Consider the following 114,081-nt stretch of genomic DNA (forward strand, 5'->3'; position numbering starts at 1 on the left):
ACATATCCCAGATCTCCGTCAATTAAGCCGACAGAAAGTCGCGTGTTTCAACGCAGAAGACGTGTTGCATACCCACTATACGGATGCGGCAAATATAGCGGGTGCGCTAAAGGCAGAAGGAGCGGCGGCATGAGTTACCTTCTGGAAGCACGCAATCTGGTCCGGACCTATCAGGCGGGCGGTATCTTCAGAAAAGCTGATCCGGTCAAAGCGGTTGATGGTGTCAGCCTGACGATCAAGCCCGGCGAAACACTGGGTATCGTAGGGGAATCTGGTTGCGGCAAATCCACCCTTGGCCGCATGTTGCTTGGCATTGATGATGCCAGCGAAGGACAGGTGTTCTTTGATGGAAAGCCGTTGCCGCCGCGCAATACGCCTGAATGGCGGAAGCTGCGTGCGCAAATGCAGCTGGTCTTTCAGGACCCACTTGCAGCGCTTGATCGACGGCTGACGATTGCCTCGCAAATCGGCGAGCCTTTGCAGATTCATGGCATGGCCCGAGGCACAGAGCTTAAAGAACGTATCGAAGAGCTGATGATATCGGTCGGTCTCCGCCGCGATCAGCGAGATCGCTATCCGCATGAATTGTCGGGTGGCCAGCGCCAGCGTGTCATCATCGCGCGGGCACTGGCAACAAGTCCACGACTGCTGGTCTGCGATGAACCGGTTTCGGCACTTGATGTTTCCATTCAGGCGCAGGTCGTCAATCTGCTGCGTGATTTGCAGGAACGCCACGGCGTTGCCATGGTTTTCATCAGCCATGATCTCAAGGTGGTGCGCAATATATGCGACCGCGTGGCGGTGATGTATCTCGGCAAGATCGTCGAGGAAGCAAGCTCCGGCGTCATTTTTGAAACACCACAGCATCCCTATACAAAAGCGCTCGTTTCCTCCGTGCCTGTTCCCGGCAAACGGCTTGAACACCGCATGATCCTGAAGGGCGAACCACCCAATCCGGCCAATCGACCGGATGGTTGTGTGTTCCATCCCCGTTGTCCGATGGCTGGGTTTCAGTGTCCGACCACAATGCCTGATCTTGAAGTTTCCGGTTACGACCGCAGGACGGCCTGTCACTTTGTCGAGCCGGTTAAAACTGCGGCGTGAGGCTTGAATGTTTTCTTATATAGCGTCCCGCTTTTTTCGTGCAGTGGTCACAGTGTTTCTGGTTATGACCTTCGCTTTCGTTGTTCTGCGCATGTCTGGCGACCCCGCGCAGATCATGCTTGGCCCCGATGCACCGCAGGAATCCATCAATGCTTTTCGCAAGGCATGGGGGCTGGATGACCCACTATGGATTCAATATCTCTCTTATCTCAAAGGGATACTGAGTTTTGATTTCGGCGTATCCATGCGCGACAAGGCATCGGCGATGGATCTGGTTTTGCAGCGCGTTCCTGCTACCCTTCAAATCACGATACCAGCACTGATCATCAAGCTCTGCCTTGGTATTCCAGCAGGCGTCTATGCCGCGTTGCATCGCCAGGGTTTTGCGGATCGTGGTGTTATCACGCTTTCCATTCTTGGTTTCACGGTGCCGTCGTTTGTTCTCGGTCTCGTGCTGGTTCTGATCTTCTCGATCCAGCTGGGTGTGTTGCCATCAGGTGGCAGCGATACGTGGATACACGGCATCCTGCCAACGCTCACCATCGCGATTGGCGGCACGGCAATTCTCGCCCGGTTCTCGCGTTCAGCGATGATCGAGGTTCTGGGCCGACCCTATATCCGCACAGCTTCGGCCAAGGGTGTAAGCTGGCATGATGTGGTGTGGAAACACGCCTTGCCCAACGCCTCTGTGCCCATTGTCACCATCGTGGGCTTCATGGTCGGCTCGCTGATTGCCGGTGCGGTTGTCGTGGAGACCATCTTTTCATGGCCGGGTGTTGGGCGCTTGCTCGTCGTCTCGGTCGCCAATCGTGACCTCGCAGTTGTGCAATGTCTTCTTCTGATGATCGCAAGCTGCATGGTTGTCTCCAATCTCATTGTCGATGTTCTCTACGGTGTTCTTGATCCGCGCCTGAGATCAAAGGCTGCGCATTAAGGGAGGTTGAGGATGACCGACACAGCTCTTCACAGCACGACCGCAATCCGGGCGCCGGGGCTTGTTACCCGTCTGCGCAAGTCCGTACCGGCAAGCGTTGCATTCGCGATCTTCTGGCTCGCTCTGATGCTTTTTGTGGTGATTTTTGCCGATCTTCTCCGGCCCTATCCGATCACCAAAATGGATCTGATGGCGCGCCTTGTTCCACTTGGTACACCCGGTCATTGGCTGGGCACGGACGAGCTTGGTCGCGATGTCTACTCACGTCTTTTGCAGTCGATCCGGGTTTCCCTAATCATCGCATTTGGTGCCACGATTCTCTCAGCATTTTTTGGAACGCTGCTCGGCTTTCTGGCTGCACGCTTCCGCGGTTGGGTTGAGCAGGTGGTGCTGATGCTGGCCGATTTTCAGGCAGCACTTCCGTTCATGGTGCTGGCACTTGCCGTGCTGGCCTTCTTCGGCAACTCGATGACACTGCTTATCTGTCTCATGGGGTTTTATGGCTGGGAGCGCTATGCGCGCATCGCGCGTGGTCTTGCGATTTCCGCCGGTGCGCAGGGTTATGCGAGTGCTGTTGTACAACTGGGGGCTACGCCTTTTCGCGTCTATTTTCACCATATCCTGCCCAATGTCGCCTCCACACTGATCGTGTCGATGACACTGACGTTCCCGGAAATCATTCTGATGGAATCGGGCCTCTCATTTCTCGGCCTTGGCGTGCAGCCACCCGAAAGCTCACTCGGAAACATGGTTGGCTTTGCGCGTGAATATCTAACGCAGGCACCCTGGATCATGCTGGCACCTGCGATGGTCATCGTGCTGACCACCCTTTCAATCTCCCTGCTCGGGGACTGGCTGCGCGACAAGCTGGACCCAACCGTTCAATAGGAATATCGCAATGAAAAAGATCATGGCACATCGCGGCGCACGCAATCTATGGGCTGAAAACTCGCTGACAGGTTTCAGAAATGTGCAGAAACTCGACGTCGATAGCGTCGAGTTCGACCTTCACCTGACAAATGCCGGTCAGATTCTGGTAATCCATGACAGCACGCTTGAACGCACGACCGATGCGCAGGGCCATGTCCGCGAACTGGATGATGAGACCCGTCGGGCCGTTCATCTGAAAGATGAACAGGGCGTCGTCACCGACGATCATATCCCGACTTTTGAAGAAGTGCTGGATGTGCTCGCAGCCAAGCCTCAACTCGATCTCTATGTTGAGCTGAAGTCTGGCCCAGACGGCAAGCCATATGAAGGACTGGTTGAGAAGGCTGTCGAAATCATCAAGGCACGCGGCATCGAAGAACGTGTCGTTCTGCACTCTTTCGACCGCAGTGTCGTTGAACGCTGTGCGAACGTTGCTCCACAGATCAGACGTTTGATGTCACTCAACGCTGAATGGGTCGAGCGCAATGGTGGACTGGAGCATTTCTTCACCAGTGTTGAACCTCTGGTCGATTATGTCGGCGTTCATTACGCGCTGTTTGAAGCCGAATTTGAGCGCATCACCTCGCTTTTTCCCAAGGAACGCCTTGGCGTCTGGACACTGAATGATCGCGTGCTGATTGATCGCTGGATGCAGCGAGACGTCGCTTACATCACGTCTGACAGTCCTGATCTGGTTGTCGCATCGCGACATGCCCTTGCTGAACAACCCGCCTGAAGATCTCAATTCCCCAAATCCATCCAGCCAAACGCAGGAAAAATCCCATGTCTGATCTGCCGCTGCTCGGCGCAGCCGTGCCTTTGTCCTATCTCGAAAATCATCTCGATTTTATCGTTTCTGAAAACCGCGATCTGGAAATCCAGGATTTCTTTGATGTCAGCCTGTTGAAGGGTGATTGGAAAACCCCTGCAAACCGCATCAAAACGCTTCTGGATGGCTATCAGGGACGCCTTGGCATCCATGGTCCGTTCTGGGGACTTAACATGTCGAATGCGGATGAAGACATTCGCAAGATTGTTCGCGAGCGCTACCTGCAGGGTCTGGAAGTCTGTGAATATATTGGCGCGACGCAGATGGTCGTACACAGCCCTTATAATTTCTGGTTCAACAATAATCGCGACAATGTGGCGGGCAGCGCTGAGGACATTGTTGACTATGCCCATGGCACACTTGCTTCAGTTGTAAAACGCGCAGAAGAAATTGGCTGTACGCTTGTGATCGAAAATATCGAAGATATCGATCCAGACCTGCGCCGTATTCTGGCCGATAGTTTTCAGTCGAAGTCTGTAGCCGTTTCCGTTGATACGGGACACGCGCATTTTGCCTATGGCTCCATGGGCGCGCATCCGGTTGATTATTTCATCAGCCGCGCGGGAAATCGTCTTGAGCACGTTCATCTTCAGGACGCTGACGGCCATGCAGATCGCCATTGGGCAATCGGCGAAGGCACGATCCGCTGGCACGCTGTTTTTGCAGCTTTGTCGAAGCTGGAAAGCAATCCACGCCTTATTCTCGAATTGCGCGATAAGAACAAAATCCAGCAATCCGTTCAATATTTGTTAGCGGCAGGTTTGGCTCGCTAACCGCAACGATTCTGTCTTCTTTTGGCTGCCATGAATGGCAAATGCTTTGCCGCTCATGGCAGCTATTTTTTTATCCTGTCTGTTTTACGCGCCTCTTCAGTGGTTCGCCTATTTTCGATTTCCTGAAGAAAACATAATTAATTCAATGAGTAATGAACTTTGTAATCAACTATAGGACCTCGTAAATCGCATATCTGATGTCTGATACATCAGATATTGACATATTTAATCAGCTGCTCCAAGATCGTGTAGTAATTTCGGATGACAAGCAGGTGCGCCCTTGCGTGACAGTGTTTCCCAATTTTCACCGATCAAGGTGAAGAGCCTTAGAGATCATGTGCATGACGATCTGCGGGAGGCGATCATTTCGGGTCGGCTGAAGTCCGGCGACAGATTGAATGAGCGACAGTTGGCTGCTGATCTGGGTATCAGCACCAGTCCTTTGAAAGAAGCGCTTCGCCAGTTGGAGGGTGAGGGGCTGGTACGCACGGAAGCGCGACGCGGTACGTTTGTTTCGTTCAATGCGCGACAGGCCGAAGAGATGACGCTGGCGCGTGCAGCGCTTGAAAGCATTATCGCGCGTCAGGCTGCAAAACACGGCGATGAAGAAGCTTTTGCCTTTCTTCGCGCAGTCATTGAGGAAATGCGGGCCGCTGTTGAATCCGGTGATGTGGATGCGCTGATCGAGCTCAATGAGAAATTTCATGATGCCATTCACGAGGCATCGGGATGCGAATATCTGCGACGGCTGCAAAATGCGCAGCGGATGTATGATCATGCGGCACGGGTAACGGTGCTGTCTCGCGAAGATGTGCGTCGACAATCATTTGGCGAACACGAAGCGATCATGCAGGCCATTACGGCCAGAAACGGGGATTTAGCCGAGCGATTGATGCGGGAGCACATCGTGAAAGCGGGGGATACACATATCGAACTGGTCTTCTGACCAGTACCTGGGAGGGTAATATGAATTTAGCGGAATACCGCGGGGTGCTGAGAGGCATCTCGGGCGTGCATGCGACTGCCTATAACACAGATGGCGAGATTGATGCCGCACTAACCACCGAAATTGTTGCACGTATCGCAAAAGCTGGCGTGCATAACATCGTGACCGGCGGCAATACCGGTGAGTTCTACAGCATGACTGTGGATGAAGTGATCCGCCTGCAGGCAATCGCCGTCAAAGCGGCTGATGGCAAAGCTGCGGTAACAGCCGCAGCCGGACGTTCGGTCCGCGATGCAATCAAGGTCTCAAAAGCCGCACAGGCTGAGGGTGCGAATGGCGTGATGATCCATCATCCGCTTGATCCCTTCGCTGCCCCTCATGCACAGGTCGATTACTTTATCGAGATTGCAGAAGCTACCGACCTTCCGATCGTTGCCTATATCCGCTCCGATCTGATCCCGTTGGACGAGATGGTCCGGCTTGCAACCCATCCGAAGGTTGCCGGTGTGAAATTCGCATCGCAGAACACGATGTTGTTCTTTGAATGCTGCCGCGCAACCAAGGGAACCGATGCGACCTGGATTTGCGGTCTCGCCGAAAGCTGGGCACTGCCGTTTTACGCATTAGGCGGGCGGGGTTTCACATCCGGTCTCGTTAATGTGGCTCCTGACCGCTCGCTGGCTGTCTGGAACGCGCTGGAAGCTGGTGATTACGCCCGGGCTCGTGCCGTTGTTGAAAGCATCGCCGATTTTGAAACCATGCGGACCAAATACCGCAATGGTGCAAACGTCACAGTGGTCAAGGAAGCACTGCAAATTCAGGGTCTTGCTGTTGGCGATGTGCGGCTACCGGGCCTGCCTAAACTTGAAACGGCTGACCGCAAGGCGCTCGAAAAGGTCGTTGCGGGTTGGGAGACCGATGCAATTGTCTGAAAAATAGAAAACCGGCGCGTACCGACAGGAGGAAGCGGTGTGTGCGGGACAAGTAAAAAAGGTGGAGGAGAACATGACCAAAGGAATTTCACGCCGCACATTCATGGCGGGGGCCGGACTTGCAACTGGCGCAGGACTTTTGCTGCCCAAGGGTGCTGCATGGGCACAATCGGCAAAGCTGCCATCATCGCCTGTCGCCCTGAATGTCATTGACGCGGCTGGCAATCTCGCGTTGACGCAGCCGATTTTCGACAATTTTGCTTCTGAACAAAAAGCGCTCGTTTCGCGCTTCACGTTCAACAAAGCACCAGCACCGGAACTGCCGGGCAAAATCAAGGCGCAACAGCGCGCCAACCGTATCGATATCGATCTGGTGATTATTGGCCCAGATGCGCTATCTGCAGGGCTTGCTGACGATATCTGGACCGATATCATTGCTCTTCCAGACAATGGCCTGCCAAAATTGCAGGATATCTATCTCGAGCCCGCTTGGCGTATGCAGGAAATGTCAAAGGGCAAAGGCGTTGTGGTTTCCTATTACCCGTCCGGTCCATTGCTCGAATATCACCCTGAGAAGGTCAAGACGCCGCCAAAGACGGCCGAAGAGCTTCTGGCCTGGACCAAGGAAAATCCAAACAAATTCATCTATGCACGTCCGGCAAATTCAGGCCCGGGCCGCACGTTCCTGATGGGCCTGCCTTACCTTCTTGGCGACAGCGACCCGAAAGATCCGGTCAAGGGCTGGGACAAGACCTGGGCCTATCTCAAGGAACTGCACAAGAATATCGAATATTATCCTGCCGGCACCGGCGCTCTGATGAAAGAGCTCGGCGAAGGCACGCGCTATATGACCGCAACCACAACCGGTTGGGATATCAACCCGCGTGCGTTGGGCGTTGTTCCAAAAGAAATGGCAGTCAGCAAACTGGAAGGTTTCCACTGGGTCTGTGACGCGCATTACTTCGCAATTCCGAAAGGCGTTTCCGAAGAAAAGGTCGCGGTCCTGATGGAGTTTATCAAGTTCGCGCTCAAGCCTGATCAGCAGGCCTATTCCTACGATGCGGGCTATTTCTATCCGGGTCCTGCGGTCAAGGATGTCACGATCGAGATGGCACCGAAGGAAAGCCAGGACGTGATTGCCGAGTTTGGTCGTCCGGAATATGCCGACTGGATTGCAAACAATCCGATTGAGTTGCCGCTTGAGCCGGAAGCTCTGGTAGCTGCTTTCCGGCGCTGGGACGAAGACGTCGCAGCCAGCTAAGGCTCCTCCAAAGCGTCAATGGCGGATCATACGGTCCGCCATTAGCCGCCTAAGATCACCACTCAATTTACGGTGCTTGCGTCAATGTCCTTTCAAGAACTTCGGCTTGATCGAATGAGCCGCTCATTTGGAACTTTCAATGCGCTGAGGGAAATCAACCTCACGATTGGAAAAGGTGAGTTCATTGCCCTTCTGGGCCCTTCAGGCTGCGGAAAATCCACGGCGCTCAACTGTATCGCAGGTCTTCTGGGTACGACCGGCGGCGGTATCTATATTGATGAAAAACGCGTCGATCAGCTTAAACCGGAAGATCGCGGTTTCGGCATGGTGTTTCAGAACTATGCCCTGTTTCCACATATGAACGTGCTGCAGAATGTCGGCTTTGGCCTCAAGATGCGCGGTCTTCCCAAAGCCGAAATAGACAAGCGGTCGCGAGCAGCGCTGGCACTTGTCAGACTGCAGGGGCAGGAAGCAAAACTCCCCGGCCAGCTTTCTGGCGGGCAGCAGCAACGTGTTGCCATTGCGCGCGCTATCGTGATCGAGCCGCCTGTCGTGTTGATGGATGAGCCGCTCTCAAATCTTGATGCAAAGCTGCGACTTGAGATGCGCGCTGAGATCAGACGTATTCATAACCAGCTTGGTTCGACAACAATCTATGTGACCCATGATCAGGATGAGGCCCTGTCTCTCGCGGATCGTATTGTGGTGTTACGTGATGGGGAAATCCGGCAGGTCGGCAAGCCGCATGAGCTTTATGAAGCCCCGCGCTTTCAGGATGTTGCAGCCTTCATGGGCTTCCGCAACGCTTTGAGTGGCAAGGTTGTGCGCGTTGAAGACGGACAGGCAACTATCGACGTATCGGGCAGCGAACTGACTGGGCGCGCGATGGACACGCTGCAGCCTGGCAGTAGCGCCATTATCATGGCGCGTGGAGATGATGTTGTGTCGGGTGAAAAAGGCCGCAACACAATTGCTGCCACTGTCGAGACGATTGAATATCGAGGTCGTGAGTATGTCGGCATAGCGCGGACTGAAAGCGGTATGGAAATGGTCTTTCATGGACCGCAGGAAGTTGCGCCGGGCGCAAAGATCACGCTCGGCATCGATGCAGGCCACGCGCTGGTCTTTGCGAGCGAGGCTTAGGCCATGGCGGAAGAACGATTTTCCGAACAGGCTTTGAGCCCCGGCCTGCGTCAAAGGCTCGCCAATCGCGGTTTCGATGGGGTGACACTGCTCATTCTGCCGGCGCTGCTCTTCATTATCGGCGTTTTCATTTACCCGTTTCTCTATGGCCTCGTCCTGTCTTTCAACCCGCTTGATGGCGGCGGAGCACTGGCTAATTATCGCAAGTTCTTCTCTGATCCCTATCTCTATAAAACCATAGGCGCGACACTCTGGCTGGCTATTCCGGTGACGCTTATCAGTGTCCTGTTTGCCGTTCCAATTGCCATGCGGGTCCGGCTGATGCCGCGGCAACGTCTTCTGACGACAATCCTGGTTTTGCCAGTCACTCTGGGAACGGTTCTGATTGCCGAAGGGCTTTTGAATTATCTCGGACCGCAGGGCTGGTTCAGCCGCACTCTGATTGCCTTTGGCCTGATCGATAATCCGTTGAAGCTCACCAATAATTACTGGGGTGTCTTTGCATCGCTCGTGATTACCGTGTTTCCATTCACTTTCCTGCTGACGCTTTCCTATATTTCCGGCATCGATCCGGCTCTGGAACGTGCGGCAGCAACGCATGGAGCAAACAGCTGGCAGCGCTTCCGCCATGTCATGTTACCGCTTCTGGTGCCGGGGCTTGTGGTGGCCGCATGTCTGACATTCGTGCAGGCTTTTGCGGTATTTCCTTCCGCTGTCCTTCTGGGGGCACCATCCGGCCCCACGCGTGTGATTTCCATTGCCGCGGCGCAGGCAGCTTTCGAGCAATATGATGACTCCATGGCATCATCCATCGCCATGATCATGGCCGCCGTACAGCTGCTTGTGGTGGGTGCTTTGCTCGGCCTTCGTTCGTTCTTCTATCGCGGTTCGACCGCTGGCGGGAAAGGATAGACCATGATCCGCGATACATCTGTCCTTTCAAAGCTCTGGATTACGGTTGTCTGGCTTGTAACGGGCTTCTTCGTTCTCAATGTACTGGCTGTCATTGCCGCGGTTGTCGTCTCCAGTTTTGGCACACGCTGGCTTGGCACATGGCTGCCCGATGCGCTCACAACACGCTGGTATGCCGCCGCATGGGCCGAATTCCAGCTTGATCAGGTGCTGCTGGTTACTTTCCAGGTCGTGTTTGCCGTCGTCATCCTTTCCGGATTTCTCGGGGTGACAGCAGCTTACGCCATGGCGCGTCGGGATTTTCCGGGCAAGAAAATCGTTCTGCTGATTTTCCTTCTGCCGCTTCTGGTTCCGCCCATTACATTTGGCATTCCGCTCGCGACAGTGCTCTACAAGTTTGGCGTTGGTGGAACTTTCTGGGGTGTGGTTCTGGCTAATCTTGTGCCGACGGTCCCCTTTGTCATCCTTGTGATGGTGCCGTTTATCGAACAGATCGATCCCAAGGTTGAAGCAGCAGCGCGGGTCTTTGGTGCGGGCACCTTCAAACTGTTTCTGCATGTTTTGCTGCCAATGCTCACCCCGGGCATTCTTGCAGCCATGCTGCTGGTGCTGGTGCGCACGGTTGCCATGTTCGAACTGACCTTCCTGACGGCTGGCCCGACATCGCAGACGCTGGTGGTCGCGCTTTATTATTCCGTCTTTGCGGCAGGTGTCCGCTCGGTTCAGTCCATTGATGCAATGGCCGTCATCTACATGGTGACATCACTAGTCTGGCTTCTGCTGGCACTGCGCTTTGTCAACCCAACACAGATTGTAGCGCGCAGCCGCCAGCCGTCTGCGCATTGATAGGGCCAAAGGCTTTTAGGCCAGAATTATTCGGAGTGCATGATGAAAATTACGGCCATTGAAACCGTACAACTGCCGCACCTCAACAATATTTTGTGGGTGCAGGTCCATACCGATGAGGGGATCATCGGCCTGGGCGAAACGTTCCGCGGGGCCAATGCGGTTGCTGCCTATATTCACAGCGACATCGCTCCGCAATTGGTGGGCCAGAACCCTCTGGAAATTGATCGCATTTCAAAATTGTTGCTAGAGCCTTATGTCGGCTTCCGTTCTTCGGGTGTGGAGATACGTGCGGCTTCGGCCATTGATATCGCGCTTTGGGATATTTTCGGGCAACTGACCAATCAGCCGATCCATCAGTTGCTTGGTGGTCTCTCGCGTCCCTCGATCCGTACCTATAATACCTGTGCGGGCTATACCTATAACAAAAGCGGCGCCCGTCGTTATATCGGCGATCAGGATGACGCAAAGGAAGGCCCTTACGAAGATCAGCTGGCGTTTCATCGTGATGCCGGAGCGCTTGCGCAAAGCCTGTTGTCGGAAGGTATTACGGCCATGAAAATCTGGCCGTTCGACCCCTTTGCGATGAGCAGTGGCGGCAATTACATTCACGCAACCGATCTCGACAAGGCGCTGGTTCCATTTCGCCAGATCCGCGATGCGGTGGGCGATCAGATGGAAATCATGGTCGAATTTCATTCGATGTGGGATCTGACATCAGCACTGACGATTGCGCGTGAACTCAAAGCCTTCAGGCCCTTCTGGTCGGAAGATCCTATCAAGATGATGAACCCGCAGGCGCTGGCCGTTTATGCGCGTCAATCCGGCATTCCCGTCTGCGCCAGTGAAACTATGGCAACTCGTGCGCAGTTTCTCGATGTGCTGCGTGCCGACGCATCCGATTATGTGATGCTTGACATTTCATGGTGCGGCGGGCTTTCCGAAGCAAAGAAGATTGCAACCATGGCCGAGGCGTTCCAGCGCCCCATAGCGCCGCATGATTGTACTGGTCCGGTGGTTTTCGCAGCCTCGATCCATCTTTCTCTCAATGCGCCCAATGCGATTTTTCAGGAATCTGTGCGCGCCTATTACACCTCATGGTATCGCGATCTGGTGACTGTGATGCCACGCATCGAAAAGGGTGTGATCTATCCGTTTGAAGGTGCCGGTCTGGGACTCAAACTCTCTGACTTTGTTCTTGAAAACCCAGATGTGGTCCGTCGTAAAACGGGGGCTGTGTGATGGCCCATTTTCGCTGCATAGCCGATCTGCGCGGACAACTCACTGAAAGCCCTGTCTGGGATGACAGACGTAAAACGCTGTTTGCATGCGATATCAACGGGCAGAAAGTTTATGAGATTGATCTCGATAAAGGGCCTCTGCGCGAATGGTCTTTCGAGACTGCAGTTCCTTGTCTCGGGCTTGCGGAAAGCGGCCGACTGGTCGTTTCGCTTGCGCGCGAGATTATCCTGTTTGATCCCGAAACATTGGAACGCCAGACTCTTTGGGATGGTTATGACGAGCCGGAAACATCGCGCCTGAATGACGGCAAGATTGGACCGGACGGAGCTTTCTGGATCGGTAGCATGGATGCGCGTCCACAGCGTGAAGCCATTTCAAAACTCTATCGTGTGACTGCTGATGGCAAAGCCGAAATCAAGGCGGAACGCTTTGAGATTTCCAACGGTCTTGCATGGACTGCCGATGCTGCAACGATGTTCCACACAGATTCCCGTGGGCCATGGATTGATCGCTATGATTTTGACGTCGAAACCGGATCGATAAGCAATCGTACCCGCATTGCTGATCTTGATGAAGAGACGGGGCGTCCTGATGGTGGCGCCTGCGATAGTGATGGCAATTACTGGAGTGCCGGAGTTTCTGCCGGTGTCCTCAACCGCTTTGATCGCAATGGAAAGCTGCTCGATCGCATAGCAGCTCCTGTTCCTGCACCGACAATGCCATGTTTTTGCGGCCCGGATCTTACGCTTCTTGCCGTCACGTCTCATCGCCTAGGAGCATCTGAAACATTGGAAGCTGCACCGCAATCAGGTGGCATTCACCTCATGCAGGCGCCTGTTGCGGGTGCGAAAATTGCCAGAATGAAGGGAGTCTGAACGGATGAAACGTCTGCTTCTCACCGGCGCGTCAGGCAATCTGGGGCGTATGCTGGCTAAAAGACTGACACAGGCAGGCTATTGGCTGCGCTTGTCCGATATCGCACCGTTTCCCGATGTTATGCCGGAGAATGCCGAGTTCATTCAGGCCGATCTGATGGATGCCGGTGCCATTACCGATCTTGTGCGCGGTATGGATGCGATTCTGCACTTTGGTGGCATCAGTGTGGAGCAGCCCTATGATGCGGTTGCCAAAGCCAATCTGCTTGGTGTTACGCATGTTTTTGAAGCGGCAAGGGCTGAAAAGCAGCGCGTCATTTTCGCTAGCTCCAACCATACGATCGGCTTTTATCCTCGCGACAAGGCGCTTGGCGCGGATGAATCATATAGACCCGACGGCTATTACGGGCTTTCCAAGGCCTATGGTGAACTGCTGGGGCGCATGATGTTTGACAAGCACGGTATTGAAAGCGTGCATCTGCGTATCGGTTCCTGCGTGCCCGAGCCAACAGAAGCGCGGCATCTATCGACATGGCTTTCGCATGATGATCTGGTTCGGCTGCTGATAGCAGCTGTTGAAGCCCCAAAAACAGACGTTGCAATCGTCTGGGGCGTTTCCGCCAATGCCGCGCGCTGGTGGGAGAAGGATGATGCAGCGCTGATTGGTTATGTTCCGCAGGATGATGCTTCCCGCTACGGCGATCTGGCAGAAACCGGCGATGCTGTATCATGCAGATTTCAGGGCGGAACATTCACCGCCCATGACTACTCGCGTGAGGAATGAAGCTGTGGTGCCCATGGTTGTTGAACTCAACGCTTATAATTATCGTCTGAGGCTTGCCCCCCAATATGGTGCAACTTTGCTTGAGGCAGAGTGGCATCACCCGGATGGCTCATGGGTAGAATTACTTGAGCCACTCGCAACACCCGAAGCGGGCCTGAAAGCAGGGTGCTTCGTGATGGCACCTTTTGCCAATCGTATAGATTGTGGGCGGTTCGCTTTTGAAGGAAAAACTGTTCAGCTGCCGATCAATGCGCCACAGGAAGGCATGGCTATTCATGGCTTTTCGAGGATGCATAGCTGGGAGGTGGTGGAGACCAGCGACAATCGGGTGCATGTGCGCGATGAGGTTCACAGTGACGACCATCCCTACTCATACAGGCTGGATCAAATCATCGATATTGCGCCTGATGGCTTTCGCATATCGCTGAGTATCCAGAATGAAGGCGACAGCGCTCTGCCGTTCGGCATCGGCTTGCATCCGTGGTTTTCTAAAACCAACAAGGCAACGCTTGAATTTCAATCCAATGGCGCACCACAGCTTGATACACGCGGATTACCACAAGGTATCCCCGAAGCTATCGACTGGTTTACTCCGGGAAACACAATTGTTCTGTCAAAATTGTCGCTGGTGAATTGCTGTTTCACAGGCTGGAACCGTGAGGCGACAATACGCTGGCCGGAAACATCAACTGGCCTCCGGCTTAAAGGCGAGGGCGCGTTGCGGCATCTCCATGTTTTCAATCCACAGGATCGCGCAGTCTTTTGCGCTGAACCGGTAAGTCACCTACCGGATGTCATCAATAGGCCAGCGCTTGGTGAGGATGCAGCCATGACAGTTCTCAATCCTGGAGAAGCGCTGACGGGTGCTCTCCTGTTTTCCGCTCATCTTTTGCCAGACAATGCACCTGGCATTTGCAGAAATTTGCGCAGCTCAAATACCGGGAAGGCCCTGAAATGACCAGAAAAGCATATGAAGATCTGCGTTCTGCGCGCTGGATGTTGCCAGATGATCAGCGTTCTTCCGGCCATCGTTCAAGAACCATGCAGATGGGGTATGATCCGGTGGATTGGGAGGGCAAACCAATCATCGCAATCATCAATACCTGGTCGGATGCACAACCTTGTCATGCGCATTTCAAGGATCGTGTTGAGTGGGTGAAGCGCGGCATTCTGCAAGCAGGCGGTTTTCCGCTTGAGCTTCCCGCATTGTCGCTTTCTGAAAGCTATGTGAAGCCAACAACCATGCTCTACCGCAACATGCTGGCGATGGAGACGGAAGAGCTTTTGCGTTCTCATCCGGTTGATGGTGCTGTCCTGATGGGCGGCTGTGACAAGACCACACCGGCACTCATTATGGGGGCCACCAGTGCTGGCTATCCCTTCATCTTCCTGCCTGCAGGCCCCATGCTTCGTGGCAACTATGCTGGAAAGACGCTTGGATCTGGTACGGATATGTTCAAGTTCTGGGATGAACGTCGCGCTGGCACCATCGGTAAGGAAGAATGGCAGGGTATTGAAGGTGGCATTGCCCGCAGCTACGGCCATTGCATGACGATGGGTACGGCATCCACCATGACAGTGATTGCAGAAGCCATGGGGCTGTCGTTGCCTGGTGCATCATCAATTCCTGCGGCTGATGCCAATCATCAGCGCATGTCAACGCAATGCGGTCGCCGCATTGTCGAGATGGTGTGGGACGATCTGACACCAGACCAGATTATCACACCGGCAGCGGTGAAGAATTCGGTTATTGTTGCAATGGCGACCGGTTGTTCCACCAATGCAATCATTCATCTGATTGCGATGGCGCGACGTGCAGGCGTTCCGCTTGAACTGGATGACCTTGATCGTATCGGACGAACAACACCTGTCATCGCCAATATCCGCCCCTCCGGTTCCACCTATCTGATGGAGGATTTTTATTATGCCGGTGGCATTCGCGCGCTGATGCGTCAGCTCGGCGACAAGCTCGATCCTTCAGCCATTACCATTACCGGAAAACCGCTGACCGAGGGGCTGGAAAAAGCGCAGATCTATAATGAGGATGTTATCAGGCCGTTGTCCAATCCGGTGTACCATGAAGGGTCACTGGCCGTCTTGAAGGGCAATCTCTGCCCGGATGGCGCAGTGATCAAGCCCGCTGCCTGCGATCCCAAATTTCATCGGCATACAGGCCCGGCGCTGGTCGCAGACAGCTATCCTGAGCTTAAGAAAATTATCGATGATCCTGATTATCCGCTGACGCCGGACACGGTTCTTGTGCTGCGCAATGCTGGTCCGCAGGGCGGGCCCGGAATGCCCGAATGGGGCATGATCCCGATGCCGAAAGCTCTGCTGAAGCTTGGTCTCAGGGATATGGTGCGAATTTCAGATGCGCGTATGTCAGGGACTAGCTTCGGTGCCTGTGTGCTGCATGTGGCACCGGAATCCTTTATCGGCGGACCGCTGGCCCTGCTGAAAACCGGCGATATGGTCGAACTCGATATTCCGGCGCGCAGTCTCAACATGCTTGTTTCTGAAGATGAACTGGCTGCCCGCCGTGCAGCTTGGCAAACGCCGGAACCCAAATATGAGCGTGGCTATGGCTTTGTCTTTTCCAAGCATGTCGAGCAGGCCGACAAGGGCTGCGATTTTGATTTCCTGAAAACCGATTTTGGTCGTCCGGTTGACGAGCCGGTCATTTATTAAGAGGCAGACCGATGTCAGACTATATTCTCACCGACGAAACACGCGCAAAATTGAAGAAGGTTTCAACTGCATCTGTTGCCACCGCTCTCTATAAGCGCGGACTGCGCAACCAGTTCATTCAGGGCTCGTTTCAGATCGCACGTAAACCGGAAAACATGGTCGGTCAGGCTTTTACGCTGCGTTATATCCCGGCGCGCGAAGACCGCAATCCGATCACTGTTTTCCGTAATCCCGATCACAAGCAGCGTGTGGCCATCGAAACCTGTCCTCCGGGCTATGTGCTGGTGATGGATGCGCGCAAGGATGCGCGTGCTGCGACCGCAGGTTCCATTCTGGTGACGCGCCTTGCTTTGCGGGGCGCTGCAGGGATTGTCTCGGATGGCGGTTTTCGTGATGTGACGGGCATTGGTGAACTTGATATGCCCGCTTACTGCGCCAAAGCATCGGCCCCGACAAACCTCACACTACATGAAGCTATCGACATCAATGTTCCGATTTCCTGCGGAGATGCTGCGGTATTTCCGGGTGATGTTCTGGTGGGCGATGCCGACGGTGTCATGGTAATTCCGGCGCATCTTTGCGATGAAATTGCCGATGAATGCGTTGGCATGGAAGTCTTTGAAGATTTCGTTCTGGAAGAAGTGAACAAAGGCGCGGCAATTATCGGCCTCTATCCTTGCACCAAGGATGAGTGGGCTAAGAAATTTGAAGGCTGGAAAAACGAAAACAATCGTTAGAGCGCATCTCGAAAAGTGCGAAGCGGTTTTCGGAAAAAGATACGCGTAAAAATAAACTGATAGAGCATTTCCAATCACTCAATCAAAACAGGAAATGCTCTAGAGCGCATTATGCCGCGATAAGAAAACACCGCCTCAAACGGGCGGTGTTCCATTGTCGCGGAGAACTTCGCCCGCAAGATAAAGCGAGCCACCGATCAGAATGCGAGGGGGCGCTTCATCATCGAGCCAGCTGTCATGCAAAATCTTGAGTGCGTTCTCGACCGAATGAACAGGCTCAGCCGAAAGCCCGGCCTTCTGTGCACTGATCGCCAGCTCATTATTCGGGATACCCGCATCACTTGATGGGATCGGCACGGTAAAGACATGGCGTGCCATGCCCGTAAAGGCCTCAAAATAGCCGACAGGGTCCTTTGTGTTGATCATGCCGGTGATGAGAAACAACGGTCGTGTAGAGCGTTCCTCGAGATCGCCAAAGGCTTCCGCAATGACAACGCCTGCGCCGGGATTATGTCCGCCATCAAGCCAGATTTCGGATGCAGCAGGCGCGAGATCGAAAAGCTTGCCATGGGTGAGGCGCTGCATCCGCGCAGGCCAGTCCACGACCATCATGGCCTTTTCAGCGGCCTTGTCGGTAATGGTGAAACCAGCCATCTGCACGGCTTCAATGGCAGCGGCAGCATTGGCGAGCTGGTGACGACCCGGCAGACGCGGCAATGGCAGATCGATCAGCCCATCTTCATTCTGGAAGACCATGCGGCCATGTTCCTCGAATGCGAAGAAATCCTGTCCATAGATCGACAGAGGGCAATCCAGGCGATCGGCGGTTGAGATCAGCACTTCGCGCGCCGCATCAAAGGGCTGGAAGCCGATGACGACCGGGCAATCCTGTTTGATGATGCCAGCTTTTTCAACGGCAATCAGTTCAACGCGGTCGCCCAGAAATGCCTGATGATCGACAGAGATCGGCATGATGAGGGATACGGCTGGTTCGGCAATGACGTTGGTCGCATCAAGGCGTCCACCAAGACCCACTTCCATGATGACGACATCAGCCGGATGCTCGGAAAACAGCACAAAGGCTACGGCGGTCAGGACCTCGAAAACCGTGATGTGTTTGCCGTCATTGGCCTGTTCCACGCGTTCAATGGCATCAGCCAGAACATCGTCGGAAACAAACTTGCCGCCATTCTTGGAGGCGAGGCGATAGCGTTCATGCCAGTTCACAAGATGCGGAGAGGTATGAACGTGAACGCCCAAGCCGCTCGCTTCCAGAAGCGCGCGGCAGAAAGCGCTTGCCGATCCTTTGCCGTTGGTGCCGGCAATATGGATCACAGGCGGCAGGTTGAGGTGCGGATTGCCGAGCTTTTCCAGAAGACCGCGGATGCGGTCTAAGGAAAGATCAAAACCTTTTGGATGCAATTGCATCAGCCGTTCGATAACGGCATCCGCTTTTCCTGTCACGATTACGCCGCCTTGCTGTCAGCTTCTGGCTTCTTTGGTGAAGGTGCTGCTACCGGTGCATCGGTATTGGCGGGCTGTCTGGTCATAATTTTGAGCAGACGTGCAATGGTTGACTTCAGCTCAAGGCGCGAGACGACCATATCGACCATGCCATGTTCCATCAGATATTCAGCGCTCTGGAAGCCTTCAGGCAGCTTCTCGCGAATGGTCTGTTCGATCACGCGAGGACCGGCGAAGCCGATCAGTGCGCCCGGCTCTGCAATATGAATATCACCGAGCATTGCGTAGGAAGCGGTCACACCACCCGTTGTTGGGTTGGTAAGAACGACAATGTAAGGCAGGCCAGCTTCTTTAAGCATTTCCACGGCAACAGTGGTGCGTGGCAGCTGCATGAGCGACAGAATGCCTTCCTGCATACGGGCACCGCCCGAAGCTGCAAAAAGAACCAGCGGACGCTTCAGCTCAATGGCCTTTTCAAAGCCCTGAATGATGGCTTCGCCAGCACCCATGCCGAGCGAGCCGCCCATGAAGCCGAAATCCTGAACGGTCGCGACAATCGGCAGACCTTCAATCGTGCCAAGACCATTGATGATCGCATCTTCCATACCGGTGCGTGACCGATAATCCTTGAGACGATCAATATACTTCTTTTCGTCGCGGAATTTGAGCGGATCGGTTGGAACCTTAGGGCTTTCCAGCGTCGTGTATTCGCCATTGTCGAAGAAGAAACGCAGACGGTCCTTGCCCTTGATGCGCATGTGATGGCCCGAGCCGGGGATCACGAACTGATTGCTCTCAAGGTCCTTATGAAACACCATTTCACCGGTCGATGGATCTTTGATCCAAAGGTTTTCCGGCATCTCGCGACGTCCGAGCATCGAATTGATCTTCGGACGAACGTAGTTGGTGATCCAGTTCATGACGTTTGGTTCCGTTTCTTGTTCTTCAAAAAACTCTAAAGCCCGTCGCGTTTTATCGAATTCACACGACGCTCTTTAACTCGTTATCTCAACGCATGTCGTCACCGGAAAACCGGTTCCCACTTTTGGGGGACATGCTCTAGCTTCTTAAATGGACGATTTATTGGGCAGCTTCAAGGCGTGTTGCGCGAACACTTGCTGCCAATGCACTGACAAGTTTGGTGACGGCAGCTGCCGGATCACCCTTCACCTTGCCATTTTCATCGAGTTCGCCCGCGACTGCTTTGACGATAGCGGTGCCGACAACAACGCCGTCAGCAGCCTCAGCAATGGCTGCAGCCTGTTCAGGCGTCTTTACACCAAAGCCCACACAGATCGGCAGATCGGTGCTCTTCTTGATGTGGCGCACAGCATCTGCAACTCGCGCCGTATCGGCAATTGCCGAGCCGGTGATACCGTTCATCGAGACGTAATAGACGAAACCCGAGGAGTTCGTCAGTACCTTTGGAAGACGCTTATCGTCGGTGGTCGGCGTGGTCAGGCGGATGAAGTTGAGGCCTGCCTCGGTTGCCGGAATGCAGAGTTCCTTGTCCATTTCGGACGGCAGATCGACAATGATAAAACCATCAACGCCGGACGTTTTGGCATCAGCGAGGAAACGCTCGACGCCATAGATGTAAATCGGGTTGTAATAACCCATCAGGACGATTGGCGTTGTGTCGTCCTCTTTACGGAAATCGGCTGCCAGTTGCAGGGTCTTTTTCAGCGTCTGCCCGGCTGCAAGTGAACGCAGGCCAGCAGCTTCAATCGCAGGGCCGTCGGCCATCGGATCGGAGAAAGGCATACCAAGCTCAATCACATCCGAGCCTGCTTTCGGCAAAGCCTTCATGACGGCAAGCGATGTCGCATAATCGGGGTCGCCGCCCATGAAATAAGTGACCAGTGCTGGACGTCCTTCGGACTTGAGCGCTGCAAATTTGGTGTCGATGCGTGTGGTCATACCGTGCCCCGTGGCAAAATGCGCGTAAGATAATCGGCGGTGGATTGGCCGGACATAACCGTCTCCATCCAGGCGCGCCGTTCAAAGTCGATGATCCCCAGTTCCCATACGCAGGCCATCAACAAAGGCTGTGCGGGCATGAAGTCAATCTCGTCGCCGAGTTCAGACTGCCAGAGAATCTGTGTTGCGATGCCACCTTCCAGCCACCAGTGCAGAAGAAGCCACAGGCTTTCTTCACCCTGATGCAGAATAGCAAAACCAGCGCCGAGATGCGGCGTATGCTCGAGCTTTTCTGCAACCGATGCGATCTGTCTGCGGGCGATACCACGAGCCGCTTCTGCAAGCGGATTGGAAGGATCGGCTTCAATGATGCTGAGCTTGATTGTTGCCGAACCACACTCCGTCAGTCCGTCGAACCATGCGGCCCGCGGTCTGTAAGCATTGGTGTCGACAACAGCGTTGCTCATGCAATCCTCACATTTCCATGCCGAGCAGCTGCCCGACCGTGTGAACGTCCTTGTCGCCGCGACCGGACAGATTGACGATCATCACCTGATCCTTGCCCATGCTTGGTGCCATCTTCACGGCTTGCGCAATCGCATGAGCGGATTCAAGCGCTGGAATAATACCTTCAACGCGGGTGCAAAGCTGGAAAGCTTCAAGCGCTTCGTCGTCGAGGATCGGCACATAGTCAACGCGGCCGCTGTCTTTGAGCCATGAATGCTCAGGACCAACGCCCGGATAGTCGAGACCTGCGGAAACTGAATGGCCTTCGAGAATCTGGCCATCTTCGTTCTGCAGCAGATAGGTGCGGTTGCCATGCAAAACGCCGGGGCTGCCTGCACTCATCGATGCGCAATGCTCAACGCCATCAAGACCGCGACCGCCAGCTTCAACACCGACGATCTTGACCGATGCGTCGTCAAGGAACGGATGGAACAGGCCAATTGCGTTCGATCCGCCGCCGACGGCAGCAACGATCACATCCGGCAAACGGCCTTCCTGTTCGAGAATCTGCTTACGCGCTTCGACGCCAATCACCGACTGGAAATCGCGCACGAGTTCCGGATAAGGATGCGGACCAGCAGCGGTGCCGATCAGGTAATAGGTGTCTTCAACATTGGTGACCCAGTCGCGAAGTGCTTCGTTCATGGCGTCCTTGAGCGTGCCGTTGCCTGCCGTGACAGGCTTTACTTCGGCACCCAGCAGCTTCATGCGGAAGACGTTTGGCTTCTGACGTTCAACGTCGGTGGCACCCATATAGACCACGCAAGGCAGGCCGAAGCGGGCTGCAACGGTTGCCGATGCAACACCGTGCTGACCAGCGCCGGTTTCAGCGATGATGCGGGTCTTGCCCATGCGCTTGGCAAGCAGGATCTGGCCGAGGCAATTGTTGATCTTGTGGCTGCCGGTATGGTTCAGGTCTTCGCGCTTGAAGTAAATCTTCGCGCCGCCCAAATGTTTGGTCAGGCCTTCAGCATAATAAAGCTTGGAAGGGCGACCGGCATAATAGGTCGAAAGATCGGAAAGCTCGGCCTGAAATTCAGGATCGCTCTTTGCCGTATCATAGGCTTCCTGCAATTCGAGGATCAGCGGCATCAGTGTTTCGGCGACAAAGCGTCCGCCAAAAATGCCGAACATGCCTTCTTCATCCGGGCCTGTCTTATAGGAATTGGGTTCAACCGGCTTGTTCAATGCTGCCACTCCGTCATGTGCAGGCTATTTGTCTGGCATCAGACACAGCCTGAAAGAATTCTCTAATAAGACGCACATCCTTTTCGCCAGGTGCGCGCTCTACGCCGGACGATACATCGATACCCGGCGCACGCGTATTTTGCAGCGCCTCGGCAATGTTGCCCGCGTTCAGTCCACCGGAAAGCATGTAATCGACACTTTCGTCAAGCGCGTCGAGCAATGTCCAGTCAAAGGATACACCATTGCCGCCGGGAAGGTCTGAACCTTTCGGCGGTTTGGCATCAAAGAGAAAGCGATCTGCGATGCCCTTATACGGCGCGATCACTTCGAGATCGTGCGCGTCACGAATTGCAAAAGCCTTTATCACCGGCAGGCCATAGCGCTTCTTCACAAAGCCCACGCGTTCAGGCGTTTCATGGCCATGCAGCTGCAGCATGTCAGGCTTTAATTCGCGAACGATTTCATCAAGCGTTTCGTCATCCGCATCAACGCTCACAGCAACCACTTTGGCGCGGCCTTTTGCTGCTTCACGCAGACGTCCGGCATCAGCGGGGGTAAGATGGCGTGGGCTTTTTGGAAAGAAGATGAAGCCAATATGCGTTGCCCCGCCATCGAGAGCAGCATTGACTGCTTCAGGCGTTTTGAGACCGCATATTTTTATATCAAAAACCATGGCGTTTCCGTCGCACATATTGCGACGGGACTCAAGCCGTTCCCGGCGCTGTTTCGGCTGGCGCGTCATCATAACCCTGTGCGATCAGGGTATCATACGCTTCCATGACCTCAAGGGGAACTGCCTGCGCAATCTGAAAACCCAGTGCCGGATATTCCAGAATGCGCCGCAAATCGCCTGTCATTTCACGGACCAGCTTTTCGAACCCGTGAGCCTTTGTCGGCTGATCCTCGAAAGATGTAGCGGGTGCTGTGACAAAAGCCTTGGCTTCCGGCCATTGCCGGTCAACCGTTGCACGCACGCGGCGTTGCGTCTGTGGTTTGGTGACGAAAATCGGACTGATGGCACCTGGCACCATCTTTTCGCGCGAAAAAAGGATGTTTTCGCCGATATTGGTCGCTTTTGGCTCGATGATGATGGCGCTTTCCGGAACGCCTTCAGCAATTGCGATTTCCGCAAAGGCTTCGGCCTCCGATGCCTTGTAGAGCCCTTTGGTCCAGTTACCGCTATGGCCTGTGAACATGAGCCAGGTGCCAAGGCCCTGCATGTAGAGATCGGCCGCATGTTTTGCGACGCGGGTATCATAACTGCCTAAGCCGATAATGACATCGGCGGTCTGAAGTTCGTCATAGATGCAATGGTAATCCCATAGCACCCGGGCGGCATTTTGAATATTTGATGTCATGTAAAGTCGATAGCCTGTAATGCGCTGCCATTGCGCTTGAGCCATGCTTTGCAGCGCTCGGTATCGGGGCAAAGCTCTTGGCAGAGTTTCCAGAATTTCGGCCCATGGTTCATCTCGATCAGATGCGCCACTTCGTGGGCGACGAGATAGTTGATGACGGGCGGCGGGGCCATGCCGATGCGCCATGAGAAGGAAAGCACGCCATCGGAAGTACACGATCCCCAGCGGCTTTTGGTATCCTTGAACCGGACCGCCTTGGCTTTGCGGCCCACGGTTGCCGTATGACGGGCAACCAGTTGCTCGATGTCGCGTTTGACTTCGCGCTTGAGGTAATCGGCGACACGCCGCGAAAGATGTGCGGGGTCGCCATGAACGAGCAGAATATTGCCTTCCAGCAAATCCACCGTGCCACGTCCGGGCTGATGGGCGATGAGATGCGGCACACCGCGAATGGGTATTTTCACACCCACACGAAGGCCAGCCTGATCGGGCAATTTTGCAATGCGGCTTTCAATCCAGCCTTCATGGCGGATCAAAAAACTCTGCACTTCGCGGTCGGGCAAACCCGGTGGAATTGTAACACGCAGACCCTTGCCGCCAGTCTCGATCCGAAGTGTCAGGCGTTTGGCGCGCGGGTTTTCAAGCACGCGCAAAGGCAATTCACGTCCTGCGACCGCATGAATGCGTTCGCTTCTGACTGTCGCCGACTGTTTAGCCTTCGATGAACGAAATAAGGAAAAGCCCATTCCTTAAAAATAAGTGATTCGCGAAAAAAGCCAGAAATTTTTGACGTTCAAAGCAAAACGACGCGGGACTAACCCGCGTCGCAACAGGTATTACAGCATTAATTTAGCGGTCAAATATCCGTGACATCGTTGCTGTCGGTCTTTGCTGGCGTGCGTTTGCCATTGGCGCGGCGCTCATTCATGAAACGCTCGAACTCTTCCTTGTCGCGGGCACGGCGAAGTTCCTGCGCATAGGCTTCGAAGTCGGCGCGGGCTTCTTCAAGCTTGCGGCGTTCTTCAGCCAGACGGTCGAGTTCTTCTCGGCGCCAGTCATCGAAAGCGGCATTGCCGGTCGTGCCGCCAAAGCCGAAGCTTTCACTTTTACCGCAGTTGCGGAAAGAGCCGAACATTGAGTCGGTCTTCTCGTTAACTTGGCGTTTGAAATCACCGAGGCGGTCGCCCCAGATGATATAGGCGAGCATGGCGAGGCCAAGCGGCCAGAAGAAGATAAAGCCCAGCACCATCAGCGCGATTGTCGCTGGTGTCCATGCGGGGCGGATCAATGCAGAATTTGTCATGGTCTACTCCGTTTAATTCAGGGCCGTTCGCTTAGTCTCGCGGCTTGAATTTGACGTGGTAAACCAATTGCGGCTTTTCAAGAATGTTGTGGGCCTGTTCCCGCCATGCGAGAGCTAAGCAATGTGATTATCTCGGAAATTTTTTCCGTAAATGTTCAAGCGTTGCCACTCCAAGACCTGCAATCAATGCCCAGAAGGCTGAACCGACTCCGAAAAAGGCAATACCGGAGGCGGTGACAGCGAAGGTTACGATAGCGGCCAGCCGTTCTTCTTCATGCTTGAGTGCCAGCGACATTGCATTGATGAACGGCCCCATGAGAGCAAGACCAGCCACCAGTGCAATCAGCGTTGCAGGCAGAACGGCAAAGATTGCCACCAGCGAAGCGCCGAATAAAGCGAAGACCACATAGAATGCCGCATAAACGGGCCCGGTCATCCAACGTTTGGTCGGATCGGGATGGGCATCCGGATTGGTACAAAGGGCGGCTGAAATGGCGGCAAGATTGCTGGTCCCTGCACCAAAGGGGGCAGTCACCAGAGAGAAAAGCCCTGTCACCCTTAGGGCGGCGCTGGTTGGTGGCTCATAGCCGGATGCTCGTAATACGGCAAAGCCCGGCAGGTTCTGCGAAGCCATCGTGACAAGATAAAGCGGAAGCGCGATGCCGATCATGGCGCCGATGTGAAACTCTGGCCAGATCAGCGTGAGTGTCGAGATCTCTGGCGCAGGCAATTGCGGAATGCGTCCTGTCAACAGCGCATAAGCCATGCCGAGTACGAGCACGGCAATGACGGCGAGTGATGGATTGAACAGGCGGATGATGAAGAAAAGCGCTACCAGCGGCAGAACGAAACTCGGATCAAGCGAGACAGATTTTGCAGCTGCAATGACGAAGCTAAGCAACACTCCGGCCAGCATTCCCGAAGCAACCGATGCCGGAATGCGTGAAACAAGCGTTGAAAGCTGACGGACCAATCCGGTGAGGATCAGCGCAAGAGCTGTTACGATGAAAGCGCCCACGGCTTCAGGCATGGTAAAACCGACACTTGCGCCGATCAGAGCGAGACCAGGTGTGGACCACGCCGCGATGATCGGCATTTTGTAGCGCACACTAAGCCATGCGGATGAACCAGCAATAGCCAGACACACTGCCGTCACCCAGCTTGCTGTTTCGGCCTGCGTTGCGCCCAGCACATTGGCCGCCGCTACAATCAGCGCCAGCGTGCTGCCAAAGCCGACAATGGCAGCAACTGCAGAAGACGCAAAAACCGAAAAGCGCATGACTTAGTCTCCGAAAGATATGCGTTCGGCGAGGGCCGAGACAGTGCGGATCAGCAGTTCCAGGTCTTGCGGGCGCGAAAGACGATGGTCGCCATCACGAACCAGCGTCAGCGTTACATCATCAACCGGCAGATGTTCAACGAGCTTAAGCGCATGTTGGTAAGGCACAGCCTCATCCTGCATCCCTTGCAGGATATGCACCGGACAACCGGTCTCGATAATGCCCTTAAGCACAAGATTGTTACGACCGTCTTCAATCAATGCGCGGGTATAGATGTAAGGGTTCGGCGAATATTCTGAAGGCTCTTCAAAATAGCCCTGTTCCATCAGATCTTTTTTCTGTTTGTCGGTCAGTGATGGTTCGACAAGCTCGGCAGTAAAGTCCGGGGCCGGGGCAATCAGAACGATCCCGGCAGGAGACTTGCCTGCTTTCTTCAGTTCCTGCGCCATGCGCAACGCAATCCAGCCGCCCATGGATGATCCGACGAGGATTTGCGGGCCTTCCGCATATTTGTCTAGAATCGTGAGGCTTTCATTCAGCCAACGTGAGATTGTGCCCTGATTGAAGTCGCCGCCCGACTCACCATGCCCTGAATAATCAAGACGCAGAGCGGAATGCCCGGTCTTCTCTGCCCATTCATCAAGAACAACAGCCTTGGTGCCAAGCATGTCGGAGCGATAGCCACCAAGCCAGACAATGCCGGGAGCAACCTGTCCCGCACGGTTGCGGACTGCGATTTTAGCGCCATCGACATCAATAAAATCGGGTTCAGCTGCGCTCATGCTTGGTCTCCTGAATTGGCAGGCACTCTATCAAATTCTTTTCATTTGCCATTTCTGCCCGTCAGAGAAAACCTTTCGCCTGGTCACTCCCTTGAAATATTGAGGAATGTGACCGATATGTCGCTTTACACTCCCGAAATACTTCTTTCTTCGTCGGGGGTGATTTTCCCAGTCAAAGATGCTATTGACTTTACCGCTCGCTTGACCACATTTCCGCGTTAAACAGGGGTTTGATGGGGGAATGCCGTCGCGGGCAACGAAATTAAACCGCCTATGACGTTAATAATCAGGAGATAACGACCATTCGCCGACCGTTCAGAGCGACGCCGGTCCAGAAAGACGGACCGCGCTCCAACCGTGATATCCGGGTTCCCCGGGTCCAGCTTATTGATGCCGAAGGCCATAACCACGGCAGTATCCCGACGCAGGACGCCATTGCGATGGCAGAAGAAGCGGGTCTCGATCTCGTTGAGATCGTGCCAAACGCTGAACCACCTGTGTGCAAGATCGTGGATCTCGGCAAGCTGAAGTATCAGAATCAGAAAAAAGCCTCCGAAGCCCGCAAGAAGCAGAAAACGGTCGAAATCAAGGAAATCAAGATGCGACCGAACATCGACACTCATGACTATGAAGTGAAGATGAAGGCTGCACAGCGTTTCTTCGAAGAAGGCGACAAGGTCAAGGTAACACTTCGTTTCCGTGGCCGTGAAATGGCCCACCAGGAGCTCGGTATGAAGCTTCTGCTGCGTGTGAAAGAAGATACCGTCGAAATCGCCAAGGTGGAATCCGAGCCAAAGCTCGAAGGCCGCCAGATGATGATGGTTCTGGCTCCGCGCTGATCGTAAATTCCCGCCTTTGAAAAGCCGCCTTCGGGCGGTTTTTCTTTTTCCAGAATCACCCCTCTTTCAGAGATAGCCATGAAAACATTGGGCGAACTGGGCAAATATCAGCAAAGACGCCGTCTTGCGATTGCTCTTCTTATCGGACTTCTTGTTGTCGCACTGTTCTTTGTGCGCTCGCGGTCAATTGGGCATTTGCATGAATATATCGAATCATTCGGCATAAGCTTGATTGTTGCAGCCATTCTCGGACGCATGTGGTGCACGCTTTATATCGGTGGTCGCAAAAGTGCCGAGATCGTGCAGACCGGCCCTTATTCGATGACGCGTAATCCGCTTTATGTGTTCAGCAGCATCGGCGCGATCGGTATCGGCGCGCAGACGGGCAGCATTATCATTGCGTTGGCCTTTGGTGTGCTTTGCTATCTGGCTTTTTCAACTGTCATTCGCACGGAAGAGAAGTTCCTCAAGGCCAACTTCGGCAAACCATACGAGGATTATTGCGCACGCGTGCCGCGATTCTTTCCAAGCTTTTCACTGTTCCGCGATGATGATGAGCTCAGGGTAAAGCCTGATCGACTGTATCGGACCTTTACGGATGGTCTGGTGTTCTTTGTGGCCTATCCGTTCTTTGAATTCATTGAGTACCTTCAGGACATCGGTACATTACCGGTTCTGCTGCGACTTTATTGAGTTTGAGGTATGATTCAGCCTGATTCACGTTGATTCAGGCATTGCGTTTTCTGGCCTTTAAGCCTATAAGGCCGCGTTCGAACCGCCCGGCAGGGCATGCCGTGGCGGTTTCGTATGCTTTTCAGACTTGGTCGGTCTGGAAGTAAAACAGAGTTCCGGTCTTTTGCAGGACGGACGCCTTTTCAAACAAGAGGCGTGGAGTGTTGCAAGCACGACGGGGACTAAACAAAGGAGTAGCAAAATGCCCAAGATGAAGACCAAATCGGCTGCTAAGAAGCGGTTCAAAATTACTGGCACTGGCAAAGTTGTAGCTGCGGCTGCAGGCAAGCGCCATGGCATGATCAAGCGCTCGAACAAGTTCATTCGCGATGCACGCGGCACCATGGTGCTCTCGGACGCAGATGCGAAGATCGTAAAACAGTTCCTGCCTAACGGCCTCTAAGCCGTCTATCCTCTAAGGAGATCATATCATGGCACGTGTAAAACGCGGCGTTACCGCCCACGCCAAGCACAAAAAAGTTCTCGACCAGGCTTCGGGTTTCCGTGGTCGTCGTAAAAATACGATCCGCACTGCTAAGGCTGCTGTAGATCGTTCGAAGCAGTATGCTTACCGCGACCGCAAGAATCGCAAGCGTACGTTCCGCGCGCTCTGGATTCAGCGTATCAACGCTGCTGTTCGTGAACAGGGCCTGACATATGGCCGTTTCATCGACGGTCTAGCTAAGGCAGGTATCGAAATCGACCGTAAGGTTCTTTCCGACATCGCAATCCATGAGCCTGATGCATTCGGTGCGCTGGTTGCGTCGGCAAAGAAGGCTCTCGAGTACCTCAAGAACAACGAGACGCCAAACGCTTTTGAAGGCGCTGTTCGCTAAGCCAGCCCTTCCCAAGTGATATTTTGAATTTGGGGAACCCGCGCTGGCTCGGCTGGCGCGGGTTTTTCTTTCGTATCTGGCGCCAATGGCGCGACCAAGAGGCGTCGAGTGTCCCCTGGACACGAGAGGGATGTAAACCAAGAGGCGTGGAGCGCGTTCAGCGCGACAGGGATATAGACAATGAGCGATCTCGAACAACTCGAACAAACGATCATGGGCGAAATCGCTGCTGCCAGCGACGAGCAGGCGATTGAAGCGGTGCGCGTTGCAGCACTCGGCAAAAAAGGCACTATCTCTGAAAAGCTCAAGACGCTGGGCAGCATGACACCGGAAGAGCGTCAGGCACAGGGCCCTGCCATTAACGGCCTGAAGAACCGCGTCACCGAAGCGCTCACTGAACGCAAGACAGAGCTGCGCAAGCAAGCCATTGCAGCGCGCCTTGAGCGTGAGAAAGTCGATGTGACCTTGCCGGTACGCGAAAGCGCTGCGGCGCGTGGCCGTATTCATCCAATTTCTCAGGTTATCGATGAAATCACCGCGATTTTTGCGGATATGGGTTTTTCGATTGCCGAAGGTCCGGATATCGAGACCGACTATTACAATTTCACGGCGCTGAACTTCCCTGAAGGCCACCCGGCGCGCGAGATGCACGACACGTTCTTCTTCAATCCAGATGAGAAGGGCGAGCGCAAGCTATTGCGCACGCATACCTCGCCGGTGCAGGTCCACGCGATGGAGAAGTTCGCAGCCATTCGTGATAAGGAAGGCCGTGACGAACCGATCCGCATCGTCATTCCGGGCAAAACCTATCGCATGGATTCCGACGCTACCCATTCGCCGATGTTCCATCAGGTCGAAGGTCTGGTCGTCGATAAGTCGGCTAATGTCGCCAACATGAAGTGGGTGCTTGAAGAGTTCTGCAAGGCTTTCTTTGAAGTACCAAACGTCACGATGCGTATGCGTCCGAGCTTCTTCCCATTCACCGAGCCATCGGTTGAGGTTGATATTCAGTGCGACCGTTCCGGCCCGCATGTGAAGTTCGGTGAAGGCACGGACTGGCTTGAAATTCTGGGCTGCGGCATGGTGCATCCGAATGTGCTGCGCGCTTCGGGTTATGACCCGGACGTCTATCAGGGCTTTGCATGGGGTATGGGTATCGACCGCATCGCCATGCTGAAATACGGAATGCCTGATCTGCGCGCCTTCTTTGATGCCGATGTGCGCTGGATCAACCATTACGGGTTCCGTCCGCTCGATCTGCCAACGCTGTTTGGTGGCCTGAGCGCATGACGCAACTGCCCGAACCTTATCGCGATGCGGTGACTTTTGCCTTTGGCGATTCGCCGGAACTCGCCGATGAGTTGCTTGCGCTCGTACTGGCAGGTCGCAAGACTGCGACCTGTGCCGCGCTTGCCTCGTTCGGTGAAGACGGCGAGCCGATGCCGGTCGTCGGACGTCGTGATGTGGTTCTGGATGGTCTTGGTCAACCTGCCGCGGTGATCGAAACAGTAGAGCTGACGGTCCGCCGCTTCGATGAGGTTGATGCCGCATTTGCGGAACAGGAGGGCGAAGGCCCGCTGGAAGAATGGCGAAAGGGGCACGAGGCCTATTTTCGCCGCAACGGCGGCTTCTCCCTTGATATGGAATTGCTTTGCGAGCGCTTTCGCGTGGTCGAAGTGCTCAAACGCTGAAATTTAGGAAAGAACACGATCATGAAATTCACGCTTTCCTGGCTCAAGGATCACCTTGAAACCGATGCAACGCTTGATCAGATTGTCGAAAAGCTCACCGATATTGGTCTTGAAGTGGACGGGGTCGATGACCGCGCTGCTTTCAGGGCCTTCAAAGTCGCCAAGGTTTTGACGGCAGTTCAGCATCCGGATGCCGACAAGCTGCGCGTTCTCTCGGTTGATACGGGCGAAGGCCAGCCGGTTCAGGTTGTTTGCGGTGCTCCGAACGCGCGCGCCGGTCTCGTTGGCGTTCTGGGCCGTCCGGGCGACTATGTGCCGGGCCTTGATGTGACGCTTTCGGTTGGCAAAATCCGTGGCGTTGAAAGCTTCGGTATGATGTGTTCCGAGCGCGAGCTGGAACTTTCTGATGAACATAATGGCATTATCGACCTTCCGGACGATGTTCCGGTCGGCACGAGCTTTGCTGCCTATATGGGTCTTGATGATCCGATTATCGAAATTGGTCTGACGCCAAACCGCGCAGATTGCACTGGCATTCGCGGCATTGCCCGTGATCTGGCAGCCGCTGGTCTTGGCACACTCAAGAATACCCTGCCGGATGCGGTAAAGGGTGAAGGCGAAACACCTGTTAAGGTCATTCTTGATCAGGATGCAGAAAACCCGTTCTGCAACGGTTTTGCCCTGCGTCTGGTCAAGGGTGTGAAGAACGGCCCAAGCCCGAAATGGATGCAGCAGCGCCTGAAAGATATTGGCCTGCGCCCGATCAATGCGCTGGTCGACATCACCAATTATGTAACGTTTGATCAGGGCCGTCCGCTGCATGTTTTCGATGCGGCCAAAGTTAAGGGCAATCTGACAGTGCGCGCGGCAAAGGATGGCGAAACTATCCTTGGTCTTGATGGGCGCGAGCATAAGTTCAAGCCGGGCATGTACGTGATCGCCGATGAAAACGGCCCCGAATCGATCGCCGGTATCATGGGCGGTGAGCATTCGGGCTGCGATGAAAATACTGTCGATGTGCTGATCGAATCCGCTCTTTGGGATCCGCGCATGATCGCTCGCACGGGCCGCGAACTCGGTATCGTCACCGATGCACGCTATCGCTTTGAGCGTGGCGTCGATCCTGAAATGATGATTCCGGGTGCGGAAATTGCAACCAAGCTGGTGCTCGAACTCTGCGGCGGTCAGCCGACAGTTCTCGACGTGGTTGGTTACACGGCACCGACCGCACGCGTGATCGATTTTCCGGTTACGGAAGTGAAGCGGCTTACCGGCATTGATGTTTCCTATGACGCATCTTTCGACATTCTGAAGCGTCTCGGCTTCGGCGCTGAAGGCGACGGCAAGGTCATCAAGGCAACCGTGCCAACATGGCGTGGTGACGTGGAAGGCAAAGCCGACCTCGTTGAAGAAGTCATGCGTATCCATGGCATCAATCAGATCGAACCACAGCCGTTGCCGGGCCTTGGCACGGTGAATGGCCGTATTCTGACGACATTGCAGATCCGTACGCGTCTGGCACGTCGCACACTTGCTTCGCGCGGCATGATGGAAGCTGTGACCTATTCCTTCATTTCCGAAGCGCAGGCCAAAGCCTTTGGCGGTGGCAAGCCGGAACTGAAGCTGGCGAACCCGATCGCAGCCGATATGTCGGATATGCGCCCATCGCTTCTGCCGGGTCTGCTGTCTGCTGCTCAACGCAATGCGGATCGCGGCTTTGGCGATATCGCATTGTTTGAAGTGTCGGGCATCTATGAAGGCGATAAGCCTGAGCAGCAGCGGCGTGTGGCGGGCGGTGTCCGTCGCGGCACAGCTGGCGTTGAAGGTTCGGGCCGTTTCTGGTCTGGCAATGCAGCACCCGTTGGTGTGTTTGATGCCAAGGCTGATGCCCTGGCTGCCCTTGAAGCGGCTGGTGCGCCGGTTGATCGCATCCAGATCGAAGCCGGTGGCCCAGAATGGTTCCATCCGGGGCGTTCGGGCACGCTGAAGCTCGGACCGAAGGTGGTTCTGGGGTATTTCGGTGAGTTCCACCCTAATACGCTGGAAGCGCTTGATGTGTCGGGCGCGCTTTGCGGCTTTGAAGTCTATATTGATGCGATTCCTGAGCCGAAAGCCAAGGCAACCCGCACCAAGCCAGCTTTGAGCCTCTCGCAGTTCCAGAGCCTTAAGCGTGACTTTGCCTTTGTGGTGGACGCGAGCGTTGAAGCGGGTAACGTCGTGAAAGCGGTCTCGTCGGCTGACAAGAAGCTGATTGCCGGTGTGCAGGTGTTCGACGTCTTCACAGGCGCTTCGCTTGGTGAAGGCAAGAAGTCGATTGCGGTTGAAGTGCTGTTGCAGCCACAGGATCGCACGCTGACCGACGAAGATCTGGAAGCACTGGCAAAGCAGGTGATCGCAAATGTCACCAAGCAGACCGGCGGCGTTCTTCGCGGATAAGAATGAAACAAAAAGCCCGGCTTTTAGCCGGGCTTTTTTAACCTCGTAAACCGATACAATTGCCCCATGGGTCTTTGACCTGACACATGCGCATGTCGTCTTGAATATCGAGCGGCCCGCGATAAAGCGTGCCGCCAATGGCAATCAAATGCGCAAGCATTTCATCGAAATCCTCGACGTGCCAATAGACAACACTTCCCGCAGCACCCGATGAAATTTTTTCATCTGCCGGAACAATTTCCAGATCCACATCGCCGATCTGCAGATAGCTGAAATCAAACGCTTCAAGATGTTTGAGAACAGCTTGCGGAAAGGCTTTGAGATACCACTCGATTGCCGTCTCAACATCGCCGACATGGATCAGAACGGCGGATATCGTGCCACTCATGCGGGGACAGCCGCACGCGCAGGCATGGCAAGCATGGCCATGTCGATGATCTTCTGTACAGCTTCGCGGGAATTGCCATCACGGGCTTCAAAAGAAATGCTTTGCTGGATCATGTGATAAAATTCAGTCATTTGCGCGATGTCAGTTTGTTCTGGCAGATCGCCTTCTGCAATGGCGCGCTTCAGACGCTGTGAAAGCCGCTCATGATTTGTGTGACGAACACCCTGAAGGAACGCCTTCACATCGGCATTTTCAGGTTTGCACTGGATAGAGCTCACACTGATCATACATCCGCCAGCAGGACACGCAAAAGCGCTGTCGGCGCTTAGTTCCAGCCATTGCCGCATACCGTCCTGAATGGTGCGCGCATTTTCGAGTGCTTCGAACGGAACGGCTCCAATCGTGCGGCTATAATAGTCCACAGCTTCGCGAAACGCCTGCTCCTTGTTGCCAAAGGCTGCGTAAAAGCTCGGCGGCGTGATGCTGATCGCCGACGTAAAATCGTTGATCTGGGCGCATTCATAGCCTTTTGCCCAGAAGACTTTCATGACTTTTTCCAGCGCAGTATCGCGGTCGAAACTGCGCGGTCGGCCGCGCGGAACCATTTTTCGCCCTTTCTGTAGTCATCCTTATATAATTTGCTTGACGCTCCGGAGCAAGTCGATATGAATTATGTAGTATTGACTATATAAATAGGATTCGTCCCATGAACGAAGTGTGTGATTCTGCCATCACGGCGGAAGGGGTTTCTGCGTCTTCAAGCGAGGCGCGTGCAATCCCACTGGTGGTTTATTGTCTGACGCTTGGCGTCTTTGCACTGACCACTTCCGAGCTGATGATTTCCGGCATGATGCCAGCACTTCAGGAGGCTTTTGGCCGCTCGATTTCCGATATTGGTAATCTCATCTCGGTCTATGCTCTCGGCATGACGATTGGTGGTCCGCTGGTGACAATACTATTTCTGGCGCTGAAGATTGAAAATAAGCGCGGGCTGCTATTGCTTCTGATCCTTTATGCTGTGGGGCAAAGTGTGGCTGCCTCAACCAGCAATTTCCATGCGATGTTGGTAGCGCGTGTTTTCACCGGCATGGCAGCGGCGACCAGTTTCGGCCTGATGCTGGCGATCACTGCGCAGCTCGTCGTGCCTGAATTACGTGGTCGTGCATCGTCGCTGGTCTTTGCAGGTCTCATGCTGTGCACTGTTTTGGGCGTGCCGCTGGCAACCGCTATCACCAACGCTTTCGGCTGGCGGGCAAGCTTCTGGGCGATTGTGGTGCTGGTGCTGTTTTGTGCGTTGGTGATTGCGCTCAAAATCGAAGCAAAGCCAAATCATGCGGAAGTAAATCTGCGCTCCGAGCTCAAAGAAATGCGCAAGCCACCGTTATGGGCAGCTTATGCAACCAGTGCCCTGGTGATCGGTGCCTCCTTCTCGGTTTATAGCTATCTTTCGCCAATTACTGCGAAACTGGCTGGCTTCCCGGAAGCGCAACTGCCTTATCTGCTGGCGGTTTATGGCGCTGCAAACATCATCGGCAATTACATTGTTGGTCGCTTTGCGGACCGTCATACGATTGCGACTATCTTTATCGGCATTCTGATCATGCTGGCGGCAATGCTGATCTTTGCAATCTTTGCGGAGCTGAAATTTGCAACCATGCTGGCAATCGTCATGATTGGTCTTACGGGCATTGCGCTTAATCCCGCTTTCATTGCCCGCGTCATGCGGATTGCGCATCCGGGCGCGCTGGTCAATGCGATGCACGCATCTGTCATCAACATCGGTCTGGGCCTTGGGCCATGGGCAGGTGGTCTGGCGCTTCAATCCGGATATAGCCTTCATGCGCCGCTGTGGGTGGGCTTTATCATGACGCTTCTTGGTCTGTTGAGTCTCGCGCCCCGCGCGTTGCGTCGGATGTAATTTTCGACCTGCAAACAAAAAAGCCGGGGTTGATGCCCCGGCTTTTTGTATCAGAAGGGATGATTAATCCTTCGAGAAAATGGTTGCGCTCTGCGATGTCGAAACCATGGTGTTGTAATCACTAACAATCCACTGAAGATCAGAAGCGGCATTACCCTTGCGGGCATCGCCCTTGGTCTTTTCCAGCTTTTCCTGGAAATCGCGCAGCTTGCCCAAAAGGCTTGCAGGGCGGGATTCGAAAACATGGAACGAGTTTGGATGCTCGGTTGCGTAATCGTCCATTTCGCGAACGGCGGCCGCGTAAGTATCCATGGCTTTGCCAAAGGCTTCCATATCGACTACCGGCTTTTCATTTTCCGGCAGCAGTTCAACAACTGCATTGGCACGCATCATGACATTGCGAACCTGCCAGTTGGCCTTCTTGCCTTCGGCCTTTTCAAGCGCATCAAGCTCGGCAAGATCGATTTTGGCCTTTTCCTCGCCTAACAGCGCATCGACGCGCTTGCGTTCTTTGGTGAACTCCGGCGCGTATTCGGCGATCTGTTTGTGGAATTCCTTTGCACCAGCAAACTTGTCGGACTTATAGTCCTTGCGGTCGTAATATTTGCTCGCCTTTTCAACCACCGGGGCAAGCTTCTGATAGATCGCAATATAGCTCACCATCGCTTCATCAAGCGCGGGAAGTTTTGGATCTGCCTTGGTGGCTTCTTCAGCTGCTTCAATTTCGCTGCGCACATCATAAAGCGAGTAAAGGCCGTAGACATTGCGCTCCTTACCGGTTGGTCCCTTCTTCATGTCGACCCAGCTATCATAGCGGTCGAGCGATTCCGAAGCGCGAATGGTGCGGTTGAGAAGCGAAACATAGGCGTTCATCTTTTCAATCGCAGCATTTGGATCGGCCTCATCGGCAGTTTGCGCGAAAGCTGCGGTCGGCAGAATGACCGCGAGAAGCGTGAACAGGATCGCACGAGGCGAGAAGCGTTTCATGTGGTTTTCCCTCATTGAGCACATTCTAAAAACGGTAAAATGATTGCAGTGCTTTGATTTTCAAGGCCGGAAATATGTCCCCCCTCCGCCCTGTTTATTCTCTGGCCCATCATTGTCTGGCCCATCATGGTCTGGCATTGTCAGGGAGCCAGTTGCTCCCGGAGCGATTTCTTATGACAGTGATGATTGTGGAGACGATTGAAAGCACGATCAGGTATTCGACAAAACGGAACGGCATCACAAACCAGCCGCTGATCGTGCGTTCGATTGCGCCATAGAGATTGACGATCTGGAACTCGTAATTCACGCCGGTACTACCGCCGCCATGGCTTACGATTTCTTTGATTTGAAGATGACTGCCGGGGCTTCCGAACAGCCATACCAAAGGTTGGTTGTAAATAGGGTTGCCGCGGCTGTCGAAAAACATGGCTGTAAACGACATGAACGAAATCATGATGGCTGCTGCTTCGGGCTTTCTCCAGTCGACTTTCGAGAACCAGAATATGGCGGAGCAGACGATAAGAAGAAAGACGCTCGCAACGCCATCGATAAAGATGACGCCATACATCCCATACATGAGGCCAAGCCCCACGAGGGAGAAGCAAGCAATAGCAGCGGCGGCGATGGCAAATATGCCAAGCACTTTCGTGATGGTTCCTGTTTGCATAGGGCGCAAAAAGCACGCACCCGCAAGAATGACAAGCCTTATTAGATTTTTCTACTTTATAAGGGCGGTCATTTAAATCTTTGCGTTTGTTTTATTCTGTGAACGCGAAAAGGCGGGGCTACCCCGCCTTTTCTTGCATAAAGCCAAAAGCTTTAGAGGCCGGTAGTTGCCAGCAATGCATCGGGATAGCGTTTGCCTGCAATCGTGTCTGAGCTGAAAAGCGTGTTCAGGCGATTTAGCTCGTCACTGCTCAAAGAAACATCTGCGGCCTTTGCATTGTCTTCGAGATGGTTGACCTTACGTGCACCGGGGATCGGTACGATGAAATCGCCCTGATGAAGAACCCAGGCAAGCGCGAGCTGCGCCGGTGTCACCTGCTTTTCACCAGCCATCTCGACAATCAGATCGACCTGCTTGTTGTTAGCTTCAAGGTTGCCGGGCTGGAAGCGCGGCAAGGTTTTGCGGAAATCATCTGCAGCAAAATCCGATTGCGAACGCACCTTGCCGGTCAACATGCCACGACCAAGCGGGCTATAGGGCACGAAGCCGATACCAAGTTCGGCACAAACAGGCAGCACGTCATTTTCAGAATTGCGTTCCCACAGTGAATATTCGCTCTGAAGTGCCGCAATTGGGTGTACGGCATGGGCGCGGCGCAGCGTGTTTACACCTGCTTCCGAAAGGCCGATGGTCCGGATCTTGCCCTCACCGATCAGGTCTTTCATGGTGCCGATGACATCTTCAATCGGTACATTCGGATCAACGCGATGCTGATAGAAAAGATCAATAGTATCGATGCCGAGGCGCTGCAAAGAAGCCTCTGCAACAGCGCGGATATTTTCAGGGCGACTATCGACGCCAACTGGCTTGCCATCCTCGATCTTGAAGCCGAATTTCGTGGCAATCGTTACTTTATCGCGAAATGATTTGAGTGCCTTGCCCAGCAGCTTTTCATTTTCATAGGGGCCGTAAACTTCAGCCGTATCAAAGAATGTGATGCCAAGATCAAAGGCACGGTGCAAAGTGGCAATGGCATCCTGTTCGTCCTGTCCGCCATAGGCATAGCTCATGCCCATGCAGCCGAGGCCGATTGCGGAGACAGTTAGTTCCTGACCAAGCTTGCGCGTTTTCATCGGTATTCCTTTCGGGGCGAGTTCTCAAAATATGGGGAACTCGGAAACTCTGAAAACACAGGGTTTCCGGTGAGACTGAAACTAACTTTCAAACAGGCGTTCGATAATACTGATTTATTTTCACGGGTTATTCTATACTTTAGAACAATGAATCGAAATCAGCTTTCCCAACTGGCTGTTCTGGCCGCGGTGGCTGCCCATGGCAGTTTCCGCGGCGCGGCGCGTGAATTGTCGATTGCGCCTTCCGCAGTCAGTCATGCGGTTGCTGCCCTTGAAGACAGTCTTGGCATCCGACTTTTGTCGCGCACCACGCGAAGCGTTGCGCCTACAGATGCCGGACGACAATTGCTGGAACGGCTTGCTCCGGCGCTCGAGGAAATTCATCAGGCACTGGGTGCAGCAATTGAAGCGCGCGAGCGCCCTGCAGGGACATTGCGTATTACGATGCCGCATATCGCAGCACAGTTTGTCATTGCGCCGCGATTGGGTGAATTTGCGGAAGCCTATCCCGACATTACGCTTGATCTGACGGTTGAAAGCGCATTCACCGATATTGTCGCAGCTGGCTTTGATGCCGGTATGCGGCTTGGCGAGAGCCTTGAGGCCGACATGATCTGCGCCCGCCTGACAAGCGATCTGCGTGCGGCGATTGTTGCCTCACCGTCCTATCTTGAAAGGGCAACGATCCCCAGACATCCGAATGATCTGATGCAGCATCGTTGTGTGAGGCATCGCTTTGCAAGTGGTCGTATCTATCGCTGGGAGTTTGAAAAGGCGGGTGAAGAGCTGGAGATTGCCATCAACGGCTCACTTATTCTCAATGATGACCGGTTGATTCTCGATGCGGTCCTAAACGGCGCTGGTCTCGCTTATCTGTTCGAAGATCACGTTCGGGATGCGCTCGCGGATGGAAGTCTGGTGAGGGTACTTGAAGACTGGTGCCAGCCTTTCGCGGGTCTTTACCTCTATTATCCAAGCCGTCGTCAGATGCGCCCGGCCCTGCGCGCATTCATCGATTTCTTTCGCGGATCGTATGAGATGCAGCACCGCTTTCTGGGGGCGTGAACTTGGATCATCTTCGCTATTCTGGCCTCCCGCAATCAGTACAGACAAAACGTTTTTGCAGAATAATCGAAGCCGTTCCAATCCTATCGGACGCACTGTCGCGCGCGCGCCGTCTCAACCTTCCAGATTGGTGGCTCGTTTCCGGTGCGCTTTATAATTCTGTATGGAATGTGCTGAGCGGACGCCCTCATGGCTATGGCATCAAAGACATCGACATCGCTTACTTCGATGGTTCTGATCTCTCATGGAGTGCGGAAGATTCGGCTATTCAAGCGGGCGCTATGGCTTTTGAAGGCTATACGCTACCTGTCGAGATACGCAATCAAGCGCGCGTTCATCTATGGTTTGAAGAGCATTTCGGAAAGCCCTATCCGCCGCTTCGTTGCGCATCCGAATCGATTGAGCGTTACGTAGCAATAGCGCATTGCGTGGGCGTGAGATTGGCGAGTGATAACACGCTCAATATTCACGCTCCTTTTGGGCTGGATGACATTTTTTCGTTTCGTATTCGGCCCAATCATGCCATCGATAACCGCGAAACATATGAAATCAAGGCTCGCCGGGCGTTGGAATGCTGGCCTGAACTGACTATTCAGAGCTGGGACAAAGAAGGCTGAGACCATAATGAGCAAAGGGACTGGAATGTTTCGTTGGGGTATTCTTTCCACCGCCAAGATTGGTGTTACGCAGGTTATTCCGGCGCTTTGCGCTTCCGATAACGGCGTAGTCCATGCAATCGCCAGTCGCGATCAGGCGCGTGCGCGTGCTGTTGCCGATCGGTTTGGCGCACCGCTGGCCTTTGGTTCCTATGAAGAATTGCTGGCAAGTGATGAAGTGGATGGTGTCTATATCCCGCTGCCTACCTCGCAGCATATCGAATGGACGCTGAAGGCTGCAGAAGCGGGCAAACATGTTCTCTGCGAAAAGCCGATTGCGTTGAAAGCCGGGGATATCGACCAACTGATTGCCGCGCGCAACAAACATAAGGTGACAATCGCCGAAGCCTTCATGGTCTATTACCACCCGCAATGGATCAAGCTGCGTCACCTTCTTGCCGAGGGCGCGATCGGAACGTTGCGCCATGTGCAGGGCGCATTCAGCTATTTCAACAATGATCCTGGCAATATGCGCAATCAGCCGGAACTTGGCGGTGGCGCGCTACCGGATATTGGCGTGTATCCGACCGTTGTTACGCGTATGGTGACAGAGAAAGAGCCGCTTTCGGTTCAGGCATCGGTCGAGTTCGATCCGAAATTCGGTACTGATCGTTACGCAAATGTGTCAGCGCGGTTTGATGGCTTCGACCTTACTTTTTATGTCGCAACACAGCTCGCGGCTCGTCAGACCATGGTTTTCCATGGTGACAAGGGCTTTATCGAAGTTCACGCACCTTTTAACACCGGCAAATATGGTCAGGGCCGTATTACGCTCTATAATGGCGGTCATACGGAAGCGACCGAATGGTCGTTCTCCGATACAAACCACTATCAGCTTCAGGCCGAAAACTTCGTACGAGCCACGAAAGGCGAAGGCGTGATGCTGTTTTCTCTGGAAAACTCGAAGGCAAATCAGAAATTCATCGATGCTATATATCGTGCTGGTAAAAGCGACGGCTTCGTGAGTGTCTGATTTGTGTGACTGGAACAACTGTCAGGAAGAAATCTTTCTGTGTCACATAGCTTGTGACTTGCAGTGAAAAACCGCCTTTCTTATATACGCCTCGCACAGGGCTTTGATAAAAGGCCGGGTGGATTGAAAAATCCTTCCCGACATCACACCTTGAAGCAGGCATTGTGAAATCGATAGGAACCGCTAATGGAACGCTCGGTAGAGGTCTTTGCGGTTTGCTGAATGGAGAGAAATATGGCTAAAGTTATTGGTATCGATCTGGGAACGACCAACTCCTGCGTTGCCGTCATGGACGGAAAAAGCGCGAAGGTCATTGAAAATGCTGAAGGTGCTCGCACGACGCCTTCGATTATCGCTTTCAGCGATAGCGACGAACGCCTCGCTGGCCAGCCTGCGAAGCGTCAGGCTGTCACCAACCCTGAAGGCACTCTGTTTGCCGTAAAGCGCCTGATTGGCCGCCGCTTTGATGACCCAATGGTCACAAAGGACAAGGATCTTGTACCTTACAAGATCGTCAAGGGCGACAACGGCGACGCATGGGTCGAAACCCACGGCAAGAAATATTCGCCATCGCAGGTTTCGGCCATGATCCTTCAGAAAATGAAGGAAACCGCTGAATCCTATCTCGGTGAAACTGTTACGCAGGCCGTTATCACGGTTCCAGCATACTTCAACGATGCTCAGCGTCAGGCAACCAAGGATGCCGGTAAGATCGCTGGTCTTGAAGTTCTGCGTATCATCAACGAACCAACTGCTGCAGCTCTCGCCTATGGTCTCGACAAGAGCGAAGGCAAGACGATTGCCGTTTACGATCTTGGCGGCGGTACTTTCGACGTGTCGGTTCTCGAAATCGGCGACGGCGTGTTTGAAGTTAAGTCCACCAACGGTGACACGTTCCTCGGCGGTGAAGACTTTGACATGCGTCTGGTCGAATACCTCGTTGCCGAGTTCAAGAAGGAAAGCGGCATCGATCTGAAGAACGACAAGCTTGCTCTGCAGCGTCTTAAGGAAGCTGCTGAAAAGGCAAAGATCGAACTTTCGTCGGCTCAGCAGACCGAAATCAACCTGCCGTTCATCACGGCTGACCAGACCGGTCCTAAGCACCTTGCTATCAAGCTTTCGCGCTCGAAGTTCGAAAGCCTGGTTGACGATCTCGTGCAGCGCACGGTCGAGCCATGCAAGGCAGCGCTCAAGGATGCAGGCCTCAAGGCTGGCGACATCGACGAAGTGGTTCTGGTTGGCGGCATGACCCGTATGCCTAAGATCCAGGAAGTCGTGAAGCAGTTCTTCGGTAAGGAACCGCACAAGGGCGTTAACCCGGACGAAGTTGTTGCCATGGGTGCTGCAATTCAGGGCGGCGTTCTGCAGGGCGACGTCAAGGACGTTCTGCTGCTCGACGTAACCCCGCTTTCGCTCGGCATTGAAACGCTTGGTGGCGTATTCACCCGTCTGATCGATCGTAACACGACGATCCCGACCAAGAAGTCGCAGACCTTCTCGACCGCTGAAGACAATCAGTCGGCTGTGACGATCCGCGTTTTCCAGGGCGAGCGCGAAATGGCTGCCGACAACAAGATCCTCGGCCAGTTCGATCTCGTTGGTATTCCGCCGGCACCACGCGGCGTACCGCAGGTTGAAGTGACTTTCGACATCGACGCCAACGGTCTCGTCAATGTGTCCGCGAAGGACAAGGGCACCGGCAAGGAACACCAGATCCGCATTCAGGCATCGGGTGGTCTTTCGGATGCCGACATCGAAAAGATGGTCAAGGACGCAGAAGCAAACGCTGAAGCTGACAAGCAGCGTCGTGATGCTGTTGAAGCCAAGAACCAGGGCGAAAGCCTCCTTCATTCGTCTGAAAAGTCGCTGAAGGAATATGGTGACAAGGTTTCGGCTGAAGACAAGCAGGCAATCGAAGGCGCAATCGCAGCCCTTCGTACCTCGCTTGAAGGCGATGATGCTGAAGATATCAAGGCGAAGACGCAGACCCTTGCCGAAGCTTCGATGAAGCTTGGTCAGGCCATGTATGAAGCAGCACAGGCTGCTGAAGAAGGTGGTGCTGCCGGTGGTGAGCAGGCTTCTTCCAACGATGACGTTGTTGACGCCGATTACGAAGAAATCGACGACGACAAGAAAAAGTCGTAAGCCTTGTCCGTAATGCTAAGGCCCGGGACGTCAGTCCCGGGCTTTTGCGAATTTTCGGGACGGTTGCACCGGACGGACAGAAACAACAAGAATAGTCCAGCAGTCATACCACTCGATCAGAGGTGTGATTTGTGTCAAACAGGACCGTGGAGACGCTACCGTAAAGACGGATGCGATCCAGCCGTCGGGATAACGAACTAATGAAGATCGATTACTACGAAGCTCTAGGTGTTGAGAGAACAGCAGACGATAAGGTGTTGAAGACCGCCTTTCGTAAGCTTGCCATGGAGTATCATCCGGATCGTAATCCGAACAATCCGGATGCTGAACGCAAGTTCAAGGAAATCGGCGAGGCCTATGAAACGCTGAAGGACCCGCAGAAGCGTGCAGCTTACGACCGCTTCGGTCATGCAGCCTTTGAAAATGGCGGCATGGGTGGCGGTGGTTTCGGCGGCGGCTTTGGTGGTGCCGGCGGTTTTTCCGATATTTTCGAAGACATCTTTGGCGAGATGATGGGTGGCGGTCGCCGCCGCTCAAATGGCGGACGCGAACGCGGCGCCGATCTTCGCTACAATATGGAAGTAAGTCTGGAAGAAGCTTTTTCCGGCAAGGCCGCACAGATCCGTGTGCCGACTTCCATCACCTGTGATGAATGCTCAGGTACGGGCGCTAAAGCCGGTTCGCAGCCGACCACCTGTACCATGTGCTCCGGTTCGGGCCGCGTGCGCGCAGCACAGGGCTTCTTCTCTGTTGAGCGGACCTGTCCGACCTGTAACGGTCGCGGTCAGATCATCAAGGATCCTTGCGGCAAGTGCCATGGTCAGGGCCGTGTTACGCAGGAGCGTTCGCTTTCGGTCAATATCCCGGCCGGTATCGAAGACGGTACTCGTATTCGTCTGGCTGGCGAAGGTGAAGCCGGAACGCGTGGCGGACCATCGGGCGATCTTTATATCTTCCTGTCGGTTAAGCCGCATGAATTCTTCCAGCGTGATGGGGCTGATCTTTACTGCAAGGTTCCAATCTCGATGACGACGGCAGCACTGGGTGGAGATTTTGAAGTTTCCACGCTTGATAGCACCCAGACTCGCGTGAAGGTGCCGGAAGGTACACAAAACGCCAAGCAATTCCGCCTTAAAGGCAAGGGTATGCCGGTTCTGCGTCAGCAGGCAGTGGGTGATCTCTATATCCAGATCGATATTGAGACGCCGCAGAACCTTTCCAAGCGGCAACGCGAGTTGCTTGAGGAATTTGAACAGCTCTCATCCAAGGAGAACAGCCCGAAATCGGCAGGCTTCTTCTCCCGGATGAAGGAGTTTTTCGAAGGTATAGGTGAGTGATGAAAAGGGAGCCGTTTGGCTCCCTTTTTTTATACTTTCCTTATTGTCGCCTTGCCTAACCAATCCAATGCGGCATAAACTTGTCTGATAACGACAATGGGAGCAGTGAGAATGGCAGGACAGCTCGGCAGGAAACTGGCCGCTAAGTTCGATGAGGAAATCCGTTTTTTCAAAGGCTGGATAGACGGACCGAAGGCGGTTGGCGCTATATTGCCGACAAGTTCGATTACCGCGCGACGCATGGCGAGTGTTATCGATACGAAATCAGGCCTGCCTGTTCTGGAGCTCGGACCGGGAACAGGTGTTATCACCAAGGCTATTCTTGCGCATGGCGTGAAGCCTTCCGATCTTTACTGCGTTGAATATTCTTCAGATTTTGTCGAACATCTCGACCGGACTTTCCCCGAAGTGAACATTATCCAGGGCGATGTATTCGATCTGGATAGCGCTTTGGGCAATATGAAAGATCAGAAATTCGACAGCATTGTTTCAGCAGTTCCGATGCTGAATTTCCCAATGCCAAGCCGCATTCAGCTGATGGAAGATCTTTTGTCCCGAATTCCGCGCGGCCGTCCTCTCATACAGATTACTTATGGTCCACGTCCGCCAGTGCCAGCTGGCAAAGGCAATTACACTGTGCAGCATTACGATTTCGTCGTGCGCAATGTTCCGCCCGCACAGCTCTGGGTCTATCGTAGTCCGCTCGTCTGACCTTTTACGGAGTATATTAATCCATGACGGCAAAGATCCTGATCTTTGCGGGTTCTACCCGCAAAGGCGCTTTTTCAGGCCATATGGCAGAGGCGGCTTCCAGAGAGCTGGCGGCACAAGGTGCGAGCATTACGCATATTTCGCTGGCTGATTATCCGCTTCCCTTCATGAATGAAGATCTGGAAGCTGAAGAGGGTATTCCTGAAAACGCCATGAAGCTTGGTCGTCTCTTTGCCGAGCATGACGGGCTGATGATCTGCTCTCCGGAATATAATGCATCGATCCCGGCACTTCTCAAAAACACGATCGACTGGGTCAGCCGTATTTCGAAGGATGGCGATAAGCCGCTCAAGCCTTATGCGGGTTTGACTGTCGGGCTTTGCTCGACTTCCAACGGTGCTTTCGCCGGTATGCGTGGGCTTTATCACCTGCGCGCTGTTCTGATGAATGTCGGCACGCATATCGTGACTGAGCAGTGCTCGGTTAGCGGTGCCGCCGATGCTTTCAATGATGATGACACGCTCAAAAATGAGCGTCAGGCAAAGATGCTGAGCGCTGTATGCGCGAGCCTGATTAAGCACTCGGTCAATCCGGGACGCTGATAATTGGCACTATCTGCACATTTCAGGGCGCGGTATCTTTCGTACCGCGCCCTGTTGTGCGAATAGCATAATCCGACTGGAGCGGAGCGTGGATCGATAAGATTATGCTTCAAGTAAAAGACATTAGAGCGCCGATCTGATTAAATCCGATCGAAACGCGCTCTAAAACTAAAAATCACAGCGGAGATTACCATGACGACGACAGATTTGCGCGATCAGCTGATCGTGGGCCTCGACGTGCCAACCGTTGCTGAAGCGGAAAAGGTAGTTGAAGAGCTTGGCGATGCGGCCACTTTCTACAAGATCGGCTACCAGCTTGTGTTTGCAGGCGGTCTTGATTTCGCAAAGAGTCTGATTGCGGCAAAGAAAAAAGTCTTTCTCGATATGAAGCTCCTCGACATCGACAATACCATTGCCAAGGGCGTGGAAAATGTCGCGAAGATGGGCGTTTCCATGCTTACCCTCCATGCTTATCCAAAGGCCATGCGTTCGGCTGTGGAAGCGGCCAAAGGATCTGATCTTTGCCTGCTTGGCGTGACGGTCCTGACTTCGATGGATGATGCTGATCTGAAAGAGGCGGGTTATTCCGATACGCCGGAAGCACTGGTGCTCAAGCGTGCGCAACAGGCGCGGGACGCGGGCATGGGCGGGATTGTTGCGTCGGCTGCCGAAGCCTTTGCCATTCGTCAGGCCATCGGCCCCGATATGGCCGTCGTTACCCCAGGTATTCGTCCGGCGGGAGCCGAGAAGGGCGACCAGAAGCGGGTCATGACACCAGCCGATGCGTTAGAAGCCGGTGCAAGCCATCTCGTCGTTGCGCGACCAATTGTCGGTGCAAGCGATCGCAGGGCTTCAGCCCTTGCCATTCTGGAAGAAATGCGCTCGGTTGCCTAATCGGTTTCTGAGGAGGATGATATGACCAAAGCCTATTGGATCGCCCGCGTGGATGCCCGTGATACGGAGCGCTACAAGGATTATGTCTCGACCGCCAAGCCTGCTTTCGAGCGCTATGGTGCGAAGTTCATCGCTCGTGGCGGTAAAGCCGAAGCCGTCGAAGGTCCGGGCCGCGCCCGCAATGTCATCATCGAATTTGAAACGATGCAGCACGCGCTTGATTGCTACAACTCGCCGGAATATCAGGCTGCAAAAGCCATCCGCCAGACTGTGGCGGACGGCGAAATTGTCATCGTCGAAGGTGTATAAGCATGTCTCCCAAAAGTGGGAACCGGTTTTGGGTTAAAGACATGCGAAAGACAAAGAACTAAAGCGTGTACGCTTTAATTATAGCCTGACCGGCGGATCATGACGTCCGCTGATCGAAAGATCTAGCAATATGACCTTGCCCGCATGTGGATCAGCATTGCGGGCATTTTCATTCATACCTTCATGCGCGCTGGTGACGATCAGCACAGAGGCGTCTGCGCCAATAAAGGCCGGGCAGGTTGGCTGACTAACAGGAAGCTTGATCGAGCGTATCAAACGGCCCTGCGGCGAGTAGGCATTGAGCGCACTGCCGCCCCAGCAAGCATTCCACAGCGTTCCTTCTGCATCGACCACCGAGCCATCAACGCCACCGTCTTCCACGCGATGATGGAACACACTTTTTTCCGAGACCGGCAGCCCGGTTTCGGGATCAGTATCGACCCGCCAGATGATATTGCGGTCGGTATCGGCAAAATAAGCGATCTTGCCATCCGGCGAAAAGCAGATCGAGTTGGTGATCGTGATGCCAGAGAAAAGCTTTTTGACTTGCCCCGCGCGATACCACCAGATTGAGCCAGCATCCTTCTCGGCTTTCTTGCCCATGGTCCCGATCCAGAAGGAACCTGACGGATGCACACGCGCATCATTGGAGCGTGTGACGTCATTATCGGCTTCCAGCGGATGGTGCAGCGTCAGGCGTCCACTGCCACGCTCGCGCACAAACAGACCATGTTCGCTGACGATCAGCTGCCGCTCACGATCAATGACTGCAAGCGCACTGGCTTTCATCCCCAGATCATGAGTGCGGACTTCACCACCATCATCTTTTTCGATCAGTCTCTGACCCAGAATATCGAACCACCAGCATTGAGCGGTCAGTGGATCATAGCCCGGACCTTCTCCCAGTTCCGCGATATGTTCGGCAAATATGGTTGTGTTGACTGCGCTCACCTGTTCCTCCCGGGCTTTGCCGTTTCAACATAATGAAGGGCATGGCGGCGATCTAGTTGCAAATGTTTAAGTGATCAGAAAGTTCTATGTTGCTTGGCGAAACCGTTTTAAGTTCCGGCAACTGAGAATCGCGAGGAAATCATGTCGCTAAAAGTTGCGGTCCAGATGGACCATATCAGCACGGTCAATATTACAGGTGACACCACTTTTGCTCTGTCGCTTGAAGCGCAGAAGCGCGGTCATGAACTGTATCATTATACACCTGATCGTCTCTCTATGCGTGACGGCGTTGTTACGGCGCGACTTGAGAAACTCGAAGTGCGTGACATCAAGGGCGATCATTTCACGCTCGGTGAGCCGGTTCGCCGCAATATGCTGGACATGGATGTGGTGCTGCTGCGCCAGGACCCACCATTCGACATGAACTACATCACCAATACGCATCTGCTGGAGCGCATCCATCCAAAGACGCTGGTGGTCAATGATCCGGCCTGGGTTCGTAATAGCCCGGAAAAGATTTTCGTCACTGAGTTTCCCGATCTTATGCCGGAAACGCTGATCACCAAAGACCCGCAGGAAGTGCTCGAATTCCGCCGTGAATTTGGCGATATCATTCTGAAGCCGCTATATGGTAATGGCGGTGCGGGCGTGTTCCATCTGGCCGATGGTGATCGTAACCTGACCTCTCTTCTGGAAATGTTCGGCCAGCTTTTCAAGGAGCCGTTTATTGCGCAGCGTTACCTCAAGGATGTGCGTGCCGGTGACAAACGCATCATCCTGATCGATGGTGAACCAGTTGGTGCGATCAATCGTGTGCCTTCGGAAACCGATGCGCGCTCCAACATGCATGTCGGTGGTCGCGCTGAACAAAGCAAGCTGACGCCGCGTGAGCAGGAAATCTGCGCCCGCATCGGACCGTCGCTTAAAGAACGTGGTTTCATTCTCGTCGGTATCGACGTGATCGGTGACTACATGACCGAGATCAACGTGACTTCCCCAACGGGTATCCGTGAGATCGAGCGCTTCGACGGCACCAATATTGCGGCCCTGTTCTGGGATGCAGTTGAAGCCAAGCGCAAGTAACACGCGTCTCTTCGGCGAAAAATTCATAGGGTCGGTCTGAAATAATCAGATCGGCCCTTTCTCTTGATTGCACCTACCGAAAATGCTTAAATCCTATGGTTGTATTTAAGCATTTTCTCACGTTTGAGATGTGTTTCGTGTTGTGCGGGGGCATATGGTAGCGCGGGTGGGGACGGTTGCCTTTCAGGGCATAGAGGCGGTGCCTGTCGATGTGCAGGTGATGGTGGCTCCGGGTAAAATGGGCATGTCGATTGTCGGCCTGCCCGACAAGGCGGTGGCTGAAAGTCGGGAGCGGGTACAGGCAGCGCTCCACGCTTCCGGGCTTTCCATGCCGACCAAGCGGGTGACAATCAATCTGGCACCCGCCGATTTGCCCAAAGAAGGCTCGCATTACGATTTGCCGATTGCTGTTGGGCTTATGGCTGCCATTGGTGCTATTCCGGCGGATGCTATTCAATCCTACATGGTGCTTGGTGAATTATCGCTCGACGGCACAATCACTGCCGCCGCGGGTGTCCTGCCTGCTGCAATCAGTGCGAATCGTGAAGATAAAGGTCTGATCTGTCCCCATGCTTGTGGCTCGGAGGCTGCATGGGCGGGGGCAGATATTGATATTCTTGCGCCGCGCAGCCTAATCGCGCTGGCCAATCATTTCAAAGGCACACAGGTTTTGACACCGCCTGAACCATCTATGCGCGTTTCAAGCGAAGTGCAGCCCGATCTGGCTGACATCAAAGGGCAGGAGACAGCCAAGCGTGCGCTTGAGATTGCAGCCGCTGGTAATCACAATTTGCTGCTAGTTGGCCCTCCAGGATCAGGTAAGTCCATGCTGGCGCAGCGACTGCCGTCGATCCTGCCAAAACTCAGCCCACGCGAGCTGCTTGATGTGTCGATGATTGCATCTATCGCTGGTGAGCTTTCCGGCGGAAAGCTCTCTGATTGCAGGCCGTTTCGTGCGCCGCATCATTCCGCATCCATGGCGGCGATGGTGGGTGGCGGTTTGCGGGCAAGGCCGGGAGAAGTGTCGCTCGCGCATAATGGCGTATTGTTTCTCGATGAGTTTCCCGAATTCTCGCCACAGGTGCTCGATTCGCTCCGCCAGCCGCTGGAAACAGGCGAATGCATGATTGCCCGGGTTAATCACCGCACTAGCTATCCGGCGCGGTTTCAGCTGATTGCGGCAATGAATCCATGCCGATGCGGTATGGCAGGAGAGCCGGGACATACATGCGCGCGTGGACCGCGTTGCCAGAGTGATTATCAGGCACGAATTTCCGGTCCTTTGCTGGATCGCATCGACCTGCGCGTTGATATGCCGGCTGTCTCGGCGCTTGATCTCATTCAGCCATCGCAGTCTGAGCGAAGTGAGAGCGTCGCCAAGCGCGTGGCGCGGGCGCGGGCGATCCAGAGTGCGCGCTATGCAGCGCTCGGGCTCGATGCGTCGATGACCAATGCCAATTGCTCGGCAAATCTGATCGAGGAAGTGGCAAGACCCGACGCCGCTGGTGTTAAATTGTTGCGCGATGCCAGCGAGCAGATGCGCTTTTCCGCGCGCGCTTATCATCGCATTCTGAAAGTGGCCCGCACTCTGGCTGATCTTGACGGTGTCGATCAGATCAGCCGGATACATCTTGCCGGTGCGATTTCCTATCGTATGGGAGCAGAGAGGCTGTCTTCTGTGGCGTGAAAACCGCCACAGAAGTCCTGATCCTCATTGGTTCAGTTTGCGTGAAGTGTCACGGAGCCATTGTTGAGGAAACAGGCTTTGCTGAACAATGACAGGTCAAGTGGATTGGGAAGGCGTACGTCGCTTAAATCCGGGCAAGTTTTGATCTCGGCATCGAACGAGCGGTCGATCTGCGAGATGCAGAGAATGGTCATGCCTTTGTTGCGTGCAAAAGCCTCTAACGCTCGGATCTGCACCATCAGTTCCGGCTTCTCACGCTTCTGATCCAAGAGTTGAAGATAATCGATCACGATGCAGGTGCCATGCGGTTCGTCTTGCGCCTGACCGATTATGTAATCAGCACTGATTGCCTCGGATGTGTCGAACACGAACAGATCATTGAAGTCGCGCTCATTGACACCAAGCATGTCAAATCGCTTGGCAATGTCTTTTCGTGTGTAATCGAGAGAGTAGAACAGACCGCGCTGCCCCTTTCTCATCGCCTCAATGAGGATTTCAAGACTGAGCAGTGTTTTGCCATGGCCTTGGCGTGCGCCTACCAGAACCAGATCGCCGGGATGCAGGCGCGCATATAGCGCTGCTGCTGAAACCGCGTCTGATTGTTTGTGTGTCAGCATACTCCAGCTTTTGAAGCCTTCACATGCTGCAATGCGATCCAATGCAGCATGGAGCGGTATATTTTCATCCCGCGACATAAGTTTCGCACGGCGTTTCAAGTGATAGATGGGAGCCGACAATTTCATCAAAACCTCCTATGCGAGCCATAATAGCAATCCCTCCTTATGCTTTCGCCCGAACAGTTGGTTTGATGGTTAGATTTCCCGCATGAATAATGCTTTCCCGATTGGAGGGGGGAGGCTTGGAAGCAGCCAGAATCAGAGCTTAATCCAGTTTTATTTTGCAGGAAATAGTTCAACGACAGACATGCGTTAAAAAGAAAGGGCCGGAGAGTAAAACACTCTCCGGCCCTGCGTTTGATACGATGTTCGTCTGTTTACTTAACCGAGCCAACCAGCAGATTGTCCTGAGATTCGATTGTGACCCAGCGACCGGTATTGTTTGCGGCCTGACGCTTCAGATAGGTGTAGTCGGTTTCATCCCAACGCAGAACTTCGTCAGTCAGATTGTCGAGAACGAAATCGCCACGATCTGTGCGAACGGTCAGAACCGCATGGCCTTCGCCGTCTGGCTTGCGAACAACCGTGATCAGCAGGTCGGTCATCGGAATGCCAGCCTTGGCCAGTTCACGCTGCTTGAGCAGAACGTAGTCTTCGCAATCGCCAACAGTGGTCGGGTAAGCCCAATATTCCTCTACACCGTAGATTTCCATATCGGTCATCGGCTTGATGCGCTCATTAACCGAGAGATTGACGGTCTGAATATTCTGCCAGTTGGCGTTGTTGAGCAGAAGCGGGCGGGTATCGCGGCTCACGATGTTGCATTCAGCAGCTTCACGCTTGCAGAACTCGTAATGACCGATTGGCTGTGAGGTCAGTTTACCTGTCTGCATATAGGCTCCCGATGCAGCCTGAGCACCAAAGCTCGAGACGAGAGCAGCAATGCCAATGCTGGCAGCAGCGATAAACTTAATGCTCGAGCGAACTACGCAAAACATACTCAAAGCCCTTTTCACAGCCCGCACTGGGCATTTATTAACGAAAAGTTAAAATATGAAACATGGTCTGAGTCAATTGAGACTGTGGCGTCTTCGCCCAACATCTTAATTAATGGTTAACGCGGGTATGTATCTGAAAACACATCTATAAATTGTATTTATGGATGCAAAAAACCGCCGCTTGGAAGGCGGCGGTTAGGAAATTACTTATATAAAATATAGGCTTATGCGAAATCTTTCGCCGAAATGGAACAGCTTTTAAATAGGGGCTGGAGAAGGACAGCCATCCTCATGTGATTTCTAAAGTGGTGTGAAACAGACGTTTGTGTGTCCGGCGCCCACAAAACCAAGGCGCTGAGCCGCTCCCTTGGAAAGATCGAGAACGCGCCCCTTAATGAACGGACCGCGATCATTGATACGGACGACAAGCGACTTGCCGTTTCTCTGGTTGGTCACTTTTACCTTGGTGCCAAGCGGCAGTGTTTTGTGAGCCGCGGTCAGACCAGCTGGGTTCATGCGTTCGCCCGATGCCGTGCGGGAGGTGAGTGCATACCAGGAAGCACCGCCACAGCGCGCAGCCTGAGCTTCCATTGCGGTGATCGAGAAAAGACCTGTGGTCGCAACGGCGAGCATAGCCATACGGATTTTGAAGTTCATACTGATTCCAAGAGTCGTTTCGAAGTGCCTTCACAGTCTTGACTGAGAAAGGCCGACGGGAACTGGAATCTAAATGTGGCGATGGCGTGATATTATTGAGAGTATTATGAGGTAATTGATTCAGAAGATTGTGCGGAAAATGATCCTATACTATGCGTTGTTTATTTGATGATTCAAGAAAAACTCAGGAATATTTTGAATTTAATCGCGTTGTTTCTGTAAAATCGCTTACGATTCGTTAAGATTCGACCGCCTGCTTCGCAGAGCCATGTTTTCAAGCGCCGGACTCAAGAAAAGCTGCTTTGGCTGAGAGGGGTATTTAGCCGCGGCAATACAATTTTTATTTGTATTCCTAGTTTTCGATCCATCACCGCAAGATGACAAAATCTGGCCTTTTATGGGCAAAATACAACCAATGGGTGTTGTCTGGCCGGTAAAGTTTACCGCAACATCTGTAACTTTTGTTGAAATCCGGCGCGATGACACAGTTTTGACCGCTGGCCAGATGCATTCAAAAGCCAAAATCCTGCTATAAGCGCTCAGCTTCAGAATGGAATATGATGCAGGATAATTCGCAAAAGGACGATCAGGACACCGCGCGCCCCGCCGTCTCGGCTGGCAAGCGCGTGGTCTATCTATGCCTTGGCTTTCTCATGCTGGCACTTGGCATCATTGGTGCCATTCTGCCGGTGATGCCAACCACCATTTTCATCATCCTTGCGGCATGGTTTTTTGCGCGTTCGTCACCGAAATTCGAGGCGCGTCTGCTGGCCGATCCGCGTTTTGGCCCGATGATCATCAAATGGCGTGATCGTGGAGCCATTCCACCAAGGGCAAAGCTCTATGCATGTCTTGGCATGACATTTGGCTACGGCATGTTCTGGTGGGGCGCACAGCCTGGCCCCTTGCTTGCCGTTTCAGTTACGGTTTTTATGCTTGGTTCTGCGGCTTATGTCCTGTCGCGCCCGAGCGAATAGCGACAATATCAGAAGGGGGAGTTTCTGATGCCTTTGCCCATCATCAATCCGCTTATCGATAAGCTCTCTGCGCCACCCATCCCAGCTGTTCAGGCATGGGCGCGTCAATATGATGGCGCGCATGGACCTCTGGTCGATCTGTCGCAAGCCGTACCCGGTTACCCACCGCATCCTGATATGCTGCGCTTTCTTGGCGAAGCTGCAAGCTCGGTCGCTTACGCGGGCTATGGTCCGATTGAGGGAGAAACCGTTCTGCGGGAAGCCTATGCCCGGCATGTCGGCAATCTTTATGGAGCGGAGATCAAGGCTGGCAATATTCATATAACGTCGGGCTGCAATCAGGCGTTCATTGCGGCAATCATGTGCGTTGCTCAAAGCGGAGATACGGTTCTCGCCACCGATCCATTCTATTTCAATCACCAGTCATCGTTGGAAATGCTGGGAATTCGCTCGGAAACGATGCTTTGCCGAGCCGAAAATGGCTTCGTGCCGGATATAGAAGATGTGCGGGCCGCATTGCATAAAGGCGTGCGTGCGCTGGTGTTGGTTTCTCCCAACAATCCAACCGGTGCAATTTATCCGCCGCAGCTACTGGCGCAAATCTATGCGGCCTGCCGTGACAATGGAACATGGCTCCTGTTGGATGAAACCTATCGCGATTTTCTCAGTGACGCTGATCAGGCTCCCCATGATCTCTTTAAAGAAGCCGATTGGCCGTCACATTTGATCCAGCTTTATAGCTTCTCGAAATCCTTCTGCATTCCCGGTCACAGGCTAGGCGCAATCGTAGCGGGTGCTGACATGGTGGCGAATGTCGCCAAGGCCATGGACAATCTGCAGATCTGTGCAACCCGCGCGCCACAGATTGCGGTCAGTCGGGCTATCGAGCCGTTACAGTCCTGGCGTGATGACAATCGCAAGGAGATTGCACGACGGGCAGAGGCTTTACGTGTCTCGATGAGTAATGTCGTCGGTTGGCATGTTGAGGCGGTGGGTGCCTATTTCGCTTTTGTGCGGCATCCTTATGAGGGTTCGTCTTCTGTCGCGGTTGCCGAGAGGCTTGCCAAAACGACTGGCATCATTACCTTGCCCGGCAGCTTCTTTGGTGAAAGTCAGGATGCTTTCCTGCGCTTTGCTTTCGCCAATGTCGATGTCGCAGGCATTGAGGCGACTGCTGCACGATTGTCATGTTTTAAAATGTGAAGCAGCAGGCCCGCGTGGAAAACCCCACAAAACCGCGGGCAAAGGCGATTGATACAAAGCTGTTACACTACTGTCATATGACTGTTATATAGAGCGCGTAGACGGCTGGTGACGCTTTCACGTCATGTGTCTTTTACAACAGGGGCTGGTGCTCATGAACAAGATGATTTCCTCGACCGCAGCGCTCGCAATTGCTGCAGTATTGTCGGTTTCCGCTGCGAATGCGCGCGATCAGATTCAGGTTTCCGGTTCCTCGACCGTTCTGCCTTATGCCAAGATCGTTGCTGAAACCTTTGGCGAAACCTATCCTAACTTCAAGACGCCGGTCATTGAATCGGGCGGCTCTGGCGCAGGCATCAAGGAATTCTGTAAGGGCGTCGGTGAAAACACCATCGATATCGCCAATGCATCGCGCGCCATGAAGGGCACCGAACTCAAGTCCTGCATCGACGCTGGCGTCAAGGAAGTTCAGGAAGTTCGTTTCGGTTATGACGGCATCGTCTTCGCAACCGACGCAAACGGCCCAGACTGGAAGCTCGCTCCAGTTGATGTTTACAAGGCACTTGCTGCCAAGCTCGTCGTAGATGGCAAGCTCGTAGACAATCCAAACACCAAGTGGAATCAGGTCAATGCAGACCTGCCAGATTGGGACATCACCGCTTATATTCCTGGCGAAAAGCACGGCACCCGTGAAGTTTTTGAAGAAAAGCTTCTTGCTGACGGCTGCAAGGAATCGGGCGCTCTTGACGAAATCAAGAAGACTGGCCTCGACGACAAGGCTTCGGCTGCTGCCTGTATCGCTGTTCGTAAGGACGGTAAGGCTGTCGACATCGATGGCGATTACAGCGAAACGCTGGCTCGCATCGACTCCAACAAGCAGGGCGTTGGCGTTTTCGGTCTCTACTTCTTCGAAAACAACGCTGACAAGCTGAAGGTTGCAACCGTCAGCGGCGTCAAGCCATCGGCTGAAACTGTTGCTTCGGGCGAATATCCAGTTTCGCGCCCACTGTTCTTCTACGTGAAGAAGGCTCACCTGGGCGTTATCCCAGGCCTGAAGGAATATGTTGACTTCTTCCTGTCCGAACAGATGGTTGGTCCAGAAGGCCCGCTCGCTGAATACGGTCTGGTTCCAGCGCCAGATGCAGAGCGTGAAGCTCAGCGTACTGCCTTCACTGAAGGCAAGGTAATGGAAGCTAAGTAAGCTTTGATCTGTGGAATGTGGGGAGAACCTCTCCCCACATTCTTCTTCTTTTGCGCATGTCGTTTAGGACGAGCGCATTCGCATGGACATTGTTGTGCTGGTTCACAGCATTTGTCTTAGTTTTGGGGCAACCGGGGAAATTGAATGTCCTTCTTTCTGGTTCTCGTCAGTATTGTTGCAATCGGACTGATCGGCTTTTTCATTGGCCGTCAACGCGCCGTTGCACTCAATAAGGCGCAACCTGCAGCCGGATCAGGCGCAGGGGTAGAGAAAATGCATTCCCGCCCGCATTATCATGGCTGGTGGGTTTTCCTCGTTTCGGCTCTGCCCGCAATTCTGTTTCTCGCGGTTTGGGCGGTCGGTACGTCGGTTTATCTTGATCATACGGCAACTGCCCGTATGCCTGAGGCTGTTGAGGATGGCTCCTATTCAGAGCGCAGCTTGCAGCTCGGTATGATCCGCAGCCTTGCCGATGGTATCGTAAAGCTGACACCCGCCGAAATCGAAAGCTTCCCGCAGACCTATAAGGATGCGCGCGAAGTTCTCGGCTCAAAGGGCTTAGCACTTGCTACTGAAGGTCAGGACTATATGGTCCCGATCGCTCTCTTCCTTGAGCACGCCAACAAGATTTCTCACACGGTCGGCAGCGTTATTGCGCTGGTGATTGCCATAGCAGGCCTCGTTTTCGGTCTGTCGGGGATCAAACGCCGTACGCGCGCCCGTAATAATGTCGAGCGCATCGTGCTGTGGGGGCTCGTTGCCTCCTCCGGTATCGCGATCCTGACGACCATCGGCATTGTTTTCTCCGTTCTGTTCCAGACGGTTACTTTCTTTCAGTCTATCGCTCCGATGGATTTCTTCTTCGGTACGGTTTGGGACCCACGCTTTGCAGCTGCAGGTTCTGGTGGTGAAGTCGGTCAGTTTGGTCTTATCCCGCTTCTGGCCGGTACGCTCTACATTGCTTTCGTGGCCATGCTGTTTGCAGTGCCCGTCGGTCTGTTCTCCGCGATCTACATGGCCGAATATGCGTCGCCGAGAGTCCGTACCGTTGTTAAGCCGCTGCTTGAACTTCTGGCTGGTATCCCGACCATCGTTTACGGCTTCTTCGCGTTGATTACGGTAGGCCCGTTCCTGCGTGATCTCTCGGCTGCCATTGCAGGCGGTCAGGGTTTCATCATGGCGCAGAGCGTGCTGACGGCAGGTCTCGTCATGGGTGTGATGCTCATCCCGTTCGTGTCGTCGCTGTCTGATGACATCATCACATCGGTTCCGCGCTCGCTGCGTGACGGTTCGCTCGGTCTTGGTGCAACGCGTTCGGAAACGATCAAGCGTGTTGTTCTTCCCGCTGCACTTCCGGGCATCGTCGGTGCTCTTCTGATGACAGCATCGCGTGCAATCGGTGAAACGATGATCGTGGTTCTCGCAGCCGGTGTTGCAGCGCGTCTTACGGCCAATCCGTTTGAAGCTATGACCACCATTACGGTCAAGATCGTCAACCAGCTGACCGGCGACCTTGAATTCGACTCGCCGCAGACGCTTGTTGCCTTTGCGCTGGGTATCACTCTTTTCGTCCTGACGCTGATCATGAACATCTTTGCGCTCTACATCGTTCGCAAGTACCGGGAGCAGTACGAATAATGACCGATTCAACTTTCAATGCTGCTGGGAATGCCGTGGCAACACCCCAGCGCCGCGATATCGGAATCAAGCGTCGCTACGCTGCTGAACGGCGCTTCCGCCTCTATGGCATCGTTGCCATTGCGATTGGTGTGTTCTTCCTTTGCGCGCTTCTGTTCTCGGTTTTCTCGAAGGGCTACACGGCGTTCGGACAGACGACGATCTATCTGCCGGTCAAGCTTGACGAGCAGGTTATTGATCCGGGCAACAAGCGCGCGACCGATCCGAATGTGCTGATTACCGCAAACTACCCGCTTCTGGTCCGCAACGCGCTGGCTGAGAAACTGGGTGTGGCATCGACAGATCGCGCGCAATTGCGTGAGGTTGGCCGTTTCTTCTCTGACGGTGTTCGCGTTCAGCTTCGCCAGATGGTGATGGATAATCCATCGCTTATCGGGACTACGCAGACGGTTCCGGTTCTTGCTGCTGCTGATATCGACTCTGCTTATAAGGGCCAGATCGATCTGTCGGTTGCCGAGGCAAACCGTAAGGTTTCTGACCGCCAGGTCGCCTGGATGAAGACGCTGACTGGTGAAGGCATGATGAGCGAGGCCTTCAACTGGGGTCTGTTCACCAATGGTGCGTCCAGCCGTCCTGAAACCTCTGGTCTGGGTGTCGCGCTGGTCGGTTCCTTCTACATGATGCTGATTGTGTTGGTTCTTGCACTGCCCATCGGTGTCGCTGCTTCGATCTATCTTGAGGAATTTGCGAAGAAGAACCGCCTTACCGATCTGATCGAAGTCAACATCAACAATCTGGCTGCTGTGCCATCGATTGTGTTCGGTCTGCTGGGTCTTGCAGTCTTCATCAACTTCTTCAACCTGCCGCGTTCAGCCTCCATTGTTGGTGGTCTGGTGCTGACATTGATGACGTTGCCAACCATCATCATCGCAACACGTTCGGCACTTCGCGCTGTACCACCATCGATCCGTGCGGCGGCTCTGGGGCTCGGTGCTTCGAAGACGCAGATGGTTTTCCATCATGTGCTGCCGCTTGCGGCACCTGGTATTCTGACCGGAACGATTATCGGTCTGGCTCAGGCTCTTGGTGAAACTGCACCGCTGCTGCTGATCGGTATGGTGGCCTTCGTTGCCAATATGCCGACAACCCCGATGGACCCTGCAACGGCTCTGCCTGTGCAGATTTTCATGTGGGCCAATGAAGCCGAGCGTGCCTTTGTAGAACGGACATCAGGCGCTATTATTGTCCTGCTCCTGTTCCTGGCAGTAATGAATATTGCAGCAATTATTCTGCGCCGCCGCTTTGAGCGCCGCTGGTAAACGGGAGAGAAATGATGAATCTCATGACTGAACGATCTCTCGAAAAAGCCGTAGGAGAAAAGATGAACACCAACGCCCCCTCCGTTAAGATGCGCGGTGACAAGGTCTGCGTGTTTTATGGCGAGAAGCAGGCTCTGTTCGAAGTCGATCTGGAAGTTCCGGAAAAGATGGTCACAGCGCTGATCGGTCCTTCGGGTTGCGGCAAGTCTACCTTCCTGCGTTCGCTTAACCGCATGAACGACACCATCGAAGGTTGCCGCATCGCGGGCAAGATCACGCTCGACAACGAAGACATCTACGATCCGAAGATCGACGTTGTTGAATTGCGCGCTCGCGTTGGCATGGTGTTCCAGAAGCCAAATCCGTTTCCGAAGTCGATCTTTGAAAACGTCGCCTATGGCCCACGTATTCACGGCCTTGCCCGCAACAAGACCGATCTCGAAGAAATCGTTGTCACCAGCTTGCAGAAGGCCAGCCTCTTTGAAGAGGTTAAGGATCGTCTGCATGATGCCGGCACCGGTCTTTCCGGTGGTCAGCAGCAGCGTCTGTGCATCGCGCGCGCTATTGCCGTCAGCCCTGAAGTGATCCTGATGGATGAGCCCTGCTCGGCACTCGATCCGATCGCGACCGCCAAGGTTGAAGAGCTGATCGACGAACTGCGCCAGAACTACACCATCGTCATCGTTACACACTCCATGCAGCAGGCCGCACGCGTTTCGCAGCGTACTGCCATGTTCCATCTGGGCAATCTGGTGGAAGTGGGTGATACGGACGTGATGTTCACGGCACCGACCGAAAAGCGCACGCAGGACTACATCACCGGTCGCTTTGGCTAATTAATTGGAACGGGAGCGGCGGCTGGTTTGAGAACAAAGCTGTTTGGCTTCCCCGCAATTTACATTGAGGTCTATTATGGCGTCTCAGCATACTGTTAGCGCTTACGACGAAGAACTGCAGTTCCTCACGCATAAGATCGCCGAGATGGGCGGTCATGCAGAGCGCATGGTCGAGCAGTCCGTTGCAGCGATTGTCAATGCCGACAATGCACTTGCCCAGCGTGTTATCTCCGACGATCTCATCCTCGATGCAAGCGAGCGCGAGATTGATGATAAGGCCGTAATGATTATCGCCAAGCGCCAGCCAATGGCTGTCGATCTGCGTGAAATCATCGGCTCGATCCGCATCTCTGCCGATCTGGAGCGCGTTGGCGATCTTGGCAAAAATATTGCCAAGCGCGTTGCTGCGGTTTCGGAATCGCGCCAGCCGGTCAAGCTCTATCGCGGCCTTGAAACCTTGGCTGAGCTGGCTCTCACCCAGCTCAAGGACGTGCTCGATGCCTATGCAACGCGCTCGGTACAGCAGATCAACGTCGTTCGCGACCGCGATGACGAAATTGACTCGATGTACACTTCGCTGTTCCGCGAGTTGTTGACCTACATGATGGAAGATCCGCGCAACATTTCCGCCTGCACGCATCTTCTGTTTTGCGCAAAGAACATCGAGCGCATTGGCGATCACGCAACCAACATTGCTGAGACGGTCTATTACATCGTGACCGGTCTGCAAATGCCTGCGGAGCGCCCAAAAGAAGACCTGAGCCACGGTATCGTCGTGGACGAGGCGCGTAAATCCTAAGAACATCTGGCACCGCATTCGTGCGGTCCAGATGCCTGCATGAATATGAAAAACGCGACGGCACGCGGTCGATCGGGGGCTTGTATCTTCCGCTGCCTCAAGCGCATCCCAAAAAGTGCGAAGCGATTTTGGGAAGTATATGCGATAAAAACAAGTGCTTAGAGCATGATCCAATTTAGTCGGATCACTGGCGCTCTAAATTTTGGATAGGAAATACTGGATGTCACAGGCACCCAAGATTGCTGTGGTTGAAGACGAAGAAGCCCTGAGTGTACTCCTGCGTTATAATCTCGAAGCCGAGGGGTATCAGGTTGATGCGATGCTGCGCGGCGATGAAGCCGAAATCGCACTTCGTGAAAATGTGCCGGATCTTCTTATTCTGGACTGGATGCTCCCTGGTGTTTCCGGGATCGAGCTGTGCCGCCGTCTGCGCCAGTGGCCGGAAACAGAGCGTCTGCCGATCATCATGTTGACCGCACGCGGTGAAGAAAGCGAACGCGTTCGTGGCCTGAGTGTGGGTGCCGATGATTATGTCGTCAAACCTTTTTCGACACCGGAATTGCTGGCTCGTGTCAAAGCCATGCTCCGTCGCGCCAATCCGAGTGTGCTGTCGCATGTGCTGAAAGTCGGCGATCTTGTTCTCGACCGCCAGCAGCATCGCGTCTATCGCAAGGAAAAGGAAGTCCGTCTCGGACCGACAGAATTCCGCCTGCTCGAATATTTCATGATGTCGCCGGGCCGTGTCTTTTCGCGTAGTCAGCTGCTCGATGGTGTCTGGGGGCCAGACATTTATGTCGATGATAGAACAGTCGACGTGCATGTCGGACGTCTTCGCAAGGCGATTAATGTTGGTCGCGCGCTTGATCCTATCCGCACGGTACGCGGTGCTGGATACTCATTCGGATAACCAAATCTCGATTTGCAGAACCCCATACAAGCGGCTCGTTGCTGAAAATGCGACGGGCCGTTTTGCATAGTGGGCAAGAGCATTGCGACTCAGTTCCGACCTTCCGATTCGGAATTCAATATCCACAACGTGCCAAAACGGCCAGTATCACACGATGTTACAATGATCGTGACAAAGTTGAAGAGCCGGCGAAATCGAGGTCAAAAGCAGCATCGAAAAAGCTTAAAAAGACGCTTGCGTAAAATCTTGAAACATCGGCGAAATAAGGCAGTGATGTGGCCTGTATTTCAGCAAATTGAATCGCGTTAAATCAATAACTTATAAGATTTGCTAAATCACGTTAAGGATTTGTTAATAAATTTAAGGGGTTTGTGGGGAAAATTAAGCTCTGGATTCGGGTTCAATCTGCCTCTGTTTTGGAGGTGTCGTGACTTTTGGAATTTGACCATTCGCCTTTTTTTGGCCTAAAAATTCTAAAACCTTGAATGCAAAGAGTGACAGCAGAACGTTTATTTTATGATTTTCGTTCTATTTGGCTGGAGCGCCGGGCATCTTAGAAGGATGTGCAAAGGCTGCTCTGTTAGTTCAAATCTGCTGCATAGTTTTATGCGGTGGCACCACAGCCAGGTTTCAAACGCCTTTTGCGGGGCGGAGGCCAGGTTGGATCAGTTAAGGGTCCTAACTATGAGACTGAGCCGTTGACGCGCGCTTCGAAATGGAAATTGCCCGCTATTTTCGGGCTACTGGTTGCGCCATTTTTGGTGACGGGTTGCACGACGACCAGTGGCACGACCAAGACCAAAACCGAAAAGACGGTGGCGGCTAGCCACGTCAAGACAGTCAATGGCGTCAAGACTTTCACATACACCGCCAAAGACCGCGAATGCCTCGAACGTGCGATGTTCTTCGAATCCAACCGTTCAAGCCCCGATGGTCTGATGGCCGTTGGTACGGTCGTGATGAACCGCCTGGCTTCGGGTAGCTATCCGGATACGATCTGCGGCGTTGTTGGTCAGAAGAACCAGTTTGCGCCAGGTGTACTGACACGCAAGATGAATTCAAAGGCTATGCCTGACGTTCAGGCAACCGCGGATGCTGTTCTTAAGGGCAAACGTCATCCATCGCTGAAGAACTCGATGTTCTTCCACACGGCTGGCTTGAAGTTCCCTTACCGCAACATGCATTACGTGCTGGTTGCTGGCGGAAACTCCTTCTACGAAAAGCGTGGTCGCGATGGCGAACTGGAAAATCCGGTTCCACAGACCCCGTACAATCTGGCCTATGCTTCTACTCCACAGGCACCATCCATGCCTGAAGGTCCGTTCTACAACGTAACCGATCAGCAGGATGCGACTGTTCCGCAGGCACAGCCAACAGTGCGGGTTGCATTGGCTGAAGCAGCGAAGACGACGGAAACCCAGCAGAATGGCGGCGTCGGCCCACAGGCTCGTGGTGATCGTTTGGCTGCTCTGCCTGTCAAACCAGCGGAAAAGCCGGTTATGACACAGGTGGCAAGCTATCAGCCGACATTCGATGAAACGGCTCCTGCTGCGGAAAATGTATCTCTTGGCTATACCGCCGATAAGAAGCATGTCGATGCAATCGGCGCGATGCTTCTGTCGCAGGAACGACCGGAATCGCCGCTTTAAAAGCTGACTTAAGGACATAAAAAAGCGCCCGAAAGGGCGCTTTTCTATTACTTAGCCTGTACTGGTACGGGTCGATAAACAGGCTGATAGATAACCATGGGCATATCATAGAAATCAGGTCTGTTCTGCCAGGCACGACGATCCGCACGGCGGTCAAGATCAAGCTGCAACAGGCAGTTGGAAAACGCATCGGATTTTTGTTTGAAACCATAGCTGCGGCAGGTCTGTTCGTCTGCTGCGCGGCGCTGTTCGGGTGTCATAGTTTGACAGCCTGCAACCAAGCCCGCCAGACCAAGGATAATAAGCACGCTTTTCTTCATAGCCGTTGCTCTCATTGAGTAAAAGTTTCTATCGACCGCGATCTAAATATAGCGCAGTGGCGAGAAAAAGCGTGGTGAAATTAAGTCATCTTGCCCAGCGCATCCTAAAAAGTGCGGCGCAGTTTTCAGACACGATGTGCGCCAAAAAGAGATTGGGGCGCTTATCTGGTGCAATCAGATTGAAAAGCGCTCTAAACTGCCGCTGATTCTTTCAAACACGAGGCTTGCAGCCATATGGCACATGACAATAACGCTCCCGTCATCGATCCGGTAAAACTCGAACGTCTGGCCGAAGTCGCCGTGCGCGTCGGGCTGCAATTACGCGAAGGTCAGGACCTTGTCATCACCGCACCTGTCGTTGCGCTGCCGCTGGTGCGTTTGATCGCGAAACACGCCTATAAGGCTGGTGCGGGCGTTGTAACGCCATTCTTCTCCGATGATGCAATTGCGCTGGCGCGTTATGAAAATGCATCGGATGAGAGCTTTGATCGTGCGGCTGGCTGGCTTTATGAAGGCATGGCCAAGGCCTATGCCAATGGTGCAGCACGTCTCGCCATCGCCGCTGATAATCCGATGCTGTTGTCTTCGCAGGATGCGTCAAAGGTTTCGCGCGCCAATCGCGCCAACTCCAAGGCCTATCAGCCAGCGCTCGAAAAAATCGCAGGTTTCGACATCAACTGGAATATCGTTTCCTATCCGAACCCGGAATGGGCGAAGCTGATGTTCCCAGATGACGCAGAAGACGTTGCGACCCGCAAGCTGGCCGATGCTATATTTGCTGCTTCCCGCGTTGATGTGGACGATCCGGTCGGTGCATGGGCCGCGCACAATGCAGCATTGCGCACCCGCACGCGTTTCCTCAACGGCAAGGCATACAGCGCGCTGCATTTTAAGGGACCGGGCACAGACCTGACGGTTGGTCTTGCCGATGGCCATGAATGGCATGGCGGTGCATCGACGGCCAAGAACGGCATAACCTGCAACCCGAATATCCCGACCGAAGAAGTCTTCACCACGCCACATGCGCTGCGCGTCGAGGGACATGTATCGAGCACCAAGCCGCTGTCGCATCAGGGCACACTGATCGACAATATTTCCGTGCGCTTTGAAGGCGGACGCATTGTCGAAGCCAAGGCAAGCCGTGGCGAAGAGGTTCTCAACAAGGTACTGGATACGGACGAAGGCGCACGTCGTCTGGGCGAAGTGGCGCTGGTTCCGCACTCCTCGCCAATTTCGCAGAGCGGGCTTCTGTTCTACAACACGCTATTCGATGAAAATGCTGCGAGCCACATCGCGCTCGGCCAGTGTTATTCGAAATGCTTTATCGATGGTGCAAAGCTTACACCTGAACAGATTGCAGCACAGGGTGGTAATTCAAGCCTCATTCACATCGACTGGATGATCGGTTCTGACAAGATCGACGTCGACGGTATCAACGCTGATGGCAGCAGAGAGCCTGTCATGCGTGGCGGCGAATGGGCCAACTGATACAAAAAAGGCCGGGAATTTCCCGGCCTTTTTTGTAATCTTAGAGCACCAAAATCAGTTCTTTTCCTGAACGTGGGCTTCTAGGAACCACAGCGACTTGTCGAGGCTGCGCGAGGCGGCGGTGAAAATATCCGCCGTGGTGTCGTCACCTGCTTCATCTGCATCTTTGATCGACTGGCGTACGAGATTTGCAACATCGCCATAGCGTTCGATCAGCGCTGCCAGATGATCATGAACAGCGTAAATGTCGGTCGGATAGGCTTCAAGCTTGGAGTCTTTTGCGACGACCTGTGTCGTACCATAGGCGGTTCCGCCAAGCTGTACGGCGCGTTCGGCGATGGTATCGACATGCTCGTCGAGGTCAGTGCGGAACGTGTCGAGCAATTCATGTACGGCGATGAATTGCGGTCCCTTGAGGTTCCAGTGAGCCTGCTTGGTGATGAGGGCGAGGTCGATGGTCGCGGCCAGATTTTCATTCAGCAGCGCGATCATCGTGGTCTTTGTATTGGAGGGAAGATCGTTGCGGGTTGCATGCATCGACTTCTTGGACATTTTATCCTCATATCCTTTGCGCGATCCGGCTTGTTTTCGGTGATTGGGATATCACCGATGAAAAACAAATTTGTTTCTCTACAAAAAACCGGTCTCGCCAGATCTCAATGAAAGGCCGGTCTCGGGATACGGTAAATGTTATCCGCCCCGCATCCAGCATCAAAACGTTCAGCACAAAGTTTTGTTCCTGAAAACAGCAGCAAATTTAGCCGGTTTTATGTGTTTTGCTTGTAGCAGGACGATTTCTGATTTACCCGATGGCACATGAAGATACTCGCCCTCGATACCGCCTCTTCCTGGTGTGCTGCCGCAGTCTATGATTCCGGCACAGATACGGTTCTTGCTGAAATAAGTGAGAATATCGGCAAGGGACATGCCGAAGTCCTGATGGACTATATCGAGCAGGCAATGACGCAATCCGGAATTGCTATGGCCAAACTTGATCGTGTGGCGGTCAATGTCGGTCCCGGTTCTTTTACCGGCGTGCGGATCGGGGTGTCGGCCGCACGCGGTTTTGCACTTGCACTTGATCGTCCGGCTCTTGGCGTGGGCGCGTTTGATGCACTTGCGTCTGAAATTGCGATAAGCCATCCGGGCCATCCGGTTCTGGTTTTGCTTGAAGCGCATCGTGGCGAGATTTACGCGCAGGCTTTTGGTGCTGACGCGGTGGCCATAACTGGCCCAATGGTGTTGGCGCGTGAGGAAGCGCTGGCGCTTATTCAGCAGCAATCTTCCGAGACGATTCTGGCGGGTTCGGCTGCCGCTGCTCTCAATGAAACTCTTGCAGGTTCTTTCAGTGTTGCGCGCGTTGAGCCGACAGCTCGCATAGGCACTTATGCAAAGCTTGCGGCCTTACACGAGCCGGGTGAGGCGCCTAAGCCGCTTTACATGCGTGGTCCCGATGTGAAGCCACAGACGGGTTTTGCACTGCCGCGCAAGGCAGGCGGGGAATAGCGTCATGATGAGCTTTGTGCTTGGACGCTTTGGCCGCAGACCTGTTTCAATTGAGCCGCTTGGCGCGCAGGACAGCGGCGAAATTCAACGTATTCACGCGTTGGCCTTTCATCATGGCTGGAGCTCGGACGATTTCCGTTCGCTGATTGCGCAGGATTCGGTATTCGGCTTCGTTGCGCGGCCTGAGGGTAAGCCCGGCAAGGCATGTGGCTTTGTGCTGGCGCGACTGGTTGCAGGCGAAGCGGAAATTTTAACGATTGCGGTCTCTGATGAGGTGCGCAAGCAGGGTGTTGGACGCTCGCTGATGGATGCGGTGCTGCGTTATCTCTATCAGGAACGCGCAGATACGCTGTTTCTGGAGGTTGATGAAAACAATGTCGCGGCACTCGCATTGTATCGGCGCATGGGTTTCAACAAGGTCGGTGATCGTCCTGCTTATTATGAAACAGCCAATGGCCGCTCGTCGGCTTTCATTTTGCGACGCGATCTGGTGAGGCCACAATGATTGGTGCGATCCGCATCATTCTGGTTGTTGCGGCGATGGTGACGCTCAGCCTGTCGCTTATTCCCGTGCAGTATGTGTTTCTGAAACTGAAAAACACCTGGAAACGCCGCCTGCCGAATTTCTTTCATCGCATTGTAGCGCGCCTTTTTGGCTTTCGGATCACGATTGTCGGAGAAATGCCGGAAGGCCGACCGCTGCTGCTGGTCGCCAATCACACATCATGGAGCGATATTGTCGTTCTTTCGGCGACCGGGCAGGTGTCATTCATCGCCAAGTCCGAAGTTAAAAGCTGGCCGGTATTTGGATTCTTTGCAGTGCTGCAGCGCACTGTCTTCGTTGAGCGCGAACGGCGCGGCAAGACAGGCGAACAAACATCCGACATCGCCAGGCGTCTGGCTGATGGCGATGCCATGGTGCTGTTTCCCGAAGGCACGACATCCGATGGCAATCGTGTATTGCCATTTAAAACCGCACTTTTTGGTGCTGCCCATGCAGCAATCCGCGAAGCGGGTGTGCCGGAAGTGATCGTGCAGCCGGTAGCAATTGCCTATACTGGTGTGCATGGCATGGCGATGGGCCGTTATCATCGCCCAATTGCCTCATGGCCGGGTGATGTTCAGTTGATGCCACATCTCAAGGGCATTCTGCGCGAAGGTGCCATCGATGTTGAAGTGCGCTTCGGTGAGCCGATTGTGGTAACTGCCGATACGGATCGCAAAGCGCTTGCCCGCACCATGGAAAACCGGGTGAGGGCACAGTTGCAAAGCTCGCTTTTGGGGCGCGAAGTCGCTGAAGATTAAAGCATTTCCAGCAAAATTCCGAAGCGATTTGCGCGGGATAAGGCGATAAAAACAAAAAGATATAGTATTCCCTATGGTTCATTCTAAATAGGAAATGCTCTGAGAGCGTAAGTTTGTCGCCTTTTAATGCTGTGATAAAAACGCTAGATAGCCGCCATGAGCGAAAACATGACCGATATTCAAAAAGCATCAGATGGCAGCAACACACGTAAGGTCTTTGTGAAGACCTATGGTTGCCAGATGAATGTCTATGACAGCCAGCGCATGGCCGACAGCCTTGCACAGGAAGGCTATGTCACGACCGATACGCCGGATGATGCCGATTTGGTTCTGCTCAACACCTGCCATATTCGCGAAAAGGCATCGGAAAAGCTTTATTCAGCGCTGGGTCGCCTGCGCAAGATGGCTGATAAACGGGGACCAAATGGCAAGGAATTGACCATTGGTGTTGCCGGTTGCGTCGCACAGGCTGAAGGTCAGGAAATCCTGCGCCGTGCGCCGAATGTCGATCTGGTGATCGGACCTCAGACCTATCATCGTTTGCCGAATGCGCTTGCGCGCGTGCGTGGCGGCGAAAAAGTTGTCGAAACCGAATATGCCATCGAAGACAAGTTCGAACATCTGCCCGCACCAAAGCGCGAAGAAACCCGCAAGCGTGGTGTCTCGGCTTTTCTGACGGTTCAGGAAGGTTGCGACAAGTTCTGTACGTTCTGCGTAGTGCCCTATACGCGTGGTTCGGAAGTCTCGCGCAGTGTTGCGCAGATTGTTGCTGAAGCAGAACGCCTTGCCGATAGCGGCGTGCGCGAACTCACGCTTTTGGGTCAGAACGTCAATGCATGGCATGGCGAAGGTGATGATGGTCGCGAATGGGGGCTTGGTGAGCTTTTGTTCCGCCTTGCACGCATCCCCGGTGTGGCGCGTCTTCGTTATACGACCAGCCATCCGCGTGACATGGACGACACGCTGATTACAGCACATCGCGATCTTCGTCAGCTGATGCCTTACCTGCATCTGCCGGTTCAGGCGGGTTCGGATCGCATTCTCAAAGCCATGAACCGTCGTCACAAGGCTGATGAATATATCCGCCTTGTCGAGCGTATCCGTGAAGTGCGTCCGGATATGGCGCTATCGGGTGATTTTATCGTCGGCTTCCCCGGCGAAACTGATCAGGATTTCGAAGATACGATGCGTCTGGTGCGTGAAGTGCATTATGCGCAGGCTTATTCGTTCAAATATTCGCCGCGTCCCGGCACACCGGGGGCAGATCTTCCCGACCATGTGGAAGAAGCAGTCAAGGATGAACGCCTGCAACGACTTCAGATACTGTTGAATGAACAGCAATATGCGTTTCAGGATTCGCTCGTTGGCCGTGAAATGGATGTACTTCTGGAAAAGAAGGGCCGTTTCGACCGTCAGATGGTTGGTCGTTCGCCATGGCTTCTGCCTGCGATCATCGATGACAATGAAGATCAGGTCGGTGAAATCATCCGCGTAAAAATTACGGGGACTGGCACCAATAGTCTTATTGCGCAAAAGCTTGTCTAAGCGCATGATGTCATTCAGGCAGTAGTCGCGGTGTCTCGAGTTTCGTACCGAACATTCTGCCGGTACTGCGATTGCAATGCGTGAACCTTAGGGAGATGCGGTTGAGCGCTACGGAAAAGTTAAAGCCTGCCAAGCCAACCATTCAAACGCAAAACAGCCCGACTATAACCCCGGTTACAAGTTCAGCTTCTGGGGCCTCCGATATGGCTCATATCGTCCTCACATTCGACAATAACCGTCTTGCAAGTGCGCTTTACGGCCAGTTCGATGAGAACTTGGCGCGTATCGAGGAGAAGCTCGGTGTCGATGTGCGTTCAAAGGGCAATCAGCTTTCGATTCGTGGAGAACCCACCGCCACCGAACAGGCACGGCGTGCGTTGGATAATCTCTATGAAACTCTGCAAAAGGGCCATGAACTTGGACCGTCAGATGTTGATGGTGCTCTTCGCATGGCGATTGCTGCCGACGATCAGCTGACACTGCCAACCCTTGAAAACAAGGGCAAGCTTTCGTCGGCGCAGATATCCACCCGCAAGAAGACGATCTTTGCCCGCACGCCGGTTCAAGACGCTTATATGCGTGCCTTGGAACGTTCGGAGCTGGTTTTTGGCGTTGGTCCTGCGGGTACGGGTAAAACCTACTTGGCGGTTGCCCATGCTGCCATGTTGCTTGAGCGCGGTCTTGTGGAGCGCATTATTCTGTCTCGTCCGGCTGTTGAAGCAGGCGAGCGTCTCGGCTTTCTGCCCGGCGACATGAAGGAAAAGGTCGATCCTTACCTTCGCCCGCTTTATGACGCGCTTTACGACATGATGCCTGCGGAAAAAGTCGAACGCGCTATTACAGCTGGCGTGATTGAAATCGCTCCGCTTGCCTTTATGCGTGGCCGCACGCTTGCGCATTCGGCCGTCATTCTCGATGAAGCGCAGAACACGACATCCATGCAGATGAAGATGTTTCTGACACGTCTTGGTGAAGGTTCGCGCATGATGGTCAATGGCGATCCAAGCCAGATCGATCTTCCGCCCGGCCAGAAATCCGGTCTCGTTGAGGCGCTTCGAGTTCTCGAAGGTGTGGATTCTGTGGTCAAGGTGCGCTTTACCGAGAAGGATGTTGTGCGCCATCCGTTGGTGGCTGCAATTGTCGGCGCTTACGACAATGATGCAAAAAAGCACGCACGGTCAGAATGATTGAAGATTAGTCTTGCATTCCTGTGAGACAATGACGATCTAAAAATATTACGTCCGCTTTCAGGCGGACGTCTCTTTTAACAACTGGAAGGATAGAGCGGCTGTTTCATCGCAAGCCGCGACAGAAGTGTCAGACAACGCGATCCAAATCGATATTATGATCGAAGCCGGCAACTGGCCGGATGAAACAGTCCTTGAAGGGCTTGTGAAACGCTCCGTTGAGGCGGCCTGGGATAATCTCCGGTTGAAGCCTGCAGAGAGCGAACTCAGTCTGGTTTTTACAGACGATGCTTCAATCCGGAAGATCAATGCCGAGTGGCGTAACAAGGACAAGCCGACCAACGTGCTGTCCTTCCCAGCTTACCCTGTAAAGGCTGGCGAGCAGCCTGGCCCGATGCTTGGCGATATTATCGTCGCACGGGAAACGGTGGAACGCGAAGCTCTCGAAGAGGGCAAGCCACTCGATAACCATCTTTCCCATCTCGTGGTGCATGGCTTTTTGCATCTTTTGGGGTACGATCACGAGACGGAAGAGGAGGCCGAGGAGATGGAACGCCGTGAGCGCGAAATCCTTCATGCTCTTGCCATCCCTGACCCTTATGCTGTATCCGATTTAAACGTTGAAACAGATTGATCATGGCTGACCAAAACAATTCCTCGACCGCTGGCGATAGCCGAAGCGACACACAAGACGCCGAAGGGCAAAGTACGCAGCGCTCACAATCGAGCGAAAAGCGTTCCCTGCTGGCAAATATTTTCCCGTTCATGCGTTCGCGCCAGTCATCTTCCTTGCGTGAAGATTTGGCTGATGCGCTTTCAAGCACCGAAAGCGAACAGGATTCCGCTTTCTCGCCTGAAGAAAAGGCTATGCTTCATAACATTCTGCGCCTGCGTGAAATCCGCGTCGAAGACGTGATGATTCCGCGTGCTGATGTCGTGGCCGTTGAAATCTCCACGCCTCTTTGGGAAGTGCTCGAACTGTTCGAAAGCTCGGGCCATTCGCGTATGCCGGTTTATGCCGAAACGCTGGATGATCCGCGCGGCATGATCCATATCCGCGATGTTCTTAATTATATCACCAAGCAGGCCCGTCAGAAGACGACCCGCCGAACGACCGCGCGCAAGACTGCAGAGACGAGTGCTGCCAAGTTTGACATGGGCCGGATCGATCTTACTAAGACGATTGGTGAACTTAATCTGATGCGTAAGGTTTTGTTCGTACCGCCATCGATGATGGCAAGCGGACTGATGGCGCGTATGCAGGCAACCCATATCCAGATGGCGCTGGTCATCGATGAATATGGTGGCACTGACGGTCTGGCTTCGCTGGAAGATATTGTCGAAATGGTTGTCGGCGATATTGAAGACGAGCATGACGACGAAGAAATCATGATCGCCGAAGAAGCAGACGGCGTTTTTGTTGTTGATGCTCGTGCTGATCTTGAGGAGCTGACTCAGAAGATCGGCCCTTCCTTTGAAGTGGGCGAGCATGGCGAGGATGTCGACACCGTCGGCGGCCTTATCTTCTCTGTTCTCGGACGCATTCCGGTACGCGGCGAAGTGGTTCAGGCAATTCCGGGATATGAGTTCCATGTGCTGGAAGTTGACCCGCGTCGTGTGAAGCGGGTTCGTATTGTACCTCTTTCAGAAGCTGATCGTCGCCGACAGTTGCGTGCCGTAACCACACCCAAGACGGATGAAGGCGTTTCCGATAGCACGCCAGAAACAACGGAAGCGTCCAAAGAGGCCTGATGATCAAGGGGCTTGCGGGGAAATTAGCGTCTTTAAGCGGCTGGCGTCGAGCATTGGTTGCTTTTATCAGCGGCGCCATTGCGACGCTGACGCAGCCTCCCTTTGATGTTTTCATCGCAGGCTTTATCGCCTTCCCTCTACTTGTCTGGCTGATGGATGGTGCTGTTCCCGACGCGAACAAAGGCCCGATCAAACGCTTTTTCCCGGTTGGCCTCATCGGCTGGTGGTTTGGCTTCGGCTATTTCGTGTCCGGTCTCTGGTGGATCGGGTCGGCCCTTCTCGTTGATGCGCGACAGTTTGCCTGGGCCATACCACTTGCCGTTTTAGGCCTTCCGGCGTTTCTTGCCATTTTTTACGGACTGGCTGCGATGATCGCGCGGCTTTTCTGGTCCGATGGTATGGGGCGTATTTTCGCTGTCGCACTTGGCTTCGGCTTTACCGAATGGTTGCGAACCTTTGTTTTCACAGGTTTCCCGTGGAATGCATTGGGCTATGCCGCGATGCCGACACCGATGATGATGCAATCGGTCGAGATCATCGGTCTTGTTGGCATGAGTGCGCTTGCAGCGCTTGTTTTTTCTGCACCGGCGCTACTCAGCGGCGGGAAACTGGCAAAGACGGGCATGGGGCTGGCAGCACTGCTTGTGGCCGCTCATATCGGCTTCGGCTTCTGGGTCCTGTCAAACGCGCCTGCACTCGACACAGACCGCACAACGCTTTCGATCCGCATTGTGCAGCCTTCCATTTCGCAAAGCCTGAAGTGGGACAACAACGAGCGCCGCGCAATTTTCGACAAATTCATTGCGATGACCGAACAGGCGCCAAAAAACGGCAATCCAAGGCCGGATGTCGTGATCTGGCCGGAAACTGCGGTTCCCTATATTCTGTCATCGACACCAGAGGCGCTCGCGCGTATCGCCGATGTGGTCGGTGACGATCAGGTTTTGCTGACGGGTGCCGTGCGCGAAGAACTCGTGCCGCGCCGCGACCCGCGTTATTATAATTCGATCCTGACGATCAACGGCGACGGAAAAATCATCGATTACACTGACAAAGTGCATCTTGTTCCATTTGGTGAATATTTGCCATTTGAGCAGATTTTGCGCAGTTTAGGTCTTCAGGAAATCGTGGAGATGCCAGGCGGCTTTACCGCCGCAAAGGCGCGCCACGCCATCAACGTAATGGAAGGCCAGACCTTCCTGCCGCTCATTTGTTATGAAGCAATTTTCCCTGACGAGCTTTCCTATACTGGACGCAAGGTGACTGCGATCGTCAATGTTACCAATGATGCCTGGTATGGCGACACGCCGGGACCTTACCAGCATTTCCGACAGGCACAGGTGCGTTCGGTTGAACAAGGCCTTCCGTTGGTGCGTGCAGCAAATAATGGTATTTCAGCAGTCGTCGATGCCTATGGTCGAATCATAGAGCAACTTCCACTCGACGCCGTTGGCGTCATAGATGCTCATCTTCCCGAAGAACGTGTCCCATTTTGGGGCAATGCACCCGGTGGTAAGCAGGCTCTTTCTATCCTGTTAACCTTACTCGCCGTATGCGTGTGCATGCGGCTGCCAATTGGCAGGCGTTTTCATTGACACGACAATTTTGTTAAGCTGTTATGGTCACGCGGTGACGGTTTCTTGCGCAAACCTGTCAGACTACCTCCCACAATGAATTTTATCGCTGTTCAGATGAACAGGACATGAATGAAAGCTCGCAGTTGCGAGGAGTGAAAGCTGTATGATTGAGAATAAAAAGAAACCCAACCCCATCGACGTGCATGTTGGCAGCCGCATCCGCCTTCGCCGCAATATGCTGGGTCTCAGTCAGGAAAAATTAGGCGAAAGCCTCGGCATCACTTTCCAGCAGATCCAGAAATACGAAAAAGGCACCAATCGCGTCGGTGCAAGCAGACTTCAGGCTATTTCTTCTATCCTTACCGTTCCTGTTTCTTTCTTTTTTGAAGACGCGCCTGGTTCCAGTGCGACAACGCCCGCTGGCTTTGCCGAGGACAATGAAGCGACTTACGTCGTTGATTTTCTCAATTCGAACGAAGGTGTGCAGCTAACGCGCGCATTTACCAAGATTTCGGATCCTAAAGTACGTCGTAAAATCATTGATCTTGTGAAGTCTCTCGCTGCAGAAGGCGAATAAGGCGTAATTTGTTCACAAAAGCGTATGCCGGGAGGATTTTTTCCGGCATCGCGGTGTTGCAACAAGAATATGCATTGACGGTCCAATCCCAACTTCGCTAACACATTGATGTGCCCGGAACGTAATGAAACAGTTCCGGGCGCTACTGTGTTTCCATGGCGGACATTCGTTCCGTTGGATTTTCAAGAGGGGTTACCCGTGTCGCGCAGTTCTTATCTCTTCACCAGCGAATCCGTGTCTGAAGGTCATCCAGACAAGGTTTGCGACCGTATTTCCGATGAAATCGTAGACATGATTTACAAGGAGGCGCGCCGCACCGGCGTCGATCCTTGGTCTGTTCGCGTTGCATGTGAAACGCTTGCCACCACCAATCGCGTGGTCATCGCTGGCGAAGTACGCGTGCCTGAGACTTTCCTGAAGAAGAATAAGGACGGCACCATCGCGCACGACGCGGCGGGGCATCCGCTGATTAATCCTTCCCGTTTCCGCTCTGCAGCGCGAAAGGCGATCCGTGAAATCGGTTACGAGCAGGACGGCTTTAACTGGCGTACGGTGAAAATCGATGTGCTTCTGCATCCACAGTCTGCCGATATCGCACAGGGCGTGGACAACGCATCTGATCGTCAGGGCGAAGAAGGTGCAGGCGATCAGGGCATCATGTTCGGCTATGCCTGCCGTGAAACCCCAGATCTCATGCCAGCGCCGATCTACTATTCGCACAAGATTCTCGAAAAGCTTGCCGAAGCCCGCCACAAAGGTGAAGGCGATCCAGGTAAGCTCGGCCCTGACGCCAAGAGCCAGGTGACGGTTCGTTACGAGAACGGTAAGGCCGCTGAAGTCACGCAGATCGTTCTTTCCACGCAGCATCTCGATGCCAGCTGGGATTCGAAGAAGGTGCGTTCGGTTGTCGAGCCTTACATTCGCGAAGCGCTTGGCGATCTGCCGGTTGCCGCAAACTGCAACTGGTACATCAATCCAACCGGTAAGTTTGTCATTGGCGGTCCGGATGGTGACGCCGGTCTGACCGGTCGCAAGATCATCGTCGACACTTATGGCGGCGCAGCACCGCACGGCGGCGGTGCATTCTCCGGCAAGGACACGACCAAGGTTGATCGTTCGGCGGCTTATGCTGCGCGTTATCTTGCCAAGAACGTAGTTGCGGCCAATCTCGCAGACCGTTGCACGATCCAGCTTTCCTACGCCATTGGCGTTGCTCAGCCGCTTTCGGTCTATGTTGACCTGCACGGCACCGGCAAGGTTGACGAATCGGCGGTTGAGGAAGCGCTGCGCAAGGTTATGGACCTGTCGCCAACCGGCATCCGCAAGCATCTAGATCTCAACAAGCCTATCTATGCCAAGACCTCTTCTTACGGCCATTTTGGTCGCAAGGCTGGTCGTGATGGTTCCTTCTCCTGGGAGAAGACCGATCTTACCAAGGCATTGAAGGCAGCACTCTCAGCCTGATTGATTACATTTCCAGCAATACTGCGCAGCGGTTTTGCATAGGATAATGCGTAAAAAAGAGTTAGAGCGGTTCCCACGATACCGCTTTAACTGGAACAGCGATAAATGACCGATGAATCCCATCCAGTACGCGCGGCCGGAAACTTTTTCGGCCGCCGTCATGGCAAGCCACTCCGTCCACATCAGAATAATCTTTTTGAAGATTTGCTGCCGCGTCTGAAACTGGACCTCGATACACCTGCGCCGCAGGATTTGAGGACATTGTTTGAAGCGCCGGTTGAGAATGTGCGCATGGAAATCGGCTTTGGCGGTGGCGAACATCTCTATCATGAGAGTGGACGCTATCCGCAGTCGGGCTTCATTGGTGTCGAGCCTTTCGTCAATGGTATGGCCAAGATGCTGGCGGCCCTTCATGAAGCGCCGCGCACTAATCTTCGTCTCTATGATGAAGATGCGACCGATGTGCTGGATTGGCTGCCTGATGCATCGCTTTCTGGCATCGATCTTTTCTATCCAGATCCTTGGCATAAGCGTCGCCACTGGAAACGGCGCTTTGTCAGTGATGCAAATCTTGATCGTTTCGCGCGTCTGCTGAAGCCAGGCACGAAGTTCCGTTTCGCTTCTGATATCGAACATTACGTCAACTGGACGCTGCAGCACTGCCGCAGGCACCCGGCGTTCGAATGGCAGGCGACAGGCCCGGATGACTGGAATAACGCCTATGACGGCTGGCCAGGCACGCGCTATGAAGCAAAGGCTTTCCGTGAAGGACGCGTTGCTGCCTATCTGACATTCATCAGGCTTTGATGGTTGGTTGAATTGCGGCCTCAATTGCGGCCTTGAAAAAATCCGCATCAGCTGGTATATAAGTTTCAAATTCTTGGTCGTTTGAACAAGAGTGGGCCCTCCCGGACCCGCTCTTTTTTGTTAACTACGGCTCTGTGAAAAAGGTTTATCGAGTGACGGAACAGGAACAGGCAATTGAGGCCGTAAACGCAGATGAGCGTATCATTCGCGAAACGGGCGTCGATGCAAAAGTAGCAGGCATTGTGGAGCCGGTGATCAATACGCTGGGTTTCCGCCTTGTGCGCGTGCGCCTTTCCGGCCTCAATGGTCAGACGCTGCAGATCATGGCCGAGCGTCCAGATGGCACGATGACAGTTGAGGATTGCGAATTGTTGAGCCGCACCGTGGCTCCGGTTCTCGATGTCGAAGATCCGATCAGCGGCAAGTACCATCTTGAAATCTCGTCGCCGGGTATTGATCGTCCGATGGTTCGTAAGTCCGATTTCAGCGATTGGGCGGGACATATCGCAAAGGTCGAGACCTCGATCGTTCATGAAGGACGAAAGAAGTTTCGCGGTCGCATCGTGGTCGGTGATGCCGATTCTATCGTGATCGAAAGTGATCAGATTTCATACGGTAATGAACCGGTTGTTCGCATTCCGTTCGATCTGATCTCCGATGCGCGTTTGGTTCTGACCGATGAACTCATTCGCGATGCGCTGCGCAAGGACAAGGCCCTGCGGGAAGGCCGCATTCCCGGAGATGATCTGGGTGATGGGCGCGGAGACGAGTCGACCGAAGACAATCAGGAAGCCGCTTCGACGGAATCCGAAGAGAAGTAAGTTTCAAAGTGAGTTTCAGGCGTCCGGTTCCTAAAGGCGAACGGATGCGTCACCAAGGAGAGACCTATGGCAGTCAGTGCAAACAGGCTGGAACTTCTGCAGATCGCTGATGCGGTTGCACGCGAGAAGTCGATTGACCGTGAGATCGTTCTTGCGGCCATGGCCGATGCGATCCAGAAGGCTGCGCGTTCGCGTTACGGTCAGGAAAGCAACATCCGCGCCGACATCAATGCAAAGTCCGGTGAGATCAAGCTTCAGCGTCTGCTCGAAGTGGTCGAGACTGTTGAAGACTATTCCACGCAGATTTCGCTGTTCACTGCGCGCGATCGCAATCCAGATGCGCAGGTTGGTGATTTCATCGCCGACCAGCTGCCGCCAATGGATTTCGGCCGTATTGCCGCTCAGTCTGCCAAGCAGGTTATCGTGCAGAAGGTGCGCGAAGCCGAGCGCGACCGCCAGTATGACGAATTCAAGGATCGCGTCGGCGAAATCGCTAACGGCACCGTCAAGCGTGTTGAATATGGCAATGTGATCGTTGATCTTGGCCGAGGTGAAGCAATCGTTCGTCGTGACGAACTGATCCCGCGTGAAGCTTTCCGTTATGGCGATCGTATCCGCGCTTATGTTTACGACGTTCGTCGCGAACAGCGCGGTCCGCAGATTTTCCTGTCGCGTACCCATCCTTCTTTCATGGCGAAGCTTTTCACCATGGAAGTGCCGGAAATCTACGACGGCATCATTGAGATCAAGTCGGTTGCTCGTGACCCAGGTTCGCGCGCCAAGATCGCCGTGGTTTCACGCGACGCATCGATTGATCCGGTTGGTGCCTGTGTCGGTATGCGCGGCTCTCGTGTTCAGGCTGTTGTTGCCGAACTGCAGGGCGAAAAGATCGACATTATTCCTTGGTCGCCAGATGCTGCTTCCTTCATCGTCAACGCGCTTCAGCCTGCTGAAGTTGCCAAGGTTGTTCTTGATGAAGACGCAGAACGTATTGAAGTTGTCGTTCCGAATGACCAACTATCACTAGCAATCGGTCGTCGCGGTCAGAACGTGCGCCTTGCTTCGCAGTTGACAGGCTGGGATATCGACATCCTGACGGAAGACGAAGAATCCGAACGTCGTCAGAAGGAATTTGCCGAGCGTTCGAACCTGTTCATGGAAGCCCTCAACGTTGATGAGATGGTTGGTCAGGTTCTGGCTTCTGAAGGCTTTGCCTCTGTTGAAGAACTGGCATATGTCGAGCCAGGCGAAATTGCCTCGATCGACGGCTTTGATGAAGATACCGCTGGTGAAATTCAGGAACGCGCACGCGAATTCCTGGAGCGCATTGAAGGCGAACAGGATGCCCGCCGCAAGGAACTGGGTGTTGAAGACGAACTTCGCGAGCTTCCGGGTCTTACCACAGCCATGTTGGTTGCCGTCGGCGAGGACGGAGTGAAGAATATCGAAGACTTTGCGGGTTATGCTGTTGACGATCTCGTCGGCTGGCGTGAACGCAAGGACGGAGAAACCGTTAATCACAGCGGTATCCTCTCTTCGTTCGATGTTTCACGCGTTGATGCTGAACAGATGATCCTGACTGCTCGCTTGAAGGCTGGCTGGATCACTGAAGAAGAGCTCGTTGCGGTTGAAACCAACGACGAGAGCGAAGCTGGCGAAGAAGAAGTCGCTTCGTAAAAAGACAAGAGACGGCATTGCGGTTGCGCCCGGAGCAATTCGGGCGCAATTTATGGCGTTTTAGAGTTTCGTATTGAGAAGTGGCGTCAGCTCTGCTAGGTCGCTGCCAGTTTGGTAATAAGTAACAGGCATCGATGGTAAAACCGAGTTTGCGTGCGGAGCAGGATATGAATGATAGAACCTGTATCGTCACGCGGGAAAGCGGATCGGCAGATGATCTGATCCGGTTCGTTGCTGGGCCTGATGGTTCGGTTGTACCTGACCTGAAGCGGAATTTGCCGGGCAGAGGTTGCTGGGTCAAGGCGGAACGTCGTCTTGTAGACGAAGCCGTCAAGCGCAAGCTTTTTGCGCGGGCGCTGAAAGACGATGTGAAGCCGCAAGCAGATCTTGGCGCGCTGGTTGACCAGCTGTTGACGAAGTCTGCACTCGGTAGTCTCGCGCTGGCTCGTAAATCCGGTGCAGTTGTATCTGGTTCCACTAAGGTGGATCAGGCAATTCGTTCCGGTGCTGCGGCATTGGTTTTGCATGCACAGGAAGCCGCTTCTGATGGCGTGCGTAAACTGGATCAAGCCCGCCGTGTGGTGGTTCGTATGGATGGCCCCGAAATCCCGGCCTTCACTCTTTTTAAGGGAGAAGAAATGGATTTGGCATTTGGGGGTGGAAATGTGATACATGCAGCCGTGCTCGACGGAAAGGCAGCAGCCGGGGTCGTGCAACGGTTGCTTTTATTGCATCGATATCGTGGCGAAAGCCCATTGAGTTGAAACGGCAGTCCGACACTGCTGAGTTATAAATTGGTAGAGCGGTTCTCTTAATCCCGACGAGACGGGATCCGCTCTGGAGCATGAACCGGATAATCGGCCTGGTTGGCCTAACCGGATTGTGCGCTAAAGTGGATGACCGGAGCATTATTCAAAATGATCTGATCGCGTTGGATAATGCTCGGGTAAAGCGGCTGAAGCCGCGAAGGAAACGGAAACGTAATGAGCGATAAAACAAACGACGACAAGACGCTGAGCGTCAACTCCAAGAAGACGCTGACCATTAAGCGGCCAGGCGTTGAGCAGAGCACCGTGCGCCAGAATTTCAGCCACGGCCGCACAAAGGCTGTCGTCGTTGAAACCAAGAAGCGCAAGTTCTCACGGCCTGATGAGAAGCCTGAAGCGGAAGCACTGGCACCGAAGCCAGCAGCGCCTGCTCCGGCAGCTCCAGCACCTGCGGCCGCGCCAGCACCAGCTGCAACAACGGCTCCCGTTGCTGCGCCGGTACAAGCTGCACCTGCTCAGCCAGTAGCCAAGGCACCGGCCCCGGCTGCTCCTGCAGCACCGCAGCCAAAGCCTGCTGCTGCCGCACCGGCGGCTCCGCGCCCACAATCAACACAGCAGCAGCCACGTCATCAGCAGCGCCCTGGCCAGCAGCAACAGCGTCCTCGCCAGTCTGATCGCTCGGGCATGGTGCTGAACACGCTGTCTCGCTCCGAAATGGACGCACGCCGTCGTGCGCTCGAAGGCGCGTTGGTTCGTGATGCAGAAGATCGCGTTCGCGCAGCTGAAGAAGCCAAGCGCCGCGCTGAAGAAGATGCACGCCGCGCCAAGGAACGTGAAGAATCCGCTCGCCGTCAGGCGGAGGAAGAAGCCCGTATCAAGGCAGAAGCAGAAGCCAAGGCTCGTGCCGAGGCTGAAGCTGCCAAGCGCGCTCCACAGACCGAAGCACGCACCGAGCGTCGTGACGATGCGCGTCCTGCGCCGCAGGGCGGACGTCCGCAACATTCCGGTCGTCCACAACAGGGCGGTCGTCCCGGTCAGGGTCAAGGCCAGGGACAGCGTCCGGCATCGCCAGCGATTGCCGACGTTATTCCAACAGCCAATAAACCTTTGCCTCAGAGCCAGCAGCGCAAGCCGGGCGGTTCCGTCGATGACGATGATCGTCGTGGTCCAGCCGGCGCACGTCGCAGCACTCCAGCAAAGCCTGAAGTGCGCGCACCGAAGGTTGTTAAGGGTGAAGATGACCGCCGTCGTGGCAAGCTGACGATCTCCAGCAATCTGGAAGATGAAGGCCGTTCGCGTTCGCTGTCGGCGATGCGTCGTCGTCAGGAAAAGTTCAAGCGTTCGCAGATGCAGGAAACACGCGAAAAGATTTCGCGTGAAGTGACCATTCCTGAAACCATTACGCTGCAGGAACTTGCACAGCGTATGACCGAGCGTTCGGTTGATATCATCAAGTACCTGATGAAGCAGGGCCAGATGATGAAGCCAGGCGACGTCATCGATGCGGATATGGCGCAGCTGATCGCTGAAGAATTTGGCCACACTGTCAAGCGCGTTGCTGAATCGGACGTTGAAGAAGGCATCTTCGATGTTGCTGATAACGAAGGCGCATTGGTTTCACGTCCTCCGGTCGTAACCATTATGGGTCACGTCGATCACGGCAAGACCTCGCTCCTCGATGCTATCCGTCACGCAAACGTCGTTTCGGGCGAAGCTGGTGGCATCACGCAGCATATCGGTGCTTATCAGGTCGAACAGAACGGCCAGAAGATCACCTTCATCGATACGCCAGGCCACGCCGCCTTTACGGCAATGCGTGCCCGTGGTGCTCAGGCGACAGATATTGCGATTCTCGTGGTTGCAGCGGACGACAGCGTCATGCCGCAGACCATTGAATCGATCAATCATGCCAAGGCAGCTGGCGTTCCGATCATTGTTGCAATCAACAAGATCGACAAGCCTGAAGCCGATGCGCAGAAGGTTCGTACACAGCTGCTCCAGCACGATGTTTTCGTGGAAACCATGGGCGGTGAAGTGCTCGACGTCGAAGTTTCGGCCAAGAACAAGATCAACCTCGACAAGCTGCTTGAAGCAGTTCTGTTGCAGGCTGAAATCCTTGATCTCAAGGCTGATCCGACACGTACGGCTGAAGGTGTGGTTATCGAAGCCCAGCTCGATCGCGGTCGTGGTTCGGTTGCAACCGTTCTGGTTCAGAAGGGTACGCTGCATCCGGGTGACATCATCGCTGCTGGTAACGAATGGGGCCGTGTGCGCGCTCTGGTCAACGACCATGGCGATCATGTGAAGGAAGCCGGACCTGCTATGCCGGTCGAAATCCTCGGCCTCCAGGGTACACCGCAGGCTGGCGATCGCTTCGCAGTTGTTGCCAATGAAGCCAAGGCTCGTGAAATTGCCGATTATCGCCAGCGTCTTGCCCGCGATAAGGCTGTTGCGCGTCAGACAGGCCAGCGTGGCTCGCTCGAGCATATGATGAGCCAGCTTCAGTCTTCGGGTACCAAGGAATTCCCGCTCGTCATCAAGGGTGACGTCCAGGGTTCGGTCGAAGCGATTATTACCGCTCTCGACAAGCTCGGCACAGACGAAGTGCGTGCACGCATCGTTCATTCGGGCGCAGGTGGTATCACGGAAAGCGACGTGTCGCTGGCCGAAGCCTCCAATGCTGCGATCATCGGCTTCAACGTTCGTGCCAACAAGCAGGCGCGTGATGCAGCTGACCAGCAGGGTACTGAAATCCGCTACTACAACATCATCTACGATCTGATCGAAGATGTTAAAGCAGCAATGTCCGGTCTTCTGTCGCCAGAACGCCGTGAAACCTTCATCGGTAATGCTGAGATTCTCGAAGTCTTCAACATCACCAAGGTCGGTAAGGTTGCTGGTTGCCGTGTGGTTGACGGTAAGGTTGAACGTGGTGCAGGCGTCCGCCTCATCCGTGACAACGTGGTTATCCACGAAGGCAAGCTCAAGACGCTCAAGCGCTTCAAGGACGAAGTGTCAGAAGTGCCTATGGGCCAGGAATGCGGTATGGCGTTCGAAAACTACGACGATATCCGCGCTGGCGATACGATCGAAGCGTTCCGCGTCGAACACATTACCCGTACGCTTTAATAGCATTATGCCGTGTCGCCCGATCATGGGCGGCACGGCCTTCTTACATTTCCGTTGCCCGGTTCCGAGGGTCTGACTCCCATCTGAATTGTGGTAGATTGCGCTTTATTGCGCTTACCAGTTTGTAGCCATTTTGTCGGCCAGCCTTTCGGGACTGAGCGCCGATTGATGGCTGTTTATCGAGGATACAGCTATGGCACGTTCTCCAGATCCAAAAGGCTCAGGTGGCCTTTCCCAGCGCCAGCTCCGTGTGGGCGAACAGGTGCGTCACGCATTGGCTCAGGTTCTTCAGCGCGGAGAAATTCGCGATGACGTAATCGAGCGTACGGTTATTTCGGTGTCAGAAGTTCGCATGTCGCCTGATCTTAAGATCGCGACCTGCTTCATCACACCGCTGGGCAGCACTGATGTACAGGCTGTGATCAAAGCATTGGCTGCAAACGCGAAATTCATTCGCGGTCGCATGGCTCCAAGCCTCAGCCAGATGAAATATATGCCGGAATTCCGTTTCCGCGCAGATACCAGCTTTGATAATTTTTCCAAGATTGATGCGCTTCTCCGTTCGCCGGAAGTGGCGCGTGACCTTGGGCATGATGAAGATGACGGCGAGGACGCAACCTCCCGCAATGGAGACGAATAAAGCATGGCAAGACGAGGCAAGAAAAAAGGTCGTCCGGTTTCCGGCTGGGTCATTTTTGACAAGCCGAAGGGCATGGGATCGACCGAAGCGGTCTCGAAGATCAAGTGGTTGTTCAATGCCGAAAAGGCCGGCCATGCCGGTACGCTTGATCCTCTTGCCTCGGGCATGTTGCCTATTGCTCTGGGCGAAGCCACCAAAACCGTGCCTTACGTCATGGATGGGACCAAGGTTTATCGTTTCACAGTGACATGGGGCGAGGAACGCTCGACCGACGATCTTGAAGGTGTTGCCACCAAAAACTCAGATAACCGCCCATCGCGTGCGGATGTCGAAGCTCTGTTGCCGAATTATACAGGCGTTATCTCGCAGATTCCGCCGCAGTTTTCGGCTATCAAGATTGCAGGCGAACGCGCCTATGATCTGGCGCGTGAAGGTGAAACGGTAGAAATTCCGGCGCGTGAAGTCGAAATTGATCGTCTCGAAATTGTTGAATTCCCGGACGAAAATCGCACCGAATTCGAAGTCGAATGCTCCAAGGGCACCTATGTTCGATCGCTTGCGCGCGATATGGGCCGCGATCTCGGCTGCTATGGCCATATTTCGGATTTGCGCCGCATCGAAGTTGCCCCTTTCACCGATGAAGATCTGGTAACTCTGGCAGAGCTCGAAGAAGCCTGGCCTCCGCTACCGCCGAAAAAGGAAGAAGGCGAGGCTGATGTCGAGGTTGTTGAGCAACCAGCGCCACGACGCGACTTTTCGGCAATGGATGCCCTGATCATTGATACCGGTGCGGCACTTGATTGCCTGCCGCAGGTTGCTCTGTCTGATGACCAGGCACAGCGCGTTCGTTTGGGCAATCCCGTGATCATTCGTGGTCGCGATGCGCCACTTGAAGCGGATGAGGCTTGCGTGACGTCGCATGGCAAACTGCTTGCCATCGGCTACATTGAGCATGGACAGTTCAAGCCAAAGCGTGTGTTTACAGCGGGCTAAACTGGTCTCTTAAAAGTTGGGGCATATTTCGGACTGGTATTTCTGCCAAATTTGAACTATATGCCCCTTCAGCGATCGTACATAATGTACGTCAGATCGTGTAAATGGCCCGCGCTGGACGACATCCCGGCCTGGGCGTCTGTTTTTCCTCTCATCAAGAAAGGGTGTACGATGTCGATTACTGCTGAGCGCAAGCAAGCACTTATCAAGGAATACGCCACCAAGGAAGGCGATACCGGTTCTCCTGAAGTACAGGTTGCCGTTCTTTCCGAGCGTATTGCCAACCTCACCGAACACTTCAAGGGCCACAAGAATGACAATCATTCGCGTCGCGGCCTTCTGAAGCTGGTTTCGCAGCGTCGTCGTCTTCTTGACTATGTCAAGGGCATCGACCAGGCACGTTACCAGGCGCTGGTTTCCCGTCTGGGTCTGCGCCGTTAACGGTAAAATCGGGCGACGTCTCAAAACGTCGCCCTTTTGATTTAAGGCGCCTCCCGAAAAGTGCGAAGCGGTTTTCGGACAAGATGCGCAAAGTGTATTCCAAGGATGAGCGGATAGCCGCTTTCCAATAGCGAATGCGATTATATTGGGCGTATGCCCACTGGCATGAGACGGCGCACCGGGTGCATTCCGTCATGCCGATGACGAGCCATAAGGCTCATGACCTGGACCAGTCATGGGGCAGGATTGCAGGTAGTTCGTGCCAGAGAATATTCGCAAATGAATGTTCCGACACGTAACGAACTTCCCGTTGTCTTGCCCGTGGCCTGTCCGCCAACCGAGGTGATGTCTTCAGGCGCTTTTGCGCGGCATCGCCACAAGAGGACAAGATATGTTCAATACCCACAAAGTAGAAATCGAATGGGGCGGTCGTCCGCTTACACTCGAAACCGGCAAGATCGCACGTCAGGCTGACGGTGCAGTTCTGGCAACCTATGGCGAAACCGTCGTTCTCGCGACTGTGGTTTCTGCCAAGGAACCAAAGCCAGGCCAGGATTTCTTCCCGCTCACCGTCAACTATCAGGAAAAGACCTATGCCGCTGGCAAGATCCCTGGTGGTTACTTCAAGCGTGAAGGACGTCCAAGCGAAAACGAAACTCTGGTTTCGCGCCTGATCGACCGTCCGATCCGTCCGCTTTTCGTTGATGGCTACAAGAACGACACACAGGTTGTTCTGACTGTCGTTCAGCACGACCTCGAAAACAACCCAGATGTCCTGTCGATGGTTGCAGCTTCGGCAGCACTCACCATTTCCGGCGTTCCTTTCATGGGCCCGATCGGTGGTGCACGCGTTGGCTACATCAACGGCGAATATGTTCTGAACCCGAACATCGACGAAATGCCAGAATCGAAGCTTGATCTGGTTGTTGCCGGTACTTCTGACGCCGTTCTGATGGTTGAATCGGAAGCACAGGAACTCTCCGAAGAAGTCATGCTCGGCGCCGTTATTTTCGGCCAGAAGGGCTTCCAGCCAGTTATCGATGCGATCATCAAGCTCGCTGAAGTTGCTGCCAAAGAACCACGCGACTTCCAGCCGGAAGATCTGTCGGACCTTGAAGCCAAGATGCTTGCAGTCGTTGAAAACGATCTGCGTGATGCCTACAAGATCACCGAAAAGCAGGCTCGTTACACAGCTGTTGACGCTGCCAAGGCCAAGGCGAAGGCTCACTTCTTCCCTGAGGGCGTTGAAGAGCCAGAATTCTCGGCTGAAAAATTTGCAACCGTGTTCAAGCACCTGCAGGCTAAGATTGTTCGCTGGAACATTCTCGACACAGGTAGCCGTATTGACGGCCGTGACCTTTCGACCGTTCGTTCGATCGTTTCGGAAGTTGGCCTTCTGCCACGTACGCACGGTTCGGCGCTCTTCACCCGCGGTGAAACGCAGGCAATCGTTGTTGCCACGCTCGGCACCGGCGAAGACGAACAGATGATTGATGCATTGACGGGTACCTACAAGGAATCCTTCATGCTGCACTACAACTTCCCACCATATTCGGTTGGTGAAACTGGCCGTATGGGTTCGCCAGGCCGTCGTGAAATCGGTCACGGTAAGCTCGCATGGCGCGCAATCCACCCAATGCTGCCAGCTGCTGAACAGTTCCCTTACACGATCCGTTCGGTTTCCGAGATCACCGAATCGAATGGTTCGTCCTCGATGGCTACTGTTTGCGGCACCTCGCTGGCGCTGATGGATGCAGGCGTTCCGCTGGCACGTCCAGTTGCCGGTATCGCCATGGGCCTGATCAAGGAAGATGAGCGTTACGCTGTTCTTTCCGACATTCTCGGTGATGAAGATCACCTCGGCGACATGGATTTCAAGGTAGCCGGTACTGAAAACGGCATCACCGCGCTTCAGATGGACATTAAGATCGACGGTATCACCGAAGAGATCATGAAGGTTGCTCTGGAACAGGCTAAGGGCGGTCGCGTTCACATTCTTGGCGAAATGGCTAAGGCTCTTTCGACCTCGCGTGAAGAACTCGGTGAATTTGCTCCACGCATCGAAGTGATGAACATTCCGACCGACAAGATCCGTGATGTTATCGGTTCGGGCGGTAAGGTTATCCGCGAAATCGTTGAAAAGACTGGCGCCAAGATCAACATCGAAGACGATGGTACGGTCAAGATCGCTTCGTCGAACGGCAAGGAAATCGAAGCCGCGAAGAAGTGGATTCACTCGATTGTTGCTGAACCGGAAGTTGGCGAAATCTACGAAGGTACAGTTGTTAAGACCGCTGACTTCGGCGCATTCGTAAACTTCTTTGGTCCACGCGATGGCCTGGTTCACATCTCGCAGCTCGCTGCCGACCGCGTTGCCAAGACCACTGATGTGGTCAAGGAAGGCCAGAAGGTCTGGGTCAAGCTCATGGGCTTTGACGAGCGTGGCAAGGTTCGCCTGTCGATGAAGGTCGTCGATCAGGAAACTGGCAAGGAAGTCGTTGCAGAAAAGAAGGCAGAAGCTGACGCTGAGTAAGCGTCGCATCTTCTTTTAATCGAGAAAGCGCGTCCGTGTGGCGCGCTTTTTTGTTGCGCGTTGAATGATTGATCGGCATGGGTGAAGCATGATGACACCGGCACAACAGACACTCTTTCTCCCCTTCTATCAGGACATTCTGGATATGCCTGCTGGGGGTCAATCGTACCTTGCCTGCGGCTTGTCTGCGGATCGGAATCTTGAGGCCGAATGGAAACAGGCACTGACTTTCCTGCAGCCTTGGCGTCCCGACTGGCTGGCACTCAACAAGGAAGGCTTCAACGCAATTCCCAGATTGGCACCAGAATTAGATGAGGAGAGCCGTTATTCTGGGGGGCTACTTCTGCTCGGAAAACATCGCGGACGCAATGAGGCATGGTTTGCGGAGCTTCTGGCGCGTGTTGAACCGGGTGGGTGGATCGTCGTGTGTGGCGACAAGAAGCTTGGTGTCGATAGTTTTCGCAAATGGGTCGGCAATATCGCTGAAATCAGCGATCGCCTGTCAAAGAACCATGCGGTGGCCTTTTGGTTGCAACGCCCTGCTGACCTGACAAATGATTTTATCGATGCTCTGAAGCCGCTGGCGACAGATATTGATGATGTGTTCCGCACAGAGCCGGGTATGTTCTCGCATGGCGTGATCGATAAAGGCTCAGCTCTGCTGGTGCCGCATATGGAAAAGATCGTCTTTGGTCAGGTCGCCGATCTTGGTGCTGGCTGGGGTTATTTGGCGGCGCAAAGCCTCAAATATGCTGATCGTCTTAAGGGTATCGATCTTTTTGAAGCTGATTACGAAGCACTGGAGGCGGCGCGCGGCAATCTGGAGCGTCTTGGTGCATCCGTGCCGATTTCGTTTAATTGGTTTGATGTGACGAGTGAAAAACTGACCGGCATTTACGACACGGTGATTATGAACCCGCCGTTTCACGAGGGACGGGCAACCGAAGTGTCGCTCGGTCAAACCTTTATCGCAGCCGCCGCTTCACGGCTGAAAACCGGCGGACGACTGCTGATGGTAGCGAACAGGCAATTGCCTTATGAGGCGACACTTAAAAGCTTGTTTAAGAACGTGACTGTTCTTGAGGAAGCGAACGGCTTCAAAATATTCGATGCTAAGAAATGAAACAAAAAAGCCGCCTCGAAAGGCGGCCTTTTTTATCAAGCTTATGAGACTTATTCGCCGCGTGTGTCAGCCGAACTCTTCAGTTCTTCCAGCGTTGGCATCGAAACGATGTTGTAGCCCGAATCCACGTAATGGATTTCGCCAGTTACACCACTGGAAAGATCCGACAGCAGATAAACAGCCGATTTGCCCACATCGTCAATATCGACAGTGCGACGCAGCGGCGAGTTACGGCGCTGATAGCTGAAGATTGCGCGTGCATCGCCAATGCCGGCACCAGCCAGCGTGCGAACCGGGCCAGCCGAGATCGCATTGACGCGAATACCCTGTGGACCGTAATCGGCAGCAAGATAACGAACCATCGCTTCAAGAGCAGCCTTGGCAACACCCATGACATTGTAGTTCGGGATGGTGCGTGTGGAGCCGCCATAGGTCAGCGTCAGGATCGAGCCGCCGTCCTTCATGAGCTTTTCTGCACGCTGTGCCATTTCCGTGAAGGAATAGGCAGAGATCACCATAGTGCGGCTGAAATTATCGCGCGTGGTGACGTCTGCGTAACGTCCCTTCAGCTCCGTCTTGTCCGAAAAGCCAATGGCGTGAACGATGAAATCGAGCTTTCCCCATTTCTTCTCGATTTCAGCGAAAACGGCATCGACCGAAGCAATGTCTTCCACATCGCAAGGCAGCACCATATCCGAACCGACCTGTTCGGCCAGTGGCTTGACGCGTTTACCGAGTGCATCGCCCTGATAAGTGAATGCGAGTTCGGCACCCTGCGCTGCGAGCTGCCTAGAAATTCCCCATGCGAGTGAGTGGTTATTCGCGACCCCCATAATGAGGCCGCGTTTACCTTGCATCAGACCTTCCATATTGTCCCTCTCCGTCAGCCCTGATAACGCTGGAACACCAGCGTGGCATTGGTGCCGCCAAATCCGAAGGAGTTGGAGAGCACTGTATTGAGCTGAGCATTGTCGATGCGCTTGCGAACGATAGGCATGTCCGCGAAGGCAGGATCCAGTTCTTCGATATGAGCGCTTTCGCAGATGAAGTTATTCTGCATCATCAAAAGCGAGTAGATTGCTTCCTGAACGCCGGTTGCACCGAGCGAATGGCCGGTCAGCGACTTGGTCGCTGCGATTGGCGGGCAGGCATCGCCTGAGCCAAAGACCTGACGAATCGCTTCGATTTCCGGAGCGTCGCCTGCTGGCGTCGAGGTTGCGTGTGGGTTGATGTAATCGATCTTGCTTGTGACGGTCGAGAGCGCCATCTTCATGCAGCGGACCGCGCCTTCGCCTGATGGTGCTACCATGTCGTAGCCGTCAGACGTTGCACCGTAGCCGACGATTTCGCCGTAAATCTTCGCACCGCGAGCAAGGGCTGTTTCAAGATCTTCCAGCACGAGAACGCCTGCACCGCCAGCAATAACAAAACCGTCACGGTTTTTGTCGTAAGCGCGCGAGGCGGTTGATGGCGTTTCATTATACTTGGATGACATGGCACCCATTGCATCGAACAGCACCGAAAGCGTCCAGTCGAGATCTTCACAGCCGCCCGCAAACATGCGGTCCTGCTTGCCGTACTGGATCATTTCAAACGCATTGCCGATACAATGGTTCGACGTCGCACAAGCCGACGAGATCGAGTAGTTGATACCCTTGATCTTGAAGAATGTTGCGAGCGTGGCCGATGCAGTCGAGCTCATAGCTTTCGGCACTGCAAAAGGACCGACGCGCTTCGGGCCTTTTTCACGGGTGATGTCGGCGGAATCGACGATCGTGCGTGTCGAAGGACCACCAGAACCCATGATGATGCCGGTACGATCATTGGAGACCTGCTCCTCCGAAAGACCTGCATCGGCAATCGCCTGATCCATAGCGACGTGATTCCATGCCGTACCACGACCATGAAAACGCATTGCGCGGCGATCTACGAGCGCTTCAACGTCGATTTTCGGCGCGCCGTGCACCTGGCAACGGAAACCGAGTTCGGCATATTCTTCAGCACGGGAAATGCCGGATTTGGCTTCACGCAGAGAGGTTGTTACCTCTTCGGTGTTGTTTCCAATCGAGGATACAATCCCCATACCCGTTACGACCACACGCCGCATCGCGTTCTCCTTTACACCTGTTCCGTGTGATCAACCCGTGAAGGCTGATCCTTGTTCCCGGTTACATAGGTGCGATCTTCGCATGTTTTGAGCGCGGCTGCATGAAAACTCATTATTTTCTGCAGTCGCGCCCGTGAATGATGAATGTATTAAGCGCCGTCGCCATCTTTTGACAGGCCGACGCGCAGGTCACTTGCCTTGTAGATGGTTTCGCCATCAGCTTTCAGCCAGCCGTCTGCCGTGCCGAGAACAAGGCGACCACGCATGACGCGCTTGAAGTCGATGCCGTACTGCAGAAGCTTGGTGTGTGGGCGAACCATGCCCTTGAACTTCACTTCACCAGTGGACAGGGCCATACCGCGGCCCGGCTCACCGAGCCAGCCGAGGAAAAAACCTGTCAGCTGCCACATGCCATCGAGGCCAAGGCAGCCAGGCATGATCGGGTTTCCCTGAAAATGGCATGGGAAATACCAGTCGTCGGGGCTTACGTCATATTCCGCGCGGATATAGCCCTTGTCGAACTCCCCGCCGGTTTCGGAAATTTCGGTGATGCGGTGCACCATCAGCATTGGCGGCAGGGGGAGCTGTGCATTGCCGGGACCGAACAACTCACCGCGTGCGCAGCTTAGGAGCTCTTCATACCCGTAGCTCGATTTCTGTTCTGCCATTACGCCTCCCTTGAGGATCATTCTGATGTGACCATTTCTGTCGCCAGAAGCAGTCGGGTTGTCGTCTGTTCGGGAACACCTCTAACATAGAGTGTTTCCGTCAGTAAAATAGTGCAGAGGGTTTTCCCAAAAAAGGCGGGTTTTACCATGCCTATTGATACTTAATTCGCAACGGCATATATCAATGTCAGTATGCAATGGGCAACAGCCCGTTTAATCTTTGACGAAATTGCTACAAGCTTATGACGGATCCAAGGGTGAATATGCAGAATTATCATGCCAACCACTCGATGGTTTCAATGGAAGAACGGCTTCGCGGGGCTGGTTTGCGCCCGACGCGTCAGCGTGTTTCGCTTGCCAGCCTGATTTACGCGCAGGGTGATCGGCATCTTTCCGCTGAAGACCTTCATGAAGAAGCTGTACTGGCAAATGTGCCGGTATCGCTAGCAACCGTCTACAACACGCTGCACCAGTTTACCGAAGCCGGTATGCTGCGCATCATCGCCGTTGAAGGTTCGAAAACCTATTTCGACACCAATATTTCTGATCACCAGCACTTCTTCCTTGAAGGCGAGAATGTCGTTTTCGATATTCCGCATGGCGAACGTGGTCAGCCAACAGTCTCCAACATGCCCGAAGCACCGGAAGGCATGGAAATCGTCAATGTGGATATTATCGTCCGTTTGCGACGCAAGACGCGTTAAGCTGTTTGATATTGGGTTTTGGAAAGCGGCCTTTAGGGCCGCTTTTTTGTTGCGCACTATGGGTTAAAGTGATTCATCCGGTCCATCACCTTTCACAGGCGCATTTGAAAGCGGACTTCCCAACCAAGCACGAATGCGTCGATAACGATTTGACTGGAGACGTCTATGCGTAAGTTGATCATTGCAGTCGCTGCATTCGCCCTTTTTTCAACTGGAAGCGCCTTTGCTGAAAAGATTCGCATTGGCGTGACACCAGGGCCGCACGCGCAGATCATGGAAAAGGTCAAGGAGGTTGCAGCCACCAAGGGTATGGAAATCGATATTCAGGAATTTTCTGATTATGTGATTCCGAACATGGCACTGGCCGATAAGGCGCTTGATGCTAATTCTTTCCAGCATCAGCCCTACCTCGACAATCAGGTCGCAGATCGTGGCTTTCCGATTGAGACAGTAGCGCCAACGGTCAACTTCCCGATGGGCGTATATTCCAAAAAGATGAAAAACATATCGGAACTGGCTGACGGTGCGACCATCGCCATCCCGAACGATCCGACCAATGGCGGTCGTGCGCTTCTGGTGCTTGCAGATAACGGCCTGATCAAGCTCGATGCGTCGAAGGGCCTGAAGGTCACGTCAATTGATGTAACTGAAAACCCGAAAAACCTGAAGTTCGTGGAACTCGATGCCGCGCAATTGCCGCGTTCGCTCGAAGATGTGGATGCTGCCGTCATCAATACCAATTATGCGCTGGAAGCAGGTCTTAACCCGGCTGGTGACGCGCTTATCCGCGAAGGCGAAAAGGCACCTTATGTCAATGTGCTGGTCGTCCGCACTGCCGACAAAAATGCCGACTGGGTGAAGACGCTGGTTAGCAGCTATCACAGCCCGGAAGTGAAACAGTTTATTGCTGAAACTTTCAAAGGCTCGGTTATTCCGGCCTGGTAATAATTCAAGTCGCATACCGACTTTGAAGCGGGGCGAGCAATCGCCCCGCTATTTATTAGAGCCCGTTCTGAAAAGCGTGAAACGGCTTATTGGAGGCGTTTTCTAAGCTTTTCGCTGCATCCATATATTGGCGAACGGAAGCCCGTTATCATCTTCCTCGCGACGACTGATTTCCTGAAAGCCGAGCCGCTGATAGAAACGGCAGGCTCCTTTATTATCGGCGTAGACTTCGAGAGAGAGTTCGCCTTTCAATGCCAGAGCATGGTCGAGCAAGCGGCGGCCTATGCCATATCCTTGCGCGGAGGGATCAACGAAGAGTCCGCCGATGAAACAATCCAACAGGCCTATAAACCCGACCGGCTCACCATTTATAACGGCGACCCAGGTCTCTGCCTTTTCGAGATAGACGTCTTCGATAAGCTTCTGCTGATCGCGTAGCAGGTCTTTTCCTAGAAACGCATGTGCTTCCAAAGAAGCGCGATACCAGATGGAAGACAATGTCTGTTTGTCCGCAGCCTGATAGGCGCGGATGATAACCGTCATGTTTTTCATGATTATTCCAGAGTTTAACTATGCACAAAATTCCCATCCGTTGGATGGGTCCAAATCCGTTAAAACGGAGACACTGAACTTCTGCGCATAAAACTCCTTCTTGGTTTTGTTCTGTGAGAACTAACCTCACGAATGATGCAACGTCAAGACTGACGCTGTGCCGGATCAGTCGAACACTTCATCCGGATAAACGCCCCAGAGATCCGATTGCCTGATCCAGCCGCGCGTACCCTGAATATCCATCCGGCACCACTGGCCATTGCATTCGCGAACTGTGCCGACAACATTGGGCTCGACTTCAGCTGACAAGCCCGATGTTTCGCTCGGATCGCGGCGCATGGTAATCATCGCGCCCTGATCGTTCTTGAGCCATGGTGCCGTAATCGCCGTGCGCTTGCCCGACAGGAGAGACTGATAGACCCAGCCTTCCGTGCCGTCGGCATCGCGGATGCGGCGCCAGTTATCGTATTCCTGAATGATTTCGACAGGCAGGCCGGATTTCATGAATAACCATGACACGGCATAATCACGCCCCGGACCCACGCGCAGATTGACGCGTGCCGGCTTGAGGCTGACAAAACGGGGTACAGGCAAGCCACTTGCGCCCAGCGTTGTGCCTGCTGATGCTTGAGCCATTGCAGCATGGTTATACGATGCGCCTAGCGGCGCAACAACCAGCAGCAAGGCAATGCTGCCAAGTGCTGCGATAAAAAAGCGTTGCGAAAGTACTCGGTACAATTCTGACCTCTCGCCGTCCTGTCACTTCACGGCAGTTCCAACGAATGGGGAGTTTCCGTCTGCAACTGCAAAAATAAAATTGTGCGGTTTTTCCGCCTCTGCTTCTCAAACAAGTCAGGCAAAAGCTTGTCTTCTCACAGGTTTCCGGAGAGGCGTCGGAGACGCAAGGGCAGCTTTCGCGATTCTGTTTTTCTTTGTCTTTGCTGCGCCGCCTTGCTAGAGATGAGCAGCCGAAGCAATATCTCATATTGCACCTTCTTGGTTAAGGAGGTCTCAACATGAGAATCGGCGAGCCAGGTTTCCTGTGAAATTTATGGACCTGCACAGGTGGCACTGCTCAAGAAAAAGGGGTGGAGATGTCGAACAAGAAAAAGCCGCTGGTCGTACTTACCCGGAAACTTCCGGACCCGGTGGAAACCCGAATGCGGGAACTGTTCGACGCACGTCTGAATATTGACGATCATCGCATGTCGCAGCCGGAAATTATTGCTGCGATGAAAGAAGCCGATGTTCTGGTTCCTTGCATAACCGATGTGATCGATGCGGCAGCCATTGAGCAGGCCGGCCCCAATCTTAAACTGATCGCCAATTTCGGCAATGGTGTTGACAATATCGATGTAGCCGCAGCTGCAAAGCGCGGCATCACTGTCACCAACACGCCCAATGTGCTGACCGAAGACACCGCCGACATGACGCTGGCACTGCTTTTGATGGTGCCACGCCGTCTGGTTGAAGGCGCAAACGTCCTTAATGAGCGTGACGGCGAATGGCCGGGCTGGTCGCCGACTTGGATGCTTGGGCGCCGCATCTGGGGCAAGCGTCTGGGGATTGTCGGTATGGGTCGCATTGGCACAGCCGTTGCCCGCCGCGCCAAGGCTTTCGGTCTGTCGATCCATTATCACAACCGCAAGCGCGTTAGCGCACAAGTTGAGGAGGAGCTGGAAGCGACTTACTGGGACAGCCTCGATCAGATGCTGGCTCGCATGGATATTATCTCGGTCAATTGCCCGTCGACGCCTGCAACCTTTCACCTGCTTTCGGCCCGCCGCATCGCTTTGATGCAGCCGACCGCGTATCTCGTGAACACGGCGCGCGGTCAGATCATTGATGAAAATGCGCTGGTCGAACTGATCGAGCAGGGCAAAATTGCCGGGGCCGGGCTTGATGTGTTTGAACATGAGCCAGCTGCCAACCCGCGCCTTTTATCGCTTGCTGAAAAAGGTAAGGTCGTGCTTCTGCCGCATATGGGATCGGCAACGATTGAAGGCCGTGTGGATATGGGTGATAAGGTCATCATCAATATCAGGGCTTTTGTCGACGGACATCGCCCACCGGACCGTGTATTGCCGAACCGAATCTAATTATTTGCTGGCAGTTAGCGGCGCGTCCAGCCTATTGCCCGCAATGAACTTCAGAACCGTTTTCGCATAAAGGCGTGGGTTTTCGGCCGGAACGCCATGACCGGAATCGGGCAATATGACCAGCTGCGCTCCGGGTATATGATCTGCAATAAACTCAGTATGTTCGCGGGTAATTGCGGTATCCCGGTCGCCGATGACGATTGCTGTCCGAACATCGATTTTTGAAAGATCGTCTGCGGTATAATTCGGCTCATTCGCCCAAAGCGCATGAATTTCCTTATCGATGCTGCTGTAGTGGCGGAGTTCGGGAATTGGCTTTCCTTCGGCGCGCGCCAGCGCATAGCCGGTTGAACCTTCCGGCGTGACGTTTGCAGCCTGTGCGAACAGGCTTTTCAGTCGCTCAGGATAGCGGATGGCAATATCAATGCCGATAATGCCGCCATCGCTCCAGCCAACAAGATCGACCTTGTTGACGTGCAGATAGTCGAGCAGGGCAACATAATCATCTGCCATCAGCTCATAGGTGAGTGGCTCGGTCGTTCGTGTCGAGCGGCCCTGACCACGACTGTCTGCGACAATCACCATATGATCACGCGCCAGAATAGGCAGCTGCGCATCCCAGACATGCTGGTCAGAAAGCCCACCATGGATCAGCAGGATTGGCGGTCCCTTGCCCACAACACGGTAGTACATTTCGATGCCGTTAACGCTGGCAAAGCTGGCTGGTGAGGCTGTGATGGTCATACGTGCTGCCCTTTCAAGAGAAACGGCGGACGGGAAGAAGACAACAAACCCAAAGAGCAGTGCTGAGATTCCGAGTGTAGTCATCCAGAGTGCTGATCGTGGGAGTGATGTTCTTCCCTTCATGATAGATACCCTGTCCTCAGGGCCTTCTGATCAGAGTAGGCAGGCCATAAAGATAAGCAATGCGCTTGATCGCATCCTTGAGAGGCTCGAGCGTTACGGTCATCGTATGGCCGCTGGCATGAATCAGCATGTCAGGTGAGGCACAAATTGCGACATGACCCTTCCAGAAGACCAGATCGCCGCGCTTGAGATTGGAATAGTCTGCGTCGGGTTCGACGATTTCACCGAGCGTGGTTTCCTGCATATCCGAATCGCGCAGGACCTTGCGACCTGCGACCCACATCGAAAGCTGGACAAGACCGGAGCAATCGATCCCGAAGCCTGAAGTCCCACCCCAGAGATAAGGCGTATGCAGGAGTGTTTCGGCTACCGAAACGAAATCGTGGGCATGGTCGCTCAAAGGCGCGAGATGCTTGGCAATTAACGCTTCACCGCTCTCAAGCAGTGCATATTCGGTGCCACGTTTTTCATAGGTGCCGACGATTCGCACGCGCGAACCGAGTGACAATGCTTTTGTATGCGGGAATCGAAGATCATTACCGGGATAGACGAATGTGCGCGGAACGATGACCATATGCGTCGCATTATCAACCGGCTTCTCCAGTGAAGCTGCGGAGACATATCCGGTATAGCCGTCGCGTTCAGCCTGAACCCAGCACCAACCGTCCTGCTCTTCAAAAACGCGTACCGTGTCGCCAAAGATGATCTGCGTCTGTGGTCCGCTATCGGGGCGTGGTTCTGCGCGCAGGTCGACAACCGAATCGGAAACCTGCATCAGCGTGCCAGCCGTAAAGCGACTTGCTTCCACCTGACCACTTAGCCGTTCATCGGCGAGATCGGGACGGTAGGCGTTCAAACGGCGATCGAGTATGCTCACAATGGTAACTCCCTGGCTCTGGCGATCACAAGATCGCCTAGTCTTTCGACATAAAGTGCGCCAGTGACTGTTCTCTTTACTAGCACATTTCTACGATCTTTTTCATCACGATGCCGGGATACGAGATCGAGCGTTCCCATCGTGTCGAGCGCACGCGTTATCACCGGCTTGGTAACATTCAGCTTGGCTGCCAGCCCTCGCACGGTATGCGGGGGTGTTTCCAGATAAATTGTCAGAAGGATAGCCGCTTGCCGCGTGGTCAGGTCAGGCATTTCATCCTGCACCTGTGCCAGTGAAAGCGTTCTCAGCAATGTCAGTGCCTGTAAAGGCTTCAGTTCAACGGGCATAACCTACCGAATTTCGGGTGATTGTTTCGGACCCGTATCATTCAACGACGTTTTCTTTTTGCAGGCAAGTTATTTCATTTTGCGGGATATTTATGCTTGAGAAGCGCATAGAGCGCGCGGATGGCCTGCGCTTCACCACCGACAGGCGAGGCAGGCTTTTCGACCGGCACCCAACCATAAATATCGAAATGTGCCCAGCTTTTCGCCTTCTCGACAAAGCGGCTCAGGAACAGTGCAGCGGTCACAGATCCAGCAAAGCCGTCAGTCGTAACATTGTTGATGTCCGCTACGCGCGATGAAAGTTTTTGCGCATAGGGCGCCCACAACGGCATACGCCAGAGCGGATCAGCCGTCTCGTCGGCCTTTTCAGCAATGGCTGCTGCAAGCGCATCGTCATGCGTATAGAAAGGCGGCAGATCAGGGCCAAGCGCCACACGCGCAGCACCGGTCAGTGTTGCCATATCGATGATGAGCTCCGGCTCTTCTTCGTCGGCCAGCGTCAGCGCATCGGCCAGAAGGAGACGACCTTCCGCATCGGTATTGCCAATTTCGACGCTCAAGCCCTTGCGGCTTTGCAGAATGTCGCTTGGGCGGAATGCATTGCCTGCGATTGAGTTTTCAACTGCCGGGATAAGCACGCGCAGTCGAACCGGGAGTTTTGCATTCATGATGATCGACGCAAGGCCCAGCACATTGGCGGCACCGCCCATATCCTTTTTCATGAGCAACATGCCGCTCGCTGGCTTGATATCGAGACCGCCAGTGTCGAAACATACACCCTTGCCGACGAGGGTGATCTTCGGATCACTATCCTTGCCCCAAGTGAGATCAATGAGGCGCGGCGCAATGCTGCCTGCGCGACCAACCGCATGGATCATCGGGAAGTTTTGTTTCAGCAGCGCATCGCCTTCAATCGTGCTGACCTTTGCGCCATTCCTGGAAGCGAGATCGCGCGCAGCCTGTTCCAGAGCATCTGGTCCCATGTCATTGGTCGGCGTGTTGATAAGATCGCGTGCAAGCGTTACGGCGTCGGCAATATGCTGTGTTTCAGTGGCGTTGACGCCTGCCGGCACCGCCAGACGGATAGTTTTGTCGCTGCCCTTGCGATAGCGCGTGAAGCTATAGCCGCCCATCAAGAAGGCGAGAGTTACCAGTTCTGCGTGGTCTGGCTTATTTTCGATATGCCAGTCGCCTTCGGGGAGGCCGCGCGCCAATTTTCCGGCGAGCAATTGCGATTGACCGCCCTGGTCGTCATCACCTGTGCCAAACAAAGCACCGGCAATCGTGCCGTCTTTGCCGGGAAGTACCAGAATACGACCGGATTCCCCGTTAAAATCATTGGCCTTGGCCCAAGCCTGAACATCGGATGTCAGCGCTGTCTGCTCGGTCTTATTCTTTCCGATGAACCAGATTGGGCGGCTGTCTGCTGATTTTGCGGCTACGATCTCAACGGTCATGACATTCCTCGGCGATTAGAATTTCTGGCTCAATCAATAAACAAATAGCCACCCTGCGTGAACAGGGCGGCTATTCAATTCTGCATGAAGAGAGACAACTTAGTTTCGTTCAGTCATCTGGATCTGTGCGGCCTTGTAATCAAAAGCGGAAGCAGGCTTTCCAGCGAAAAGCGCCATGCCACTAATGACGGCGATAACAGCAAGCGCACCGATGAGTGTGCATTCGATCATCGCTGCACCCGATCTGTTTTTAAAAAAGCGCGTCATCAAAGCCGGCATGTTACTTACCCTGAGCTGAAGTCTCGTTGGGGTTCTTTTTAGTGCCTGGCAATTGTGATGAGTTTAAGAAACAAGGAAAATAAAACGTTAATATAGGTCGGGTCCTACTTCGATCTGGTTTGGGTTAACGGATGGCAAATGCAGCCGAGCGGCATTATATGGTCGTGACAGCTTGTTTCTTTTCCCGCCTGAAAGATGAAAAATGCCCGAATTACCTGAGGTCGAAACGGTTCGCCGCGGTTTGCAGCCTTTCATGGAAGGCGCGAAAATCGAACGGATCGAGCAGAACAGGCCTGATCTCCGTTTCCCTTTTCCCGATCACTTTGTTGAGCGTCTGTCCGGACGCAACATCGACGCGCTCGGGCGGCGCGCAAAATATCTCACGATGCATCTCGACGATGGGCTTTCGATCATCAGCCATCTTGGCATGTCCGGTTCGTTTCGGATTGAAGCGGATGATGCGGAAGGAATGCCGGGCGGCTTTCATCACGAGCGATCCAAAATCGCAAAACATGACCATGTCGTTTTCCATCTCTTGAGGGGAAATGGGTCAACCGCACGCGTCATCTATAACGACCCGCGCCGGTTTGGATTCATGCTCTTTGCGGAGAAGGGCACATTGGATGAACATCCCTTTCTGAAAGGTCTGGGCGTAGAGCCTACAGGCAATCGCCTTTCAGGTGAATTGCTTGGAACGCTCTTTGAAGGCCGCAAGACGCCGTTGAAAGCGGCTTTGCTTGATCAGCGCCTCATCGCAGGGCTTGGCAATATATATGTCTGCGAGGCGCTGTGGCGCTCGCGTCTTTCCCCGATGCGTGCCGCAGGTTCAATTGTCCAGGATGCGAAAGTTCTTGACCGGCTGGCTGAAGATATCCGCACTGTGATTGCCGAGGCGATTGCAGCTGGCGGCTCCAGTCTGAAGGACTACATTCAGGCTGATGGTGCGCTTGGTTACTTCCAGCATTCATTCTCCGTTTATGGGCGCGAGGCAGAGCCGTGCCGTACGCCGGGCTGTACCGGAGTTGTGGAACGCGCCGTGCAGGCAGGCCGTTCGACCTTTTTCTGCGCTTCCTGCCAAAGTTGATTCTGAGCTGACCTTGCCAAAGTGAGTCGGGCGGTCCAACTTGGCCGCCACTATGAACCGATCAAGGAGGAGAAGCTTTCTCATGGCTTATGAAACGATCGTTGTGGAGACGCGCGGTGGCGTGGGACTCATCCGTCTCAACCGACCGCAGGCGCTGAATGCACTCAACAGCACAGTACTCAAGGAGCTGACGGAAGCACTGGCCGCCTTCGATACCGATGGCAGAATCGGTGCGATCGTTCTTACCGGTTCGGAAAAGGCCTTTGCGGCCGGTGCCGACATCAAGGAAATGCAGCCGATCAACTTCGTCGATGCCTATCTGCAAGACATGTTTGCAGATTGGCGGAAAGTGGATCGTACCCGCAAGCCGATCATCGCAGCCGTGTCAGGTTATGCGTTGGGCGGCGGCTGTGAGCTTGCCATGATGTGCGATTTCATTATCGCAGCCACCAATGCCAAATTCGGCCAACCGGAAATTACGTTGGGCGTAATGCCAGGTATGGGCGGCTCTCAGCGCCTCACGCGCTTTGTTGGCAAGTCGAAGGCGATGGATATGTGTCTGACCGGACGCATGATGGGCGCTGAGGAAGCCGAACGTTGCGGCCTTGTTTCGCGTCTTGTTGCACCGGAAGAACTGATTGAAGAAGCTTTGAAAGCTGCCGAGCGTATTGCCTCTTTCTCGCAGCCATCCGTGCAAATGGTCAAAGAATCGGTCAACCGTTCTTATGAGACTACACTTGATGAAGGCCTGCGTTTTGAGCGACGCCTGTTTCATTCGCTGTTTGCCACGGAAGATCAGAAAGAAGGCATGTCTGCGTTTATCGACAAGCGCACGCCATCGTTCAAGAATCGCTGATGTGAAGAGGGCGGGAAGGGCAATTGAGGCGTTATAGCTGCCTTGACTGCCTGAAATTCGGCAAGAAGGCCGCATATCCGGCCTTCTGACGCGCTTTGAGATCAGAATCCTCGTTGACGCGAAGGCAAAGCTGATCTATAAGCCCGCCACGGATCGGCGGCCCTAGGCATTATGGCTGCCCTAGAGGTTTTGTGCCCGACGGTTAAATCCAGTGGGCTGCTGACAGAAAAAAGAGAGGCATTTATGGCCAATACTCCTTCGGCCAAGAAGGCAGTGCGCAAGATCGCTGCCCGCACCGAAATCAACAAGTCCCGTCGTTCGCGCGTTCGCACCTTCCTCCGCAAGGTTGAAGACGCTCTCCTGAGCGGCGACAAGGAAGCAGCATCGGTTGCATTCAAGGCTGCTGAGCCTGAACTGATGCGCGCTGCTTCAAAGGGTGTCGTTCACAAGAATACCGCTGCTCGTAAGGTTTCGCGCCTTGCTGCACGCGTTAAGGCTCTGAACGCCTAATACTACCTATTTATAAAATTAGGTTTCGAAACCCGGCTCATTGTTAGCCGGGTTTTCTTTTTTGGAACTTTTTTAAAGAAACGTACCCTCGAAACTATGAGTATGTTTTTTTAGCAATATTTCATATCAGGCAGATAGTTTTAGAACTAATCGAAAGATATATGCGGCGAATTCCTCATTATTTTCAAAAGCTTGTGCGTGTTTATCCACAGTTATCCACAGCCCCTGCGGAGGACTCGGAAGCCCCTCTGAGTCAAGCCACTTTTTGAAAAATTATTTTGTCGGAGAACATATCGTGCCCGTCTAAAAAAACCGTCAATCAAAACGCATTGAATCCAAAGGCGTTATTGCTCTCTCGACCGATTCTCTGCTTGAGGGCACAGGGCATGCAAGTCTTTCTTGAAGAAAAAACTGCAGATCTTAGGCTTGCTCTTTGCCGTAAGGCTTCGTTAAAGTCAGAGCCATAAGAGGGGTGGGCCGATGGCCCGGAGTTAGCATTAAATAGGATGTCTTATTGGCGTGGGCAGCTTTGTCCGCGAGTGCTGAATTCTGGTCTTAAGGTCCTGTTCTTATTAAGTTTGTCTCTTTTGGTGATTGCTTACCATTCATTAACCGGAATGCTGTTTTTGGCGCATCTTCGCAATTGAATGGTTGTGGCAAATTCCGATCCGGGCAATCAGCCTTGAGCAAGGATTTGATGAGTCGTAACGAGTAGCTCAACAGGAGTTATCTGGGTGTTTGTCCGCAGCAGTTGTTCGATTGCGGACGGTTTGAGTTTGTGTGCGGTTCTTAGAAAGAACCAGTGTGAATTGAGTACCAGCTGGGTTTCCGGTTCCCCAAACCGGACACGATGCAGGAAATAACGACAAGCGCTGTAAAACTAGCGCGTAGGAATGTGAAGGCAGGCGAGACGATGGCAATGATGACTGGTAAGTCGACGGCAATGATGGGTGATGATGCGCATGCGAACCGTATCCATGGATCTTCTGCTACTGGAAAAGAAAACAGCCTCGTGGTGAGTGCTGAAAGCAACGTCGGCGAAGACGTTTTCGAGCGTCTGACTGCAAAGCTCAAGGCACGCGTCGGCAGCGAGATTTATTCAAGCTGGTTTGGTCGCCTCAAGCTCGATGACCTCTCCAAAAGCGTTGTTCGTCTGTCGGTTCCGACCGCATTCCTCCGCTCTTGGATCAACAATCATTATTCTGAACTGCTGACCGAGCTTTGGCAGGAAGAAAATCCGCAGATTCTCAAAGTTGAAGTCGTTGTGCGCGGCGTGAGCAGAGTCGTTCGTACTGCAGCACCAGCAGCGGATACGAATGACGCGATTGAAGCAAAACTGTCTGTCGCTCCCCGCGAGAAGATGGCTTTCCCTGTAGGCCAGCCAAGTGCTGAAAAGCGCGGTTCCGCAGTTGTTGCAGAATCGGTTGCCGCTTCCGGTGCCGTTCTCGGCTCACCGCTCGACCCACGTTATACTTTTGATTCTTTCATTGATGGCGCATCCAACCGTGTAGCTCTTGCTGCCGCCCGCACCATCGCAGAAGCAGGTTCTAGCGCTGTTCGCTTCAACCCGCTTTTCATCCATGCATCTGTCGGTCTTGGTAAGACTCACCTTCTGCAGGCAATTGCCGCAGCAGCGCTGCAGCGTCAGGAAAAGGCCCGAGTCGTTTATCTGACCGCTGAATATTTCATGTGGCGCTTTGCAACTGCGATTCGTGACAACAATGCTCTTTCCTTCAAGGAACAGCTTCGTGATATCGACCTGCTCGTCATCGATGACATGCAGTTCCTGCAGGGCAAGTCGATCCAGCATGAATTCTGTCATCTGCTCAACACGCTGCTCGATAGCGCCAAGCAGGTTGTTGTTGCCGCCGACCGTGCACCTTCGGAACTGGAATCGCTTGATGTTCGCGTGCGCTCGCGTCTTCAGGGCGGTGTCGCTCTGGAAGTTGTTGCACCAGACTACGAAATGCGCGTCGAGATGCTGCGCCGCCGTCTGACGGCTGCTCAGGTCGAAGATCCAAGCCTCAATATCGATGACGATATCCTCGCTCATGTCGCCCGTACGGTCACTGGATCGGGTCGCGAACTGGAAGGTGCATTCAACCAGCTTCTGTTCCGTCAGTCGTTCGAGCCTAATCTCTCGATTGATCGCGTTGACGAACTGCTTGGCCATCTGACACGCGTAGGCGAACCAAAGCGCATCCGCATTGAAGAAATTCAGCGCATCGTTGCTCGTCACTACAATGTGTCGAAGCAAGACCTGCTTTCCAATCGCCGCACGCGTACCATCGTGAAGCCACGTCAGGTTGCAATGTATCTTGCCAAGATGCTGACGCCACGTTCGCTGCCGGAAATCGGTCGTCGGTTTGGTGGTCGCGACCACACGACGGTTCTTCATGCGGTTCGCAAGATCGAAGATCTGGTCGGTGCTGACACCAAGCTGGCGCAAGAACTTGAGCTTCTCAAGCGTCTGATCAACGATCAGGCAGCCTGATCGACAGAAATTAGTTAAAAAGCCCGCGCCGTGTCGATTTGCGACGTGGCGCGGGCTTGCTTTTCGTCTCAAAAATCTGCCACTTTAGCAAACCTTCGGGCGCCACAAGCGCCTTACTGATAGGGGCGTCTGCCCGTTGCGCGGTTGCCCAGTCCTAGAGAGCGAGTGCGTTTCAATATGCGTGTAACCCTGGAACGGTCGAACCTTCTTAAATCCCTCAATCATGTGCATCGCGTTGTCGAACGCCGCAACACGATTCCTATCCTGTCGAACGTGCTTTTGCAGGCAGAGGGCGCAAGCCTCGCGCTGAAGGCCACCGACCTTGATCTTGAGGTCAATGAAGCAACCGCAGCCATGGTCGAGCAGGCTGGTGCCACCACGGTTCCGGCACATCTTCTTTATGATATCGTGCGCAAGCTGCCGGATGGCGCTGAAGTGATGCTGTCCACCAATCCGGATGGCGGCTCGATTTCGGTGATTTCCGGAAAATCCTCTTTCCGTCTGCAGTCGCTGCCACAGTCCGATTTTCCGGAACTGACTGCCGGCGCTTTCACCCATTCATTCCGCATCGATGCACAGGCTCTGAAACGCCTGATTGATCGCACCCAGTTTGCGATCTCGACGGAAGAAACCCGTTATTACCTCAACGGCATTTATTTCCACGCCATTGAAAGCGATGGTGCTTTGAAGTTGCGTGCTGTTGCAACTGATGGCCATCGTCTGGCACGCGCTGAACTCGAAGCCCCTTCTGGCACTGAAGGTATGCCGGGCATCATTATTCCGCGCAAGACGGTCGCTGAACTCCAGAAGCTCGTTGATGCTCCGGATACGGTTGTTTCGGTTGAACTTTCTGACGCAAAAATCCGCTTCACTGTTGGCTCGGTGGTTCTGACCTCCAAGCTCATCGATGGTACATTCCCGGATTACCAGCGCGTGATCCCTTCGGGCAATGACAAGAAGCTCACCATCAGCCGTCAGGAATTTGCTGCTTCTGTTGATCGTGTTTCCACGATTTCCAGTGAGCGCGGCCGTGCGGTCAAGCTTTCGATCGCTGATGGTCAGTTGACGCTGACGGTCAACAATCCCGATTCGGGAAGTGCGACCGATGAACTGGCAGCCGATTACGATGCTGATCCGATCGATATCGGTTTCAACTCGAAATATCTGCTCGACATCACGAGCCAGCTTTCCGGTTCCGATGCCGTCTTCATGCTGGCTGATGCCGGTTCTCCTACGCTGGTGCGCGATACCGGCGATGAAGATGTGCTCTATGTTCTGATGCCTATGCGCGTCTAGGATTTGAAAACCGACCGTGAGCATTTCTGAACCCATTATAAGCCGTCCGGATCGAGTCTCGGTCCGGCGGCTTAAACTTTCTGATTTCCGCAACTACACGGAACTCACGCTTCCGCTTGGTCCCGGCCATGTGGTGCTGACAGGTGAAAACGGTTCAGGAAAAACCAATCTCATTGAAGCCGTTTCCTTTCTGTCGCCGGGCAGGGGGCTGCGCCGTGCTTCCTATGATGACGTGGCTCGTACCAGCGGCCGCGATGGCTTTGCCATTCATGCTTCGCTTGATTGTATGATCTACGGTGATGCTGAAATCGGCACCGGCACAGCGGGCGGTGGTGAAGGCGGCCGCAAAGTTCGCATCAATAGCAATGCTGCGTCCGGTGACGAACTTCTCGATTATGCGCGCATTCTCTGGGTGGTGCCGTCGATGGACGGTCTATTTACCGGTGGCGCTTCAGACAGGCGGCGCTTTCTTGACCGCATGGTGCTGGCAATCGATACCAGCCACGGCAAGCGCGTGCTGGATTATGAGAAGGCCATGCGCTCGCGCAATCGGCTGCTGAGCGAGGGTAACAGCGACAATCAGTGGCTCGATGCGATTGAAAGCCAGATGGCTGAGCTTGGCATTGCCATAGCGGCGGCCCGCTCAGAGGCCATGCGGCTGATCGCTGCGATGATTGAACGCCTGCCTGCCGAAGGTCCTTTTCCCAAGGCAGACTGCTTTCTTGAAGGAACGCTTGAGCAGCGCATTGGTCTCGAAGCAGCGCTTGATCTTGAAGAAGATTTTCGTCGTACAATGCGAGACGGTCGTGCGCGGGATCGCGCTGCAGGGCGCACGCTTGAAGGTCCACATCGCACGGATCTGATTGTGCAGCATCGGCCAAAATCCATGCCCGCTGCCCTTTGTTCCACCGGCGAGCAGAAGGCACTGCTGATCGGGCTTATTCTGGCTCATGCAAGGCTGACGGGCGAGCTTTCGGGCATGGCACCGATTTTGTTGCTTGATGAAATCGCGGCCCATCTCGATACCGGACGCCGCGCGGCTTTATTTGGTATTCTCGATGATCTTGGCGGACAGGCTTTCATGACCGGCACCGACCGTTCACTGTTTGAAGCTCTTGAAGGGGATGCGCAGTTTTTCAATGTTGCTGCGGGCGAACTCACCAGACTTTGAGACAAAATATCCGCTGACAGATGGCCTTAACGGGCCTATGTTTATGCATCATGAACGCACCATCAAAGCCCTTTTCATCCGAAGAATTAGAGCGCTATGCGCGCCATATTGTGCTGCCGGAAATCGGCGGGCCTGGACAGCAGCAGCTGAAAGCTGCCCGTGTGCTCGTGGTGGGAGCTGGCGGACTCGGTGCGCCGGTTCTGCAATATCTGGCCGCAGCTGGTATCGGAACACTTGGCCTTGTCGATGACGATACGGTGTCGTTGTCGAACCTGCAGAGACAGGTAATCCACGACACTGAGAGCGTTGGTCAGAGCAAGGTTGCAAGTGCGACGGCTTCGATTGCTCGTATCAATCCGCATGTGAAGGTCGAAGGCCACGCATTGCGCCTCAACAGTGAAAATGCACAAGCCCTGATCAGCCAATATGATGTTGTTGTTGATGGTTCTGATAACTTTACGACACGTTATGCACTCGCAGATGCAAGCGCTTTGGCAGAGCGACCACTGGTCTCAGGTGCAATGGGGCGCTTTGACGGCACGGTCACTGTGCTTATGCCTTATGCAAAGGGCGCAGATGGAGCGCTTAATCCTTCCTATCGTGATCTGTTTCCGGATATGCCGCCGCCGGGTGCCGTGCCGACCTGTGCTGAGGCAGGAGTTCTCGGTGTATTGCCGGGCGTGATCGGCAGTTTGCAGGCCATGGAAGTCATAAAGCTCATAACGGGCATTGGCGAACCGCTGGTCGGAAGGCTCCTGCTTTACAACGCATTGAACGTGCGTTTTGAAACCATCCGATACAAGGCACGCAAACCCAAATGACGGAATTTCGCATGACATCCATCGACGCGGATTTTGGTCACTGGGACGAACTTTTGAAGCTCATTCAGGACAGTTTCGCTTACATGGATGGCATAATCGATCCGCCATCGTCTGCGCATCATCTGACGATAAAGGCTCTTCAAGGAAAGGCAGTCGTCGAAACCGGCTTTGCAGTGTTCATCGGTGATGCTTTGGCTGGTTGTGTGTTCATCGCTGAGAAAGAAAATCATTTTTATCTCGGCAAGCTTGCTGTCGCACCTGCCTTTGAAGGCCGGGGTATTGCACGTCAGCTCATGGCAAAGGCCGAGCAGCAGGCAGTCACGCGCGGCAAACCTGTAATGGAACTGCAAGTGCGTATCGAGCTTCAACGCAATCACATTGTTTTCGGTAGGCTCGGCTATCGCAAAGTAGCCGAGACATGCCATCCCGGCTTTACAAGAACGACATCGATAACCATGCGTAAGGAGATCTCGCGTGGCACTGACATTAACCCGTGAAGAGCAGTCGATAGCTGCCGGGGAACAGGGACAAGGGGCTGCGATGGCCATGCGCATCGTAGCCGAAACAGCGCGTTTGATGGGGGCATCGCGCCTCATCCCGATCGCGTCTGCACATATTGATGGTGCGCTCTATCACGGCGATAGCGGTACGCTGTTCGCTGAACGACTGGTTGATGGCGGTGCCAGAACCAAAGTGCGCGCCACCCTTAATGTGGGATCCATTGATCTCACCGGCTGTTCCCGCAATTTGTTGCCGCAACATGAGGCCGACATGGCCAGACGCATGATGCGGGCTTATATCAAGCTCGGATGCGAGCCGACATGGACCTGCGCGCCTTATCAGGCCGGACATCGTCCCGCAAAGGGAACAGACGTTGCATGGGGCGAGTCGAACGCCGTCGTATTCTGCAATTCCGTGCTTGGTGCCAGGACAAACCGCTACGGCGATTTTCTGGATATAGCTTGCGCTATTGCCGGACGCGCACCTGATTATGGTCTCCATCGAAACGAGAATCGTCGAGCGACGGTTATTCTCAATATTTCCGCAATTAATCCTGCTTTCCTTCAATCAGAGGTCGCTTGGCCGATTCTTGGCAATCTGTTTGGCCGGAGCGTTGGCACAAATATCGGTGTTGTGGCTGGTGCGGGAATGCGTCCGGATGAAGATGCGCTGAAGGCCTTTGGAGCTGCGGCAGCCTCGGTGGGGTCTGTTGGCCTCTTCCACGTGGCAGGTGTGACTCCCGAAGCTCTCGACCTTGAAACAGCCCTGCAGCATCAAAAGCCAGACGGCATCATTCATGTGACACAGGAAATGATCCAAGCCACCCGCAAAGGTCTGTCGACGGTCGATCATGCGGATTCAATTGATGCGGTAGCGATTGGCAGCCCACATCTGTCGATCACTGAATTTGACAGGCTCGAGCGTGCAATCGCGGGTCGGAAGCTTGTCGTGCCGCTTTATGCCTGCACCGGGCGACATGCCCTTGTTGAGCTGGAAAAGAACGGACGCAGAGCGCTGCTTGAAAAGGCAGGCGTTGTCATCGTAGCGGATACTTGTGTCGTGGTGACGCCTATCATGCCAACAAAGGATGATGCGGTTCTGATGACCAATTCCGGCAAGTTCGCGCATTATGCGCCGGGTAATACCGGCTATGACGTGCTGTATGGTTCACTTGAGGAATGCGTTGAAAGTGCTGTCGCTGGTCGACCTATATTTGTGAGGCAGGCCGCATGATTACCTCCAATTATATGTCATCGGTTCTGGTCGCGGGGAAGGCAACAGAAGCTCAGGCACTGGTTTTGTCGGCTCCTATCAGCTTCTGGGGCGGAGTTGACCCCAAAACCGGACGGATTGCCGATGTCCGCCATCCGGAACACGGGCAGAGTATTTCGGGCTATGTGTTGTGTTTACCGGGAACGATCGGCTCGTCATCAGCCGCAGCAGTGCTGCTGGAGCTGGTTCATGCCGGTTTGGCACCGGCCGCAATCATATTGCATGAACCCGATGCGATCCTGCTTCTCGGGCTTATTGTTGCACGCGAGATGGGACATGATGTGCCAATTGCAGTCGAGTTTGACCGGGAGAAACAAAAGAAACTCGCCGGCCATCGGGTGAAGGTCGGCGAGAATGGGAATATTTCGATCAGCGCCTAATATTGCGTGGCGCGGTCAACCACGTTTTCGAGCGTTCCGTCGCGTTCAAACGCTTCGATCTGGCGGATAATCTGCGGAACAATTGCAGTTGCCGAGGAGCTTGCAGCCGCATGTGGCGTGATCGTTACCCTCGGATGCGTCCAGAGCGGGCTATCATTGGGCAGCGGTTCCTGGTTGAACACATCGAGCGTGACTGCCGAAAGCAGGCCACGATCAAGAGCTGCAAGAATATCAGCTTCGTTCTGCAAGCCACCACGACCTGCGTTGATTAGCACAGGCGCGCCCAGCGGGCCGTCGCTTTTCAATTGCGCAAACATCGTCATGGACAGAATGCCCTTGGTGTTCGGCGTCAAAGGTAGAAGACAGACGAAGATATCGGCAGTCTTGAGGAAGCGTGTAAAGCCTTCCTTGCCGTTGAAGGTCCGAACGCCGTCGATCTCCTGCGGACGGCGACTCCATCCGGTAACATTGAAACCAATCGCTTTGAGCTTTTCTGCTGCATCACGGCCCAAGACACCCAGCCCCATAATGCCGACAGTCACTTCATGGGCTGCTGGCTGGCGCGGGTCTTCGTGCCAGACGCGATTCTTCTGCTGCTTGCGATAGCTTGCGCCAAGGCGATGATGGTCAAGCACCTGCCAGACCACATACTCGGTCATGCGCATGGTGAGATCATCTGAAATGACCCGTACCAATGGTACGTCCGGAATATGCGGATCATGAAAGACATGATCGACGCCAGCCCCCAGTGAGAATATCACTTTGAGATTTGGAAGATTGGTCAGCGAACCGGGCTTTTGCTTCCAGACAAGCGCGTATTCGATGCTTGGATCATTTTCTGTACGTTCTGTCACGACATTGCGTTCAGGCGCATGGGCCTTGAAGCTATCGATCCAGATGGCCGGGTCCCAATTGGTCACGGAGAGTAAGATATTGCCGCTTTTGCTCATTGTTTCACTCCTCCCAAAGTGGTTGCCTCCATGTGGAAGGCTGCTGCCATCAGTGCCTTGGTATATTCTGTTTTCGGATTGGCAAAGACTTCCTTCGACGTTCCGTATTCGACTGCCTTGCCATTGCGCATCACCAGCACATCATTGGCCAGTGCCCGCACCACTTTCAGATCGTGGCTTATGAAAAGATAAGCGAGATCATGCTTCTTCTGCAATGCGCGCAAAAGATCCACCACCTGCGCCTGCACGCTCATGTCGAGCGCTGAGGTTGGCTCATCCAGCATTACGAATTTCGGATTGAGTACCATGGCGCGTGCGATGGCAATGCGTTGGCGCTGGCCGCCAGAAAACTCATGCGGGTAACGAAAGCGACTTTCAGGATCAAGGTTCACTTCTTTGAGTGCGGACACAACGCGTTCGTCGCGATCATCAGCGGAAAGCTTCGGCTCATGCACCAGCAGGCCTTCAGCGATAATATCCGCAATGGTCATACGCGGGCTCAATGAGCCGAACGGGTCCTGAAAGACGATCTGCATTTCACGGCGGAGCGGGCGCATATCCTTGAAGCTGAACTTCGCAATATCGCGTCCGTCGAAGCGGATTTCGCCCTTGGATGAGATCATGCGCGACAGGGCCAGCCCAAGCGTCGTCTTGCCGGAACCGGACTCACCCACGACACCCAGCGTCTGTCCCGCGCGCAGTTCCACATCAATGCCATCTACGGCCTTCACATGATCGACTGTCTTACGCAGGAAGCCCTTCTTGATCGGGAACCAGACGCGGACATCCTTGCCTTCCATCACTGTCTTGGCAGAGAGATCGGCCAGTGGTGGCTCGCCCTTTGGCTCTGCGGCAAGCAGATGCTTGGTATATTCGTGTTGCGGATTATCGAAGATTTCCTTGGTCGGCCCAGTCTCGACAATCTTGCCTTTGCTCATCACGCAAACCCGGTCGGCGATTTTGCGAACGATGCCGAGGTCATGGGTGATAAAGAGCATCGACATGCCCTGTGCTTCTTTTAGGTCTGCAAGAAGCTTCAGGATTTGCGCCTGCACCGTGACGTCGAGTGCTGTGGTTGGCTCATCAGCGATCAGCAGCTTTGGCTTGTTGGCAAGCGCCATGGCAATCATCACGCGCTGACGCTGGCCACCCGAAAGCTGATGTGGAAAGGATTGCAAGCGTTTTTCCGGCTCACGGATACCCACTTCTTCCAGCAATTCCAGCGTCCGCTTGCGCGCTGCCTGATCGCTCATGCCCTGATGCATCTTCAGAATTTCACCGATCTGTCGCTCCACCGTATGCAACGGATTAAGCGAGGTCATAGGCTCCTGAAAGATCATGGTGACATCATTGCCACGCACGCGCCGCAACTCAGGCTCGGAAGCCTTCATCAGGTCTTTGCCGTTGAAGAGAATTTCCCCGGATGGGTGGCTTGCAGCCGGATAGGGCAAAAGCTTCAGGATGGAGAGTGCTGAAACGGACTTGCCGGAACCAGACTCACCAACCAGTGCAATTGTTTCACCTTCGGCGATATCGAAGGAAACGCGGTCGACGGAAATGCGTTCTTCACCATTCTGGCGGAAGGCGACGGAAAGATCGCGGACGGAAAGCAAAGGCTTATTCATCGACCCACTCATTGAAATGCCTTTCGTGGATCAAATGCGTCACGGGTAGCCTCGCCGATGAAGATCAACAGCGACAGCATGACCGAGATAACCACAAAGCCTGTAATGCCAAGCCATGGGGCTTGAAGATTGTTCTTGCCCTGCGCAAGCAATTCGCCAAGCGAGGCCGAGCCTGGCGGCAAACCGAAGCCAAGGAAGTCGAGCGCTGTCAGCGTCGTGATCGAACCATTGAGAATGAACGGCAGGAAGGTAAGCGTTGCGACCATCGCGTTGGGCAAAAGATGTCGCCACATGATTGTGCCATTCTTCACGCCGAGTGCACGGGCTGCATTCACATATTCAAAGTTTCTGGCACGCAGGAATTCAGCACGCACCACGCCAACAAAGGCGACCCATGAAAACAGCAACATAATGCCCAGCAATACCCAGAATCCGGGCGGTAGTATCGCAGCGATAATCAGCAGCAGATAAAGCACCGGAATCGAAGACCAGATTTCGATCACGCGCTGGAAGATAAGATCGACCCAACCGCCGAAATAGCCCTGCACAGCACCAGCTGTCACGCCGATGATGGCGGAGAAGAAGGTGAGGATCAGACCGAACATCACCGAGATGCGGAAGCCATAAAGCGCGCGGGCAAAGACATCGCGTGCCTGATCATCAGTGCCGAACCAGTTCCAATTGCCGACGATGCAGTTCGGGTCGTTGATACCGTCCGGGTAACGCTGGCAACGCTGTTCTGCCGTATAAAGCCATGTAGGCTTTGAAGGTGCTGCTTCTGGAATCTCGTTGTTGACGGTGTTGTAGGAATACCGAACGGGTGGCCAGATTGCCCAGCCATTATTCTTGATTTCATCCTGAATAACCGGGTCGCGGTAATCGGTGACGGCGTAAAAGCCTCCGAATTTTTCTTCCGGATAATCGACAAAAACCGGCGTGAGCAGCTCGCCTTTGTAGGAAACGAGGATCGGGCGGTCGTTAGCGATAA

General features: G+C 53.9%; 116 protein-coding genes (2 of these 116 running past the window's edge). 80 read left to right on the top strand and 36 right to left on the bottom strand.

Annotated elements, in window-relative coordinates; translation table 11 throughout:
- The 18 genes from CEV34_RS06870 to CEV34_RS06955 form a co-directional block, all read left to right on the top strand.
- Positions 1–133, top strand: the end of a protein-coding gene (locus CEV34_RS06870; protein WP_007872561.1) for an ABC transporter ATP-binding protein. Its footprint begins 881 nt before the window's first position; only the last 133 of its 1,014 coding nucleotides appear in the window; its start codon lies off the left edge, out of view; its stop codon occupies positions 131–133.
- Complete coding sequence (locus CEV34_RS06875; protein ID WP_007872564.1) at positions 130–1,104, top strand: ABC transporter ATP-binding protein; 975 nt, start codon at positions 130–132, stop codon at positions 1,102–1,104. The genes CEV34_RS06870 and CEV34_RS06875 overlap by 4 nt, the downstream gene beginning before the upstream one ends.
- 7 nt (positions 1,105–1,111) lie before the next feature.
- Entirely contained in the window at positions 1,112–2,038 is a 927-nt protein-coding gene (locus CEV34_RS06880) for an ABC transporter permease (RefSeq protein ID WP_007872567.1), read from the top strand.
- Positions 2,039–2,050: 12 nt separating this feature from the next.
- Complete coding sequence (locus CEV34_RS06885) at positions 2,051–2,926, top strand: ABC transporter permease (RefSeq protein ID WP_079212482.1); 876 nt, start codon at positions 2,051–2,053, stop codon at positions 2,924–2,926.
- 10 nt (positions 2,927–2,936) lie between these two features.
- Entirely contained in the window at positions 2,937–3,704 is a 768-nt protein-coding gene (locus tag CEV34_RS06890) for a glycerophosphodiester phosphodiesterase family protein (protein ID WP_007872573.1), read from the top strand.
- Between the two features lie 47 nt (positions 3,705–3,751).
- Positions 3,752–4,570 (top strand): sugar phosphate isomerase/epimerase family protein, encoded by an 819-nt coding sequence (locus CEV34_RS06895; protein WP_007872576.1) that lies wholly within the window; start codon positions 3,752–3,754, stop codon positions 4,568–4,570.
- 337 nt (positions 4,571–4,907) lie between these two features.
- Positions 4,908–5,516, top strand: a complete 609-nt coding sequence (locus CEV34_RS06900) for a GntR family transcriptional regulator (RefSeq protein ID WP_007872579.1) — start codon at positions 4,908–4,910, stop codon at positions 5,514–5,516.
- A 20-nt stretch (positions 5,517–5,536) separates the two neighbouring features.
- On the top strand, positions 5,537–6,448 hold the full coding sequence (locus CEV34_RS06905) for a dihydrodipicolinate synthase family protein (RefSeq protein ID WP_007872583.1): 912 nt from the start codon (positions 5,537–5,539) through the stop codon (positions 6,446–6,448).
- Positions 6,449–6,521: 73 nt separating this feature from the next.
- Positions 6,522–7,709: an extracellular solute-binding protein gene (locus tag CEV34_RS06910; RefSeq protein WP_007872585.1), complete on the top strand. Its 1,188-nt coding sequence runs from the start codon at positions 6,522–6,524 to the stop codon at positions 7,707–7,709.
- Positions 7,710–7,793: 84 nt separating this feature from the next.
- Positions 7,794–8,852 carry an ABC transporter ATP-binding protein gene (locus CEV34_RS06915; protein WP_007872587.1) on the top strand — a complete coding sequence of 353 codons (1,059 nt, stop codon included), beginning with the start codon at positions 7,794–7,796 and terminating at the stop codon, positions 8,850–8,852.
- A 3-nt stretch (positions 8,853–8,855) separates the two neighbouring features.
- Positions 8,856–9,764 carry an ABC transporter permease gene (locus tag CEV34_RS06920; protein ID WP_007872589.1) on the top strand — a complete coding sequence of 303 codons (909 nt, stop codon included), beginning with the start codon at positions 8,856–8,858 and terminating at the stop codon, positions 9,762–9,764.
- Positions 9,765–9,767: 3 nt separating this feature from the next.
- On the top strand, positions 9,768–10,610 hold the full coding sequence (locus tag CEV34_RS06925; RefSeq protein WP_007872592.1) for an ABC transporter permease: 843 nt from the start codon (positions 9,768–9,770) through the stop codon (positions 10,608–10,610).
- A gap of 42 nt (positions 10,611–10,652) precedes the next feature.
- A complete protein-coding gene (locus tag CEV34_RS06930) occupies positions 10,653–11,852 on the top strand; it encodes a mandelate racemase/muconate lactonizing enzyme family protein (RefSeq protein WP_007872595.1) in 1,200 nt (399 codons plus the stop codon).
- Positions 11,852–12,727, top strand: a complete 876-nt coding sequence (locus CEV34_RS06935; protein WP_007872598.1) for an SMP-30/gluconolactonase/LRE family protein — start codon at positions 11,852–11,854, stop codon at positions 12,725–12,727. The genes CEV34_RS06930 and CEV34_RS06935 overlap by 1 nt, the downstream gene beginning before the upstream one ends.
- A 4-nt stretch (positions 12,728–12,731) precedes the next feature.
- The gene (locus tag CEV34_RS06940) at positions 12,732–13,511 is read left to right on the top strand and encodes an NAD-dependent epimerase/dehydratase family protein (protein WP_007872602.1); all 780 of its coding nucleotides are present in this window, start codon (positions 12,732–12,734) and stop codon (positions 13,509–13,511) included.
- Entirely contained in the window at positions 13,489–14,469 is a 981-nt protein-coding gene (locus CEV34_RS06945) for an aldose epimerase family protein (protein WP_161624135.1), read from the top strand. Before CEV34_RS06940 ends, CEV34_RS06945 begins: the two co-directional genes overlap by 23 nt.
- Entirely contained in the window at positions 14,466–16,199 is a 1,734-nt protein-coding gene (gene araD, locus CEV34_RS06950; protein ID WP_007872608.1) for an L-arabinonate dehydratase, read from the top strand. Before CEV34_RS06945 ends, araD begins: the two co-directional genes overlap by 4 nt.
- An 11-nt stretch (positions 16,200–16,210) precedes the next feature.
- Positions 16,211–16,936, top strand: a complete 726-nt coding sequence (locus CEV34_RS06955; RefSeq protein ID WP_007872611.1) for a ribonuclease activity regulator RraA — start codon at positions 16,211–16,213, stop codon at positions 16,934–16,936.
- 135 nt (positions 16,937–17,071) lie between these two features.
- On the opposite strand, the gene CEV34_RS06960 is transcribed toward CEV34_RS06955, so the two are convergent.
- The 12 genes from CEV34_RS06960 to CEV34_RS27695 form a co-directional block, all read right to left on the bottom strand.
- Complete coding sequence (locus tag CEV34_RS06960) at positions 17,072–18,364, bottom strand: bifunctional folylpolyglutamate synthase/dihydrofolate synthase (RefSeq protein WP_083898611.1); 1,293 nt, start codon at positions 18,362–18,364, stop codon at positions 17,072–17,074.
- A 38-nt stretch (positions 18,365–18,402) separates the two neighbouring features.
- Complete coding sequence (accD, locus tag CEV34_RS06965) at positions 18,403–19,320, bottom strand: acetyl-CoA carboxylase, carboxyltransferase subunit beta (protein WP_007872617.1); 918 nt, start codon at positions 19,318–19,320, stop codon at positions 18,403–18,405.
- A gap of 160 nt (positions 19,321–19,480) precedes the next feature.
- The gene (gene trpA, locus CEV34_RS06970) at positions 19,481–20,320 is read right to left on the bottom strand and encodes a tryptophan synthase subunit alpha (protein WP_007872619.1); all 840 of its coding nucleotides are present in this window, start codon (positions 20,318–20,320) and stop codon (positions 19,481–19,483) included.
- Positions 20,317–20,787, bottom strand: a complete 471-nt coding sequence (locus CEV34_RS06975) for a hypothetical protein (protein WP_007872622.1) — start codon at positions 20,785–20,787, stop codon at positions 20,317–20,319. Before CEV34_RS06975 ends, trpA begins: the two co-directional genes overlap by 4 nt.
- Before the next feature lie 7 nt (positions 20,788–20,794).
- Positions 20,795–22,015, bottom strand: a complete 1,221-nt coding sequence (gene trpB, locus CEV34_RS06980) for a tryptophan synthase subunit beta (protein ID WP_007872625.1) — start codon at positions 22,013–22,015, stop codon at positions 20,795–20,797.
- A 13-nt stretch (positions 22,016–22,028) separates the two neighbouring features.
- Complete coding sequence (locus CEV34_RS06985) at positions 22,029–22,688, bottom strand: phosphoribosylanthranilate isomerase (RefSeq protein WP_007872628.1); 660 nt, start codon at positions 22,686–22,688, stop codon at positions 22,029–22,031.
- 31 nt (positions 22,689–22,719) lie between these two features.
- The gene (locus CEV34_RS06990) at positions 22,720–23,373 is read right to left on the bottom strand and encodes a YdcF family protein (RefSeq protein WP_007872630.1); all 654 of its coding nucleotides are present in this window, start codon (positions 23,371–23,373) and stop codon (positions 22,720–22,722) included.
- Positions 23,370–24,119 (bottom strand): M48 family metallopeptidase, encoded by a 750-nt coding sequence (locus CEV34_RS06995; RefSeq protein ID WP_007872633.1) that lies wholly within the window; start codon positions 24,117–24,119, stop codon positions 23,370–23,372. The genes CEV34_RS06990 and CEV34_RS06995 overlap by 4 nt, the downstream gene beginning before the upstream one ends.
- Before the next feature lie 110 nt (positions 24,120–24,229).
- Entirely contained in the window at positions 24,230–24,676 is a 447-nt protein-coding gene (locus CEV34_RS07000) for a DUF2852 domain-containing protein (RefSeq protein ID WP_007872634.1), read from the bottom strand.
- A 127-nt stretch (positions 24,677–24,803) separates the two neighbouring features.
- Positions 24,804–25,955 carry a benzoate/H(+) symporter BenE family transporter gene (locus CEV34_RS07005; RefSeq protein WP_007872643.1) on the bottom strand — a complete coding sequence of 384 codons (1,152 nt, stop codon included), beginning with the start codon at positions 25,953–25,955 and terminating at the stop codon, positions 24,804–24,806.
- A 3-nt stretch (positions 25,956–25,958) separates the two neighbouring features.
- Complete coding sequence (locus CEV34_RS07010) at positions 25,959–26,738, bottom strand: alpha/beta hydrolase (RefSeq protein WP_007872645.1); 780 nt, start codon at positions 26,736–26,738, stop codon at positions 25,959–25,961.
- Positions 26,739–26,956: 218 nt separating this feature from the next.
- On the bottom strand, positions 26,957–27,148 hold the full coding sequence (locus CEV34_RS27695) for a hypothetical protein (protein ID WP_374891498.1): 192 nt from the start codon (positions 27,146–27,148) through the stop codon (positions 26,957–26,959).
- On the opposite strand from CEV34_RS27695, the gene infC reads away from it, so the two are divergent.
- From infC to pheT, 7 genes are all read left to right on the top strand, one after another.
- Positions 27,101–27,577, top strand: a complete 477-nt coding sequence (gene infC / locus CEV34_RS07015; RefSeq protein ID WP_374844440.1) for a translation initiation factor IF-3 — start codon at positions 27,101–27,103, stop codon at positions 27,575–27,577. The two genes, CEV34_RS27695 and infC, sit on opposite strands and share 48 nt — an antisense overlap.
- Before the next feature lie 78 nt (positions 27,578–27,655).
- A complete protein-coding gene (locus tag CEV34_RS07020; RefSeq protein WP_064322267.1) occupies positions 27,656–28,270 on the top strand; it encodes a methyltransferase family protein in 615 nt (204 codons plus the stop codon).
- A 241-nt stretch (positions 28,271–28,511) separates the two neighbouring features.
- Positions 28,512–28,712, top strand: a complete 201-nt coding sequence (rpmI, locus tag CEV34_RS07025; protein WP_007872654.1) for a 50S ribosomal protein L35 — start codon at positions 28,512–28,514, stop codon at positions 28,710–28,712.
- Positions 28,713–28,740: 28 nt separating this feature from the next.
- Positions 28,741–29,145, top strand: a complete 405-nt coding sequence (rplT, locus tag CEV34_RS07030; protein ID WP_094543482.1) for a 50S ribosomal protein L20 — start codon at positions 28,741–28,743, stop codon at positions 29,143–29,145.
- Between the two features lie 180 nt (positions 29,146–29,325).
- Positions 29,326–30,435: a phenylalanine--tRNA ligase subunit alpha gene (pheS, locus tag CEV34_RS07035; RefSeq protein ID WP_007872658.1), complete on the top strand. Its 1,110-nt coding sequence runs from the start codon at positions 29,326–29,328 to the stop codon at positions 30,433–30,435.
- Entirely contained in the window at positions 30,432–30,836 is a 405-nt protein-coding gene (locus CEV34_RS07040; RefSeq protein ID WP_007872660.1) for an ASCH domain-containing protein, read from the top strand. The genes pheS and CEV34_RS07040 overlap by 4 nt, the downstream gene beginning before the upstream one ends.
- 21 nt (positions 30,837–30,857) lie before the next feature.
- Positions 30,858–33,272 (top strand): phenylalanine--tRNA ligase subunit beta, encoded by a 2,415-nt coding sequence (pheT, locus tag CEV34_RS07045; protein ID WP_094543484.1) that lies wholly within the window; start codon positions 30,858–30,860, stop codon positions 33,270–33,272.
- 37 nt (positions 33,273–33,309) lie between these two features.
- On the opposite strand, the gene CEV34_RS07050 is transcribed toward pheT, so the two are convergent.
- Both CEV34_RS07050 and CEV34_RS07055 read right to left on the bottom strand, forming a co-directional pair.
- Positions 33,310–33,660 carry a VOC family protein gene (locus CEV34_RS07050; protein WP_007872679.1) on the bottom strand — a complete coding sequence of 117 codons (351 nt, stop codon included), beginning with the start codon at positions 33,658–33,660 and terminating at the stop codon, positions 33,310–33,312.
- Positions 33,657–34,265 (bottom strand): TetR/AcrR family transcriptional regulator, encoded by a 609-nt coding sequence (locus CEV34_RS07055; protein WP_094543486.1) that lies wholly within the window; start codon positions 34,263–34,265, stop codon positions 33,657–33,659. The genes CEV34_RS07050 and CEV34_RS07055 overlap by 4 nt, the downstream gene beginning before the upstream one ends.
- Before the next feature lie 101 nt (positions 34,266–34,366).
- On the opposite strand from CEV34_RS07055, the gene CEV34_RS07060 reads away from it, so the two are divergent.
- Positions 34,367–35,578, top strand: a complete 1,212-nt coding sequence (locus CEV34_RS07060) for an MFS transporter (RefSeq protein WP_094543487.1) — start codon at positions 34,367–34,369, stop codon at positions 35,576–35,578.
- Between the two features lie 63 nt (positions 35,579–35,641).
- Here the strand turns inward: CEV34_RS07060 and CEV34_RS07065 are convergent, their stop codons facing one another.
- From CEV34_RS07065 to CEV34_RS07075, 3 genes are all read right to left on the bottom strand, one after another.
- Positions 35,642–36,565: a YiiG family protein gene (locus CEV34_RS07065; protein WP_007872692.1), complete on the bottom strand. Its 924-nt coding sequence runs from the start codon at positions 36,563–36,565 to the stop codon at positions 35,642–35,644.
- Between the two features lie 124 nt (positions 36,566–36,689).
- On the bottom strand, positions 36,690–37,208 hold the full coding sequence (locus CEV34_RS07070) for a hypothetical protein (RefSeq protein WP_200860673.1): 519 nt from the start codon (positions 37,206–37,208) through the stop codon (positions 36,690–36,692).
- 176 nt (positions 37,209–37,384) lie between these two features.
- On the bottom strand, positions 37,385–38,365 hold the full coding sequence (locus CEV34_RS07075; RefSeq protein WP_007872697.1) for an aldo/keto reductase: 981 nt from the start codon (positions 38,363–38,365) through the stop codon (positions 37,385–37,387).
- Between the two features lie 147 nt (positions 38,366–38,512).
- Between CEV34_RS07075 and CEV34_RS07080 the strand changes: the two genes are divergently transcribed.
- The 9 genes from CEV34_RS07080 (at position 38,513) to CEV34_RS07120 (ending at position 47,057) form a co-directional block, all read left to right on the top strand.
- Positions 38,513–39,430 (top strand): LysR family transcriptional regulator, encoded by a 918-nt coding sequence (locus tag CEV34_RS07080; RefSeq protein ID WP_007872699.1) that lies wholly within the window; start codon positions 38,513–38,515, stop codon positions 39,428–39,430.
- 2 nt (positions 39,431–39,432) lie between these two features.
- A complete protein-coding gene (locus CEV34_RS07085; protein WP_039859398.1) occupies positions 39,433–40,047 on the top strand; it encodes a nucleotidyltransferase family protein in 615 nt (204 codons plus the stop codon).
- A 25-nt stretch (positions 40,048–40,072) separates the two neighbouring features.
- Complete coding sequence (locus tag CEV34_RS07090) at positions 40,073–41,059, top strand: Gfo/Idh/MocA family protein (RefSeq protein WP_007872702.1); 987 nt, start codon at positions 40,073–40,075, stop codon at positions 41,057–41,059.
- 234 nt (positions 41,060–41,293) lie between these two features.
- Positions 41,294–43,204, top strand: a complete 1,911-nt coding sequence (dnaK, locus tag CEV34_RS07095) for a molecular chaperone DnaK (RefSeq protein ID WP_007872704.1) — start codon at positions 41,294–41,296, stop codon at positions 43,202–43,204.
- Between the two features lie 200 nt (positions 43,205–43,404).
- Positions 43,405–44,541: a molecular chaperone DnaJ gene (gene dnaJ, locus CEV34_RS07100; RefSeq protein WP_007872706.1), complete on the top strand. Its 1,137-nt coding sequence runs from the start codon at positions 43,405–43,407 to the stop codon at positions 44,539–44,541.
- Between the two features lie 111 nt (positions 44,542–44,652).
- On the top strand, positions 44,653–45,252 hold the full coding sequence (gene pmtA, locus CEV34_RS07105) for a phospholipid N-methyltransferase PmtA (protein ID WP_007872708.1): 600 nt from the start codon (positions 44,653–44,655) through the stop codon (positions 45,250–45,252).
- Positions 45,253–45,275: 23 nt separating this feature from the next.
- Positions 45,276–45,854, top strand: coding sequence for an NADPH-dependent FMN reductase (locus CEV34_RS07110; protein WP_007872711.1), 579 nt, complete (start codon positions 45,276–45,278; stop codon positions 45,852–45,854).
- Positions 45,855–46,046: 192 nt separating this feature from the next.
- On the top strand, positions 46,047–46,748 hold the full coding sequence (pyrF, locus tag CEV34_RS07115) for an orotidine-5'-phosphate decarboxylase (RefSeq protein WP_007872714.1): 702 nt from the start codon (positions 46,047–46,049) through the stop codon (positions 46,746–46,748).
- 21 nt (positions 46,749–46,769) lie between these two features.
- Complete coding sequence (locus CEV34_RS07120) at positions 46,770–47,057, top strand: DUF1330 domain-containing protein (RefSeq protein ID WP_007872716.1); 288 nt, start codon at positions 46,770–46,772, stop codon at positions 47,055–47,057.
- A 78-nt stretch (positions 47,058–47,135) separates the two neighbouring features.
- Here CEV34_RS07120 and CEV34_RS07125 read toward each other — a convergent pair whose 3' ends face one another.
- Complete coding sequence (locus CEV34_RS07125) at positions 47,136–48,008, bottom strand: SMP-30/gluconolactonase/LRE family protein (RefSeq protein ID WP_007872719.1); 873 nt, start codon at positions 48,006–48,008, stop codon at positions 47,136–47,138.
- Between the two features lie 141 nt (positions 48,009–48,149).
- Between CEV34_RS07125 and gshB the strand changes: the two genes are divergently transcribed.
- Complete coding sequence (gshB, locus tag CEV34_RS07130; protein ID WP_007872723.1) at positions 48,150–49,091, top strand: glutathione synthase; 942 nt, start codon at positions 48,150–48,152, stop codon at positions 49,089–49,091.
- Between the two features lie 154 nt (positions 49,092–49,245).
- Positions 49,246–50,778, top strand: coding sequence for a YifB family Mg chelatase-like AAA ATPase (locus tag CEV34_RS07135; protein WP_007872733.1), 1,533 nt, complete (start codon positions 49,246–49,248; stop codon positions 50,776–50,778).
- A 32-nt stretch (positions 50,779–50,810) separates the two neighbouring features.
- On the opposite strand, the gene CEV34_RS07140 is transcribed toward CEV34_RS07135, so the two are convergent.
- From CEV34_RS07140 to CEV34_RS07150, 3 genes are all read right to left on the bottom strand, one after another.
- Complete coding sequence (locus tag CEV34_RS07140; protein ID WP_007872737.1) at positions 50,811–51,521, bottom strand: DNA helicase; 711 nt, start codon at positions 51,519–51,521, stop codon at positions 50,811–50,813.
- Between the two features lie 251 nt (positions 51,522–51,772).
- A complete protein-coding gene (locus CEV34_RS07145; protein WP_007872739.1) occupies positions 51,773–52,393 on the bottom strand; it encodes a transglutaminase-like cysteine peptidase in 621 nt (206 codons plus the stop codon).
- Positions 52,394–52,693: 300 nt separating this feature from the next.
- Positions 52,694–53,050, bottom strand: a complete 357-nt coding sequence (locus CEV34_RS07150) for a septal ring lytic transglycosylase RlpA family protein (protein WP_007872763.1) — start codon at positions 53,048–53,050, stop codon at positions 52,694–52,696.
- Between the two features lie 560 nt (positions 53,051–53,610).
- Here CEV34_RS07150 and CEV34_RS07155 point away from each other — a divergent pair.
- From CEV34_RS07155 to CEV34_RS07195, 9 genes are all read left to right on the top strand, one after another.
- The gene (locus CEV34_RS07155; protein WP_039859404.1) at positions 53,611–54,027 is read left to right on the top strand and encodes a YbaN family protein; all 417 of its coding nucleotides are present in this window, start codon (positions 53,611–53,613) and stop codon (positions 54,025–54,027) included.
- Between the two features lie 33 nt (positions 54,028–54,060).
- Positions 54,061–55,230, top strand: coding sequence for an aminotransferase (locus tag CEV34_RS07160; protein ID WP_039859407.1), 1,170 nt, complete (start codon positions 54,061–54,063; stop codon positions 55,228–55,230).
- 154 nt (positions 55,231–55,384) lie between these two features.
- Positions 55,385–56,431 carry a PstS family phosphate ABC transporter substrate-binding protein gene (locus tag CEV34_RS07165; RefSeq protein ID WP_064322288.1) on the top strand — a complete coding sequence of 349 codons (1,047 nt, stop codon included), beginning with the start codon at positions 55,385–55,387 and terminating at the stop codon, positions 56,429–56,431.
- A gap of 144 nt (positions 56,432–56,575) precedes the next feature.
- Positions 56,576–58,069 (top strand): phosphate ABC transporter permease subunit PstC, encoded by a 1,494-nt coding sequence (pstC, locus tag CEV34_RS07170; RefSeq protein WP_094543489.1) that lies wholly within the window; start codon positions 56,576–56,578, stop codon positions 58,067–58,069.
- Positions 58,069–59,388, top strand: a complete 1,320-nt coding sequence (gene pstA / locus CEV34_RS07175; RefSeq protein WP_007872773.1) for a phosphate ABC transporter permease PstA — start codon at positions 58,069–58,071, stop codon at positions 59,386–59,388. The genes pstC and pstA overlap by 1 nt, the downstream gene beginning before the upstream one ends.
- Positions 59,389–59,450: 62 nt before the next feature.
- Entirely contained in the window at positions 59,451–60,224 is a 774-nt protein-coding gene (gene pstB, locus CEV34_RS07180) for a phosphate ABC transporter ATP-binding protein PstB (protein ID WP_231193899.1), read from the top strand.
- Positions 60,225–60,300: 76 nt separating this feature from the next.
- Positions 60,301–61,023, top strand: a complete 723-nt coding sequence (gene phoU / locus CEV34_RS07185; protein ID WP_007872775.1) for a phosphate signaling complex protein PhoU — start codon at positions 60,301–60,303, stop codon at positions 61,021–61,023.
- 220 nt (positions 61,024–61,243) lie between these two features.
- Complete coding sequence (gene phoB, locus CEV34_RS07190; RefSeq protein ID WP_064322291.1) at positions 61,244–61,930, top strand: phosphate regulon transcriptional regulator PhoB; 687 nt, start codon at positions 61,244–61,246, stop codon at positions 61,928–61,930.
- 698 nt (positions 61,931–62,628) lie between these two features.
- Positions 62,629–63,579 (top strand): cell wall hydrolase, encoded by a 951-nt coding sequence (locus tag CEV34_RS07195; protein ID WP_007872784.1) that lies wholly within the window; start codon positions 62,629–62,631, stop codon positions 63,577–63,579.
- A 47-nt stretch (positions 63,580–63,626) separates the two neighbouring features.
- Here the strand turns inward: CEV34_RS07195 and CEV34_RS07200 are convergent, their stop codons facing one another.
- Positions 63,627–63,899: a hypothetical protein gene (locus CEV34_RS07200; protein WP_007872787.1), complete on the bottom strand. Its 273-nt coding sequence runs from the start codon at positions 63,897–63,899 to the stop codon at positions 63,627–63,629.
- Positions 63,900–64,133: 234 nt separating this feature from the next.
- On the opposite strand from CEV34_RS07200, the gene CEV34_RS07205 reads away from it, so the two are divergent.
- Positions 64,134–65,387, top strand: coding sequence for an aminopeptidase (locus tag CEV34_RS07205; protein ID WP_007872790.1), 1,254 nt, complete (start codon positions 64,134–64,136; stop codon positions 65,385–65,387).
- A 54-nt stretch (positions 65,388–65,441) separates the two neighbouring features.
- On the opposite strand, the gene dps is transcribed toward CEV34_RS07205, so the two are convergent.
- Positions 65,442–65,939 (bottom strand): DNA starvation/stationary phase protection protein Dps, encoded by a 498-nt coding sequence (gene dps, locus CEV34_RS07210; protein WP_007872793.1) that lies wholly within the window; start codon positions 65,937–65,939, stop codon positions 65,442–65,444.
- Positions 65,940–66,203: 264 nt separating this feature from the next.
- Between dps and tsaB the strand changes: the two genes are divergently transcribed.
- The 20 genes from tsaB to CEV34_RS07310 all read left to right on the top strand — a co-directional run bounded on the left by tsaB (position 66,204) and on the right by CEV34_RS07310 (position 89,231).
- The gene (gene tsaB / locus CEV34_RS07215) at positions 66,204–66,893 is read left to right on the top strand and encodes a tRNA (adenosine(37)-N6)-threonylcarbamoyltransferase complex dimerization subunit type 1 TsaB (RefSeq protein ID WP_007872795.1); all 690 of its coding nucleotides are present in this window, start codon (positions 66,204–66,206) and stop codon (positions 66,891–66,893) included.
- A 4-nt stretch (positions 66,894–66,897) separates the two neighbouring features.
- Complete coding sequence (rimI, locus tag CEV34_RS07220) at positions 66,898–67,398, top strand: ribosomal protein S18-alanine N-acetyltransferase (RefSeq protein WP_007872797.1); 501 nt, start codon at positions 66,898–66,900, stop codon at positions 67,396–67,398.
- Positions 67,395–68,198 (top strand): lyso-ornithine lipid O-acyltransferase, encoded by an 804-nt coding sequence (olsA, locus tag CEV34_RS07225; protein WP_007872799.1) that lies wholly within the window; start codon positions 67,395–67,397, stop codon positions 68,196–68,198. The genes rimI and olsA overlap by 4 nt, the downstream gene beginning before the upstream one ends.
- A 156-nt stretch (positions 68,199–68,354) precedes the next feature.
- Positions 68,355–69,743 (top strand): tRNA (N6-isopentenyl adenosine(37)-C2)-methylthiotransferase MiaB, encoded by a 1,389-nt coding sequence (gene miaB, locus CEV34_RS07230; RefSeq protein ID WP_007872802.1) that lies wholly within the window; start codon positions 68,355–68,357, stop codon positions 69,741–69,743.
- A 101-nt stretch (positions 69,744–69,844) separates the two neighbouring features.
- Positions 69,845–70,930, top strand: coding sequence for a PhoH family protein (locus CEV34_RS07235; protein WP_179253473.1), 1,086 nt, complete (start codon positions 69,845–69,847; stop codon positions 70,928–70,930).
- 127 nt (positions 70,931–71,057) lie between these two features.
- On the top strand, positions 71,058–71,564 hold the full coding sequence (ybeY, locus tag CEV34_RS07240; protein ID WP_039859414.1) for an rRNA maturation RNase YbeY: 507 nt from the start codon (positions 71,058–71,060) through the stop codon (positions 71,562–71,564).
- A gap of 2 nt (positions 71,565–71,566) precedes the next feature.
- Positions 71,567–72,682 carry a hemolysin family protein gene (locus CEV34_RS07245; RefSeq protein ID WP_007872811.1) on the top strand — a complete coding sequence of 372 codons (1,116 nt, stop codon included), beginning with the start codon at positions 71,567–71,569 and terminating at the stop codon, positions 72,680–72,682.
- Positions 72,682–74,277, top strand: a complete 1,596-nt coding sequence (lnt, locus tag CEV34_RS07250) for an apolipoprotein N-acyltransferase (RefSeq protein ID WP_007872813.1) — start codon at positions 72,682–72,684, stop codon at positions 74,275–74,277. The genes CEV34_RS07245 and lnt overlap by 1 nt, the downstream gene beginning before the upstream one ends.
- Before the next feature lie 145 nt (positions 74,278–74,422).
- On the top strand, positions 74,423–74,836 hold the full coding sequence (locus tag CEV34_RS07255) for a helix-turn-helix domain-containing protein (RefSeq protein WP_007872815.1): 414 nt from the start codon (positions 74,423–74,425) through the stop codon (positions 74,834–74,836).
- Positions 74,837–75,034: 198 nt separating this feature from the next.
- On the top strand, positions 75,035–76,300 hold the full coding sequence (gene metK, locus CEV34_RS07260; RefSeq protein ID WP_007872817.1) for a methionine adenosyltransferase: 1,266 nt from the start codon (positions 75,035–75,037) through the stop codon (positions 76,298–76,300).
- A gap of 105 nt (positions 76,301–76,405) precedes the next feature.
- Positions 76,406–77,107 (top strand): tRNA (guanine(46)-N(7))-methyltransferase TrmB, encoded by a 702-nt coding sequence (gene trmB, locus CEV34_RS07265; RefSeq protein ID WP_007872819.1) that lies wholly within the window; start codon positions 76,406–76,408, stop codon positions 77,105–77,107.
- A gap of 152 nt (positions 77,108–77,259) precedes the next feature.
- A complete protein-coding gene (gene rimP, locus CEV34_RS07270; RefSeq protein WP_064322303.1) occupies positions 77,260–77,928 on the top strand; it encodes a ribosome maturation factor RimP in 669 nt (222 codons plus the stop codon).
- A 66-nt stretch (positions 77,929–77,994) separates the two neighbouring features.
- Positions 77,995–79,605 (top strand): transcription termination factor NusA, encoded by a 1,611-nt coding sequence (nusA, locus tag CEV34_RS07275; protein WP_007872824.1) that lies wholly within the window; start codon positions 77,995–77,997, stop codon positions 79,603–79,605.
- Between the two features lie 134 nt (positions 79,606–79,739).
- Complete coding sequence (locus tag CEV34_RS07280) at positions 79,740–80,369, top strand: RNA-binding protein (RefSeq protein WP_083898612.1); 630 nt, start codon at positions 79,740–79,742, stop codon at positions 80,367–80,369.
- A 219-nt stretch (positions 80,370–80,588) separates the two neighbouring features.
- Positions 80,589–83,501, top strand: coding sequence for a translation initiation factor IF-2 (infB, locus tag CEV34_RS07285; RefSeq protein WP_007872829.1), 2,913 nt, complete (start codon positions 80,589–80,591; stop codon positions 83,499–83,501).
- Between the two features lie 193 nt (positions 83,502–83,694).
- Positions 83,695–84,141 (top strand): 30S ribosome-binding factor RbfA, encoded by a 447-nt coding sequence (gene rbfA, locus CEV34_RS07290; protein ID WP_007872832.1) that lies wholly within the window; start codon positions 83,695–83,697, stop codon positions 84,139–84,141.
- 3 nt (positions 84,142–84,144) lie between these two features.
- Entirely contained in the window at positions 84,145–85,134 is a 990-nt protein-coding gene (truB, locus tag CEV34_RS07295; protein ID WP_007872835.1) for a tRNA pseudouridine(55) synthase TruB, read from the top strand.
- 171 nt (positions 85,135–85,305) lie between these two features.
- Complete coding sequence (gene rpsO, locus CEV34_RS07300; RefSeq protein WP_007872840.1) at positions 85,306–85,575, top strand: 30S ribosomal protein S15; 270 nt, start codon at positions 85,306–85,308, stop codon at positions 85,573–85,575.
- Between the two features lie 391 nt (positions 85,576–85,966).
- Entirely contained in the window at positions 85,967–88,108 is a 2,142-nt protein-coding gene (gene pnp, locus CEV34_RS07305) for a polyribonucleotide nucleotidyltransferase (RefSeq protein ID WP_007872843.1), read from the top strand.
- Positions 88,109–88,196: 88 nt separating this feature from the next.
- On the top strand, positions 88,197–89,231 hold the full coding sequence (locus CEV34_RS07310; RefSeq protein ID WP_039859417.1) for a class I SAM-dependent methyltransferase: 1,035 nt from the start codon (positions 88,197–88,199) through the stop codon (positions 89,229–89,231).
- Between the two features lie 50 nt (positions 89,232–89,281).
- Here CEV34_RS07310 and fabI read toward each other — a convergent pair whose 3' ends face one another.
- The 3 genes from fabI to fabA all read right to left on the bottom strand — a co-directional run bounded on the left by fabI (position 89,282) and on the right by fabA (position 92,006).
- A complete protein-coding gene (fabI, locus tag CEV34_RS07315; protein ID WP_007872849.1) occupies positions 89,282–90,100 on the bottom strand; it encodes an enoyl-ACP reductase FabI in 819 nt (272 codons plus the stop codon).
- Positions 90,101–90,114: 14 nt separating this feature from the next.
- Entirely contained in the window at positions 90,115–91,338 is a 1,224-nt protein-coding gene (gene fabB / locus CEV34_RS07320) for a beta-ketoacyl-ACP synthase I (protein ID WP_007872853.1), read from the bottom strand.
- A gap of 149 nt (positions 91,339–91,487) precedes the next feature.
- Positions 91,488–92,006, bottom strand: a complete 519-nt coding sequence (gene fabA / locus CEV34_RS07325) for a 3-hydroxyacyl-[acyl-carrier-protein] dehydratase FabA (RefSeq protein ID WP_007872855.1) — start codon at positions 92,004–92,006, stop codon at positions 91,488–91,490.
- 263 nt (positions 92,007–92,269) lie between these two features.
- Between fabA and irrA the strand changes: the two genes are divergently transcribed.
- Entirely contained in the window at positions 92,270–92,710 is a 441-nt protein-coding gene (irrA, locus tag CEV34_RS07330) for an iron response transcriptional regulator IrrA (RefSeq protein ID WP_007872859.1), read from the top strand.
- Between the two features lie 165 nt (positions 92,711–92,875).
- Positions 92,876–93,655, top strand: a complete 780-nt coding sequence (locus CEV34_RS07335; RefSeq protein WP_007872861.1) for a MetQ/NlpA family ABC transporter substrate-binding protein — start codon at positions 92,876–92,878, stop codon at positions 93,653–93,655.
- A 102-nt stretch (positions 93,656–93,757) separates the two neighbouring features.
- Here the strand turns inward: CEV34_RS07335 and CEV34_RS07340 are convergent, their stop codons facing one another.
- Both CEV34_RS07340 and CEV34_RS07345 read right to left on the bottom strand, forming a co-directional pair.
- Positions 93,758–94,207 (bottom strand): GNAT family N-acetyltransferase, encoded by a 450-nt coding sequence (locus CEV34_RS07340; protein ID WP_007872863.1) that lies wholly within the window; start codon positions 94,205–94,207, stop codon positions 93,758–93,760.
- A gap of 165 nt (positions 94,208–94,372) precedes the next feature.
- Positions 94,373–94,945 carry an SH3 domain-containing protein gene (locus tag CEV34_RS07345; protein ID WP_007872866.1) on the bottom strand — a complete coding sequence of 191 codons (573 nt, stop codon included), beginning with the start codon at positions 94,943–94,945 and terminating at the stop codon, positions 94,373–94,375.
- A 356-nt stretch (positions 94,946–95,301) separates the two neighbouring features.
- Between CEV34_RS07345 and CEV34_RS07350 the strand changes: the two genes are divergently transcribed.
- Entirely contained in the window at positions 95,302–96,306 is a 1,005-nt protein-coding gene (locus tag CEV34_RS07350; protein ID WP_007872868.1) for a 2-hydroxyacid dehydrogenase, read from the top strand.
- On the opposite strand, the gene CEV34_RS07355 is transcribed toward CEV34_RS07350, so the two are convergent.
- The 5 genes from CEV34_RS07355 to CEV34_RS07375 form a co-directional block, all read right to left on the bottom strand.
- The gene (locus CEV34_RS07355) at positions 96,307–97,134 is read right to left on the bottom strand and encodes an alpha/beta fold hydrolase (protein ID WP_007872876.1); all 828 of its coding nucleotides are present in this window, start codon (positions 97,132–97,134) and stop codon (positions 96,307–96,309) included. It abuts the gene before it with no gap.
- A gap of 55 nt (positions 97,135–97,189) precedes the next feature.
- Positions 97,190–98,050 (bottom strand): C40 family peptidase, encoded by an 861-nt coding sequence (locus tag CEV34_RS07360; RefSeq protein ID WP_094543494.1) that lies wholly within the window; start codon positions 98,048–98,050, stop codon positions 97,190–97,192.
- Entirely contained in the window at positions 98,047–98,397 is a 351-nt protein-coding gene (locus CEV34_RS07365; protein WP_007872881.1) for a MarR family winged helix-turn-helix transcriptional regulator, read from the bottom strand. Before CEV34_RS07365 ends, CEV34_RS07360 begins: the two co-directional genes overlap by 4 nt.
- 74 nt (positions 98,398–98,471) lie before the next feature.
- Positions 98,472–99,854, bottom strand: coding sequence for a leucyl aminopeptidase family protein (locus tag CEV34_RS07370; RefSeq protein WP_007872883.1), 1,383 nt, complete (start codon positions 99,852–99,854; stop codon positions 98,472–98,474).
- Between the two features lie 99 nt (positions 99,855–99,953).
- Positions 99,954–100,133 carry a Flp family type IVb pilin gene (locus tag CEV34_RS07375; RefSeq protein WP_007872884.1) on the bottom strand — a complete coding sequence of 60 codons (180 nt, stop codon included), beginning with the start codon at positions 100,131–100,133 and terminating at the stop codon, positions 99,954–99,956.
- Positions 100,134–100,335: 202 nt separating this feature from the next.
- On the opposite strand from CEV34_RS07375, the gene mutM reads away from it, so the two are divergent.
- The 10 genes from mutM to CEV34_RS07425 all read left to right on the top strand — a co-directional run bounded on the left by mutM (position 100,336) and on the right by CEV34_RS07425 (position 110,518).
- Positions 100,336–101,217, top strand: a complete 882-nt coding sequence (mutM, locus tag CEV34_RS07380) for a bifunctional DNA-formamidopyrimidine glycosylase/DNA-(apurinic or apyrimidinic site) lyase (RefSeq protein WP_007872886.1) — start codon at positions 100,336–100,338, stop codon at positions 101,215–101,217.
- Between the two features lie 82 nt (positions 101,218–101,299).
- A complete protein-coding gene (locus tag CEV34_RS07385) occupies positions 101,300–102,073 on the top strand; it encodes an enoyl-CoA hydratase (protein ID WP_007872887.1) in 774 nt (257 codons plus the stop codon).
- Positions 102,074–102,316: 243 nt separating this feature from the next.
- Positions 102,317–102,583, top strand: a complete 267-nt coding sequence (gene rpsT / locus CEV34_RS07390; RefSeq protein ID WP_007872888.1) for a 30S ribosomal protein S20 — start codon at positions 102,317–102,319, stop codon at positions 102,581–102,583.
- 919 nt (positions 102,584–103,502) lie between these two features.
- The gene (dnaA, locus tag CEV34_RS07395) at positions 103,503–105,077 is read left to right on the top strand and encodes a chromosomal replication initiator protein DnaA (RefSeq protein ID WP_007872889.1); all 1,575 of its coding nucleotides are present in this window, start codon (positions 103,503–103,505) and stop codon (positions 105,075–105,077) included.
- 177 nt (positions 105,078–105,254) lie between these two features.
- On the top strand, positions 105,255–106,373 hold the full coding sequence (gene dnaN, locus CEV34_RS07400; protein WP_007872890.1) for a DNA polymerase III subunit beta: 1,119 nt from the start codon (positions 105,255–105,257) through the stop codon (positions 106,371–106,373).
- Positions 106,374–106,389: 16 nt separating this feature from the next.
- Entirely contained in the window at positions 106,390–107,544 is a 1,155-nt protein-coding gene (recF, locus tag CEV34_RS07405; protein ID WP_007872902.1) for a DNA replication/repair protein RecF, read from the top strand.
- A gap of 50 nt (positions 107,545–107,594) precedes the next feature.
- A complete protein-coding gene (locus CEV34_RS07410; protein ID WP_007872913.1) occupies positions 107,595–108,365 on the top strand; it encodes a molybdopterin-synthase adenylyltransferase MoeB in 771 nt (256 codons plus the stop codon).
- Complete coding sequence (locus tag CEV34_RS07415; protein ID WP_007872917.1) at positions 108,362–108,862, top strand: GNAT family N-acetyltransferase; 501 nt, start codon at positions 108,362–108,364, stop codon at positions 108,860–108,862. Before CEV34_RS07410 ends, CEV34_RS07415 begins: the two co-directional genes overlap by 4 nt.
- Positions 108,840–110,099 (top strand): aconitase X, encoded by a 1,260-nt coding sequence (locus tag CEV34_RS07420; RefSeq protein WP_179253475.1) that lies wholly within the window; start codon positions 108,840–108,842, stop codon positions 110,097–110,099. Before CEV34_RS07415 ends, CEV34_RS07420 begins: the two co-directional genes overlap by 23 nt.
- The gene (locus tag CEV34_RS07425) at positions 110,096–110,518 is read left to right on the top strand and encodes an aconitase X swivel domain-containing protein (RefSeq protein WP_007872923.1); all 423 of its coding nucleotides are present in this window, start codon (positions 110,096–110,098) and stop codon (positions 110,516–110,518) included. The genes CEV34_RS07420 and CEV34_RS07425 overlap by 4 nt, the downstream gene beginning before the upstream one ends.
- On the opposite strand, the gene CEV34_RS07430 is transcribed toward CEV34_RS07425, so the two are convergent.
- The 3 genes in view from CEV34_RS07430 to CEV34_RS07440 are tightly spaced (at most 8 nt apart) and all read right to left on the bottom strand, a layout consistent with a single transcriptional unit that may run on beyond the window.
- Positions 110,515–111,468 carry a 2-hydroxyacid dehydrogenase gene (locus CEV34_RS07430; protein ID WP_007872925.1) on the bottom strand — a complete coding sequence of 318 codons (954 nt, stop codon included), beginning with the start codon at positions 111,466–111,468 and terminating at the stop codon, positions 110,515–110,517. The two genes, CEV34_RS07425 and CEV34_RS07430, sit on opposite strands and share 4 nt — an antisense overlap.
- Positions 111,465–113,093 carry an ABC transporter ATP-binding protein gene (locus CEV34_RS07435; protein WP_007872927.1) on the bottom strand — a complete coding sequence of 543 codons (1,629 nt, stop codon included), beginning with the start codon at positions 113,091–113,093 and terminating at the stop codon, positions 111,465–111,467. The genes CEV34_RS07430 and CEV34_RS07435 overlap by 4 nt, the downstream gene beginning before the upstream one ends.
- Before the next feature lie 8 nt (positions 113,094–113,101).
- Positions 113,102–114,081 carry the 3' portion of an ABC transporter permease gene (locus CEV34_RS07440; protein WP_007872929.1) on the bottom strand. It continues 160 nt past the right edge of the window, so 980 of the gene's 1,140 nt are visible here — the last part of the coding sequence; the start codon falls outside the window, past its right edge; the stop codon is at positions 113,102–113,104.

Source organism: Brucella pseudogrignonensis, from assembly GCF_002252525.1.
Lineage (GTDB): Bacteria > Pseudomonadota > Alphaproteobacteria > Rhizobiales > Rhizobiaceae > Brucella > Brucella pseudogrignonensis.

Coding starts and splice junctions, on each gene's coding strand:
- CEV34_RS06875 (WP_007872564.1), top strand. CDS start 130: ATGAGTTACCTTCTGGAAGCACGCAATCTGGTCCGGACCTATCAGGCG.
- CEV34_RS06880 (WP_007872567.1), top strand. CDS start 1,112: ATGTTTTCTTATATAGCGTCCCGCTTTTTTCGTGCAGTGGTCACAGTG.
- CEV34_RS06885 (WP_079212482.1), top strand. CDS start 2,051: ATGACCGACACAGCTCTTCACAGCACGACCGCAATCCGGGCGCCGGGG.
- CEV34_RS06890 (WP_007872573.1), top strand. CDS start 2,937: ATGAAAAAGATCATGGCACATCGCGGCGCACGCAATCTATGGGCTGAA.
- CEV34_RS06895 (WP_007872576.1), top strand. CDS start 3,752: ATGTCTGATCTGCCGCTGCTCGGCGCAGCCGTGCCTTTGTCCTATCTC.
- CEV34_RS06905 (WP_007872583.1), top strand. CDS start 5,537: ATGAATTTAGCGGAATACCGCGGGGTGCTGAGAGGCATCTCGGGCGTG.
- CEV34_RS06910 (WP_007872585.1), top strand. CDS start 6,522: ATGACCAAAGGAATTTCACGCCGCACATTCATGGCGGGGGCCGGACTT.
- CEV34_RS06915 (WP_007872587.1), top strand. CDS start 7,794: ATGTCCTTTCAAGAACTTCGGCTTGATCGAATGAGCCGCTCATTTGGA.
- CEV34_RS06920 (WP_007872589.1), top strand. CDS start 8,856: ATGGCGGAAGAACGATTTTCCGAACAGGCTTTGAGCCCCGGCCTGCGT.
- CEV34_RS06925 (WP_007872592.1), top strand. CDS start 9,768: ATGATCCGCGATACATCTGTCCTTTCAAAGCTCTGGATTACGGTTGTC.
- CEV34_RS06930 (WP_007872595.1), top strand. CDS start 10,653: ATGAAAATTACGGCCATTGAAACCGTACAACTGCCGCACCTCAACAAT.
- CEV34_RS06935 (WP_007872598.1), top strand. CDS start 11,852: ATGGCCCATTTTCGCTGCATAGCCGATCTGCGCGGACAACTCACTGAA.
- CEV34_RS06940 (WP_007872602.1), top strand. CDS start 12,732: ATGAAACGTCTGCTTCTCACCGGCGCGTCAGGCAATCTGGGGCGTATG.
- CEV34_RS06945 (WP_161624135.1), top strand. CDS start 13,489: ATGACTACTCGCGTGAGGAATGAAGCTGTGGTGCCCATGGTTGTTGAA.
- araD (WP_007872608.1), top strand. CDS start 14,466: ATGACCAGAAAAGCATATGAAGATCTGCGTTCTGCGCGCTGGATGTTG.
- CEV34_RS06955 (WP_007872611.1), top strand. CDS start 16,211: ATGTCAGACTATATTCTCACCGACGAAACACGCGCAAAATTGAAGAAG.
- CEV34_RS06960 (WP_083898611.1), bottom strand. CDS start 18,364: ATGCAATTGCATCCAAAAGGTTTTGATCTTTCCTTAGACCGCATCCGC.
- accD (WP_007872617.1), bottom strand. CDS start 19,320: ATGAACTGGATCACCAACTACGTTCGTCCGAAGATCAATTCGATGCTC.
- trpA (WP_007872619.1), bottom strand. CDS start 20,320: ATGACCACACGCATCGACACCAAATTTGCAGCGCTCAAGTCCGAAGGA.
- CEV34_RS06975 (WP_007872622.1), bottom strand. CDS start 20,787: ATGAGCAACGCTGTTGTCGACACCAATGCTTACAGACCGCGGGCCGCA.
- CEV34_RS06985 (WP_007872628.1), bottom strand. CDS start 22,688: ATGGTTTTTGATATAAAAATATGCGGTCTCAAAACGCCTGAAGCAGTC.
- CEV34_RS06990 (WP_007872630.1), bottom strand. CDS start 23,373: ATGACATCAAATATTCAAAATGCCGCCCGGGTGCTATGGGATTACCAT.
- CEV34_RS06995 (WP_007872633.1), bottom strand. CDS start 24,119: ATGGGCTTTTCCTTATTTCGTTCATCGAAGGCTAAACAGTCGGCGACA.
- CEV34_RS07000 (WP_007872634.1), bottom strand. CDS start 24,676: ATGACAAATTCTGCATTGATCCGCCCCGCATGGACACCAGCGACAATC.
- CEV34_RS07005 (WP_007872643.1), bottom strand. CDS start 25,955: ATGCGCTTTTCGGTTTTTGCGTCTTCTGCAGTTGCTGCCATTGTCGGC.
- CEV34_RS07010 (WP_007872645.1), bottom strand. CDS start 26,738: ATGAGCGCAGCTGAACCCGATTTTATTGATGTCGATGGCGCTAAAATC.
- CEV34_RS07020 (WP_064322267.1), top strand. CDS start 27,656: ATGAAAACATTGGGCGAACTGGGCAAATATCAGCAAAGACGCCGTCTT.
- rpmI (WP_007872654.1), top strand. CDS start 28,512: ATGCCCAAGATGAAGACCAAATCGGCTGCTAAGAAGCGGTTCAAAATT.
- rplT (WP_094543482.1), top strand. CDS start 28,741: ATGGCACGTGTAAAACGCGGCGTTACCGCCCACGCCAAGCACAAAAAA.
- pheS (WP_007872658.1), top strand. CDS start 29,326: ATGAGCGATCTCGAACAACTCGAACAAACGATCATGGGCGAAATCGCT.
- CEV34_RS07040 (WP_007872660.1), top strand. CDS start 30,432: ATGACGCAACTGCCCGAACCTTATCGCGATGCGGTGACTTTTGCCTTT.
- pheT (WP_094543484.1), top strand. CDS start 30,858: ATGAAATTCACGCTTTCCTGGCTCAAGGATCACCTTGAAACCGATGCA.
- CEV34_RS07050 (WP_007872679.1), bottom strand. CDS start 33,660: ATGAGTGGCACGATATCCGCCGTTCTGATCCATGTCGGCGATGTTGAG.
- CEV34_RS07055 (WP_094543486.1), bottom strand. CDS start 34,265: ATGGTTCCGCGCGGCCGACCGCGCAGTTTCGACCGCGATACTGCGCTG.
- CEV34_RS07060 (WP_094543487.1), top strand. CDS start 34,367: ATGAACGAAGTGTGTGATTCTGCCATCACGGCGGAAGGGGTTTCTGCG.
- CEV34_RS07065 (WP_007872692.1), bottom strand. CDS start 36,565: ATGAAACGCTTCTCGCCTCGTGCGATCCTGTTCACGCTTCTCGCGGTC.
- CEV34_RS07075 (WP_007872697.1), bottom strand. CDS start 38,365: ATGAAAACGCGCAAGCTTGGTCAGGAACTAACTGTCTCCGCAATCGGC.
- CEV34_RS07080 (WP_007872699.1), top strand. CDS start 38,513: ATGAATCGAAATCAGCTTTCCCAACTGGCTGTTCTGGCCGCGGTGGCT.
- CEV34_RS07090 (WP_007872702.1), top strand. CDS start 40,073: ATGTTTCGTTGGGGTATTCTTTCCACCGCCAAGATTGGTGTTACGCAG.
- dnaK (WP_007872704.1), top strand. CDS start 41,294: ATGGCTAAAGTTATTGGTATCGATCTGGGAACGACCAACTCCTGCGTT.
- dnaJ (WP_007872706.1), top strand. CDS start 43,405: ATGAAGATCGATTACTACGAAGCTCTAGGTGTTGAGAGAACAGCAGAC.
- pmtA (WP_007872708.1), top strand. CDS start 44,653: ATGGCAGGACAGCTCGGCAGGAAACTGGCCGCTAAGTTCGATGAGGAA.
- CEV34_RS07110 (WP_007872711.1), top strand. CDS start 45,276: ATGACGGCAAAGATCCTGATCTTTGCGGGTTCTACCCGCAAAGGCGCT.
- pyrF (WP_007872714.1), top strand. CDS start 46,047: ATGACGACGACAGATTTGCGCGATCAGCTGATCGTGGGCCTCGACGTG.
- CEV34_RS07120 (WP_007872716.1), top strand. CDS start 46,770: ATGACCAAAGCCTATTGGATCGCCCGCGTGGATGCCCGTGATACGGAG.
- gshB (WP_007872723.1), top strand. CDS start 48,150: ATGTCGCTAAAAGTTGCGGTCCAGATGGACCATATCAGCACGGTCAAT.
- CEV34_RS07135 (WP_007872733.1), top strand. CDS start 49,246: ATGGTAGCGCGGGTGGGGACGGTTGCCTTTCAGGGCATAGAGGCGGTG.
- CEV34_RS07140 (WP_007872737.1), bottom strand. CDS start 51,521: ATGAAATTGTCGGCTCCCATCTATCACTTGAAACGCCGTGCGAAACTT.
- CEV34_RS07145 (WP_007872739.1), bottom strand. CDS start 52,393: ATGTTTTGCGTAGTTCGCTCGAGCATTAAGTTTATCGCTGCTGCCAGC.
- CEV34_RS07150 (WP_007872763.1), bottom strand. CDS start 53,050: ATGAACTTCAAAATCCGTATGGCTATGCTCGCCGTTGCGACCACAGGT.
- CEV34_RS07155 (WP_039859404.1), top strand. CDS start 53,611: ATGCAGGATAATTCGCAAAAGGACGATCAGGACACCGCGCGCCCCGCC.
- CEV34_RS07165 (WP_064322288.1), top strand. CDS start 55,385: ATGAACAAGATGATTTCCTCGACCGCAGCGCTCGCAATTGCTGCAGTA.
- pstC (WP_094543489.1), top strand. CDS start 56,576: ATGTCCTTCTTTCTGGTTCTCGTCAGTATTGTTGCAATCGGACTGATC.
- pstA (WP_007872773.1), top strand. CDS start 58,069: ATGACCGATTCAACTTTCAATGCTGCTGGGAATGCCGTGGCAACACCC.
- pstB (WP_231193899.1), top strand. CDS start 59,451: ATGAACACCAACGCCCCCTCCGTTAAGATGCGCGGTGACAAGGTCTGC.
- phoU (WP_007872775.1), top strand. CDS start 60,301: ATGGCGTCTCAGCATACTGTTAGCGCTTACGACGAAGAACTGCAGTTC.
- phoB (WP_064322291.1), top strand. CDS start 61,244: ATGTCACAGGCACCCAAGATTGCTGTGGTTGAAGACGAAGAAGCCCTG.
- CEV34_RS07200 (WP_007872787.1), bottom strand. CDS start 63,899: ATGAAGAAAAGCGTGCTTATTATCCTTGGTCTGGCGGGCTTGGTTGCA.
- CEV34_RS07205 (WP_007872790.1), top strand. CDS start 64,134: ATGGCACATGACAATAACGCTCCCGTCATCGATCCGGTAAAACTCGAA.
- dps (WP_007872793.1), bottom strand. CDS start 65,939: ATGTCCAAGAAGTCGATGCATGCAACCCGCAACGATCTTCCCTCCAAT.
- tsaB (WP_007872795.1), top strand. CDS start 66,204: ATGAAGATACTCGCCCTCGATACCGCCTCTTCCTGGTGTGCTGCCGCA.
- rimI (WP_007872797.1), top strand. CDS start 66,898: ATGATGAGCTTTGTGCTTGGACGCTTTGGCCGCAGACCTGTTTCAATT.
- olsA (WP_007872799.1), top strand. CDS start 67,395: ATGATTGGTGCGATCCGCATCATTCTGGTTGTTGCGGCGATGGTGACG.
- miaB (WP_007872802.1), top strand. CDS start 68,355: ATGAGCGAAAACATGACCGATATTCAAAAAGCATCAGATGGCAGCAAC.
- CEV34_RS07245 (WP_007872811.1), top strand. CDS start 71,567: ATGGCTGACCAAAACAATTCCTCGACCGCTGGCGATAGCCGAAGCGAC.
- lnt (WP_007872813.1), top strand. CDS start 72,682: ATGATCAAGGGGCTTGCGGGGAAATTAGCGTCTTTAAGCGGCTGGCGT.
- CEV34_RS07255 (WP_007872815.1), top strand. CDS start 74,423: ATGATTGAGAATAAAAAGAAACCCAACCCCATCGACGTGCATGTTGGC.
- trmB (WP_007872819.1), top strand. CDS start 76,406: ATGACCGATGAATCCCATCCAGTACGCGCGGCCGGAAACTTTTTCGGC.
- nusA (WP_007872824.1), top strand. CDS start 77,995: ATGGCAGTCAGTGCAAACAGGCTGGAACTTCTGCAGATCGCTGATGCG.
- CEV34_RS07280 (WP_083898612.1), top strand. CDS start 79,740: ATGGTAAAACCGAGTTTGCGTGCGGAGCAGGATATGAATGATAGAACC.
- infB (WP_007872829.1), top strand. CDS start 80,589: ATGAGCGATAAAACAAACGACGACAAGACGCTGAGCGTCAACTCCAAG.
- rbfA (WP_007872832.1), top strand. CDS start 83,695: ATGGCACGTTCTCCAGATCCAAAAGGCTCAGGTGGCCTTTCCCAGCGC.
- truB (WP_007872835.1), top strand. CDS start 84,145: ATGGCAAGACGAGGCAAGAAAAAAGGTCGTCCGGTTTCCGGCTGGGTC.
- rpsO (WP_007872840.1), top strand. CDS start 85,306: ATGTCGATTACTGCTGAGCGCAAGCAAGCACTTATCAAGGAATACGCC.
- pnp (WP_007872843.1), top strand. CDS start 85,967: ATGTTCAATACCCACAAAGTAGAAATCGAATGGGGCGGTCGTCCGCTT.
- CEV34_RS07310 (WP_039859417.1), top strand. CDS start 88,197: ATGATGACACCGGCACAACAGACACTCTTTCTCCCCTTCTATCAGGAC.
- fabI (WP_007872849.1), bottom strand. CDS start 90,100: ATGGAAGGTCTGATGCAAGGTAAACGCGGCCTCATTATGGGGGTCGCG.
- fabB (WP_007872853.1), bottom strand. CDS start 91,338: ATGCGGCGTGTGGTCGTAACGGGTATGGGGATTGTATCCTCGATTGGA.
- fabA (WP_007872855.1), bottom strand. CDS start 92,006: ATGGCAGAACAGAAATCGAGCTACGGGTATGAAGAGCTCCTAAGCTGC.
- irrA (WP_007872859.1), top strand. CDS start 92,270: ATGCAGAATTATCATGCCAACCACTCGATGGTTTCAATGGAAGAACGG.
- CEV34_RS07335 (WP_007872861.1), top strand. CDS start 92,876: ATGCGTAAGTTGATCATTGCAGTCGCTGCATTCGCCCTTTTTTCAACT.
- CEV34_RS07340 (WP_007872863.1), bottom strand. CDS start 94,207: ATGAAAAACATGACGGTTATCATCCGCGCCTATCAGGCTGCGGACAAA.
- CEV34_RS07350 (WP_007872868.1), top strand. CDS start 95,302: ATGTCGAACAAGAAAAAGCCGCTGGTCGTACTTACCCGGAAACTTCCG.
- CEV34_RS07355 (WP_007872876.1), bottom strand. CDS start 97,134: ATGACTACACTCGGAATCTCAGCACTGCTCTTTGGGTTTGTTGTCTTC.
- CEV34_RS07365 (WP_007872881.1), bottom strand. CDS start 98,397: ATGCCCGTTGAACTGAAGCCTTTACAGGCACTGACATTGCTGAGAACG.
- CEV34_RS07370 (WP_007872883.1), bottom strand. CDS start 99,854: ATGACCGTTGAGATCGTAGCCGCAAAATCAGCAGACAGCCGCCCAATC.
- CEV34_RS07375 (WP_007872884.1), bottom strand. CDS start 100,133: ATGCCGGCTTTGATGACGCGCTTTTTTAAAAACAGATCGGGTGCAGCG.
- mutM (WP_007872886.1), top strand. CDS start 100,336: ATGCCCGAATTACCTGAGGTCGAAACGGTTCGCCGCGGTTTGCAGCCT.
- CEV34_RS07385 (WP_007872887.1), top strand. CDS start 101,300: ATGGCTTATGAAACGATCGTTGTGGAGACGCGCGGTGGCGTGGGACTC.
- rpsT (WP_007872888.1), top strand. CDS start 102,317: ATGGCCAATACTCCTTCGGCCAAGAAGGCAGTGCGCAAGATCGCTGCC.
- dnaA (WP_007872889.1), top strand. CDS start 103,503: ATGATGACTGGTAAGTCGACGGCAATGATGGGTGATGATGCGCATGCG.
- dnaN (WP_007872890.1), top strand. CDS start 105,255: ATGCGTGTAACCCTGGAACGGTCGAACCTTCTTAAATCCCTCAATCAT.
- CEV34_RS07410 (WP_007872913.1), top strand. CDS start 107,595: ATGAACGCACCATCAAAGCCCTTTTCATCCGAAGAATTAGAGCGCTAT.
- CEV34_RS07415 (WP_007872917.1), top strand. CDS start 108,362: ATGACGGAATTTCGCATGACATCCATCGACGCGGATTTTGGTCACTGG.
- CEV34_RS07425 (WP_007872923.1), top strand. CDS start 110,096: ATGATTACCTCCAATTATATGTCATCGGTTCTGGTCGCGGGGAAGGCA.
- CEV34_RS07430 (WP_007872925.1), bottom strand. CDS start 111,468: ATGAGCAAAAGCGGCAATATCTTACTCTCCGTGACCAATTGGGACCCG.
- CEV34_RS07435 (WP_007872927.1), bottom strand. CDS start 113,093: ATGAATAAGCCTTTGCTTTCCGTCCGCGATCTTTCCGTCGCCTTCCGC.